This window comes from Enterobacter ludwigii (assembly GCF_001750725.1).
Classification (GTDB): domain Bacteria; phylum Pseudomonadota; class Gammaproteobacteria; order Enterobacterales; family Enterobacteriaceae; genus Enterobacter; species Enterobacter ludwigii.
The window spans coordinates 517,268-632,610 of sequence record NZ_CP017279.1 but is presented as its reverse complement, the minus strand read 5'-3'; the positions used below and the strand labels follow the sequence as shown (position 1 = coordinate 632,610).

Genomic DNA, 115,343 nt, shown 5'->3' with positions numbered 1-115,343 from the left:
AGTGCAGATCTACCACCGGTTTTTTGGCATACATCAGCCAGTAAATCGCTCCAATAATGCCGATGAGCGTCAGCACGGCAAAGGTGCGAATAAAGTTCGAATAAAACCAGTCCTCATCTTCTCCCCGGTCGAGCATCACCTGCAGGCAGCCCAGCCCCAGCGCGATCAGGCCGATCCCCGTCCAGTCGATAGACAGCTTCTCTTTCGATTTGCTTTCCCATGGCGGGTCTTCCAGCAGCTGGTAGATCGCCAGCACCGTTACAATCCCCACCGGAATGTTGATGAAGAAAACCCAGCGCCAGGAGTAGTTATCGGTGATCCAGCCGCCCAGCGTCGGGCCAAGTACCGGCGCAACGATGATGGCGATTGACGACAGGCCAAACGCTTTACCCCGGTCCTCGGGTTTAAAGTAGTCGAGCAGCACCGACTGCTGCGTGGGCTGCAGCCCGCCGCCGAAAAAGCCCTGCATTACGCGAAAAAGAATGATCTGCCACAGCTCGGTGGCGATCCCGCACAGGAACGAACAGACCGTGAACATCACGATGCAGATCAGGAAGAACTGCTTGCGGCCAAAAACCCGACTCAGGAAAGCCGATATCGGCAGCACTATGCCGTTTGCCACCAGGTAGCTGGTCAATACCCAGGTGGATTCGTCGTAGCTGGACGAGAGCGACCCGGCCACATGCGGGAGCGCCACGTTAACGATAGTGGTGTCGAGGATTTCCATAAACACCGCCAGCGTGACCACAATCGCCACCGCCCACGGATTACTGGCAGGTCGCCAGTTGTCGTGGCTGTGATCCGTCATTCCACTGTCACCTTCGGTGCCACCGACAGCCCAAGCGGCAGTGGTTTGTTGGGATCCAGCCCTTTATCAATCACGATCTTCACCGGCACGCGCTGAACGATTTTGACAAAGTTACCGGTAGCGTTTTCCGACGGGAAGGCGGAGAAGCGCGAGCCGCTGCCCTGTTGAATACTGTCGACATGGCCTTCGAGCGCCATATCCGGCCAGGCATCTACGGACACCTCGACCTTATCGCCCGGCTTCATGCGTTCGAGCTGCGACTCTTTAAAGTTCGCCACCACCCACACATTCGGAGAGACCAGTGAAAACAGCGCGGTACCCGCCTGCACCAGGGTGCCGGGCTGGACGTTGCGTTTAGTGACAAAACCGTCAAACGGGGCGCGGACTTCGGTGTAAGAGAGGTTCAGCGTCGCGGTTTCCAGCTGCGCTTTGGCCTGATCGACCTGGCGCTGACGCGCTTCCACATTGGTTTCCTGCTGGCGGATCTGCAGCTGTACCTGCTCTGCCACTTCAAGCTGCGCCTGCGCACTTGCCAGGCCCGCCTGGGCACTGCGCAGCTGGGCATTGGCGGTATCAATACTTTGCTGGGTGGTCGCTCGCGGGTCAACGCCTCGCTGGCGGCGATACTCCGCCTGCGCATTGGCCAGATCGGCCTGCGCTTTAATCACCTGCGCTTTGGCTTCATCACGCTGAGCGGGATACTGGACTTTTGACAGCGCCAGCTGCGCCTGAGCCTGATGCAGCTGGGCGATCGCCAGCCCAAGCTGGGCCTGCGCCTGATCGCGCTGGGCGGTGGTATCACGCGGATCGATAACCACCAGCAGGTCACCCTTTTTCACCCGCTGGTTATCGCGCACGCGCAGCTCGGTGACATAGCCTGCCGTTTTCGGGGCAATCGTCACCACATCACCGTCGGTAAAGGCGTCGTCAGTGGTCTCTTCGTTACGGGTTAAAAACCACCAGACCAGCGCCACGATAACCATCACCACCACGACAATGCCAAGGATGATTAACGGTTTTTTGCCCGGGCGCTTACGCTGTTTAGTGTTGTTTTCCTGCTCGTCAGCAGGCAGGTTTTGATCTTCAGCCATAGGTCAGCAACAGTCCTGTCAGTGAGCGGCATCACACTATGCCGTTCACTAAAGCTAGGACGTTGCTATACGTTTGCCAGGAAAAACTGACAAATTGCGCACTATATGAGAAGGAAAATTCCGAAACCGATCGCCGCGGCCCAAATCAGCATCGGGATCGACCAGACATGGAAACGCCACCAGATACGACGATCGTTAGCCATACGCAGGGCAATCAGGTTAGCAAGCGAACCGGGCAGCAGCCCAAACCCGCCGATATTCACCGCCCACGCCAGCAGCGTGTCAGGGGGAACGTAGTTGAGGAGTAAAATGGTGGAAGGCACGTTGCTGATGAACTGTGACAGACCAATCGCCGTGAGCCACAATCCCGGCTGCGACAGGCCGCTGACGCTGTGCAGAACGTGTTGCAGTACCGGAAGCTGGATAAGCAGATGCACATCAATAAACATCACCATAAAGACCAGCAATAACGTCCAGTCCACGCTGACCAGCACGCGCCGCGCCAGGAATAAAAAACCGGCGGCGACGAGCAGTACGCCCGCCAGTTCATACTTCAGTTCCAGCGCGAACAGGAAAACGATGTACAGCGCCAGACAACTCCACACCAGACGCGGCTGCCACTGCGGGCCCGTGGTACCGCTGTGGTACTGCAGTTTTTTAACCGGGAACGCGAACCAGCAGACCGCCAGCAGCGACACCATCATCACCAGCGCCAGCGGAGCCATCTGCCAGGTAAAAGCGGCAAACGACAGCCCGGAGCGTCCCCACAGGAGAATATTTTGTGGGTTGCCGATAGGGGTCAGAAGCGAACCGGCGTTAACGGCCAGTGCCTCGAAAATGATCAGCCGGCTAACCGGGATCTCGCAGAGCTTACGCAACGTGAGCGTGAGTGGCACGATGATAAACAGCGCCACGTCGTTGGTCAGAAACGTCGACAGCACCGCAGCAGAGAACACCATAAACAGCGCCAGACGGCGTTCAGTGGCAAAGCGGCGCACCATTTTACGTCCCAGGACGTCAAAATAGCCGCTCAACTCTACCCCTTTGGTGAGCATCATCAGGCCACTGAGGGTAATGATGGTGCGCCAGTCAATCACCGCAGGCCAGGTGTGTGGCGCAAACGGCACAAAGATGCTCAGTACTGCGCCAATGATGAATAAGAGATGGAAGAAACGATCGCGTGCCAGGGCCTGCAGTCCGGGGATGTTCATTCAGCGGAGGGACCATATTTAAGGGTAAATTCGCGAAACTTAACCAGCGTCTCTTCGCTGACGTGGTGTTCCATTCCTTCCGCGTCCCGGCGGGCAATTTCCGGGCTTACGCCCAGCACCAGTAAGAAGTTTTCGACGAGCTGGTGGCGCTCGCGACTCTCCTGGGCGAGTTTCTCCCCTTCCGGCGTCAGAAAGACGCCGCGCCAGGGGATCATTTCAATCAGGCCCACGGAGGCCAGACGTTTTAACATTTTTGCCACTGTCGGTTGGGAAACGCCCAGCCGTGCAGCCATATCCACCTGGCGCGCCTCCCCGACCTCGCGAATCAAATCGGAAATCAGTTCAACATAGTCATCAATCAACTCACGACGGTGCGCTTCACGTACCTGGCGAAAACCTTCGACATGTTCTTCAACATTCACCAGTTGCGTCGTTTTTCTGATTGTTGGCTTACCTGCGCGACGGTTCATTGTACTTCCTCAGTGGGGTGACGCTTCCAGCGCCCTGTATCGAGAGCGCACATTGTAAACCATCCCTCTACAAGCACAAAAAATTAACGAAATAGCCATAGCTATACAATATAGCCTGTGCTATATCTGTATGTAATGCAGTCACCCTTCACGGATCGAAGGGATCAAAAATCAGGAGGTCTCATGAACGAATTCAAGAGGTGTATGAACGTGTTTACCCACTCCCCCTTTAAAGTACGCCTGATGCTGTTGAACATGCTGTGCGATATGTTTAACAACAAACCCCCGCATCAGGACGACAAACCTTCCCACTAAGCGGCGTTGCGGTACGCCGCTTCATTTTTCCGTCACAAACCCTCTGTACACTGGCTTTTAGCCGCCCTATTCCCGATCTTTTTTACGGATTTGCAATCCCCTTCGCAAAACATCTGCTTAGCAACTGTTGCTATTATTTAGCGCTCGCACTATCTTCTTGCAGCCCTGCACAATTTGCGGCTCGCTGAAGCGGACCCTCATTCCCTCTCCACGCACTGTCAGGCAGGTTATGACCCTTGACGCCAGGGTGAGCACATGGCGTTTTTATCCATGATAGTGACCTATGAATTTAACCCTGATAGACACCGTTGTTACCCGTAGCCGGGCCTTAAGCCCGTGGACGGGATTTTACTTTTTGCAGTCATTACTGATTAACTTTGCGCTGGGCTATCCCTTTAGCCTGCTCTATGCCGTGGCCTTTACCTGCATATTGCATGTGCTGTGGCGAACGGCTCCGCGCGCGCAAAAAACGTTAGTCGGAATCTGTTCTCTGGTCGCTGCACTCTATTTCCCGTTTGGTCAGGCTTACGGCTCGCCGAACTTTAATACCCTGCTGGCGCTGCACTCGACCAATATGGAAGAGTCAACAGAGATCCTGACGATCTTCCCCTGGTACAGCTATGTGGTCGGCCTCTTTATCTTTGCCCTTGGCGTGATAGCCGTTCGCCGTAAAGCGGAAGAGAAAAAAACGTGGGGAAAAATTGAGCACCTGTGCCTGGCGTTTAGCGTGGTGGCATTCTTTGTCGCACCAGTACAAAACCTGGCCTGGGGTGGGGTGTTCAAGCTGAAGGATACCGGCTATCCGGTGTTCCGTTTTGTGAAAGACGTCGTCGTTAACAATAAAGAGGTGCTCGACGAACAGGCACGTATGGCTGAGCTTTCAAATATGAAAGACACCTGGAACGTGCTGGCCGTGAAGCCCAAATATCACACCTATGTGGTGGTGATTGGTGAAAGTGCACGTCGCGACGCCATGGGAGCCTTTGGCGGACACTGGGACAACACGCCGTTCGCCAGTTCGGTCAAAGGCACCCTGTTTACCGATTATGTTGCGGCCAGCGGCTCAACGCAGAAATCTCTCGGCCTGACGCTGAACCGGGTGGTCGACGACAAACCCCAGTTTCAGGATAACTTTGTTACCCTGGCGAACCGCGCAGGTTTCCAGACCTGGTGGTTCTCCAATCAGGGACAAATTGGCGAATACGATACGGCCATTGCCAGTATTGCCAGACGCGCCGACGAAGTGCAGTTCCTGAAGAACGGTGATTTTGAAGCGGACAAGAACACGAAAGATGAAGCGTTGCTGAAAATGACGGCGCAGGTCTTTGCCTCTCCGCGTACCCAGCCGCAGCTGATTGTTCTGCACCTGATGGGGTCTCACCCGCAGGCCTGCGATCGGACCGGCGGTAAATACGCAGAGTTTGTGCAGTCCAAGGAAACCTCATGCTATCTCTACACCATGACGCAAACCGACGACCTGCTCAGCAAACTGTACGATCAGTTACGCAATACGGGTGACAGTTTCTCGATGGTCTACTTCTCGGATCACGGGCTGGCGTTTAAAGAGCGCGGTAAAGAGGTGCAGTATCTGGCGCACGACGATAAGTTCCAGCAGAACTTCCAGGTACCGTTTATGGTTGTGTCGAGTGATGATAAAACGCATCGCATTATTAAAGCGCGGCGTTCGGCCAATGATTTCCTGACCTTCTTCTCGCAGTGGACGGGGATTTCGGCACAGCAGATAAAAAATGCGTACCCGTTTGTCTCTAACAAGAAGGCTCCCCCAGTTTACATTACCAACTTCAAGTTACAGAAAGTTGACTATAACCATCTGGGAACCGATATCTTCGATATTAAGAGTAAATAATCCGGGCAATCTGCTACCCTCTCCTGCAAGGCGAGGGGTTAACGTAAAAAAAAATCCGCCACATTGGGCGGATTTTTTACTGGCTCACCGAAGTGATTAGAAGCGGTAACCTACGCCCGCGATCCAGGTGCCAACGTCAACGTTGCGGATACGGCTCTGCTCATAAGAGAAGTCCAGAGCGACGTCCTGGATTGGGTTGAACTGCAGACCCGCGCCATAGGAGAAGCCGTAGTCGCTGTTGCTTGCAGTGCGGTTCAGACCCTGGTTTTCGGTCTGCTGGAATTTACCGTAGCCAACACCTACAACACCGTAGATGCTTGCCCAGTCGTTCAGACGGTAAGCTGGACCAGCGGTGATGCCGTAGTACTGGCCTTTGTTGTATGCGCCGTTTTCAGAACGATCTTTCTCGGTGTAGGTGAAAGAACCGATCACGCCCAGTGGGTTGTTATCCTGCTCGTAACGATACTTCAGGTTGAAACCGTTAGCTTTGTTCATCACGCCCTGCATATCGCTCTGAGCGTAACCACCAGTTACAGTAGAAGTAGCAGCTACAGCGGTACCTGCGGAAACAGCCAGTACAGCGGCCAGTGCTGAAAGACATGCAATTTTTTTCATAACCACCTCAAATGTGCTTCAAGTAAGTCCGTAAGTTTTAAATATATCAAAAAAATTTGCGAAACTCTTTGTGATTCGTGATGTCTAACTGAACCTTTCCTGTAACAGAACGTTTCCAGCGTTAGCTATCTCATTCAAATCACATACAATTTTCGCTATAAAACGCTCATACTGCGCGTCTGCGCCGTTACATTCATCCAGATTATTCCTAATCTGACAGGCGATAAATCCACCAGCGCTTAACCATTTTACGGAATTTACACGTTTTTTTTTCAACGGTCTCTCAACCGTTGCAGCTTATTTCCTTTACACTGCAACCTTTACTTCATTTGACATAAGTTGACAGGAGAAAGGATGCCTGGGTTATCCCGCTCGTCGTCGGTCTGGTTGCCGGTTTTCGTCATACTCATCGCCATGTTGTCCATTCAAAGCGGTGCCTCGCTGGCCAAATCTCTCTTTCCGCTGGTCGGTGCGCCTGGGGTCACGGCCCTGCGTATTGCCCTCGGAACCGCGATCCTGGTGGTGATTTTCAAACCCTGGCGTTTACGCTTTAAAAAAGAACAACGCTTACCGCTACTTTTTTACGGGCTGTCCCTGGGAGCGATGAACTACATGTTCTATCTCTCCATCCAGACAATTCCGTTGGGGATTGCCGTTGCACTGGAGTTTACTGGCCCGCTGGCGGTAGCGCTTTTCTCGTCCCGTCGTCCCGTTGACTTTATCTGGGTAATTTTAGCCGTTCTTGGCCTGTGGTTCCTGCTGCCGCTGGGTCAGAGCGTCTCAGAGATCGATCTCACAGGCGCGGCGCTGGCTCTGGGGGCGGGTGCCTGCTGGGCTATCTATATATTGACCGGACAGCGCGCCGGGGAAGAGCATGGCCCGGCGACGGTTGCAATCGGTTCATTAATTGCCGCTATCATCTTTGTGCCGGTGGGTATGGCTCAGGCCACCGAGTCCATCTGGCAATGGTCAGTCATGCCCATCGGGCTGGCGGTCGCCATTCTTTCCACAGCACTCCCCTACTCTTTAGAGATGATAGCCCTGACGCGCCTGCCGACGCGCATTTTCGGCACGCTGATGAGCATGGAGCCCGCGCTCGCCGCCCTGTCAGGGATGGTCTTCCTCGGGGAAACCCTGACCTTCACCCAGACGCTGGCCCTGTGTTCGATTATCGCCGCCTCAATGGGCTCAACGCTAACGATGCGCCCGGAACCTAAAGTTGAGAAAATTGACCTCAATTAGCGCCCTATATTCTGCGTGGCTTTATAGCCATGCAGAATAAAGGCCAGTTTCCCGTTTAAAATATTTTTTTACATACTTTGCACTCTTCGTGAAATATTTCCCCCGCTGTTGATAACGTTTTCCTGAATTAGGATTGATCTGCATCAATTTTAAATAATCCCTTTAATTTCATACCATTGTAAACACAACGTCCTTCTCACTATTAAACTGATAGGCAGAGCCTCCCCGCAGGGAAAAAATCCGGTGCTATACTTAATCCCGCAATTACCTGGGACACAAACATCAAGAGGATATGAGATTATGAGTACCGCTAAACTGGTGAAAACGAAAGCGTCTAATCTGCTTTATACCCGTAACGATGTATCGGATAGCGACAAAAAAGCGACCATTGAGTTGCTGAATCGCCAGGTGATCCAGTTCATCGATCTTTCGCTGATCACCAAACAGGCCCACTGGAATATGCGCGGTGCAAACTTTATTGCCGTTCATGAAATGCTGGATGGCTTCCGCACAGCACTGGTTACCCACCTCGATACCATGGCCGAACGTGCCGTACAGTTAGGCGGTGTGGCACTGGGTACCACGCAGGTGATTAACAGCAAGACGCCACTGAAAAGTTATCCGCTCGATATCCATACCGTTCAGGATCACCTGAAAGAACTGGCAGACCGCTACGCGATAGTGGCTAATGATGTGCGTAAAGCTATCGGTGAAGCGAAAGACGAAGATACAGCCGATATCTTCACCGCCGCTTCCCGCGACCTGGACCAGTTCCTGTGGTTCATTGAGTCCAACATCGAATAATTCATAAGAATTTCCTATACAACCCTCGCCCTCCGGTGAGGGTTTTGCACATCTATGGTGCACGTTTTTGGCCTGAGACGCTGCAAAAGTGAAAAAATTGTAATAATCACCTCACACAACCGTTAACGGAAGATTGTTTTTTCGTCAGAATTTACGCTAAATAACGCTTCGTCTGTTGAGCCAAATGACGCGCACCAAAACGGTGCTCCACTTTGGTGCAATAAAAGTTCATTGCCCCGTTTTCTGTGCAATGCATGACATCATCCCCTTTGTAAAACAACAGCTTGTAAAGTTGGCACGATTTTTTCATTGTGCCACTCGTTCTCGCAGGGGATCGCCCCGTGGATATAAAAGGAAATGCTATGAAGTCTGTATTAAAAGTTTCACTGGCTGCACTTACCCTGGCTTTTGCGGTCTCTTCCCAGGCTGCCGACAAATTGGTTGTGGCGACCGACACGGCGTTCGTTCCGTTTGAATTCAAACAGGGTGATAAGTACGTTGGCTTTGATGTTGATTTGTGGGCTGCTATCGCAAAAGAACTCAAACTGGATTACACCCTGAAGCCAATGGACTTCAGCGGCATCATCCCGGCACTGCAAACGAAAAACGTTGATCTGGCCCTGGCCGGTATCACCATTACTGAAGAACGTAAAAAAGCGATCGACTTCTCTGACGGCTACTACAAAAGCGGCCTGCTGGTGATGGTGAAAGCCGATAATAACGATGTAAAAAGCGTGAAAGACCTCGACGGTAAAGTCGTCGCGGTGAAAGGCGGTACCGGTTCTGTTGATTACGCGAAAGCAAACATCAAAACCAAAGATCTGCGTCAGTTCCCGAACATCGATAACGCCTACATGGAGCTGGGTACCAACCGTGCTGACGCGGTGCTGCACGATACCCCTAACATCCTGTACTTCATCAAAACGGCGGGCAACGGCAAGTTCAAAGCTGTCGGTGATTCTCTGGAAGCCCAGCAGTACGGTATTGCGTTCCCGAAAGGCAGCGACGACCTGCGTACGAAAGTTAACGGCGCGCTGAAAACCCTGAAAGAGAACGGCACCTACAACGAAATCTATAAAAAATGGTTCGGTACCGAGCCTAAATAATAATTCTTAAAAATGACGTTCACTCGGGGGCGACCTTTCGCCCCTGCTATTTTAGAAACACGGTAACAGTAACAGGAAACTATCATGCAGTTTGACTGGAGCGCCATCTGGCCTGCCATTCCTATCTTGCTTGAAGGCGCTAAAATGACCCTGTGGATTTCGGTCCTCGGTCTGGTTGGTGGGTTGATTATCGGTCTTGTCGCCGGTTTCGCCCGCACCTACGGCGGCTGGATTGCAAACCACATCGCACTGGTTTTCATCGAAGTGATCCGCGGCACCCCAATTGTCGTTCAGGTCATGTTCATCTACTTCGCCCTGCCAATGGCTTTCACCGACCTGCGCATTGACCCGTTCAGCGCCGCTGTCGTGACCATTATGATCAACTCAGGTGCCTATATCGCGGAAATTACCCGTGGTGCGGTCCTGTCGATTCATAAAGGTTTCAGTGAAGCGGGTCTGGCGTTAGGCCTTTCTCGTCGCGAAACGATCCGCCACGTCATTCTGCCGTTGGCCCTGCGCCGCATGCTGCCACCGCTGGGGAACCAGTGGATCATCAGTATTAAGGATACGTCGCTGTTCATCGTTATCGGCGTTGCTGAGCTGACCCGTCAGGGCCAGGAGATCATTGCGGGCAACTTCCGTGCGCTGGAAATCTGGAGTGCGGTAGCCGTTGTCTACCTGATCATCACTCTGGTTCTGAGTTTCGTTCTGCGTCGTCTTGAAAGAAGGATGAAAATCCTGTGATTGAATTTAAAAACGTTTCCAAGCACTTTGGCCCAACCCAGGTGCTGCACAATATCGATCTGAACATCAAACAGGGTGAAGTGGTGGTCATTATCGGGCCATCCGGTTCCGGTAAATCGACCCTGCTGCGCTGCATCAACAAGCTGGAAGAGATCACCAGCGGCGATCTGATTGTCGATGGCCTGAAGGTGAATGACCCGAAAGTCGACGACCGTCTGATTCGTCAGGAAGCCGGCATGGTGTTCCAGCAGTTCTACCTGTTCCCGCACCTGACGGCGCTGGAAAACGTAATGTTTGGTCCACTGCGCGTACGTGGCGCCAGCAAAGCGGCGGCGGAAACGCTGGCTAAAGATCTGCTGGCTAAAGTCGGCCTCGCGGAACGTGCTCATCACTACCCATCTGAGTTGTCCGGTGGACAGCAGCAGCGTGTGGCTATCGCCCGCGCACTGGCGGTAAAACCGAAGATGATGCTGTTTGATGAGCCAACCTCGGCGCTTGACCCGGAACTGCGTCACGAAGTGCTGAAAGTCATGCAGGATCTGGCTGAAGAAGGGATGACAATGGTCATCGTGACCCACGAAATCGGCTTTGCTGAGAAAGTGGCTTCCCGCCTGATCTTTATTGATAAGGGCCGTATCGCTGAAGACGGTAACCCACAAGCGCTGATCGCCAATCCACCGAGCCAGCGCCTGCAGGAGTTCCTGCAGCACGTCTCCTGATAGCGCTTCAGCTACGCCATTCTGAGCCGGGCATGCCCGGCTTTTTTACGCCAGATTGTTCCCAAAAATCCTCCCGCGCGCCTCGCCCTCTATACTTATCTTTTTGTTCATTATTTTCACCGGAGGATGCCGTGCCGTGGATCTTGCTGTTGCTTAGCCTGTTTTGTGCGCCATCGTTCGCCGTTTCCATCCCCGGCGTCACCACCGGCACGACCGCCACACAGCAAACGACACCGCCCCCAGAGCCGGATGTTGAACAGAAAAAAGCCGCCTACAGTGCCCTTGCCGATGTGCTTGAAAACGATACTTCCCGGCAGGAGTTAATCGGACAGTTGCGAAAAGTCGCCGCCACGCCGCCACAGGAGCCGGTGCCGACAATTACCCCTCCGCAAGTGGAAGAACAAAAAACGGTGCTGGAAAATGTCACCGACGTGAGCCGTCACTATGGAAGCGAGCTCTCCTCGCGCTTTGCCCAGCTCTATCGCAACCTGATTGGTTCGCCCCATAAACCGTTTAATCCCCATACGTTTACGACAGCCGCCACGCAGTTTTTGATGCTGGCGGGCGCTGTATTTCTGTTTTACTGGCTGGTACGCCTGTGCGCATGGCCGCTCTACCGTAAAATGGGGCAATGGGGGCGCAAGAAGAACCAGCAGAAAAGCAGCTGGTTACACCTGCCGCTGATGATAGCGTCGGCGTTTATCATAGATTTACTGCTGCTGGCGCTGACGCTGTTTATGGGCCAGGTCCTGGCCGACAGGCTTAACGCCGGCAATAAAACCATCGCTTTCCAGCAGGCGCTCTTCCTTAACGCCTTTGCGCTGATCGAGTTCTTTAAGGCGCTGCTGCGTTTGATATTTTGCCCGCACGTACCGGATCTTCGTCCCTTCTCGATTCGGGATGAGAGCGCCAGATACTGGGCGCTGCGCCTCAGCGTGCTCAGTGGATTGATTGGTTACGGTCTGCTGGTTGCCGTGCCGATCATCTCCAACCAGGTCAACGTGCAGTTTGGCGCCCTGGCGAATGTGCTGATTATGATCTGCATTACCGTCTGGGCGTTGTACCTTATCTTCCATAACAAAAAGACCATTACCCAAAGCTTGCTGCATCTGGCCGATCGTTCCCTGTCGTTTTTCAGTCTCTTTATCCGCGCCTTCGCGCTGGTGTGGCACTGGCTGGCGAGCGCCTACTTTATCGTGTTGTGCTTCTTCTCGCTGTTCGACCCGGGCAACAGCCTGAAATTTATGATGGGGGCGACGTTCAAGAGCCTGGCCATCATTGGCATTGCGGCATTTGTCTCTGGCCTGCTGTCGCGCTGGCTATCGAAAACCTTCACCCTCTCGCCACAGGTGCAGCGCAGTTATCCGGAACTGCAAAAAAGGGTCAACGGCTGGATCTCGGTATCACTGAAAGTGGCGCGTATTCTCACCGTCTGCGTGGCGATTATGCTGTTGCTTAACGCATGGGGATTGTTTGACTTCTGGAACTGGCTGCACAACGGCGCGGGCGAAAAGACCGTCGATATTTTAATTCGCATCGCGCTGATCCTCTTCTTCTCTGCGGTTGGCTGGACGTTGCTGGCGAGCCTTATCGAGAACCGTCTGGTGTCCGACATTCACGGCCGCCCCCTGCCCAGCGCCCGTTCCCGCACCCTGCTGACGCTGTTTCGCAATGCGCTGGCGGTTATTATCAGCACCATTACCATCATGATTGTGCTCTCGGAAATCGGCGTGAACATCGCGCCACTGCTGGCAGGTGCCGGCGCGCTGGGGCTGGCTATCTCCTTTGGTTCGCAAACCCTGGTGAAGGATATAATCACCGGCGTCTTTATCCAGTTTGAGAACGGGATGAACACCGGGGATCTGGTCACGATTGGGCCGTTAACCGGCACGGTAGAGCGCATGTCCATTCGTTCCGTCGGCGTGCGCCAGGACACCGGGGCGTACCACATAATTCCTTGGTCATCGATAACCACTTTCGCTAACTTTGTCCGAGGCATTGGCTCGGTAGTGGCCAACTACGACGTTGACCGTCATGAAGATGCAGATAAAGCGAAACAGGCGCTACGGGACGCCGTGGAAGAGATGATGGCGATGGAGGATATTCGTGGGCTGGTGATTGGAGAGCCGTCGTTTGCCGGTATTGTCGGCCTGACGAACACGGCATTTACCCTGCGCGTGTCGTTCACCACGCAGCCACTGAAGCAGTGGACGGTGCGCTTTGCGCTCGACAGTATGGTGAAAAAACACTTTGACCTGGCCGCGGTGCGGATGCCGGTGCAGACCTACCAGGTATTACCCTCACCGGCGTCCCCCACACCGCCACAGGAGCCCACCTTATAGCGTGGGGACCGGGTAACGGCGTCGCCTTACCCGGCCTGCCTGTGGGTTATTTACTGCGATTGTTAGCGTCCATAAATGACCAGGCGATAAAGCGGCTCTGCTTCTGGCCTTGCGCCATCTCTTTTTTCACCACGTTAACGGCGCCCACGTCGGTCAGTGCACGGTACAGGGGGGGCAGGTTATCCCCACGGGATACCAGCGTCGTGAACCATTTAACCTGACGGCCAAATACTTTACTTTCCTCAATCATTCGCAGGATGAATGCCACTTCTCCCCCCTCGCACCACAGTTCCTGTTGCTGCCCCCCAAAGTTCAGCGCGGCATCTTCCGCCTGACCGAGATTGCGGCGTTTGCGCTCGCTGCCCGCACGGGCGGTGGCCGCGGAGTCATGGAACGGTGGGTTACACAGGGTGGCATCGTAGCTTTCGTTCTTGTGGATAATCCCGTTGAAGATCGATGCGGCATCTTTCTGCCGACGCAAGCGGACAGACCGGCTTAACCCAGGGTTGGCGTTGATAATCGCCTGTGCGCTGGAAAACGCCTCATTACCGATTTCACTGCCGGTAAAGCGCCAGTGATATTCATGAACGCCAATCAACGGATAAATCAGGTTCGCCCCGGTACCGATATCAAGCACGGATGCTTGCTCAGGGATGACACCGTTGCGATCGTCAGCGAGAAGATCGGCAAGATGGTGGAGATAATCGGCCCGCCCCGGCACGGGTGGGCAGAGAAAGCCTTCCGGAATATCCCAGTGCGCCACACCGTAATAGTGTGCCAGCAGGGCTTTATTGAGCATTTTAACCGCCTGCGGATCGGCAAAGTTGACCGAAGGTTCACCGGCAGGTGTCTGCACAATGTAGTCCTGCAGCGAAGGACAGCTCTGACACAACGCATTCATGTCATAGCGGTTACGATGGCGATTTCGTGGGTGCAATCCCGGCTTTTGGGAAGTCATGGCTTTCTCCTTTAAACAGCGGCGTAAGATACCCTTTGCAGGCTCAACGGTAAATATTTCTCTGCGACGCTCAAAAACCCGTCATAAATCAAACACCTTTATGTCTATGATCTGTCAGTAAAACGTCAATTTTTATCGTTCAAAAAATAAGCAGATCATCATCAAATTTTTGCGCTAAATCACACTCGCCAGGCTTCTAAACTTAAAGGGAATCACCTGTTGTTTCCTAATGAGGATGTGATTATGAAAAAATACCTGACCCTTGTTGTTCTCGCGGGTGCACTGGCTACCGCGTCATTCTCTGCCATGGCGGTACAGTCATTGACCGACAATACAGATACCAGCCAGCTTAAGCCTGCGGGCACCGTCTCGGTAAGCCGCGCAAGTAACCTTGACGATCTCCAGAATAAACTCGCCGAAAAAGCCCGCCAGGAAGGGGCTAAAGGTTTCGTGGTTAACGCCGCGGGCGGGGATAACCATATGTATGGCACGGCGACCATTTATAAATAACGTCTCTTTCTATAAACAAACTGCATCTGCCTGACAGATGCAGTTCCTCTCTGCCTTGACTGCACGTTTTTTCACCCCATAGTAAAAACAGGGCTTAACAGATCCCAGGAGTAAACCATGGCTTCCGGTTGGGCGAATGATGACGCCGTTAACGAACAAATCAACAGTACAATTGAAGATGCGGTTGCGCGCGCTCGCGGTGAAATTCCGCGCGGTGAAAGTCTCTATGAATGTGAAGAGTGCGGAGAAGTGATCCCGGAAGCGCGGCGCAAAGCCATACCGGGCGTACGGTTATGCATCGCCTGCCAGCAGGAGAAAGATTCGAAAAATAGCGCACACTCAGGATATAATCGCAGAGGATCGAAAGACAGCCAGCTACGTTGACTTTCCTTTACCGAAGTTAACGGCGCAAGCGGTTACCTTTACGCTCACGGTTTTTTGTGAACCGCGTAGCAAAATGTGCCCTTCTCGTCGCTTCTGTAAAGCGCAGCTACAAGAAGTGTAAAGTCGTCCTCTGAATTTATTAATATTCAATAAGTTATTTGTCATTCAATTTTTTTGAGCAACCACGTCAATTCTCTTCGATTTTCTCTCGCATAAAAAAACGTGATACTTGTCACATCGACGGAACATCGTCCCCTTAACAGAATCACCTGCGAGAGATTAATTATGAAAACCATCAAATATGCTGTTGCTGCTGTTGCCCTGTCCGCTCTGTCTTTCGGCGCTTTTGCTGCAGAACCTGTGTCTCCATCTCAGGCGCAGAGCATGAACAAACTCGGTGTGGTAAGTGCTGAAGGCGCGACCACTCTGGACGGTCTGGAAGCGAAACTGGCTGAGAAAGCTGCTGCTGCCGGTGCAAGCGGATACACCATCACCTCCGCGAACACCAATAACAAACTGAGCGGTACTGCGGTTATCTATAAGTAATTGACTGAATGCTCCACCCTCGCCATACCCTCTGGTGAGCTGCTCCAACCCTCATTGACCCTGTTGTTGTTACCCTTGCTTGCCCGTCCGCCACTGGACGGGCTTTTTTTTGGGCTTAAAACGTCTCCCCGACGCGTTCCATCCCTGCCTCTACGGATTCAACTTCACCGGTCGCCAGCAGGCAACAGGCCATCTGCAACTTGATCGCGTGCGGTACCGGAACCTTTCCGGCCAGGCACTGCTCAATCCAGTGGGCGGTGGTATGCGGATCTTTTGCGTCAGGCAGGATCGCGTCGGAACGCTCTTCCCCTCGCTCGAGAATGGCGCGCGTGCCAGCGGAATCAATCAGCATCATCTGTGGGCAGCGCTGCGGGTTAGCATACACCTCGCCTTCCGTGCCGTGCATCAACAAGGCCCTGCCGCCTATGTCTTCAAAGAATTTCCCCACGCGCGTCACGTACTCCGGGTGAGAGACGCTGGAAAGACGCAGAGCCGCGTCTTCGCCAAACGGCGTAGCCAGTTTCGCCAGCGTATGCGCGCTGTTACGCACGCCCATGCGCCAGCGCATATCCAGCTGCTTCTCCAGCGGGGGGCAAAGGGCTCCGACAGGAATATAAACCGGCTGATGGCCATCAAGCTTCGCCTGTGCCTGGCCGGCATGCCGTGTGGGTTCGATACCCAGCATGCCGAAAATCGTTTCGGTCAGCACGCGGGTTGGATCTTCGCTTACACCATGCACCACCACCGGGAAGCCCAGCTTGTGCAATAAAATAGCGAGCAGCGGCGTCAGGTTGGCCTGCTTGCGTGCCCCGTTATAGCTCGGGATCACAATCGGCATCGGTTTTGCCACTGGCGCGTTTAAGCGCAGGGTCTGCGCCTGCATTGCTTCGTAGAAGCCACGCATCTCCGCTTCGCCTTCTCCTTTGATACGCAGCGCTATCAGGATACCGCCCATTTCAAGGTCGGGTACGTCACCGTTGAGCATATGCGTATAGAGCGCACGAGCGGTTTCATGGTCCAGATCGCGGGCATGATTTTTCCCTCGTCCTACCTCTTTGATAATTTTGCGATAATCCACGACATCTCTCCTGACAGCTTCATCTTGTTAACAATATAGCCCTGAAGAACGTCTGGCCGTTAGTGTTTTTGAACCGGATCATCCTTCTGTTTTTATGACGAAAAAAGAAACTCAAGCACTATTTCAATTATTTGTGATTGCCGTTGAAGATTCTTACCCCACCCGTTTCTGATTAAATAACCAACGGAAAATCATTTAAGGTCAACGGTGAAAACGTCTAGGCAACGTTCTCACCAGAAACATACCAGGATTTGTTATGAACAAGGTTGCTATAGGTTTATTTATCGCCGCAACGGCAGGATGTTCTGCATCCGCATTTGCGGCAACAAACGGTGAAGGTCAGATTAACTTCACCGGTGAAATTATTGATTCTGCTTGTCAGGTAGTGAACGGGTTAAGTAATCCATTAAATGTTCAGTTAGGCAAAGTGTCTAAAACGGTATTTACCGGGGCTGGATCTACCAGCACATTAACCAAGTTTGATATTCAATTAAAGAATTGCCCGGAGACCGTGACTTCCGCCGCCATTAACTTCGGTGGCACGCCGGATCCGGATAACAACACTACGCTGGCATTAACGCCGGATGTAGATGCTGCAACAGGTGTCGCTATTCAGCTGGTGGACGCGTCTGAGCAACCGGTGAGTTTGTATACGCCCTCTCAGCAATATCCGTTAGCCTCCGGTACGGCGGTCAATAACCTGGAATTTGGAGCCCGTTATATTCAGACCCAGGCTGCAATCACCGCAGGTCTGGCAAACGCCGTGTCGACCTTCACCGTTATTTATAACTGATATTATCCATCCTGAGATATTAGCTCTGTTCTGGGAGTTAATATCTCTTCTTTTATTGAGATACCTTTATGCGCCACGGTTATTTACTGAGTGCTCTTTTACTGGTAGCCGCCACTTCCCATGCCGGTGTCGTTATTAATGGCACACGCCTGGTCTACCAGGGCGATAAAAAGGAGTCGTCTCTGGGTCTTTCAAACCCAGATGCCACGGATTATCTGGTACAGTCCTGGGTTGATTCTGGCGGTAAAAACCCGGCTAAAGCCCCCTTCCTGATCACCCCACCGCTGTTTCGTCTCGATGCAAAAGAGGATAACGTCCTGCGTGTCGTGCGTACCGGCGGAAATTTGCCCGAGGATCGTGAGTCTCTCTACTGGCTTAATATCAAAGCTATTCCCTCGTCAAAGCACGTCGAAGGGGTAAATACCCTGCAGATTGCCATTAATACACGCATTAAATTGTTGTATCGCCCGTCAGCAATAACTGGCAAACCCGAGGCTGTGGCGGACAAGCTTCAGTGGCATCGTGAAGGTCACGACCTGGTTGTGAATAACCCGACGCCTTTCTATATGAATTTCCAGACGGTGATGCTTAACGGCCATAAAGTGGATAAAGCCACCTGGGCAGTCCCCAAAACGGAAACGCACTTTGCCTTACCCGATAATGCCAGCGGGTCGACCGTCACCTACTCCATTATTACTGATTACGGCAGCATCAGTCAGACCTGGTCGGCATCCGTTCATTAACACCCACTCAGGCTATTAATATCATCATGTACAGCCATAAAAAGCCGTTCATCCATCGCCTTTCTTCAATGCTGGTCATTTTATGTGGCCTGGCACTGGCGATCTTTGCGCAGCAGGTTATGGCTGATGATTATTTCAACCCGGCATTACTGGATATTGATAATCCTCAACAGGGGAAAACCGACCTGTCTGTTTATGAAAAAGGACCGGGACAAGCCCCCGGGAAATATCAGGTCAACATTTTCATCAACAATAATAAAATTGATACCCGTGATGTCACGTTCAAATTAATAAAAGACGCTCAGGGCAATCATTCTCTTCAACCCTGCTTTAGCCTGGATGAGCTAAAAAACCTTGGGATCAAAACCCGGCAGTATCCCGCGCTGATGGCTAAAGGCCAGTGCGCCGATATAAACGCCATTCCCGCGGCATCCGCAACGTTTCAGGTTCGTCATCAGCAACTGTTGCTCAGTATTCCACAAACGGCACTGGGCCAGGTCCCACGCGGGTATATCGACCCGAAAACGTTCGACGAAGGGATCACCGCAGGTCTGCTGAACTACAGCGCCACCGCCAGCCAGAGCCATGCCCGTGTGCAGGGAGAGCAGGATAACAGCAGCCAGTACGTTAACCTGCGCCCGGGCCTCAATGTGGGGGCCTGGCGCATACGCAATTATTCCACGTGGACTCGCAGCACAACGGGCAGCGAGGAAGAGCACAGGTTCTCCTCCGTCTACACCTATGCTCAACGCGATATCGTGGCGATGAAAAGCGATATGACCGTCGGGCAAAGCACCTCCCCGTCGGACGTTTTCGACAGCGTGCCCTATACCGGGGTTGAGCTGAAATCCGATACCGACATGCTCCCGGACAGTGAAAAAGGCTATGCGCCGATTATTCGCGGCACTGCCCACAGCAATGCGCTGGTGATGGTTCGTCAGAACGGTTACGTCATTTATCAGAACACGGTTGCACCCGGTGCGTTTGAAATTAACGATCTCTATCCCACCGGCAGCAGCGGCGATCTGCAGGTCACCGTGAAAGAGACCGACGGCAGCGAAAGTCACTTTGTCGTGCCCTACGCCTCGGTCCCGGTACTGCAGCGTGAAAAGAATCTCCGCTACAGCGTGACCGCCGGGCGTTACCGGTCTTACGACAAGGACGTCGAACAAACCCCGTTTGCCGAGGGCAGCGCCATCTACGGCATGCCATTGGGTTTCACCGCCTACGGTGGTGCGCAGCAGAGTCGCCATTATCAGTCCCGGGCGCTGGGCGTCGGGAAAAACCTGGGCGATTTGGGTGCTTTCTCCCTTGATGTCACCCGCGCCAAAGCGCTGCTGAAAAAACAGCAGACCAGCAAAGGCCGATCCTGGCGCGTTCGCTACAGCAAAGATTTTGTCGCCTCGGGCACTCACTTCTCCCTGGCGGGCTATCGCTACAACAGCAAAGGGTTTTACACCCTGGAAGACACGATGGAGTCTTACACCCGTTCAGATGACGGGTCTGCGCCGCAGCAGCGACGTGCCCGAACGGAAGCCACCGTCGACCAGACGCTGCCCGCGGGCTGGGGCTCTGTCACCCTGAGCCTGGTCAAAGAGACCTACTGGAGCCAGAGCCAGGATATGACCTCCATGAGCGTCAGCTACAACAACAGCTGGCACGGCGTCAGCTACAGCCTGAGCTACAGCATGAACAAAAACACCCAGGACAGCGATGCGAACGGTGAGGATGTGATGAACGACAACCAGTTCTCGTTAAACGTCTCCGTTCCACTGGATCGCTGGATGCATAACACCTGGGCCACCTACAACCTCAACAACACCAAAGACGGCACGACACAGAACATCGGCCTTAACGGTACCGCGCTGAAGGGAGACAACCTGAACTGGAATATTCAGGAGGGGCTGAGCAGCACCGGTAGCGGAAACTCCACCAGCATGAACGCCGATTATAAAGCGACCTATGGCGAAGTGAGCGGCGGGGTAAGCCAGGATAAATACCAGCAAACCGTAAACGTCGGGCTGCAGGGTGGCGCGATCGTGCACGCCAACGGGATAACCCTGAGCCAGCCGCTCGGAGAGACCATTGCGCTGGTGAAAGCACCGGGAACACACGGTACGCATATCGCCAATCAGACGGGCGTTGAGACCGACTTCCGCGGCTATACCGTCGTGCCGTTTGTTACCCCTTATCGCCACAATACCATTGCGCTGGATACCGAAACCCTGCCCGACGAGGCCGACGTGACGCACGCAGCGTACGTTGTTACCCCGACACGCGGGGCCGTGGTGCGCGCCAGCTTTAATACCCGCGTGGGCAGCCGGGTCCTGATGACGCTGACGCACAACGGTAAACCGCTGCCCTTCGGTGCGACGGTAACAACGGAGGATAAGGACAGCGAATTTATTGTCGGCAATGACGGCCAGACCTATCTCTCCGGCCTGCCAAAGCAAGGGCATCTCACCGTCACCTGGGGACAGGATGCGAGCGAGCACTGCGAGGCCGACTACGTCCTTACGGATGAGACAGAGAAAACCAACATCCTTAACGCTGCTGCGCAGTGCCACTGATTCACCGTTCAGGCAAACCATTATGCAAATGATTAAACAGTGCTTTTTCTTCCTGGTTCTGGGAACCGCCGCGTTATTTATGCCACATGCTAACGCGCTCTGTACCTCCTCCGATCTGCCAAAACAGATTAATGTGGCCTCCGTATCCGTCTCAAGCACGTTGCCGGTAGGTGCCACCATTCCGGGCACCGAGCAGACCGTTCACGTGGCGGGCAACTGCTATAACCCTTCTGACTTCGGGCTTCCGATTGTTGCGTGCTATTACGGCGCAGGTCTGGAGATCCCCGGTCTTTCTGGGGTGTATGAATCAGGGCTGGAAGGAATTGGCGTAGCGCTGATGAATGACAAAGGCCAGCGAATTACCGGTGCCGGGGGAATTTACTGTAATTCAAGCGGCACGCCGCTGGGCTATGTCTCCAACGACATTTCTGAGTCCTTTAACTTTAATGTCACGCTGGAACTGGTGAAAACGAGCAATACGGTCAAATCAGGTTCGCTTTCTCAGGCGGAGTCTAAATTTGGCGTCGGGGTTTATCAGCATGAAGGCATCAGCGATCCCAATACGATTTCCTATGCGGGCAATGTGAACCTCGAAACGGTTACCTGCTCTGTCCTGCCCAAAAATCTCACCGTGAACCTGGGCGATTTTCCCGTCAGTGATTTTATCAGTATCGGGTTGCTATCCAGCCCTGCACAAAACTTTGACGTCACGATTAATTGCGACAGCACCGTCCAGCCTGAGCTAAAGGTGACCAGCGCAAACGGCTACGAAACGGCATTCGAAGGGGTGATCAAATTGACTCAGCAGAACGGCATGGCAACCGGCGTGGGCGTGAGAATGCTCTTTGATGACCATCTCGCCACCTTTGACACCTATGTCAGTACCCGAAGCCAGGCCATCGCCAACGAAACCCTGCGAATACCGTTCGAGGTTCGCTACGAACAGGTCAGCAACGTGGTGACACCGGGGCCAGCCAATACCGTGGCGACGATCACTCTGGCTTATAAGTGACCAACATGAAAAAGACACTTGCGATCCTGATTCTCGGCTTGATTGCCCGGGCACAGGCGGACGATATTCAGATCCAGATGACAGGCAATATTTACGCCAACACCTGCATTATTGACAGCGCCAGCCGCAACCTGACGGTGGATTTAGGCCAGGCGGTAACAGGGGATTTTAAAAATGTGGGCGATACCGGCGCGTGGAAAGACTTTACGCTCTCGGTCTCGCATTGCCCTCCCACACTTGCACTGGCGACCGCCTTTTTCTATGGTCAGGCCGACAGTACGCACCCGACAAAATTCGCCAATATCGGCAGTGCGAAAGGGTTGGCTCTGGAACTGGCAGACCGCCAGGACAATATACTCATTGCCCCGCAGGCAGCCTTTAACGTTCCGGTTAACTCAGCGGACCACACGGCAACGTTTCCTCTGGCTGCCCGCTATTATGCCAGCGCATTGCCCGTCACCGCCGGAACGTTTAACAGTGTGGTCCAGGTGACTTTTACTTACCAGTAGGCCCGCGCCCCTTCGTACGGATGCTTTTACGCCGTCCGGCGGCAGGTTTTGCCGGACGTTTTTTAACATCGGGCACGTCTGGCTGTTCAATCGGGAAAACAGGCAGAGCGTTGAGTAACCGCTGGCCGTAATTTTTGGTGAGCAGACGTTTGTCATAAATCACCACCTCTCCCCAGCAGCTGTGGCTACGGATGAGACGCCCCACCTGCTGAATCAGATTAAACGATGCCGCGGGTAAGCTTTGGACCTCGAACGGATAGCGATTGAGGCTTTTGAGCCATTCACCTTCGGTGATGACGACCGGGCTGTCGATGGGCGGGAAGGCGATTTTATGGATATGCACCTGCGTCAGGTAATCCCCCTTCAGATCCAGCCCCTCCGCGAATGACTGCAGCCCGATCAGCACGCTACGTTCCCCGTTATCAATGCGTTTGCGGTGCAGCTCTACCAGCCGGTAGCGGGGCTGATCGCCCTGCACCAGCAACAGCAATCGCAGGTCGGTAACGTGCTCCAGAAAACGCTGCATCGCCCTTCCACTGGCAAACAGGACCAGCATGCCGGGATATTTTTCACTCTCCAGCTGCTCGCGGAAATACGCTGCCATTTCGGCAATGTGCTGTTCTTCGTTGTCGATAAGCGGCTCATACTTCATGCGCGGAATGACCAGCTTGCCCTGTTCACAGTGGTTAAACGGCGAATCCAGCGCCACAAAACGATCGCCAGCTTTCTCTTTCAGTCCGCTCATCTCCTGTAAACGGGAGAAACTGTTCAGGGAACGCAACGTCGCGGAAGTCACTACCACGTGCGGCACGCTGCGCCAGATAAGCTTTTCCAGCTGATCGGCAACACGAATCCCCACGCAGTGGAAAAACAGGTGCGCCTGTCCGTCTTTCACGTCACGGGTTGCCCATTTGGTGACCGGCGCACCGGACGCCTGCGCCATCGAGGCCAGACGCCAGAGCTTGCTCTGGGCTTCGAACATGCCCAACGCACGGTTCATCTGCAGCAGAATGCGGTGCAAACGTACCACGTCGTGGGTACCGGTTTTCTCACTGAGATCGTTTAAGAACATCTCCGCCAGCCCGCGCAGCTTTTCAAGGTGCTTCGCCAGCTGCTGGCAGATCTCCATCACCTCGTCGGGCAGCTCTCCCATCGCAAAGCGATGCTCTGCTTCCTGGGTCTCCGGGAGATAAAGATTGAGGATGTTATTCAGGGAAGCAATAAGGCTGTAGACCGCTTCGCAATGTTCGCTCAGCCGCTCGGGCACCGCCAGCGGCGGCGTGGTTTTCGGGCGGAACTGCTCCATGCAGGTCGCCACCAGCTTGCAGAACAGATCCAGCTGCAGGCGGAACCACGGCGCGGTGATTTCGGCGCTCATCTCCAGCGCATCCCGCGCCACATCGGGCAAATGGTGGCCTTCATCGAGCACCAGCAGCAGGTTTTTGGGCTCCGGCAGGACGGCCTCACTCTCCAGCGCGGCCATGACCAGCGCGTGGTTAGCGACAACCACCTCCGCTTCCTGAATCTCCCGCCGTGCGACAAAGAACGGGCACTCGCGATAGTAGTGGCAGTTGCGGTTAAGGCAACTGGCTTTATCGGTGCTGAGCCTGCGCCACAAATCATCGCTGATGGCATGGCTGGTGTGATCGCGAAGGCCGTCCCACTTGTAGCTGTCGAGCTCGGTTTTTAGCTTCGCGCACTGCTCCTGTTCCGCTTTGTTGTTCGGCGTCAGTTCATCATCCAGGAAGGCCAGCAGATCCTGCTGAGAGGGCTCACTGCTGGCGAGAGCCGCGAGATTGCGCGGACACACATAACGCCCGCGGCCAAAGGCGGCTGTAAATCGCAGTTCAGGGATAATTTTGCGCAGCAACGGCAGGTCTTTGCTGAAGATTTGATCCTGCAGGGCCACATTAGCGGTGCTGACCACCAGCGTTTTTTGCTCTTCCCGCGCGATGGCAATGCCCGGGATTAAATACGAAAGGGTTTTCCCGACACCCGTCGGGGCTTCAATCGCCAGATGTCGTCCGTCGTCCCCGGAGAGCGTTTTTGCCACATCAGCAATCATCTGCCGCTGAGGCGCTCGGGGGATAAAGTCGGGGATCTGCTGTTGTAGCGCCTTATACCAGGCGCCAATTTGCGCTTTGAGCGCCGCGGTTAAAGCCATCGGAGGACCTGAAATACTGTATAAACAGCCACTATTGTGGCACTTTCTTTCCGCTGCCGCAAAAGAAAAGCCCGGCTTTACGACCGGGCTTCCAGATTACTGCGGGTTAGCAGGTTTACGCGGGCGGCGTCGGCGCTGCCCTTCCCCTGCCGGTTTCCCCTCGCCGCTACGCCATGGGCTTTCACCGCCTGGCTTAGCCTCTGTATTACGACGCGGAGGTTTGCCCGCGGCTTTCGGTGCACCGCCTTCAGAACGACGCGGCTGCTGACTGCGCCCCCCGCCCCCCTGACCACGACCACCGCCGCCGCCCTGACGGCCATTCTGAATAGGCTCCGCCTTGATGGACGGGTCCACGTCATAGCCCGGGGTTTCGATACGCGGGATCTCTTTTCTCAGCAGACGTTCGATATCACGCAGCAGTTTGTGTTCATCCACACACACCAGCGAAAGCGCTTCACCGGTTGCCGCCGCACGACCGGTACGACCGATACGGTGAACATAGTCTTCCGGTACGTTTGGCAGCTCGTAGTTGACGACGTGCGGCAGCTCTTCAATATCCAGACCACGGGCAGCAATGTCGGTGGCAACCAGGACGCGAATGTCACCGGATTTAAATTCAGCCAGCGCGCGGGTACGTGCCCCCTGGCTTTTGTTACCGTGGATCGCCGCGCTGCGGATACCGTCTTTATTCAGCTGCTCCGCCAGATGGTTAGCGCCGTGCTTGGTACGGGTAAAGACCAGCACCTGCTGCCAGTTGCCCTGACCAATCATATGGGAGAGCAGTTCCCGCTTACGCTTTTTATCAACGAAGTGAACGTGCTGGGTAATTTGCTCAGAGGCGGTGTTGCGGCGCGCCACTTCCACTTCCAGCGGGTTATGCAGCAGTTTTTCCGCCAGCGCCTTGATCTCATCAGAGAAGGTGGCAGAGAACAGCAGGTTCTGACGACGCGGTGGCAGCTTAGCCAGCACGCGACGAATGTCGTGGATAAAGCCCATATCCAGCATGCGGTCAGCTTCGTCCAGCACCAGGATTTCGATGCTATCAAGCTTCAGGGCATTCTGGTGCTCAAGATCCAACAGACGACCCGGCGTTGCCACCAGCACGTCCACGCCACCGCGCAGCTTCATCATCTGCGGGTTAATGCTTACTCCACCGAAAACCACCAGCGAGCGAATGTTGAGATAGCGGCTGTACTCACGCACGTTCTCACCAATCTGGGCCGCCAGCTCACGCGTTGGGGTGAGGATCAGGGCACGCACCGGACGACGTCCTTTAGCGTGCGGCTGATTTTTTACCAGCAGCTCTAACAGCGGCAGGGTAAAACCCGCGGTCTTACCGGTACCGGTCTGGGCGCTGGCCATCAGGTCGCGGCCCTGCAGAACGGCCGGAATAGCCTGCTGCTGGATTGGGGTTGGCTCGACGTAGCCCTGCTCTGCGATAGCGCGCAAAATTTCAGGGTTCAGGCCAAGGGAATCAAAAGACATAAAAACTCCGAACCGCCCCGACCATCACAGGTGTAGTTTTCAGGGAGATATAACGAATAGGGAAGGACAAAAACCACAATGTCGTGAAGCAGCGGAGTGTAGCAGGTTTTGTGACGTGGCGCATAAAATATCCCGCGGCGCTGCGTTGACGAAAGATTTCCCGCCGTGTGGTCACTGGACAAAATGGGCAACCGGGCATAATGTTAATCAATCGATTGATTAATTTTTAAAACCGCCATGAATACGACCCCTACGACATCGAAAGGTGAACAGGCCAAAAACCAGCTTATTGCCGCCGCGCTGGCGCAGTTTGGCGAATATGGTCTGCATGCCACCACGCGGGACATCGCGGCGCAGGCCGGGCAAAACATTGCGGCCATCACCTACTATTTTGGCTCAAAAGAGGATTTGTACCTCGCCTGTGCCCAGTGGATCGCCGACTTTATCGGTAACCATTTTCGGCCACACGTTGAAGAGGCCAGCGGGCTATTGAGCCAACCGTCGCCGGATCGCGCCGCCATCAGGCAGCTGATTATCAGCGCCTGCGACAATATGATTCGCCTGCTGACCCACGACGAGACGCTGAGCCTGAGTAAGTTCATCTCCCGTGAGCAGCTCTCCCCTACGGCGGCTTACCAGCGAGTGCACGATCAGGTGATTGCCCCGATGCATACGCACCTGACCCGGCTGATCGCGGCCTATACCGGACGAGACGCCGACGATACCGAGACTATTTTGCATACCCACGCCCTGCTGGGTGAAATTCTCGCCTTCCGTCTTGGGCGCGAAACGATCCTGTTACGCACCGGCTGGACACAATTTGATGAGGATAAAGCCGCGCAGATTAGCCAGGTCATCACCTGTCATCTCGATCTGATCCTGCAAGGCTTAACGCAAAGGAGCCTGAAGTCATGAAAAAACCTGTCGCCATCATTCTGGTGGTCGTTGTTCTGCTTGCCGCAGGTATCGGCGGCTGGCTGTGGTATCAAAGTCACCAGGACAGAGGCCTGACGCTGTACGGTAACGTCGATATTCGCACCGTGAATATGAGTTTCCGCGTCGGGGGGCGCCTGGCCTCCCTCACCGTTGATGAAGGCGATACCATCAAAACCGGTCAGAGGCTGGGGATGCTCGACAAGGCCCCGTACGAGAACGCGCTGATGCAGGCGAAAGCAGGCGTTTCCGTGGCGCAGGCGCAATATGACCTGATGCTGGCCGGCTACCGTGACGAAGAGATTGCTCAGGCCGCCGCCGCGGTCAAACAGGCGCAGGCCGCCTATGACTACGCGCAAAACTTCTATGCCCGTCAGCAGGGACTGTGGAAAAGCCGCACCATTTCTGCCAACGACCTGGAAAACGCCCGCTCCTCCCGCGACCAGGCCCAGGCGACGCTGAAATCCGCCCAGGATAAATTAAGCCAGTACCACACCGGTAACCGCCCGCAGGACATCGCGCAGGCAAAAGCCAGCCTGGAACAGGCGCAGGCGCAGCTGGCGCAGGCGGAACTGGATCTGCACGACACCACGCTCATTGCCCCGTCTGACGGCACGCTGATGACCCGCGCCGTGGAGCCGGGCAGCATGTTAAGCGCGGGGAGCACCGTCCTGACGCTTTCTCTGACGCGTCCGGTATGGGTGCGCGCCTACATTGATGAGCCTAATCTCGGCCAGATGCAGCCGGGCCGCGAGCTGCTGCTCTACACCGACGGTCGGCCGGATAAACCGTATCATGGCAAAGTTGGCTTTGTGTCACCGACGGCTGAATTCACGCCTAAAACGGTTGAAACGCCGGATCTGCGTACCGACCTGGTTTATCGCCTGCGCATCATCGTGACCGATGCCGACGACGCGCTGCGTCAGGGCATGCCTGTCACCGTAAAAGTCAGCGACGGGGAACGACATGAATGACGCGGTTATTCAGCTCAACAATCTGGTCAAACGCTTCGCGGGAATGGAAAAACCTGCCGTCGCCCCGCTGAACTGTACCATTCAGAAAGGCTATGTGACCGGGCTGGTTGGCCCGGACGGCGCAGGCAAAACGACGCTGATGCGGATGCTGGCGGGTTTGTTAAAGCCCGATGAAGGAACCGCCAGCGTGCTCGGACTCGACCCGATTAAAGACGATGGCGCGCTCCATGCCATGCTGGGCTATATGCCGCAGAAGTTTGGTCTGTATGAAGACCTGACGGTGATGGAAAACCTCAATCTGTATGCTGACCTGCGCAGCGTCACTGGCGAAACCCGTCAGAAGACCTTTGCCCGTTTGCTGGAATTTACCTCGCTTGGCCCCTTCACCGACCGGCTGGCGGGCAAGCTCTCCGGCGGGATGAAACAGAAGCTGGGGCTGGCCTGTACGCTGGTGGGCGAGCCGAAGGTTCTCTTGCTCGATGAACCTGGCGTGGGCGTCGACCCGATTTCGCGCCGCGAGCTGTGGCAGATGGTGCATGAGTTAGCCGGCGATGGGATGCTGATCCTCTGGAGCACTTCGTACCTTGATGAAGCGGAACAGTGCCGTGACGTTCTGCTGATGAACGAAGGTGAGCTGCTTTATCAGGGCGAGCCGACCACGCTGACGCAGAGCATGGCTGGTCGCAGCTTCCTGTTGCACAGCGCCCAGGCCTCCAACCGTCAGCTGCTGCAGCGGGTGCTAAAGCTACCTCAGGTCAGCGATGGAATGATTCAGGGCCGTTCGGTGCGCGTGATCCTCACGAAAGAGGCGACCGCGGACGATATACGTCGTGCACCGGGTATGCCTGAAATTGAGATGGAGGAGACCGCGCCACGCTTTGAAGATGCGTTTATCGATCTGCTCGGCGGCGCAGGGACATCAGAATCCCCCCTCGCCGCGATCCTGCACACGGTTGAAGGTACGCCGGGTGAAACGGTGATTGAAGCCAAATCCCTCACCAAAAAGTTTGGGGATTTCGCCGCCACCGATAACGTCAATTTCGCGGTGAAACGCGGTGAGATTTTTGGCCTGCTCGGGCCAAACGGCGCCGGGAAATCGACCACTTTTAAGATGATGTGCGGCCTGCTGGTACCGACCTCGGGGAAAGCGCTGGTGCTCGACATGGACCTGAAGGTCAGCTCCGGCAAGGCGCGTCAGCATCTGGGCTATATGGCGCAAAAATTCTCGCTGTATGGCAACCTGACGGTCGAGCAGAACCTGCGCTTTTTCTCCGGCGTGTACGGCCTGCGGGGCCGCGCGCAGAACGAGAAAATCCACCGCATGAGCGAGGCCTTTGGCCTGACGGGCATTGCTTCCCATGCCACCGACGAACTGCCGCTCGGTTTCAAGCAGCGGCTGGCGCTGGCCTGCTCATTAATGCATGAGCCCGATATCCTGTTTCTCGATGAGCCGACCTCCGGCGTTGACCCCCTCACCCGCCGCGAGTTCTGGCTGCATATTAACAGCATGGTGGAGAAAGGGGTCACGGTCATGGTAACCACCCACTTTATGGATGAGGCGGAATACTGCGACCGCATCGGGCTGGTGTATCGCGGCAAGCTGATTGCCCACGGTACGCCGGACGACCTGAAAGAACAGGCTGCCGATGATGAGGTGCCGGACCCGACCATGGAACAGGCGTTTATTACCCTCATCCACGACTGGGATAAGGAGAATGCCCATGCGCAATAACGCCATTTCATGGCGCAGGGTGCGTGCGTTGTGTATCAAAGAGACGCGCCAGATCGTGCGTGACCCCAGCAGCTGGCTGATCGCTGTGGTGATCCCCCTGCTGCTGCTCTTCATCTTTGGCTACGGGATCAACCTCGACTCCAGCAAACTGCGGGTCGGGATTTTGCTGGAGCAACAGAGCGAAGAGGCGCTTGATTTCACCCACACCATGACCGGCTCCCCTTACATCGACGCCACCATCAGCGACAACCGGCAGGCGTTAATCCAGATGATGCAGGCCGGGAAGATACGCGGGCTGGTGGTGATCCCGGTAGATTTTGCCACCAACATGGCGCGCACCGATGCCAGTGCGCCGGTGCAGGTGATCACCGACGGCAGCGAGCCAAACACCGCGAACTTTGTACAAGGCTATGTGGAGGGCATCTGGCAGCTGTGGCAAATGCAGCGCGCCGAAGACCGCGGGGAAACCTTCGAACCGCTGATCGACGTGCAGACGCGCTACTGGTTTAACCCTGCGGCCATTAGCCAGCATTTTATTATCCCGGGTGCGGTGACCATCATCATGACGGTTATTGGCGCCATTTTGACCTCGCTGGTGATTGCCCGCGAGTGGGAACGCGGCACCATGGAGGCGCTGCTGTCTACCGAGGTCACACGGGTTGAACTGCTGCTCTGTAAACTTATTCCCTACTACTTCCTCGGCATGCTGGCGATGCTGCTCTGCATGCTGGTCTCGGTGTTTATCCTCGGCGTGCCGTACCGCGGATCGCTGGTGGTGCTGTTCTTTATCACCAGTCTGTTTTTACTGAGCACCCTCGGGATGGGGCTGCTTATCTCCACCATCACCCGTAATCAGTTCAACGCCGCGCAGGTGGCCCTGAACGCCGCCTTTTTACCGTCGATTATGCTGTCCGGGTTTATTTTCCAGATAGACAGCATGCCCGCCGTAATCCGTGCCGTGACTTACATTATTCCGGCGCGCTACTTCGTGAGTACGCTGCAAAGCCTGTTCCTGGCGGGGAATATTCCGGTGGTGCTGATCATCAACACGCTGTTTTTGCTGGCATCGGCAACGATGTTTATTGGGCTGACGTGGATAAAGACCAAACGGCGTCTGGATTAAGGAGCGAACATGTTTCACCGTTTATGGACATTGATACGCAAAGAGCTGCAGTCGCTGCTGCGCGAGCCGCAGACGCGCGCCATTCTGGTATTACCGGTGTTGCTTCAGGTGTTGCTCTTCCCGTTTGCCGCCACGCTGGAGGTGACTAACGCCACCATTGCTATCTACAACGAAGATAACGGCAAACATTCCGTCGAATTGACGCAGCGTTTCGCCCGGGCGAAGGCTTTTACCCACATCCTGCTGCTGAAAAGCCCACAGGAGATCCAGCCCACCATCGATACGCAAAAAGCGTTATTGCTGGTGCGTTTCCCGGCCGATTTTTCCCGCAACCTGGATACCTTCCAGACGGCACCAATGCAGTTAATCCTCGACGGGCGCAACTCCAACAGCGCCCAGATTGCAGCCAACTATCTTCAGCAGGTGGTGAAGGATTACCAACAGGAGTTGATGGACGGGAAACCGAAACTTAACAACAGCGAGCTGGTGGTGCGCAACTGGTATAACCCGAATCTGGATTACAAATGGTTCGTGGTGCCATCGCTGATCGCCATGATCACCACCATCGGAGTGATGATCGTAACGTCACTCTCCGTCGCCCGTGAGCGCGAACAGGGGACGCTCGATCAGCTGCTGGTTTCCCCGCTCGCAACATGGCAAATTTTCGTCGGCAAAGCGGTTCCGGCGCTGATTGTCGCGACCTTCCAGGCCACCATCGTGCTGGGCGTGGGAATATGGGCCTACCAAATCCCGTTCGCCGGTTCGCTGGCGCTGTTCTACTTCACGATGGTGATTTACGGGCTGTCGCTGGTCGGGTTTGGACTGCTGATTTCCGCGCTCTGCTCTACCCAGCAGCAGGCATTTATTGGCGTGTTCGTCTTTATGATGCCGGCGATTTTGCTTTCGGGCTACGTCTCGCCCGTCGAGAACATGCCGGTATGGTTACAGGATTTGACGTGGATAAACCCGATTCGGCACTTCACGGATATCACCAAGCAGATCTATCTGAAGGATGCGAGTCTGGACATTGTCTGGGGAAGTTTGTGGCCGCTACTGATCATAGCGGCCACGACGGGCTCAGTGGCGTACGTGATGTTTAGACGAAACATCGCGTAGCTTTTTCTCTTTGGTCAGTAACGAGACCACGGCAGGCCCTGCGAGGATTGCCAGACCGGCCAGGGCCAGCAGCAGGTTGTTTTGCAGCACACGCGACAACAACCAAAGCACAATCATCGCCGCACCAAAGTACCAGGTGGTGGTGAGCTCTTCGAGCACATCACCCACCTCACGCCAGCGTGCTTCGTGGTGGCGCTGTAAAAACAGCATCGACAGTACGGTGACGCCATAGAGGACGCATAGCCCTAAGCCGACCCGCACCAGCGTGCCGCTCATCCAGCCCATCACCAGTACGGCCACGACCAGTAAATGCAACATTATCTGCCAGCAACTCAGGCCAGTTGCGACACGAACGCGTTGTTGCCACTTCATGGCTTCTCTCCTGAAGGATTTTTCTCTGCTTAATCAGACTACCGCACTTTACGGAAAATTCCGTAACACCGCATCTTTTTGTGACGCCTACTACACTTTATTTTCATCGGGATAGTCACCCTGGAAGGAACGTATGACCAAAAAAATGCAGCATTTCTCGCTTAAAGTGCTGACGATAAACATTCATAAAGGCTTCACAGCATTTAACCGCCGCTTCATTTTACCGGAGCTGCGCGACGCGGTTCGCACCGTCAGCGCGGACATTGTCTGCCTTCAGGAAGTCATGGGCGCGCACGAAGTGCATCCGCTTCACTTTGAAAACTGGCCGGACACCCCGCACTACGAATTCCTGGCCGACACCATGTGGAGTGATTACGCCTACGGGCGCAACGCGGTGTACCCGGAAGGGCATCACGGTAATGCGGTGCTGTCACGTTTTCCCATCGAACATTACGAAAACCGCGACGTCTCTGTGGGTGAAAGTGAAAAACGCGGGCTGCTTTACTGCCGTATCGCCCCGCCGGATCTGGCGTTCCCGGTGCACGTGGGCTGTGTTCATCTGGGCCTGCGCGAAGCCCATCGCCAGGCTCAGCTAAAAATGCTGGCCGAATGGACCAATGCCCTGCCCGAAGGTGAACCCGTGGTCGTGGCCGGTGATTTCAACGACTGGCGGCAGCGGGCTAACCATCCGTTGAAGGTTGATGCCGGACTTGAGGAGATTTTCACCCGTGCAAACGGCAGGCCTGCACGCACCTTTCCGGTACGGTTCCCGTTTTTGCGACTCGACAGAATCTACGTGAAAAACGCCCATGCCAGCAGCCCGACCGCACTGGCGTTACTTAACTGGCGACATCTTTCCGACCATGCGCCGCTCAGCGCGGAGATCCACTTATGAAATGTTCATGGCAGGAAGGCAACCGGATCACGCTGCTGGTCAACGGGGATGAATATTACCCCGCGGTGTTTGACGCGATTGACCACGCAAAGCAGAAAGTGATCCTTGAAACGTTTATCTGGTTCGAAGACGACGTCGGTAAGCAGTTGCACAGCGTGCTGCTGCGTGCTGCCCTGCGTGGCGTCAAAATCGAAGTGCTGCTGGATGGCTATGGCTCACCGGACCTCAGTGATGCGTTCGTCAATGAGCTCACCTCAGCAGGCGTCGTGTTCCGTTATTACGATCCTGGCCCTCGCCTTTTCGGCATGCGTACCAATCTTTTCCGCCGGATGCACCGCAAAATTGTGGTGGTGGATGAGACGGTAGCGTTTGTTGGCGGCATTAACTACTCCGCTGAACATATGTCCGATTACGGCCCGGAAGCCAAGCAGGATTACGCGATTCGCATTGAAGGACCGGTGGTGCAGGATATCCTGCTCTTTGAGCTGGAAAACCTGCCCGGTAAAGAAGCTGCCCGCCGCTGGTGGCAGCGCCGCCACCATCGTCCGGAAGAGAACCGTCACCCCGGTGAAGCGCAGGCGCTGTTTGTCTGGCGGGATAACGGTGAGCACCGGGACGACATTGAGCGGCATTACCTGAAGATGCTGGCGAATGCGAAGCGCGAAGTGATCATCGCCAACGCCTACTTTTTCCCGGGCTATCGCCTGCTGCATGCCATGCGCAATGCGGCCCGACGCGGCGTTCGCGTGAAGCTCATTGTTCAGGGCGAGCCGGACATGCAGATTGTCAAAATCGGTGCCCGGCTGCTGTACAACTATCTGGTGAAAGGTGGCGTACAAATTTACGAATATCGCCGTCGGCCGCTGCACGGCAAAGTTGCCCTGATGGACGATCACTGGGCCACCGTGGGCTCCAGCAATCTCGACCCGCTGAGTTTATCACTCAATCTTGAAGCTAACCTGATCATCCACGATCGCCATTTCAACCAGACTCTCAGGGATAACCTGCAGGCGTTGATCGTGAACGACTGCGTGCGCGTGGACGAATCCATGGTGCCCAAACGCACCTGGTGGAATCTGGGTATTAGCGTGGTGGTGTTCCACTTCCTGCGTCATTTCCCGGCGATGGTGGGCTGGCTGCCGGCGCACACGCCAAAACTTGCGCTGGTGGATCCGCCTGTCCAGCCCGAAATGGAAACCCAGGACCGCGTTGAAGCGGAAGATGGAGGGAAAACCTGATGTCGAAATCACATCCACGTTGGCGGCTGGCTAAAAAGATCCTCACCTGGCTGTTTTTCATCGCCGTCGCGGTTCTGCTGGTGGTTTACGCCCAGAAAGTTGACTGGGAAGAGGTGTGGAAAGTTATCCGCAACTACAACCGGCTGGTGCTGCTGGGCGCGGTGGGGCTGGTGATTGTAAGCTACCTCATATACGGCTGCTATGACCTGCTGGGCCGCGCCTACTGCGGCCATAAGCTTGCGAAGCGCCAGGTCATGCTGGTGTCGTTTATCTGTTACGCCTTTAACCTGACATTGAGTACCTGGGTGGGCGGGATCGGCATGCGCTATCGCCTTTACTCGCGCCTCGGCCTGCCGGGTGGGACCATTACGCGCATTTTTTCCCTCAGCATCACCACCAACTGGCTGGGTTACATTCTGCTCGGCGGAGTGATTTTCACCATCGGCGTGGTGCAATTGCCTGCGCACTGGTACATCGATGAAACCACGCTGCGGATTTTAGGCTTTGCATTACTGCTCATCATTGCGCTCTATCTTTGGGCCTGCGCCTTTGCCAAACGCCGACACATGACCATCAAGGGGCAAAAACTGGTGCTGCCTTCGTGGAAATTCGCGGTCCTGCAGATGGCCGTGTCCAGCGCCAACTGGATGGCGATGGGGGCGATTATCTGGATGCTCATTGGTGAAGATGTGAATTACTTCTTTGTGCTGGGCGTGCTGCTGGTCAGCAGCATTGCCGGCGTAATCGTGCATATTCCGGCGGGGATTGGGGTGCTGGAGGCGGTATTTATCGCCCTGCTCGCCGGAGAGCATGTTTCACAGGGTACGATTATTGCCGCCCTGCTGGCCTACCGTATGCTCTATTACTTCCTGCCGCTGGCGCTGGCAACGGTGTGTTATCTGGTGCTGGAGAGTCGGGCGAAGAAACTGCGGGCGAAGAATGAGAAAGCGTTAGCGAAGTGAGGTCTGGCGGGGGAACTTACCCGACCTGCGCAACGCAGGTCGGGTAAGGGAAATACCCTTAACGACGGTTGCCTAAAATACGCAGCAACATCAGGAACAGGTTGATGAAGTCCAGATACAGCGTCAGGGCGCCCAGAATCGCGTATTTGCGCAGGTTTGAGCTGTCGCGTACGTCAATCTGTTCGCCAATATTTTTCAGCTTCTGAGTGTCGTAGGCCGTCAAACCGACGAAGATCACAACCCCGATATAGGTCACCGCCCACATCAGCGCTTCACTCTTCAGCCACAGGTTCACCAGCGACGCCAGCACAATCCCAATCAGCCCCATAAACAGCATGCTGCCGAAACCGCTCAGGTCACGCTTCGTGGTGTAGCCGTAGAGGCTCATCGCACCAAACATCCCGCCAGCGACCACAAACGTGCTGGCGATGGAGGAATAGGTATACACGATGAAGATGCTGGAGAGCGTTAGCCCCGTCAGTGCCGAATAGAGCATAAACAGCGTGGTCGCCATTCCGGCGCTCAGCTTCTGCACCAGGCCGGAGAGAACAAAGACCAGCGCCAGTTGCGCGATGATCAGCCCAAAGAAGGTGATTTTGCTTGAGAAGATAAACATCATCAGCTCAGGCGTGTTGGCTGCATACCATGCGATAAAGGCGGTCAGCAGTAAACCGACCGTCATCCAGCCATAAACCTGAGCCATATACGTCTGCAGCCCGGTACGGGTCTGCTGTACTATTGAATCGGAACGCGGAAATCGGTCCATGATTCACTCCTGATTAAGTAGACACACACGTTAAGACTAACACATCCACGCGAACCGACTACCAACGACTGGCGGCTTCTTTGTCGCTGTCACGCGACTCAACCCACCTGTCGCCTTCCGGCGTCGCTTCACGTTTCCAGAATGGCGCTTTAGTTTTGAGGTAATCCATAATGAACTCCCCTGCTGCAAACGCGCTACTACGATGGGCACTGGTCACGCCGACAAAAACGATTTCCTCGCCAGGCCACATTTCACCAATACGGTGGATAACCGTCACTCGCCCGAGCGGCCAGCGGCCACGCGCCTGTTCAACGATCTCCGCGAGGGATTTCTCCGTCATGCCCGGATAGTGCTCCAGCGTCAGCGCCTTTACGCTGTCGCCGAGATTATGGTTACGCACTTTACCGGTGAAGGTGACAACCGCACCGTCTTCGTCACGCTCTGCCAGCCAGTCATATTCTGTACCAACGCTGAAACGATCATGACCTACCAGAATTCGGGTTTCAGCCATCTTAGCCCCCTGTCACCGGCGGGAAGAAGGCCACTTCATCCCCGGCCGTCAGCGGATGGGTCAGCTCCACCAGCGTCTGGTTAACCGCGGCCAGCAGCTTGCCTTCATCCAGCGCCAGCGCCCAGCGGTCGCTTTGCGCGGCAAGATGCGCACGCAGGTCGGCAACGGTGTCAAACGGGGCATCAAGCATCAGGCTGTCGGTGCCCACCAGCTCGCGGACCTGAGCAAAAAAGAGCACCTTAATCATGGCTGTCCACCTTAAAATCACCGGATTTACCACCGCTTTTCGCCAGCAAACGAACCGGGCCAATCACCATATCTTTCTGCACCGCTTTGCACATGTCATAGATAGTCAACGCGGCGACAGAGGCCGCCGTCAGGGCTTCCATCTCAACCCCGGTTTTCCCGGTTAAGCGGCAGAGCGACTCGATGCGCACGCGGTTGTGCTCCGGCTGCGCCTGCAGGTTAACTTCCACCTTGCTCAACATCAGCGGGTGGCAGAGCGGAATTAAGTCCCAGGTGCGTTTCGCAGCCTGGATCCCGGCGATGCGGGCGGTGGCAAAGACGTCGCCTTTGTGATGGCTGCCGTCAATAATCATCGCCAGGGTCTCTGGCAACATGGTCACGAAGGCTTCAGCACGCGCCTCACGCACCGTTTCGGCTTTGGCGGAGACATCCACCATATGTGCTTCGCCAGCGGCGTTAATGTGGGTCAGTTGCGACATAACTTATTTCTTTAAATGGGGATGGAAATTACACGGACGGGTACGGGCATCCAGCTGCGGCGCAATGATATTTTCCCACGCGGTGCGACACGCTTTTGTCGAGCCTGGCATGGCAAAAATCAACGTGCCGTTCGCCACACCGGCCACCGCACGCGACTGCAGCGTGGAGGTGCCAATCTCTTCAAACGAGAGCATGCGGAACACTTCACCAAAGCCTTCCACTTCCCGGTCAAACAGCGGGACGAGCGCCTCGGGAGCCTGGTCGCCTGTGGTAAAGCCGGTGCCACCGGTGATCAGCACCACCTGCACCTCATCGCTGGCAATCCACTGAGAGACCCGGGCACGAATGGCATAACGGTTCTCTTTCACGATCGCCTTATCAACAATACTGTGCCCGGCATCATGTGCCGCATCGCGCAGCCAGTGGCCGGAGGTGTCATCCTCTTCACCGCGGCGGTCGGAAACGGTAAGAATAGCAATGCGTGTCGGGATAAATTCCGCGCTAACCTGACTCATCTTCTGGTTCCTTCTTAAGCCTGATTACCCGCCAATGTAGGACAGGTTCTGAGTAATGCCGGTGTTGCCCTGATGCAGGAAGTGGGTCTGTTTTTTGTGCGTCAGAGCTTCAGAAATCCGCGCTTCAAGCGCGGCCTGTTGGGCGTCTTCCGCCAGCAGATCGCGAAGGTCGACACCGCCATCCCCGAACAGGCACAGATGCAGCTTACCAACGGAGGAGACGCGAAGACGGTTACAGCTGGCACAGAAGTCTTTCTCATACGGCATGATAAGCCCGATTTCCCCTTCGTAATCCGGGTGACAAAAGACCTGCGCCGGGCCGTCGCTGCGCTGACGGATCTGGTGGATCCAGCCGCGTTTCAGCAGCTCAGCACGCAACACCATCCCGGAGATGTGATGCCGACGGAACAGCTCACTGCCCTCGCCGGTTTCCATCAGCTCGATAAAACGCAACTGGATGGGGCGGGATTTGATCCACGCCAGGAAGGTATCAAGCTGGTGATGGTTGACGTCACGCATCAGCACCGTATTGACTTTGACCTTCTGGAACCCGGCACTGAACGCCGCGTCAATTCCATCCATCACCTGACGGAATTTATCCTGGCCGGTAATGGCATGAAACTGGCGGGCATCAAGGCTGTCCACGCTGACGTTGATGGCGGTTAAGCCCGCGTCGCGCCAGGCCGCAACGTCGCGAGCCATACGGTACCCGTTGGTGGTGACCGCAATCTGACGGATACGATCGTTCTCACGCACCGCAGCAATGATATCGGGGAAATCACGACGCAGAGAGGGTTCCCCTCCGGTCAGGCGGACCTTTTCCGTGCCGAGCTCAGAGAATGCGCGCGTGACGCGGCGCACTTCGTCCACGGAGAGAAAGCCGTTATTGGTGACGCTGCCCGGTTTGTAGCCATCGGGCAGGCAGTAGGTGCAACGGAAGTTGCACACATCGGTAATCGACAGACGTAAGTAAAAAAACTTACGCGCGAATGCATCAGTAAGTTGTGAAGCCATGTACACCTTTCCAGAGACGGGAGGCACAGTCATTTCTTTCTGTACCCTGGTGGCATATTCGCCACGGCCAGGACGCCATATCTTTCGACACAGGCGCCAGGGCTCGAGTGTATGTTTTCAAATTTGAAAACGTGGTTATGGCGATAGTAGCGCGGAAATCTCCCCTTCGCCATTATCACTTAACGCTATATAACAATATACATAACGACATAATCGTGTATTTTCGCTACAGAATACCTAAAAACAGCATATTCACATTGATATACGTCATTTTGCGCCGGGTGAGGCATCGTCTTTTAGGGGTAGTTAGGGTAGTGTTACGCAGATCGAACGTGATAAGGAATGTGTATGCGCAATCGCACTTTTGCGGATCTTGACCGTGTTGTCGCTCTTGGCGGAGGCCATGGTCTGGGGCGAGTGATGTCTTCTCTGTCTTCACTTGGCTCAAGGCTGACAGGGATAGTGACAACCACGGATAATGGCGGCTCCACCGGGCGTATTCGACGCGCGGAAGGGGGTATCGCCTGGGGCGATATGCGTAATTGTCTGAATCAGTTAATTACCGAGCCGAGCGTCGCTTCGGCGATGTTTGAGTACCGTTTTGGCGGTAACGGCGAACTTTCCGGGCATAACCTTGGAAATTTGATGCTTAAAGCGCTGGATCACCTGTCAGTGCGCCCGCTGGAAGCCATCAATTTGATCCGAAACCTGCTCAAGGTTGACGCGTTCCTGATCCCAATGTCCGAACAACCGGTCGATTTAATGGCGATCGATGCGGAAGGGCACGAGGTTTATGGCGAAGTGAACATCGACCAGCTTACCGTGCCGCCAAAAGAGCTGATGACCTACCCAAGCGTGCCCGCCACGCGTGAAGCCATTGAGGCCATCGGCGAAGCGGATTTGATTTTGATTGGGCCGGGCAGTTTTTACACCAGTCTGATGCCCATTTTACTGGTCAAAGAGCTGGCACAGGCCCTGCGCAGAACGCCCGCCCCCATGGTTTACATCGGCAATTTAGGCCGTGAGTTGAGCCCGGCGGCGGCGAGCCTGTCGCTGGCGGACAAACTGAATCTGATGGAGCAGTACGTCGGGAAGAAAATCATCGATGGCGTGGTGGTCGGCCCGAAAGTTGATGTATCAGGGATTGGCGATCGCGTGGTGGTTCAGGAGCCGCTGGAAGCGAGCGATATCAAATATCGCCACGACCGTCACCTGCTGCGTGAAGCGCTGGAGAAGGCGATTCAGGACCTGGGATAGAAATTATGCCTTCACCCGACCACTCTCCCACGGGAGAGAGCAACCACTAAAAAAATGACAGCCTGCGGCTGTCATTTTGCTTTTACTTAGGAGGCGGCGATAAACAGATCGCGCAACTGATGCAGCTGGTCGCGGATTTGCGCGGCCTCTTCGAATTCGAGGTTCTGCGCATGCTGCATCATCTGCCCTTCCAGTTCGTGGATTTTCTGCTGCAGCGCTTTTGGCGTCAGCTCGACGGTATCCGGCTCAACCACTGAACGCGCTTTTCCGCGCCCTTTCGCTTTGGTCTTCGCAATGTTCTGACCCAGCGCCAGAATATCCACCACTTTCTTGTTCAGGCCCTGCGGCGTAATGCCGTGCTCTTCGTTGTAACGCTGCTGTTTCTCACGACGACGCTCCGTTTCGCCAATTGCTTTCGCCATTGACGGGGTAATTTTGTCACCGTAAAGGATCGCTTTACCGTTAACGTTACGCGCGGCACGGCCAATGGTCTGGATCAGGGAGCGTTCAGAACGCAGGAAGCCCTCTTTGTCGGCATCCAGAATCGCCACCAGCGAGACTTCTGGCATATCCAGGCCTTCTCGCAGCAGGTTGATACCCACCAGCACGTCAAACTCGCCCAGACGCAGGTCGCGGATGATCTCCATACGCTCGACGGTATCGATATCCGAGTGCAGATAACGCACCCGCTCACCGTGCTCCTCAAGATACTCGGTGAGATCTTCCGCCATGCGCTTGGTCAACGTCGTTACCAGCACGCGCTCGTTGATGGCCGCGCGGATACGGATTTCTGACAGCAGATCGTCAACCTGAGTGGCGACCGGACGCACCTCGATAATCGGATCCAGCAGCCCGGTCGGACGCACCACCTGGTCAACCACCTCATCGCCCGATTTTTCGAGCTCGTAGTTGCCCGGCGTAGCCGAGACGTAGATGGTTTGCGGTGCCAGCGCCTCAAATTCTTCAAACTTCATGGGACGGTTATCCAGCGCCGATGGCAGACGGAAACCATACTCCACCAGCGTCTCTTTACGCGCCCGGTCACCGCGATACATCCCGCCAATTTGCGGGATAGTCACGTGAGATTCGTCGATCACCAGCAGACCGTCTGCCGGCAGGTAATCAAACAGCGTCGGCGGTGGCTCGCCCGGACCACGCCCGGAGAGGAAACGTGAGTAGTTTTCGATACCGGAGCAGTAGCCCAGCTCGTTCATCATCTCCAGGTCAAACTGGGTGCGCTGGCTCAGGCGTTGCTCTTCCAGCAGCTTATTATTCGCCAGAAGCACCTTACGGCGGTCTGCCAGCTCAACTTTGATCTCTTCCATCGCCTGCACGATACGCTCGCGTGGCGTCACGTAGTGCGTTTTCGGGTAGATGGTATAGCGCTGAACGACCGACTCGACGTGGCCGGTCAGCGGGTCAAACAGCGACAGGCGTTCAACCTCTTCGTCAAACAGCTCAACGCGCAGGGCGATATCGTCCGACTCTGCCGGGAAGATATCAATCACCTCGCCGCGCACGCGGAAGGTACCGCGCTGGAACGCCTGATCGTTACGGGTGTACTGCAGCTCTGTCAGACGGCGTAAAATAGCGCGCTGATCGATGATCATCCCCTGGGTCAGGTGCAGCATCATCTTCAGATAGAGATCCGGATCGCCCAGACCGTAGATAGCCGACACTGACGCCACCACCACCACATCGCGACGCTCAAGGAGCGCCTTCGTCGCCGACAGACGCATCTGCTCAATGTGTTCGTTCACCGAGGCATCTTTCTCAATGAAGGTGTCAGAGCTCGGGACATACGCTTCAGGCTGGTAGTAATCGTAGTAGGAGACAAAATATTCCACGGCGTTATCCGGGAAGAACTCTTTCATCTCGCCGTAAAGCTGAGCGGCCAGGGTTTTGTTTGGGGCCAGCACCATCGTGGGGCGCTGCAGATCGGCGATAACGTTAGCAATGGTAAACGTTTTGCCCGAACCGGTTACCCCCAGCAGCGTCTGGTGCGCCAGCCCATCTTCCAGCCCCTCTTCGAGACGTCGGATCGCCTCAGGCTGATCGCCGGAAGGACGGAATGCAGAATTCAATTTGAACGGTTTACTCATGGGCGACAACCTGATGACGTTATAAGCGGCAGGTGAGTAATTTTACTCGTTGCTGCCAGGAATGCCAGTAAAAAACACTGGATGAAAAACCAGTAGCATGTCAGGATATTTAGAGTACCGGCAGGGTGATTAGCGCGATAGTGGTCAAAATTTGGACCGTGACAACATAAAACACCAGTCAGGACGGGTTATCCCCAGAACTTTTTCTTTTTTAACATTTGTCAAGCCAGGTAATGATAGTTTTATGGCAACAGGTGACACTTTCATTACGGCAATTGCTTTTATCTAACCAATTAAATATTAAGCGATATTTTCTAAAGCCGCGTTTCGCGCCAATTTGGTCGTAACCCGCGTCTTCTCTCGCTTATCGCGTGTTTTCTAACTCTAATGCACATGGTTATCCACAGGAATAGTGGATAACTGCTTCCAGCCCGTGCAGACCGCCGCTCAGCAAATTCCCGACTTTTCCCACGAAACGGCAGCAAAAATTTTTTATAGCTATTTTTTGCTGATAAACAGTTGTGTCATTCATAACCAACCGATGCGATCTTGCTCACATTTCCACCATTTTAACCCTGCACCACAACTCATCACGTCCGGCACCGCGGATGTGCAAAGGGGGTAATCACACACCGCTTATCCAGGACAAATTCCTAAAAAAGCCTCTTTTTTAATCAATTTAGGGTTTCTGGCAGGAGTTTTGCACATCCCACAATGAGCCTCATCCACACAGATTTTTAAGGAGAGAAAGATGTTGAGTCTGCGTGCAGTTAACCAGTTTTACGGAAGCCAACATACGCTATGGAACGTGGATTTAGATTTTCCCAAAGGCATGTGTACAGGCGTTGTTGGCCTGCCGGGGATGGGCAAAACGACCCTGATGAATTGCATCGCCGGGAAAGTGCCTGTCGACAGCGGCACCATCATCTGGCACGAAGCCGGTGCACCGCCGCGAGATTTGCTTAGCCAGACGCCAGAACCTTTCGCTGGCCCGGGAATAGGCTATGTCCCGCAGGACAGGCGGATTTTCTCCCAGTTAACCATTGATGAAAATCTGCATATCGCCATGCGCGCGACAGGGAAACCAGACCCTGAAGCGAAAAGTGACGTTTACGACCTCTTTCCGGAACTCTATGCGCTGCGACAAACCCGGGCCAACACGCTTTCGCCAGACGACCAGTATCAGCTGGCGCTGGCCAATGCGCTGGTCATCCGTCCGCGGATGCTGATTCTGGATGAACCGATGCATGGCGCGGGCCACAGCTTCGCCCAGAAGCTGAGCCAGCTGCTGGTGCGGTTAAACCGGGAACTGGGAATGACGGTGTTGTTAGCTGAGCAGCAGCTGTCGTTTATCCGCCGGGTCGCGGAGCGCTTTTGCATGCTGTATCGCGGGCGTAACGTGGCCCAGGGCCACGTTAACGAGCTGGACGACGAGCTTATCGCACACTGGATGTCGCTGGAGGCAAGACGCTGAGATCGAGGTAATGCCCGGTTTCAGCGCACCCGGCAGTGTCAGCCAGCCACGGGATCTCCCCAAGAAACGGCGCAGGAATCACCCGCTTCAGCGTTGCCAGATACTCCTGATGTCGCCTGCCCGGCGCAACCACGTCGTTGGCTATCCAGCCGGCCAGGCGCAGCCCGGCCTGCTGAACGGCCTGGGCAGTCAGCATCGCATGGTTGATACAGCCGAGTTTGACCCCTACCACCAGAATTACCGACAGCTGCTCGATTTGCACCCAGTCAGCAAAGGTCTGGTCCGCCGAAAGTGGCGTAAACCAGCCACCGGCGCCCTCCACCAGTACCCAGTCAGCCTGGCGTTCAAGGGCGCGTAACCCGGCAGAAAGCACGGCAAAATCAATCGGGCGACCTTCATCGGCGCTGATAATATGCGGTGAGGTGGGCTCGGCAAAGGTGTACGGATTCACCGCTGAATAGGCAAGTTCAAGCGTGCTGTTGCGCTGGAGCGCCAGCGCGTCGGTATTGCGTAACCCGTGCGCCGTCATCTCGCTGCCGGAGGCGACAGGTTTATATCCGGCGGTGGTTTTTCCCTGCATGCGCGCCGCCTGCAGCAGCGCTGAGCTGGCAACCGTCTTGCCCACTTCGGTATCTGTTCCGGTGACAAAATAACGTTCAGTCACGTTCAATAATCCCATGAAAAAGTTGATATGAGAGCGGGAACTGCCCCCGCTGCTGCGGCCACGCCAGCTCCAGACGCTGCAACTGGCCGCGGGTAAGAGGTTTCTTTTCACGCCCCGCATGCAGATGGGTCGCGCCAATGCCCTTCAGGGAGCGCATGGCGCTGAAGGCATCGTCGAAATTCAGCGTAATGGTCTGCTCAGCACAGCGATAGCGCCATCCCGCCAGCGCGTGGATGACCTGCTCGTGCGGCAAAAAACGGTTAGCGTGAGGTTGTTCATCCACCGCTTTCCACGCCTGATTGAGCTCCGGTAAAGAGCTTTCCAGCAGCGTGGTGAAGGCCACGCATCCACCCGGGCGCGCCACGCGATAAAGCTCGTTTAATGCCTGCGGGAGACTACTGCACCACTGTACCGCCAGATGGCTCCAGACCAGATCAAACCGCGCATCCGGCAGCGGAATGGACTCAATATCGGCAACCAGATAGTGGTGCGCGGCCTGCTGCTGACGGGCCTCCTCGAGCATATCGGGCGACAGGTCGATAGCCGTCACCTCGCTGCCGGCCGCACGCCAGTGTCGGCTATTGGCACCCGGCCCACACCCGGCGTCCAGCACCTGAGGGAACCGGGTCTCGTTGAGTAAAGCAAGCAGCCCCTGCGCACTCTGACGCTGGAGTTCATCGTGCTGCGAATAGCTGCGCGCGGCCCGGCCAAATGCCGCCGCGATCGCCTGTTTATTCACGGGTGTCATGCAGCGCCTCCAGAAGTGCCTCGATATCCTCTGCTTCGTGCGCCGCCGTGAGCGTCAGACGCAGCCGGGCAGTGCCTGGCGGTACGGTTGGTGGACGAATAGCCGTCACCCATATCCCCCGCTCGCGAAGCGTCTGCGCCAGCGTGAGAGCCAGACCGTTTTCCCCCACCATCACCGGCTGGATTGCGCTCTGCGAATCGGTGCTCTGGAACGGGAGATGGCGTAACCCCTGGCGAAAACGCCGAATATGTTCCGCCAGACGCGCCCGTCGTTCCGCGCCTTCAGCGCTGCGGATCACCGCCAGTGATGCAGACAGCGCCACGGCCTGTGCGGGCGGCATACTGGTGCTGTAAATGAGATGACGGGCGAACTGCAGCAGATAGTCGGCGACAGACTCGCTGCACAACATGGCCGCCCCGCTCACGCCAAAACCTTTCCCGAAAGTCACCACCAGCAGTTCCGGCTTCACGTTTTGCTGATGGATGCTACCGCGCCCTTCCTCACCCATCACGCCAATACCATGCGCATCATCAACCAGCAGCCAGGCGTTTTGTCGCTGCGCCGTCTCATGCAGCGGACGCAGCGGTGCACTGTCGCCGTCCATGCTGAACACCCCTTCTGTGACCACCAGCTGCTGTCCGGTGCAGGGCTTATCGAGCAGGCCAGCAAGCTGAGCCGCATCGTTATGGGCAAAGCGGCGGAGCTGCGCAGGGCTTAAACTTGCCGCTTCCAGCAGCGAGGCGTGACTTAAGCGGTCGGCAACAATGCGGTCGTCCTTGCCCATTAGCGCGGTGATGACCGCCTGGTTGGCGGCAAAACCTGAAATGAACAGCAACGCACGCGGATACCCCAGCCAGTCGGCAAGGGCCTCCTCCAGCGCCTGATGCGCCGTGGTGTAGCCGCTGACATGCCCCGAGCCGCCGCTGCCGACGCCAAACCGCTCCGCCCCCTGCTGCCAGGCGCGGACGATTGCCGGGTGCTGGCTCAGCCCGAGATAATCATTGCTGGAAAAATTGCAAAACTGCCGGCCCTCGCGGGTGAGAAAACGGCCTGCGCCGTTTTCTACTACGTTGCGAACGCGAAAGGCATCTGCCGCCCGCCGTTCTTCGAGCGCAGAATGGATACGTGCCTGCCAGGTCATACGGTTGCCGCGTTGTAGAACTGGTCAGTATCGGCGTTGAAAATCTGCTGCTCCAGCTGCTGCTGTTGCTCGTTATCCCCCGTCAGGACGTCGGTCTGATGCGGGTTCAGCCCCAGCTTGCGGAACAACTGGACGTCTTTGTCCTCTTCCGGGTTCGGGGTGGTCAGCAGTTTGCAGCCGTAGAAGATGGAGTTGGCCCCGGCCATAAAGCACATCGCCTGCGTCTGTTCGCTCATCTGTTCACGACCCGCCGAGAGGCGCACGTAGGAGGTTGGCATCATGATTCGCGCCACCGCAATGGTGCGGATAAAATCAAATGCATCCACGTCTTCGTTATCCGCCAGTGGCGTACCTTTAACTTTCACCAGCATGTTGATCGGCACGCTTTCCGGCGGCGTGGGCAGGTTCGCCAGCTGCAGCAGAAGACCCGCACGGTCTTTCACCGTTTCGCCCAGCCCCACAATCCCGCCTGAACAGACTTTGATGCCGGCGTCACGCACTTTATCCAGCGTATCGAGACGCTCCTGATAGGTCCGCGTGGTGATGATATTGCCGTAAAATTCAGGGGAGGTGTCGAGGTTGTGGTTGTAGTAATCCAGCCCTGCTGCGGAAAGGCGTTGCGCCTGCTCTTCGTTCAGCGTGCCAAGGGTCATGCAGGCTTCCAGCCCCATCTCTTTCACCCCTTTCACCATCTGCTCCAGATACGGCATGTCGCGATCGTGCGGGTTTTTCCATGCCGCGCCCATACAGAATCGGGTTGAGCCTGCATTTTTCGCCTTACGGGCGGAGTCGAGCACCTGCTCCACTTCCATCAGACGTTCAGATTCAAGCCCGGTTTTATAGCGCGCACTCTGCGGGCAGTATTTGCAATCTTCTGGGCATGCGCCGGTCTTGATCGACAGCAGCGTACTGACCTGCACATGGCGTGGATCGAAGTGCTGACGATGCACCTGTTGGGCTTCAAACATCAGCTCAAGGAAAGGTTTATTGAATAATTCAGTAACTTGCGACATCGTCCAGCGTGCGTGGTGAGCCATGGGGCTTCTCCAAAGGGTTTTGTTAATTTTCAGATCGGTTTATACTCGTAAACCTAAAACTTTTCAAAATGGTTTACAAGTCGATTATGACCCAGGACGATCTCGCCTTCGACAAGCAGCATATCTGGCACCCTTACACTTCCACTACCCGCCCCCTACCCGTTTACCCGGTCGCCTCGGCTCACGGGTGCGAACTGACCCTGAGCAGCGGTGAGTCGCTTGTGGACGGCATGTCATCCTGGTGGGCGGCTATTCACGGGTATAACCACCCGCGTCTGAATGCGGCGATGAAAGCGCAGATTGACCAGATGTCACACGTGATGTTTGGCGGTATCACCCATCAGCCTGCGGTTGACCTGTGCCGGCGTCTGGTCGCGATGACCCCGGCCCCGCTGGAGTGCGTTTTCCTTGCAGATTCCGGTTCTGTTGCCGTGGAAGTGGCGATGAAAATGGCGCTGCAGTACTGGCACGCCAGAGGTGAGGCCCGCCAGCGGTTCCTCACCTTCCGCAACGGCTATCACGGCGACACGTTCGGCGCGATGTCGGTGTGCGATCCGGATAACTCCATGCACAGCCTGTGGAAGGGCTATCTGCCAGAGAACCTCTTTGCCCCGGCACCGCAAAGCCGTTTTGACGGGGAGTGGGATGAAATGGACATGGTCGGTTTTGCGCGGCTGATGGCTGCCCACCGCCATGAGATTGCCGCCGTTATTCTTGAGCCGGTTGTGCAGGGTGCAGGCGGGATGCGGATGTACCACCCGGCATGGCTGACGCGCATTCGTAAGATGTGCGATCGCGAGGGCATTCTGCTGATTGCCGATGAGATCGCCACCGGCTTTGGCCGCACCGGCAAGCTGTTCGCCTGCGAGCATGCGGGGATCGCACCGGATATTCTGTGTCTGGGTAAAGCGCTGACCGGCGGCACCATGACGCTGTCCGCCACGCTGACAACGCGCCACGTTGCCGACACCATCAGCGACGGTGACGCAGGCTGCTTTATGCACGGCCCGACGTTTATGGGCAACCCGCTGGCCTGCGCGGTGGCGAGCGAAAGCCTGGCCATTCTCGAGAGCGGCGAGTGGCAAACGCAGGTCGCAACGATTGAAGCGCAGCTTCGCCAGGAGCTGAGCGCAGCGTCAGCGGCTGAATTCGTGGCGGATGTGCGCGTGCTGGGTGCCATCGGCGTGATTGAGACCACCCATCCGGTTAACATGGCGGCGCTGCAGCGTTTCTTCGTGGAACGGGGGGTGTGGGTGCGTCCTTTCGGCAAACTTATCTATCTGATGCCGCCTTATGTTATCTCGCCGGCTCAGCTACGTCAGTTAACGGCTGCGGTAGTTGACGCTGTTAACATTCCCGCACATTTTGCGATTTAACCCTGAGCGTTAACGTCGGTACTCTGTTTATGCATTACACTTTTTGCATAATCGGGTACCGAGGTAAATCGTATGAAAATCATCAGTAAAGATCTGCGCGACGGGGAAAAACTGCCTGAACGCCACGTTTTTAACGGCATGGGTTATCAGGGGGATAATATCTCTCCGCATCTGGCGTGGGACGATGTTCCGGCGGGAACCAAAAGCTTTGTTGTCACCTGCTATGACCCGGATGCTCCTACAGGCTCAGGGTGGTGGCACTGGATAGTGGCGAACCTGCCTGCGGATACGCGCGTTCTGCCGCAAGGTTCCGGCTCTGACCTGGTGGCGCTGCCTGAAGGCGCTATCCAGACCCGAACCGATTTTGGCAAAGCGGGTTACGGTGGCGCCGCGCCGCCAAAAGGGGAAACGCACCGCTATATCTTCACGGTTCACGCGCTGGATGTGGACAAGATTGAGGTGGATGAGGGCGCGAGTGGCGCAATGGTCGGCTTTAACGTCCATTTTCATTCGCTGGGCAGCGCATCGATCACGGCAATGTATTCGTAAAAAAACCGGTGGCCTGAACGTGTCCGGGCCACCGGGCAAATCTTAGAGCACCGAAGGCAGTAAGCCCGCCAGGCTTCCCTTCTCCAGCAGCGCGATCGCTTTATCAATATCCGGCGCAAAGAAACGGTCATCATCGTAATGCGCGACCTGTTGACGCAGCAGATGACGCGCCTGTTCCAGCAGCGGGCTGGACTTCAGACCTTCACGCAGATCAACGCCCTGACATGCGGCCAGCCATTCCACCGCCAGCACGCCACGGGTGTTGGCGGCCATCTCCCACAGACGACGTCCAGCGGCCGGGGCCATAGAAACATGATCTTCCTGGTTCGCTGACGTTGGCAGACTGTCCACGCTGTGCGGATGCGACAGGGCCTTGTTCTCGCTCGCCAGCGCCGCGGCCGTCACCTGGGCAATCATAAAACCGGAGTTAACCCCGCCGTTGCGGACCAGGAACGGTGGCAGCTGGGACATATGTTTATCCATCATCAGCGCGATGCGACGTTCGGATAAGGCCCCCACCTCCGCAATCGCCAGCGCGATATTATCCGCCACCATCGCCACAGGCTCGGCGTGGAAATTCCCCCCGGAGACCACTTCGTTTTCCTGAGCGAACACCAGCGGGTTATCAGACACCGCATTCGCCTCCACCAGCAGCACTTCTGCCGCGTGGCGCAGCTGCGTCAGACAGGCTCCCATCACCTGGGGCTGACAGCGAAGCGAATACGGATCCTGTACCTTGTCACAGTTATGGTGAGAGTCTGCAATATCGCTGGTCTCGGTCAGCAGGTGACGGTACATCGCCGCGGCGTCAATCTGCCCGCGCTGGCCGCGTACCTCGTGGATACGGGCGTCAAACGGACGACGTGAGCCAAGCACCGCCTCGGTGGTCAGCGCACCGCACACGACCGCGGAGGCGAAAAGATCTTCGGCTTCAAACAGACCACGCAACGCAAACGCCGTCGAGGCCTGGGTCCCGTTAAGCAGCGCCAGCCCTTCTTTCGCCGCCAGCGTTATCGGGGTTAACCCTGCTTTTTTCAGCGCCTCTTTCGCCGGGAGCCACTCCCCCTTCCAGCGAGCCTGACCTTCACCGAGCAGCAGCAGCGACATATGGGCCAGCGGCGCAAGATCGCCGGATGCACCGACGGAACCTTTTGCCGGGATCCACGGATAGACTTCCGCATTCACCAGCGCCATCAGCGCCTCGATCACGCTGAGGCGAATTCCGGAGAACCCACGTGCCAGACTGTTGATTTTGAGCACCATCATCAGGCGGACAATGTCATCATCCAGCGGTTGACCAACACCCGCCGCATGCGAAAGCACCAGCGAGCGCTGTAAATTTTCCAGATCGTGCGTGGCGATACGCGTCTGCGCCAGCAGACCAAATCCGGTGTTGATGCCGTAGGCGGTACGTCCTTCGGCAATAATGGCTTCAACGCAGGCAACGCTGTCGTTAATCGCGGCGTGGGCGCTTTCATCAAGTGAGAGCGTAACCGGTTGACGCCAGATGTTACGCAGCTGTTTGAGCGTCAGTGAGCCGGGAGTGAGGGTTAAGGCGTTCATTAATGCTTTCCTTGTGTGGCAGGGATCATCGGCAGGTTCAGGCCCTGCTCTTTGGCACATTCAATCGCAATCTCGTAACCGGCATCCGCGTGGCGCATTACGCCGGTTGCCGGGTCGTTATGCAGCACGCGAGCGATACGCGCTGCCGCTTCATCCGTACCATCACACACGATGACCATTCCCGAGTGCTGGGAGAAGCCCATTCCTACGCCACCACCGTGATGCAGCGACACCCAGGTCGCCCCGCTGGCGGTATTCAGTAAGGCATTCAGCAGTGGCCAGTCGGAGACGGCATCGGAGCCGTCGCGCATGGCTTCGGTTTCACGGTTCGGGCTGGCAACAGAGCCCGAGTCGAGATGGTCGCGTCCGATAACAATCGGCGCGGAGACTTCACCGCTGCGCACCATTTCGTTAAAGGCCAGACCCAGTTTTTGTCGCCACTCCAGCCCGACCCAGCAGATCCGCGCCGGCAAGCCCTGGAAGTTAATGCGCTCGCGAGCCATATCCAGCCAGTGGTGCAGATGTTCGTCGTCGGCGACGATCTCCTTCACTTTGGCGTCGGTTTTGTAGATATCTTCCGGGTCGCCGGACAGGGCCACCCAGCGGAACGGACCAATACCGCGACAGAACAGCGGACGAATATAGGCAGGCACAAACCCCGGGAAGTCGAAGGCGTTACTCACGCCCATCTCTTTCGCCATCTGGCGAATATTGTTGCCGTAATCAAATGTCGGAATGCCCATCTGGCTAAAGGCCAGCATGGCGTTCACGTGCTCCGCCATGGAACGTTTAGCGGCGAGCACCGTGCCTTCCGGGTCACTTTCGGCTTTTTGCTGGTACGCTTCCCACGTCCAGCCCGATGGCAGATAGCCGTGAAGGGGGTCGTGTGCGCTGGTCTGGTCGGTGACGAGATCCGGGCGAACGCCACGGGCCACCAGTTCAGGGAGAATGTCAGCCGCGTTGCCGCAGAGCGCAATCGACATCGCTTTGCCTTCTGATGTGTATTTTTTGATGCGTGCCAGCGCGTCATCCAGGTTTTCAGCCTGTTCATCGACGTAACGGGTACGCAGTCGGAAATCAATGCGGCTCTGCTGACATTCGATGTTCAGGGAGCAGGCACCGGCAAGGGTCGCGGCCAGCGGCTGCGCCCCCCCATTCCCCCCAGACCGGCGGTCAGTACCCAGCGACCTTTCAGCGAACCGTTATAGTGCTGACGACCGGCTTCCACGAAGGTTTCGTAGGTGCCCTGCACAATCCCCTGACTGCCGATGTAGATCCAGCTTCCCGCCGTCATCTGGCCATACATCGCCAGCCCTTTGGCGTCCAGCTCGTTAAAGTGTTCCCAGGTCGCCCAGTGCGGGACAAGGTTAGAGTTGGCGATCAGCACGCGCGGTGCATTCTTGTGGGTTTTGAACACGCCGACCGGTTTGCCGGATTGCACCAGCAGGGTTTCGTCATGTTCCAGATGAGTCAGGGATTCAACAATCGCGTCATAGCACTCCCAGTTGCGCGCGGCGCGGCCTATGCCGCCATACACCACCAGCTCGTGGGGGTTCTCCGCGACCTCAGGATCGAGGTTATTCATCAACATGCGCAGCGGGGCTTCGGTGAGCCAGCTTTTGGCGGTAAGTGTGGTGCCGCGCGCGGCGCGGACATCCTGCTGGCGGTATTTACCTGACGACATTGTGTGCTCCTCATACGGGACAGATGATGTATTCAGATATACTTGTATAGACAAGCACACACAAGGTCGGATTTAACAAAAAAGATACAATTTTGTTATATTGCGTTAGCTATCACGCTTTTAAAACGTATGACCCTTACGACATGAAATGGCCCTGCAGCCGGTATCGATTTCCCGGGAACAGCAGTCTGGCATGCGACACAATATGCAACGAAGACCAGGTACGGCGACGAATGAGCAGGCAAGGATCGTGCTCTTTGATCCGCAACAGTTCGCACTCCTGCGGCGTAGCGCGAACTGCTTCCACAATATGTTCCCCTTCCGTCAGCGGCGCGATGAGCGAAAGATAGGCATGCGGTGTGGTCTGGGTGTAATCCTGATCCAGGTACTCGGGCACCCGATCGGCGTTCACGCAGCGATCTTCAATCTGCACCGGGATGTCGTTTTCATAATGCACCATCACGGAATGAAAGATGCGGCTTCCCTCTTTGACATTCAGCTCCACGGCCTGCTCAGCGCTGGCCTGTGTCTCTTCGAGCACCAGCACTTCACAGTGGTGCTGATGGTTACGCGAGGCTATCTCATCGGCAATACTTCTGATCTCAAACAGCGCTGATTGCCCTTTCGGCTCCGCAACGAAGGTTCCGACCCCCTGCAGACGCACCAGAAGGCCCTCATCGGTCAGCTCGCGCAGCGCCCGGTTGATGGTCATTCGGCTAAAACCAAACTGTGCGACCAGTTCGGCCTCGGACGGAATGCGATCGTGCGGCCGCCAGACGCCGGTTGCGATTTTTTCGCTGATGGCCTGCTTCACCTTTTCATAGAAAGGCGCGGGAGGGCTGGACTGCGACAGCGGTGAGCGTGAAAACATCCTGACTCCTTAAACGTTGTTATGCCCACCAGTGAGCAATTTGCCAGGCCAGACGAGCGGCAAGCTTTGCCCCCTGTCCGTCCCGATCGTACTGCGGGTTAAATTCTACCAGATCGGCAGCCTGCAGTTTTCCACTGCGGCAGATATGTTCAATCACCGGCAGAAGATCCAGCGCGGGTACCCCTAACGCCGCGGGCGCTGAGACGGCTGGCATTTCGCCAGCAGGCAAAACATCGAGGTCAATGGTGAGGTAAACGCGGTCGGCCTGGGCCAGAATCTTGTCCAGAGCCGATAACGCATCTCGCCTGAAATGAAGGTCTTCCACCAGCGTGACGTTTAGTCGCTCAGCTTCATCCCACAGCGCCTGCGTGTTCGCCGCCCGGCTGACGCCCAGGCAGGCATACTGAAAATCGCGCGCCTGTTCCGCACAGTAGTGTGCCAGCTGACGAAACGGCGTGCCGGAGGTCGCGTGGTCCGCCTTGCGCAGGTCAAGGTGTGCATCCAGGTTTATCACCACCACGCGCGCGTTCGGGAAAGCATCCAGAACCCCGCGGCCATGCGCCCAGGCGGTCTCGTGTCCCCCGCCAAAAACCAGCGTACGCATGCCGGACTGCTGGCAGGCCTGCACGGCATCGCTTAACGCCCGCTGAGCCGCTTCCAGATTATCGCCCTCGACATACACCGACCCCATATCTACCAGCCGGTCATGTCCATGATGACTTGCCATGTTCGCCAGCGCTTTGCGAAGCACCTCCGGGGCCTGTACGGCGCCGGGCCTGCCCTGATTGCGTTTTACCCCTTCATCACATTCAAACCCTATCAAAGCGATGCCGGACGACTGAGGGGTAAATACCGGCATCTGTCGCAGGGTCTGAAAAATACGTTTTGCATTGCTGGCCTCGGCGCTGTCGTCACGCCCCTGCCAGACGGTCTCGGCAACCGGCCGCCAGAGTCTCATACGCTCTCCCCACGGAAAATACGTTGATACAACGGATTACGTCCCGGCTCATAGACCATTTCGACCGGGTGATGTGCATCCCAGACGACAAAGTCAGCCACGAATCCAGCCTGCAGCTGCCCGTGCGTGGCCCCGCGTCCCAGCGCCTGGGCAGCATGTCGCGTCACGCCAGCCCAGGCCTCTTCAGGCGTCAGGCCAAACTGCACGCAGGCCATATTCATCGCGAGATGAATACTCGCGAACGGGCTGGTGCCGGGGTTATAGTCGGTGGCGACAGCCATGGGAACGCCCTCTTTTCTGAGCTGTTCAACCGGCGGACGCTGGCGCTCCTGAAGAAAATAGAACGCCCCCGGCAGTAATACCGCAACCGTGCCGTTGTGCGCCATCGCCTGAACACCGTCATCGTCGAGATATTCAATATGATCGGCGGAAAGCCCCTTAAAGCGGCTGACCAGCGCCGCGCCGCCAAGATTTGAAAGCTGTTCCACGTGTCCTTTGACCGGAATCCCCAGGGCAGTGGCAGCGCGGAAAAGCCGCTCGGTTTGCGCTGGCGTGAAGCCGACATTTTCGCAAAACACATCCACGGCTTCGAATAAGCCTTTTTGCCACAGCGTGGGCATCATCTGCTCGCACACCCTGGTGAGATACGCGTCCGCGTCGTGGCGGTATTCCGCCGGAACCGCATGCGCAGCCAGAAGCGTTGGGCTGATCTCTACCGGATTGTTCTGGCCCAGCTGGCGGGCGACCTGCAGCATCTTCTCTTCCGCTTCGGCGTTGAGACCATATCCCGACTTGATTTCAACCGTGGTCACCCCTTCATCGATCAGCCGCTGCAGACGCTTTTGCGCCAGCCTGAGCAGGGTCTCGGGCGAACTGCTCCGCGTCGCCGTCACGGTCGCGTTAATCCCGCCGCCCTGCGCGCTGATGGTTTGATAAGAGACGCCGTTCAGACGCTGCTCCCACTCTGCCGCACGATCGCCACCGAACACCAGGTGGGTATGGCAGTCAATCAGCCCGGGGGTGACCAGACGACCGTGCAGATCGACACAGTGACGGTGGCCGGAAGGGATGTCGGATTCGGGAATAACGGCCAGAATCGTCTGGCCGCGCACCACCAGGGCGTGCTGCGCTTTCAGGCCATAAGGCGTGCGGTCGTCCGGGATCATTGTCGCCAGTCGCGCATTGCGCCATATTACATCGTCGGGATGAAGCTGCTGCATGGGCATTCCACTTGTCATGGGTTGTATAGACATTTATTTTCATCTGCCCCCTGCTGTCAACCGCTCTGGCGGAAAATGTTATTTATTTGTGATGACTTTCCCGCCTCCCGCGGGTAAAAAATGCATCTTTTACCCTTTTTATCTTCCCGTTTCGCTCAACTTAGTATAAAAAAGCAGGCTATTTCGTCTATCCCGTTAAGACTTGCATACCCAGGAGCTTTACCTTGAACATTTCCAGGATTTCCCGTCTGGCGTTAGCGCTCGCCTTTGGCGTGACATTATCCGCATGCAGTTCTACCCCACCGGACCAGCAGCCTTCTGAGCAGGTTGCACCGGGTACCGCCTCTCGCCCGATTTTGTCCGCTGATGAAGCGAAGAACTTTGACCGTGCACACTACTTCTCGGCGATGGACCCTAACGCTGCGCCGTGGACACCGTCTTCTATTAACCTGCCGAAACAACCTGACTTCGTTGTCGGTCCGGCAGGTACGCAGGGCGTGACCCACACAACGATTCAGGCTGCGGTTGACGCGGCTATCACCAAACACAGCGCCTCTCGCCAGTACATCGCGATCCTGCCTGGGGAATATGAAGGCACCGTTTACGTTCCGGCAGCACCGGGCAGCATCACCCTCTACGGGACAGGCGAGAAAGCGGTCGACGTGAAAATTGGTCTGGCGATTGATTCTGAAATCGACAGCAACACCTGGCGTCGCCTGGTCAACCCGGCGGGTAAATACATGCCAGGCAAACCGGCGTGGTACATGTTTGACAACTGCCAGAGCAAGCGTGCTGCCACCATCGGCGTGATGTGTTCGGCGGTCGTCTGGTCTCAGAATAATGGCCTGCAGCTGCAGAACCTGACCATTCAGAATACCCTGGGCGATAGCGTTGATGCGGGTAACCACCAGGCCGTTGCACTGCGTAGCGATGGCGATAAAGTGCAGATCAACAACGTGAATATTCTCGGCCGTCAGAACACCTTCTTCGTGACGAACAGCGGTGTTCAGAACACGCTGCAGAATAACCGTCTGACCCGTACGCTGGTCATTAAAAGCTACGTTGAAGGTGACGTGGATCTGGTCTCCGGTCGCGGCGCGGTGGTGTTTGAGAACACCGATTTCCGCGTGGTGAATTCACGCACTCAGCAGGAAGGTTATGTGTTTGCCCCTGCCACGCAATCTAACCTGTTCTACGGCTTCCTGGCGGTTAACAGCCGCTTTAACGCGTCCGGTGACGGCGTCGCGCAGCTGGGCCGCTCGCTGGATGTGGACTCTGCCACCAACGGTCAGGTTGTTATTCGTGACAGCGTGATCAACGAAGGTTTCAACATGGCTAAGCCATGGGCCGATGCCGCTATCTCCAAACGTCCTTTCTCCGGCAATACCGGTAGCGTGGATGATAAAGGTAACGTGCAGCGCAACCTGAATGACGCTAACTTCAACCGCATGTGGGAATACAACAACCGCGGTCTGGGTAGCAAAGTGGTTGCTGAGCCTAAGCAATAAAAGAATGCGTTGATGTCTTTTGCTGTACTCGCCCGGTGCCCACCGGGCATAAAAAAACCTCGCATTTGCGAGGTTTTTTGTTTTAAGCCTTTTAGTGTGCGTTTACCACCACCCACATTGGCCCCTGGCCGACGGCGTAACGCCCTTTCTCTTCCAGCAGCCCCTGCGCACCTTTGATTTCGTATAGCGCGATGTGGTGGGATTTTTGCCCCGCCGCAATCAGGTATTTACCGCTGTGATCGATATTAAACCCGCGTGGCTGGGTTTCGGTAGGCTGGAAACCTTCAATCGCCAGCACGCTACCGTCTTCAGAAACGCTGAATACCGTAATCAGGCTGGAGGTACGGTCGCAGGCATACAGATGACGCCCATCCGGTGTGATGTGAATATCAGCCGCCCAGCGGGTGTCAGAGAAGTCAGACGGCATCATATCCAGCGTCTGCACGCACTCAATCTTGCCGTTAGGATCTTTCAGTTCCCATACGTCCACAGAACTGTTCAGCTCGTTCACCACATAGGCGTACTGTTGGTTCGGGTGGAACACCAGATGGCGCGGGCCCGCGCCCTCAACGGTGGTCACTTCTGCAGGATTCTGCGCCACCAGGTGACCGTCATCGCTCAGGGTAAACAGGCAGATACGATCCTGTTTCAGCGCAGGGACCCACAGCGTACGGTTATCCGGAGAAATATTCGCCGAGTGGCAACCTTCCAGCCCGTCAACCACATCCACGGTTTCAACCGGTAGGCCCGCTTCCAGGCGCGTTACGCTGACACAGCCGGCATTGTAAGAGCCGCTGAAGATGAAGTTGCCTTTGCGATCGGTGGAGATATGCGTTGGGCTGCCCGGTAAAGGTGCTTCCGCAGTGTAAGTCAGCGCGCCGTCGTCCGGCGAGATACGGTAGGCCAGCACGCGAAACTCCGGGCGCACACCCACGTACAAGAAACGTTTATCCGGGCTGATAACCATCGGCTGCACCTGACCTGGCACATCAACAACCTGAACCAGCGTGAGGGTACCCTCGGTATTTAAACGCCAGACGTGGATCTGCTGGCTTTCAGGACTGGCGGTATAAACGGTTTGTTTCATGAATATTCACTCCTCACTGCGCATGAAAGTAGTTAACTTTTGACGGTGAATGCTGAATTGTCATCGGGAATTTTGAAGCCTTTGCCTCTCGGTGTACCATCCCTTCAGAACGTAAATTCAATATTAACCCGGAAAAACAAATGACCTCGCGTGTAATTGCTCTGGATTTAGACGGTACCTTACTTACTCCGCAGAAAACCCTTCTCCCCTCTTCCCTTGAAGCACTCAAACGCGCGCAGGAAGTGGGATATCAACTCCTTATCGTAACGGGTCGACATCACGTTGCCATTCATCCTTTTTATCAGGCACTGGCGTTAGATACACCTGCAATTTGTTGTAATGGCACTTATTTGTATGATTATCAGGCAAAAAAGGTTTTAGAATCCGATCCGCTGCCCGTGCCTCAGGCGCTGCAATTGATTGATCTGCTTGATGAGCATGCCATTCACGGCCTGATGTACGTGGATAACGCAATGGTGTATGAACGTCCGACAGGCCACGTGATCCGCACCAGCAACTGGGCACTGTCTCTGCCTGAAGCGCAGCGTCCGGTCTTTACCCAGGTTTCCTCCCTGCGCCAGGCGGCTCAGGATGTCGATGCTATCTGGAAATTTGCGCTGACGGATGAAGATACCACCAAACTGAATGCCTTCGCGACGCACGTTGAACAAACGCTGGGTCTGGAGTGCGAGTGGTCCTGGCACGACCAGGTCGATATCGCCCGCAAAGGCAACAGCAAAGGCAAACGTCTGACACAGTTCGTGGAGTCTCAGGGCGGGTCAATGCAGGATGTGATTGCCTTTGGCGATAACTACAACGACATCAGCATGCTGGAGGCCGCCGGTACAGGCGTGGCAATGGGCAACGCCGACGATGCGGTAAAAGCGCGTGCTAACGTCGTGATTGGTGATAACACCACCGACAGCATCGCGCAGTATATTTATACCCACCTGCTGTAATCAGGTGGTGATGGAGACGCTCTTGATTTGCGCGTAAAGCCACAGGCCAGGCTTGATCCCTAACTCATCTCTGGCCCACGGACTGATGCGCGCCCAGAGCGTCTTGCTGCCCACCTCGAGCTTCACCTCAACCTGACCGTTATCATCAAAACACTCCGCCACTTTCGCGCGCAGGATATTGCGAATACTGGTCTGCAGCGGCGCTTGCAGCACCAGAGAGACATCTGAAGCCTGAATACGTATACGCAACGCAGACTGCAGCGGTTTGTCGATTTTGTTGACCCACAAATGCTGGTCGCCCAGCGCCAGTGCGGTCATCGCATAGTGCGGGTGGTGTTCCAGCACGCTCACCTTAAGGATGCTGCTCTGCTGCTCCTTCGGTAACCACGGGTGCATCACGCTGCTGCCCCACACCTCTTCCAGATGACCGAATGCCTTAACGCTGCCCTCTTCCAGTACCAGCACTTTATCGGCCAGATGCAGGATCTCATCCAGCGAGTGGCTGACGTAGAGCATCGGGATATTGATTTCACGCGCAAGGCGCTGAAGATAGGGCAGCAGTTCACGTTTTCGCGGAATATCCAGCGAGGCCAGCGGTTCGTCGAGCAACAGCAGTTCTGGCGCGGTGAGCAACGCGCGGCCTATCGCCACGCGCTGTTTTTCACCACCAGAAAGCGATGAAGGGAGCCGGTCCAGCAGTGACTCAATGCCCAGCAGCGCCACCAGCTTATCAAATTGCGCGGCCATGCTTTTGGCCATGCCGTAGCGAAGATTACCGCGCACGCTGTAATGCGGAAATAATCGCGCATCCTGAAAAACATAACCAATTCGCCGCTTATCCGGTGCCAGGTAAATTTTGTTCTCAACGTCGTTTAAGACACGATCGTTGAGCACAATCCGTCCGGACTGCGGCCGCGTCAGTCCGCTGATGGCATTGATCAATGAGGTTTTCCCTGCACCTGATACGCCAAAGATGGCGGTAATGCCGCTCGCAGGCAGCGTCTCGTTAAGGGTCAGGGTATGATTTCCCAGCGTCTGGGTGAACTGAAGTTCGAGCATGACTATTTCCCCATCCGCTCGCGACTGAGTCGCGCCAGCCATTCCGAAACCAGCAGCGAGACCAGCGCCAGCACAATTGAGATGATGCACAGCCGCGCCGCGGCACCTTCTCCACCCGGCGTCTGGATCAGGGTGTACATTGCTGACGGGATCGTCCGCGTCTCACCGGGGATATTCGACACAAAGGTAATCGTGGCACCAAACTCACCCAGCGAGCGGGCGAACGCCAGTACCGTGCCGACAATAATGCCCGGCAGCGTAAGCGGGAGCGTGATGGTGAAAAAGACGCGCCAGCGCCCGGCACCCAGCGTGCGGGCAGCCTGTTCCAGTTTGATATCAACCCCTTCCAGCGCCAGGCGAATGGCCCTCACCATCAGCGGGAATGACATCACCGCCGCCGCCAGTACCGCCCCTCGCCAGCTAAACGCAAACGTCAGCCCAAACCAGTCATATAACCATTCGCCAATAAAACCGCGCCGCCCCATCGACACCAGCAGCAGGTAACCAACCACCACCGGTGGCAACACGAGGGGAAGATGAAGAACGCTATCCAGCAGGGCTTTGCCGGGAAACCTACAGCGAACCAGTAACCAGGCAAAGAAGATCCCAAAGGGCAAACTCAGCGCAACCGCCAGGGAAGAGACTTTCAGGCTCAGCAGGACAGCCTGCCATTCAGGATCGGTCAATATCATTAGTGAGTCGTAAATCCGTAACGTTTAAAGATTGCGGACGCTTCGGGTCCCTTCAGGTATTCGCTGAAGGCCGTCACGGTCGCATTTTTATGTCCATCAACAATTGCAACAGGATATTCCACTTTCTTGTGGGAGTCTTCCGGGAACGTACCAACCACTTTCACCCCTTTACTGGCGACGGCGTCCGACCCGTAGACTATCCCCAGCGGCGCTTCATTACGTTCAACCAGCGCCAGAGCACCGCGCACATCTTCAGCCGGAGCCAGTGTGGGCGATAACGTCTCCCAGGCACCCAGTTTTTGCAATGCTTCTTTGGCGTAGATCCCCGCCGGTACATGCTCCGGATCGCCAACGGCCAGGCGTCCTCCGATCAGCAACCGGGTCCAGGGGGTCTCGTTGTTGATAGTGATTTCGCCTTGCTTACTGGCTTTCGGCGCCACCACGACGAGGCTATTCCCCAGCAATGTTTCGCGGGTTGTCGCATCAATCGATTTCTTTTCAGCCGCGTAATCCATCCACTTCTGGTCTGCAGAGATGAACAGATCGGCCGGCGCTCCCGCTTCAATCTGACGTGCCAGCGTCGATGAAGAAGCAAAAGAGGAGACCACCTCGACGTTCTTCTCTTTTTTATACGCTGTCGCAATATCCTGCATCGCGTTAGTCAACGACGCCGCCGCAAAGACGGTAATTTTACCCTCGTTAGCCAGCGCGTGTCCGCTCAGCGAAAGTGTCAGCGTTGCCCCTGCGAAAAGGCGTACCCATGTACGTGCCATTTGTAGCTCCTGTGAGTATCGTTATATACACACTAATATAACGGTAACTCCGGGGAGATCCCAGCGTTAAATCTTACCGCTCAAGGGGTACAGCAAGCTGATGCTTTAAATAATATCGGCGAGAAAGGGAAATACTTGAGAGCAAAACGCCCGGGCAAGCCGGGCGTTTCGGGGGGAAATTAATGCTGCTTTTTAGCCTGGTCTCTGTGACCAATGTTCGAAAATACGTTGAACACTTCACCCAGGCCGTAGATGGCACCGAGGATAACGGCCATCACTACTGGTACCATGATCACGGCGAATACCAGACTTTTCAACAATTCCAACATGGTTTTCTCCAGATATTGTGAATGGCTTATTCTACCCTGAAAAGTGAGAAAAACATCCCCTTTTGTGCGGTGCCCTTTGCGACCTTCGCCATTTGGGTCACAATGCACTTTTTGCCAGGACAGTGTTATGCAGGCCGAAATTCTCCTCACTCTACGACTACAGCAGAAGCTTTTCGCCGATCCGCGACGTATCGCCCTGCTTAAACAAATAGAACAAACCGGTTCAATAAGCCAGGGGGCTAAGAACGCTGGCATTAGCTATAAAAGCGCCTGGGATGCCATCAACGACATGAACACCCTGAGCGAGCAAACGCTGGTTGACCGGGCCACGGGCGGCAAAGGCGGTGGAGGTGCGATCCTGACACGTTACGGCCAGCGCCTGGTTCAGCTGTATGATCTGCTGGCGCAGATCCAGCAAAAAGCGTTTGATGTGTTAAGTGACGACGATAATCTCCCGCTGGACAGCCTGCTGGCTGCCATTTCCCGCTTTTCGCTGCAAACCAGCGCCCGTAACCAGTGGTTTGGTACGGTGATGGCGGGCGATAACGCCCAGGTGCAGCGTCATATTGAGATCCTGCTTGCCGATGGAACAACCCGTCTGAAAGCCGCGATTACCGCACAAAGCGCAGACCGGCTGGCGCTGAATGAAGGTAAAGAGGTGCTGGTGTTACTGAAAGCGCCATGGGTGAATATCACTGCCGATGCCGAAAAAGCAAAAGCCGCTGATAACCAGCTACGCGGTGCCATCCGCCACGTTGAACGCGGTGAAGAGCAGTGTGAAGTACTGATGACCCTGCCGGACGGGCAAGAACTCTGCGCAACCCTTCCCCTCAGCGATGCCGCAGAATTAGAAGAAGGTGCTGTGGTGACCGCATATTTCAACGCCGACCGGGTGATTATCGCCACATTGTGCTGAGCACATTGACAAGCGTGTCGACAGTGAGTATCCCTGACATCTGTTGCTGCAAAAAATGGGATAAGTCATGTCATCATTGCATATTTCGCAAGGCACGTTTCGTCTTAGCGACACCCGAACGCTGACGATTTCTGATTTAACAATACGCGCCGGTGAAAGCTGGGCGTTTGTCGGTACAAACGGAAGCGGGAAATCAGCGCTGGCCCGTGCGCTGAGCGGAGAGCTCGCGCACCTTAAAGGTGAATACCAGTGTAACTTTACGCGCCTGACGCGCCTGTCATTTGAACAGCTGCAAAAGCTGGTGAGCGATGAATGGCAGCGCAATAACACCGATTTACTCAGCCCGGGCGAAGAGGATACGGGCCGCACGACGGCAGACATTATTCAGGATGAGGTCAACAATCCTGCCCGTTGTGCGTATCTGGCAGAACAGTTTGGCATCACTTCCCTGCTGAACCGGCGCTTTAAATACCTCTCGACCGGTGAAACCCGGAAAACGCTGCTGTGTCAGGCGCTGATGAGCGAGCCGGAACTGTTGATTCTGGATGAACCGTTCGACGGTCTCGACGTGCAGTCCCGCGCACAGCTGGCCACCCTGCTCGGCTCGCTTAACCAGCAGGGCTATACGCTGGTACTGGTGCTTAACCGTTTTGATGAAATTCCTGAGTTTATTCAGAACGCTGGCGTGCTCGCTGACTGCAACCTGACTGAAACCGGCGAAAAATCGGCGTTACTTAAGCAGGCGTTAATTGCCCAGCTGGCGCACAGTGAAAACCTGGACGGCATCACGCTGCCGGAACCGGACGCACCTTCTGCCCGCCACGCGTTAGATCCCCACCAGCCGCGCATCGTACTGCGTGATGGCGTGGTAGCGTATGACGATCGACCGATCCTTAATCATCTCAGCTGGACGGTCAACCCGGGTGAACACTGGCAAATTGTTGGCCCCAACGGCGCGGGAAAATCAACGCTGCTGAGCCTGATCACCGGCGATCACCCTCAGGGCTACAGTAACGATCTCACCCTGTTTGGCCGCCGCCGCGGAAGCGGTGAAACGATCTGGGATATCAAAAAGCATATCGGCTATGTCAGCAGCAGCCTGCATCTGGATTACCGGGTCAGCACCACGGTGCGCAATGTGATCCTGTCCGGGTATTTTGATTCCATCGGCATTTATCAGGCGGTCTCGGACAAACAGCATAAGCTGGCCCAGCAGTGGCTGGATATTCTGGGGATGGATAACCGGGTCGCTGACGCGCCGTTTCATAGCCTTTCATGGGGACAGCAGCGTCTGGCGCTGATCGTTCGCGCGCTGGTGAAACACCCGACCCTTCTGATCCTCGACGAACCGCTACAGGGGCTGGACCCATTAAACCGCCAGCTGATCCGGCGTTTTGTGGATGTCCTGATTAGCGAAGGCGAAACGCAGCTGCTGTTCGTTTCCCATCATGCCGAAGATGCCCCGTCCTGCATTACGCATCGCCTCGAGTTTGTGCCCGACGGTGAACGCTATCAGTACCTGCTGAGCAAAATCGATTAACCCCGGAGGGCTCTGCCCCTCCGTTTTTTCGGATAACCTGCACAAAGACTTCCCTATCCCTTTGATCTACAATGTCGCATTGCCGCCAAAAAACGGTTTTCAAAAGCAGTGTAAACGATTCCACTATTTTATCCCATGTCACACTTTTCGCGTCTCTGTTATGCTATGGTTATTACATACCATAAGCCCAATGGAGCGAAATATGCGAGTTCTGGTAACAGGTGGTAGCGGTTACATTGGTAGTCATACCTGCGTGCAGCTGCTGCAAAATGGTCATGATGTCATCATCCTCGACAACCTGTGCAATAGTAAGCGCAGCGTGCTGCCTGTGATTGAACGTCTTGGCGGTAAACAACCGACCTTCGTGGAAGGCGACATCCGCAATGAAGCGTTGATGACCGAGATCCTTCACGACCATGCCATTGAGACGGTGATCCATTTCGCCGGCCTGAAAGCGGTGGGTGAATCCGTCGCGAAACCGCTGGAGTATTACGACAACAACGTCAACGGTACCCTGCGTTTGATCTCCGCCATGCGCGCAGCGAACGTCAAAAACTTTATCTTCAGCTCTTCCGCAACCGTCTACGGCGATCAGCCAAAAATCCCTTACGTTGAAAGCTTCCCGACCGGTACGCCGCAAAGCCCGTATGGCAAAAGCAAACTGATGGTGGAGCAGATCCTCACCGATCTGCAAAAAGCACAGCCTGAATGGAGCATCGCCTTGCTGCGCTACTTCAACCCGGTTGGCGCCCATCCGTCAGGCGATATGGGTGAAGATCCACAGGGCATCCCCAATAACCTGATGCCGTACATCGCCCAGGTGGCCGTTGGCCGCCGTGAGTCTCTGGCTATTTTCGGTAATGATTATCCAACCGAAGACGGTACCGGTGTGCGTGATTATATCCACGTCATGGATCTGGCCGACGGCCACGTGGCGGCAATGCAGCAGCTGGCCGATAAGCCAGGCGTGCATATTTACAACCTCGGCGCCGGGATCGGCAGCAGCGTGCTGGACGTCGTGAATGCCTTCAGTAAGGCCTGCGGTAAGCCTGTGAATTATCACTTCGCACCGCGCCGTGAAGGCGACCTCCCGGCTTACTGGGCCGATGCCTCCAAAGCCGATAAAGAGCTTAACTGGCGTGTCACCCGCACGCTTGATGAAATGGCACAGGATACCTGGCACTGGCAGTCTCGCCATCCACAAGGTTATCCGGACTAAGGATCCGTCATGACTTCGTTCAATCCCGTCGATCATCCGCATCGTCGTTTTAACCCGCTAAGCGGGCAATGGATTTTGGTTTCTCCGCATCGCGCCAAGCGCCCCTGGCAGGGGGCGCAAGAGACGCCTGCAAAACAGACGCTTCCCCAGCACGACCCGGACTGCTTCCTGTGTCCGGGCAACACGCGTGTGACGGGCGATAAAAACCCGGACTACAAAGGCACCTTCGTTTTCACCAACGATTTTGCCGCCCTGATGACCGACACGCCCGACGCGCCGGATAGCCAGGACCCGCTGATGCGCTGTGAAAGCGCACGCGGCACCAGCCGTGTTATCTGTTTCTCACCCGACCACAGCAAAACGCTGCCGGAGCTGAGTGTTGACGCGCTGAAAGAGGTCGTCAGCACCTGGCAGACGCAAACTGCTGAACTGGGCCAGACCTACCCGTGGGTACAAGTGTTCGAAAACAAGGGCGCGGCAATGGGCTGCTCTAACCCGCACCCGCACGGTCAGATCTGGGCCAACAGTTTCCTGCCAAACGAAGCCGAGCGTGAAGACCGTCTGCAAAAAGCCTATTTCGCGGAAAACGGATCGCCGATGCTGGTGGATTACACCCGTCGTGAACTGGCCGATGGCAGCCGAACGGTGGTGGAAACCGAACATTGGCTGGCCGTCGTACCTTACTGGGCAGCATGGCCATTTGAGACGCTGCTTCTGCCAAAAGCACAGGTTATGCGCATCACCGATCTGAGCGACGCACAGCGCGATGACCTCGCCCTGGCACTGAAGAAACTGACCAGCCGTTATGACAACCTGTTCCAGTGCTCCTTCCCCTACTCAATGGGCTGGCATGGCGCTCCGTTTAACGGTGAAGAGAATCAACACTGGCAGTTGCATGCCCATTTCTATCCGCCGCTGCTGCGCTCTGCGACGGTACGTAAATTCATGGTGGGCTATGAAATGCTGGCAGAAACCCAGCGTGACCTGACGGCAGAACAGGCTGCAGAACGCCTGCGTGCTGTGAGTGACGTCCATTATCGCGAATCAGGAGTCTAAAAAATGAGTCTGAAAGATAAAACACAATCCCTGTTTGCTGAGAAATTTGGCTACCCTGCCACCCATGTCATTCAGGCGCCTGGCCGCGTGAACCTGATTGGTGAACATACCGACTATAACGATGGTTTCGTTCTGCCGTGCGCCATTGATTACCAGACGGTCATTAGCTGCGCTAAGCGCGATGATCGCAAAGTCCGCGTTATTGCAGCGGATTACAACAATGAGACGGATGAGTTTTCCCTCGATGCACCCATCGTTACCCACGACAGCCAGCAATGGTCTAACTACGTGCGCGGCGTGGTAAAACACCTGCAGAAACGTAATAAAAACGTGGGCGGCGCTGATCTGGTCATCAGCGGAAACGTGCCTCAGGGCGCCGGGTTAAGCTCGTCCGCGTCGCTGGAAGTCGCCGTGGGTACCGTCTTCCAGCAGCTTTATCATCTGCCGCTGGACGGGGCACAAATCGCCCTGAATGGTCAGGAAGCGGAAAACCAGTTTGTGGGCTGTAACTGCGGCATCATGGACCAGCTGATCTCTGCGCTGGGTAAAAAAGAGCATGCCTTGCTTATCGACTGCCGCTCTCTGGGCACCAAAGCCGTTCCCTTGCCAAAAGGCGCAGCTGTGGTAATTATTAACAGCAACTTTAAACGCACGCTGGTGGGCAGTGAGTACAACACCCGCCGCGAGCAGTGTGAGACCGGCGCACGCTTCTTCCAGCAACCTGCGCTGCGTGACGTTTCGCTCAACGAGTTCAATAAAGTGGCGCACGAACTGGATCCGGTAGTGGCGAAACGCGTTCGTCATGTGCTGACGGAAAATGCCCGTACCGTTGAAGCGGCGTCCGCGCTGGCGAAAGGCGACCTGAAACGTATGGGTGAACTGATGGCAGAATCTCACGCCTCCATGCGCGACGATTTTGAAATCACCGTTCCGCAAATCGATACCCTGGTGGACATCGTCAAAGCCGCGATTGGCGATAAAGGCGGCGTGCGCATGACCGGCGGCGGCTTCGGTGGCTGCATTGTTGCCCTGATGCCGGAAGAGCTCGTCCCTGCCGTCCAGCAGGCGGTGGAAAAACAGTACGAAGCGAAAACAGGTATTAAAGAAACTTTCTACGTGTGTAAAGCATCACAAGGAGCAGGACAGTGCTAAACGAAACGCCAACCCTTGCCCCGGATGGCCTGCCGTATCGCCTGTTAACCCTGCGCAACAGCGCAGGAATGGTGGTTACGTTAATGGACTGGGGTGCCACTTTGCTATCCGCTCGCGTACCAATGCCTGATGGCAGCGTACGTGAAACCCTGCTTGGCTGCGCGTCGCCTGAGCAGTATGTCAATCAGTCCGCCTATCTTGGCGCGTCTGTCGGCCGTTATGCTAACCGCATCGCGAAAAGCGCTTTCGAACTTGATGGCGAGCGTTACTCGCTGCTTTCCAGTCAGGGCGAAAACCAGTTGCACGGTGGACCTGAAGGGTTCGATAAGCGCCGCTGGAAAATCGTTCAGCAAAACGACCGCGAAGTGCTGTTCTCACTGGACTCGCGTGACGGTGACCAGGGATTCCCCGGTAACCTCACCGCGTTCGCGCATTTCACGCTGACTGACGATAACCGTATCGCCATTGAATATCGCGCGAAAGTTGATAAGCCGTGCCCGGTCAATCTGACCAACCACGCTTATTTCAACCTGGACGGCAACCAGTGCGACGTGCGTAATCACACGCTCCAGATCCTGGCCGATGCCTATCTGCCGGTGGATGAAATGGGGATCCCGTATCAGGGACTCAAGGCCGTCAGCGATACCAGCTTTGATTTCCGCAGCGGAAAAACCATCGCGCAGGATTTCCTGAGCGATGACGATCAGCGCAAGGTGAAAGGCTATGACCACGCGTTCCTGCTGCAGGCGAAAGGTGATGTGACTCAGCCTGCCGCGCAGGTCTGGTCTGCAGATGAGAAACTGCAGATGACGGTCTACACCACGGCCCCTGCCCTGCAATTCTATTCAGGCAACTACCTTGGCGGTACCACGGCACGCGAACATGAAGAGTACAGCGACTGGCAAGGTCTGGCGCTGGAAAGCGAGTTCCTGCCGGACAGCCCGAACCATCCAGAATGGCCACAGCCGGACTGTGTGCTGCGCCCGGGTGAAGAGTACGTTAGCGTGACAGAATATCATTTCATCCCGCATTCATAATTCCCAGCCCTCCTTGCGGAGGGCTTTTTCTCTCCGTGTTGCTGAAAATAGCGCCGATCGCAGACAAAATCATAACCCTGGATTCACAAGCATCTTACACTCAGAGACTATTTTCGCTATGGTTAGGGTTAAGCGTTGCTGCTGGCACTGTCACGGCAATATAATGAGAATTGTTATCATTCAATAAAGCTTATGAGGAGTACGATATGGCTGTAACTAAGCTGGTCCTGGTGCGTCATGGCGAAAGCCAGTGGAACAACGAAAACCGCTTTACCGGTTGGTACGACGTTGATCTGTCAGAAAAAGGCGTAAGCGAAGCAAAAGCAGCAGGTAAACTGCTGAAGGCTGAAGGCTTCAGCTTTGATTTTGCTTACACCTCTGTGCTGAAACGTGCCATCCATACACTGTGGAACGTTCTGGACGAACTGGATCAGGCCTGGCTGCCGGTTGAGAAATCCTGGAAACTGAACGAGCGTCACTACGGTGCGCTGCAGGGTCTGAACAAAGCGGAAACCGCTGAAAAATACGGTGATGAGCAGGTTAAACAGTGGCGTCGCGGCTTCGCGGTAACCCCACCAGAGCTGACCAAAGATGACGAGCGCTACCCGGGCCACGACCCGCGTTACGCGAAACTGACGGATGCTGAGCTGCCAACGACCGAGAGCCTGGCGCTGACCATCGACCGCGTTGTGCCTTACTGGAACGAAACCATTCTGCCACGCCTGAAAAGCGGCGAGCGCGTGATCATCGCAGCTCACGGTAACTCCCTGCGTGCGCTGGTGAAATACCTGGACAACATGGGTGAAGACGAGATCCTCGAACTGAACATCCCAACTGGCGTTCCGCTGGTGTATGAGTTCGACGAAAACTTCAAACCAATCAAACATTACTATCTGGGCAACGCTGATGAGATCGCTGCAAAAGCCGCGGCTGTAGCGAACCAGGGTAAAGCGAAATAATTTTCGCTGGACATAAAAAAAGCGTGGAGCAATCCACGCTTTTTTATTTGGCTCCTGAAACTCAGCCGCGACGCGCTTTTACCGCATTCGCCAGCTGACGCAGAAGGACATCCGTATCGTCCCAGCCGATGCAGGCGTCCGTGACGCTCTTACCGTACACCAGCGGCTCGCTGCCTTCCAGATTCTGGTTACCTTCCACCAGATGGCTTTCGATCATCACGCCAATGATCGCGTTCTCACCGCCGGCAATCTGCTGACAAACATCGGCGCCGACTTCCATCTGCTTTTTAAACTGCTTGCTGGAGTTGGCATGGCTGAAGTCGATCATCACCTGTTGTGGCAGACCCGCTTTTTCCAGCCCGACCTTCACGTCTGCGACATGTTTTGCGCTGTAGTTCGGCTCTTTACCGCCACGCAGAATAATATGACAGTCACCGTTACCGCTGGTATTCACAATGGCGGAGTGACCCCATTTGGTGACGGACAGGAAGCAGTGCGGTGCCCCGGCGGCATTGATGGCGTCAATTGCCACCTTAATGGTGCCATCGGTACCGTTTTTAAAACCAACCGGACACGAGAGACCTGACGCCAGTTCGCGGTGAACCTGAGATTCTGTAGTACGCGCACCGATTGCGCCCCAGCTCATCAGATCCGCCAGATATTGCGGCGTAATCATGTCGAGGAACTCACCGGCAGCCGGCAAACCGCTGTCGTTGATCTCCAGCAGCAGTTTGCGCGCAATACGCAGACCATCGTTGATCTGGAAACTGTTATCCATATGCGGGTCGTTAATGAGCCCTTTCCAGCCAACGGTCGTACGCGGCTTTTCAAAGTAAACACGCATGACAATTTCCAGCTCGCCTTGCAGTTCTTCGCGAAGCTGGAGCAACCTTGCTGCGTACTCTTTGGCCGCAGCAGGATCGTGAATTGAACAAGGGCCAATCACCACCAGAAGACGATCGTCATTACCTTTCAGGATCTTATGGATCGCTTTACGAGCATGAGACACCGTGTTTGCGGCATTTTCAGTGGCGGGGAATTTCTCAAGGAGTGCTACAGGAGGTAATAACTCATTGATCTCTTTAATACGTAAATCGTCGTTCTGATAATTCATTTTCTTTCCAGCTCTGCCATATCTTTAGTAATGAAAGCAATCCTTTCAATCTAACTTGCCGACCAGAAAGTGTAAACACGGTTTTACACTTCACGCAGATAATTCCTGGAATTCACCTAAAAATCGCCTCAAAATAGCGAAAAACGAGATCTAACCTAAGCTTTTTAACTGTAACAACCACTTTTGTTTGATTAAACGCGATTCCATACTGACGTAAGTCCGTATGACGGAATCTTTCGCCTCTGAAAAAGATGCACTGTTGGAAAATGTTATCCAGCGTAACGACAAGAACAGGAGCACCAAGATGAAAATGACGAAACTGGCAACCCTCTTCCTCACAGCCTCCCTCACCCTGGCAAGCGGCAGCGTCCTTGCTGCTGAGACGGGCTCAACAGATAACAACGGTGACGCGAATGCCGCGGCGGCGGCGGGACAGGTCGCCCCTGATGCAAAACAGAATATCGCCCCGAATAATGTCGATAACAGCCAGATCAATACCGGGAACACCAATACCGGAGGCACGATGTTGCATCCGGACAGTAGCGGCTCTGGCACCATGAATCATGACACGATGAGTACCGATGAGATGCATAAGAACACCATGTGCAAAGACGGTAAGTGTCCGAATTCGAATGACAAAGTGGGCGACGATGCCAATACCAAAACGGATGGCACAACCCAATAATCCGTGACGGATGTAAACGTAAAAGGAGAGCTCTGGCTCTCCTTTCTTTTGGAGTAAGCCATTAAAAACGCTACACTAAAAACAATAACAAAAAGGAAAGCTGATATGGCGCACACGCATTCACACACCCCATCTCCTGGCGATGACAACGCTAAACGCCTTATGCTGGCCTTCGGCGTCACGGCAACGTTTATGGTTATCGAGGTCGTTGGTGGCCTGGTTTCCGGCTCTCTGGCGCTTCTGGCGGATGCCGGACATATGCTTACCGATGCCGCCGCCCTGCTCTTTGCCCTGTTGGCCGTGCAGTTTGCCCGTCGTCCGCCTAACGCGCGTCATACTTTTGGCTGGCTGCGACTGACCACTCTGGCGGCGTTTGTTAACGCTATTGCTCTGGTGGTTATCACCCTTCTTATCGTCTGGGAAGCCATACAGCGCTTTCGTCACCCACAGCCGGTCGCCGGAGCGACAATGATGGTTATCGCCGTAGCAGGTCTGCTGGCGAATCTTCTGGCGTTCTGGATTTTGCATCGCGGCAGCGGAGAAAAGAACCTCAACGTGCGCGCTGCGGCTCTGCATGTCATGGGCGATTTACTGGGTTCCGTCGGTGCTATTGTGGCCGCGCTGGTGATCCTTTATACCGGCTGGACGCCCGTCGACCCGATTCTTTCCGTGCTGGTATCGTGTCTGGTATTGCGCAGTGCCTGGCGGCTGCTGAAGGAGAGCGTGAATGAACTGCTTGAAGGGGCGCCGGCATCCGTGGACATTGCCGAGCTTAAACGCAACCTGCGTCGTTCCGTGCCCGAGGTGCGCAATGTGCATCATGTTCACGTCTGGCTGGTGGGTGAGAAACCCGTCATGACATTGCACGTCCAGGTGATCCCTACCCATGACCATGATGGCCTGCTTGAGCGCATCCAGCACTTTCTCGACCATCACTATGAGATTGGCCACGCCACCATCCAGATGGAGTACCAGCCCTGTAACGGCCCGGACTGCCACCTGAACGAGGCGCAGTCCGGCCATTCACATCATCACCATCATTAGTTCGAAAGCGCGCGAGAGCCTCGCTCACGCGCGCTGTTAATCCACATCCGGCTCCCGTTCAGGGCAATGAAGGTCAGCAGCAGATACTCCAGCGACATCGCGTAGACGCCCTGAAGTGCAAAAATAACCACGCTAATGACGTTAATGACGACCCAGAGCAGCCAGTTCTCAACGTATTTACGGGTCATCAGGATCATCGCAGCAATCGACAGCACCATCATGCAGGAGTCCCAGAACGGGAAAGCATCCGGCTGGAGTGATGGCATAGCGACATTCAGCCCGAGGCCAGACATGACCGACACCGCGACACGGGTCAGGAATGCAAACACCGGGTTGATATAGACGGTCATTAAACCAATGGCGACAACGCAGGCGACAAACCAGGCGATAGCTTTCGGTAAGGGCAGCCAGCGGATTTGCAGCTCTGCCTCCTGCTGGCTGTTCTGCCGCGACCACGCGTACCAACCGTAAATGTTCGCCGCAAAGAAGAACAACTGCAAAAGCAGGCTGGCGTACAGCTGGATCTGGAAGAAGATAATCGCAAAGAGCGTAACGTTAATTAACCCGAACGCGTAGTTGCTGATCTTCTCCAGGCTTGCCAGCCAGATACACAATAACCCAGCCAGCGTACCCACGGCCTCAATCCATGACAGGTCATAGCCACCTGCACCAATCGGTATATGAACCAGAATGTTCTGTGTGCTAAAAAAATCCATCTTTTCCCCAGGGCGTATTGAATTAAGTACGTAGTGTAGCCGCAAAATCCAGCATGCGGTTAAGCGGAATTAACGCACCTTCACGCAGAGCAGCATCCACATGGATTTCATGCGCTGCTCCGCCTTTCTCCAGCCCCTCAGCAATAGCTTTCAGGCCGTTCATCGCCATCCACGGGCAGTGCGCGCAGCTACGACACGTCGCCCCCTCGCCCGCCGTTGGTGCTTCAAGCAGCTCTTTCTCAGGCACGGCCTGCTGCATCTTATAGAAGATACCGCGGTCGGTTGCCACGATGAGCTGCTTGTGCGGCAGCGTCCTGGCAGCATTGATAAGCTGGCTTGTGGATCCCACGGCATCCGCCATGTCGACAATGGACTGCGGTGATTCCGGGTGAACAAGGATCGCTGCGTGCGGGTAAAGCGCCTTCATGCGCGAGAGCGCCTGCGTCTTAAATTCATCATGAACAATACAGGCACCCTGCCAGCAAAGCACGTCAGCGCCGGTCTGCTTCTGCACGTAATTGCCGAGATGGCGGTCAGGCGCCCAGATGATTTTCTCGCCCAGGCTGTCCAGATGCTCAATCAGTTCAACGGCGATGCTTGACGTCACGACCCAGTCTGCCCGCGCTTTCACTGCGGCAGAGGTATTGGCATAGACCACCACGGTACGGTCCGGATGGGCGTCGCAGAAGGCCGAGAACGCATCAATCGGACAGCCGAGGTCGAGTGAACACTCCGCATGTAGCGTTGGCATCAGAATGGTTTTTTCAGGGCTGAGAATCTTTGCGGTTTCCCCCATAAAGCGAACGCCTGCGACCAGTAACGTGGAAGCAGGATGTCTGGCACCAAAGCGTGCCATCTCCAGAGAGTCAGAGATGCAGCCCCCGGTCTCTTCCGCCAGTTGCTGGATTTCCGGGTCGGTGTAGTAATGTGCAACCATCACTGCATCTCGCTCTTTGAGAAGTCGTTTGATCTTCTCACGGTAAAACTGCTTCTCATCCTGACTCAGCGGGACAGGCTTTGGCGGGAAGGGATAGATTGCGGCTTCTGGATCAAACATCACGCTCATTATGGCTTCTCGTTTTACTGGCTTAACATTATTGCCTTTCTTTTGCATAACATAGCAAAACGGACGGCAAATGTGTTTTGTATACTAAACAAGATAGCGAATTTGCGAGAAAAAGTCACCGGAAATAGGTGCGCGTAGCACGCATCGGATGGCGACTTCGCCGGAGCCGACCTGCAAGGTCAAAATATGCGGAATACAGATAGCAAAAAAGCGCCTTTAGGGCGCTTTTTTACATTGGTGGGTCGTGCAGGATTCGAACCTGCGACCAATTGATTAAAAGTCAACTGCTCTACCAACTGAGCTAACGACCCCTTGCGGGATGTACTGCAAATCTATTCAGGCTGGTGGGTCGTGCAGGATTCGAACCTGCGACCAATTGATTAAAAGTCAACTGCTCTACCAACTGAGCTAACGACCCGCTTGGGTGTTGCCTGAATTTTTACTCATACCAATAACCTGGTGGGTCGTGCAGGATGACTCGGCTTCGCCTCGCCCTACGGGCTGTTGCTGTTGCAACGTTATCCTTCACGTTTAACATCTGAGTAAGACATTAAAATTGGTGGGTCGTGCAGGATTCGAACCTGCGACCAATTGATTAAAAGTCAACTGCTCTACCAACTGAGCTAACGACCCGGAGTGGTGGGTGATGACGGGCTCGAACCGCCGACCCCCTCCGTGTAAAGGAGATGCTCTACCAACTGAGCTAATCACCCACTCTGTACTACCGGAACTGCTTTAAGTGGTGGGTCGTGCAGGATTCGAACCTGCGACCAATTGATTAAAAGTCAACTGCTCTACCAACTGAGCTAACGACCCACTTTTACGCTGTTTTCACGTTGTTTGATATCCCGTGGCAACGGCGGCATATATTACTGATTTAAGAATTCAGCGCAACAAAAATTTCGATGAAGATCACTTAACTGCTTACGAATCATGCTGCACGACCAGAAATAACGCGATTTCTGGTCATGCGATAATCATCCCATCGAATTCAGACGTTTTTGCGCCTGCTTCGCACCTTCGGTGCCAGGGAATTTAGCAACCACCTGCTGATAAACCGCTTTCGCTTTCGCAGTGTCACCTTTGTCCTGCATGATGACGCCGACTTTAAACATCGCATCAGGCGCTTTTGGCGATTTCGGGTAATTTTTCACCACTGAGGCAAAATAAAACGCCGCATCGTCCTTTTTACCCTTGTTGTAATTCAGCTGACCCAGCCAATAATTTGCATTGGGCAGATAAGTGGAATCAGGGTATTTCTTCACAAAGTTCTGAAACGCAGCGATAGCGTCATCCTGACGAGATTGATCCTGTACCAGGGCAATGGCCGCGTTGTAGTCCGTATTCGCGTCACCGCTCTGAACAGGCGCTCCCGTCGAGGCCGAAGCATCTGCCGCAGGAGCAGGGGTTGACGTCGCCGCACCGCTCTGATCGCCTGCTGCTGGCTGCGCAGCTGCGCCACCGCTGCTGAGGCTATCCATCTGCAGCAAGATTTGCTTCTGACGTTCCACAACCTGGTTAAGCTGATACTGGCTTTCCTGAATCTGACCACGGAGAGAGTCAATATCGTTTTGGTTGTCGGAAAGTTGTTGCTGGAGTTGGGTTAAAAGCTGACTGTGAGCGTTAGAAATACGCTCGAGTTGAGTGACCCGGTCTTCTACCGAGCCTGAGCCGACACTACTGATTGGTGCCTGAGCAAAAGCGGCCCAGGGGGCCGCTATTCCAACCAGTAACGACAGACTCAACAGATGATGTCTGAAGTTACTGCTCATGCAATTCTCTTAGTAAACCAGTACGGCACGACGGTTTTTGGAGTAAGCCGCTTCGTCGTGACCCAGTACTGCAGGTTTTTCTTTACCGTAAGAAACGATGGAGATCTGGTCAGCAGAAACGCCTTTACCCTGCAGGTACATTTTAACGGCGTTAGCACGACGCTCACCCAGGGAGATGTTGTACTCTGGCGTACCACGTTCGTCCGCGTGACCTTCTACGGTGACTTTGTAAGACGGGTTGCTACGCAGGAAGTTAGCGTGAGCATCCAGCATCGCAGCGAAGTCAGAACGGATGTCGTATTTATCCAGATCGAAGTAAACGATGTTGTTCTGCTGCAGCTGCTGCATCTGAAGACGCGCTTGCTCTTCAGAAGACATGTTGCCATTGCCATTCGCGTCCATACCGGTACCGGCACCCATCATGCCTTCGCCGCTCTGGTCATTGCTTGCATTCTTGTTAGAAGAACACGCTGCGATTGCCATTACAGGCAGAGCGATCATCAGCCCCTTCAGCACTTTGTTCAGTTGCATTTCTATGATTCCTTTAGTAATCAATTAATTATTATTTACAGATACGGCGACCAGGCAGGTGATTTTACCTGTCCATCAGTTGCCGGAATACGCGCTTTGAAACGCCCATCTGTAGAAACCAGATTCAGCACAGATCCCATCCCCTGAGAAGAGCTGTAGATTACCATAGTGCCGTTAGGTGCCAGACTTGGCGTTTCATCCAGGAACGTTGACGACAGAACTTGAACGCCACCCGCTACCAGATCTTGTTTGGCAATGTGCTGCTGCCCACCGTTGGAGCTGACCATTACCATAAATTTACCGTCGCTGCTCACATCTGCGTTTTGGTTCTGCGAACCTTCCCAGGTAATACGCTGTGGAGCACCGCCGTTGACGTTCACTTTATAGATTTGTGGACGACCTGCCTGGTCAGACGTAAATGCCAGGTTCTGGCTGTCCGGGAACCAGGACGGTTCGGTGTTGTTGCTGCGACCATCGGTCACCTGGCGAATTTGACCTGAGCCAATGTCCATCACGTACAGGTTCAGGCTACCGGTTTTAGAGAGCGCAAACGCCAGTTTGGTACCGTCCGGAGAGAACGAAGGCGCACCGTTGTGACGAGGGAACGACGCAACCTGGCGAACAGCACCGTTAGCCAGCGTCTGAATAACCAGCGCTGAACGACCGCTTTCGAAGGTAACATAAGCCAGTTTAGAACCGTCCGGAGACCAGGCTGGAGACATCAGCGGCTGAGAAGAACGTTTCACCAGGAACTGATTGTAACCATCGTAGTCAGATACGCGCAGCTCATACGGGAACTGACCGCCATTGGTCTGTACCACATAAGCAATACGGGTACGGAACGCACCTTTAATGCCGGTCAGTTTTTCAAATACCGCATCGCTGGCAGCGTGTGCCGCGTAGCGCAGGTACTGTTTAGTGACCTTGTAAGAGTTCTGTGCCAGAACGGTACCCGGTGCACCGCCGGTATCAACCAGCTGCCAGGCAACGTTGTAAGAGCCGTCCGGGTTAGGTGTAACCTGACCAACAACGACAGCATCGATACCGAGCGCAGACCATGCGGCAGGCTGTACTTCCTGCGCGCTGCCCGGCTGCTGAGGCAGACGAGAACGATCTAATGGGTTGAATTTACCGCTGTTACGCAGGTCAGCCGCAACGATGCCACCGGCATCTTCAGGCGCAGCGCCAGGACCGGCCCACTGGAACGGAACAACCCCGATTGGGCGTGCCGAATCCACCCCCTGGGTGATCTCGATACGTACTTCTGCGTGCAGTACTGCTGCCCACAGCATTAAAAAACCAAATGCTACACGTAATGCCTGCTTCATCATATCTCCCTTATCCGGGTAACCTTACCCACGATAATTTAGCAGAATGTTAACAAACCCAAATAGACAAAACTACTAAACCCTGTGACTAACCCTGGTCTATTTTTCCCCGTTTGCACGGGGAAAATGTAACTTAAGGTTTGAAGTCCAGCGGTGCATTTTTAAAGACTTCGTAGACTGCCTGTGACGGCGGCTTAGGCATCTTAGCCTGACGCGCTGCGGCAAGTGCTGCAGTACATAAAGCGGGATCGCCACCTTCGGACTTAATATCAAGGAGCATGCCATCCGGCGCCAGTTTTATACGCAGCGTGCACGTTTTACCGGTGTAGGAAGACGCATCATAGAATCGGCTTTCGATAGCGGATTTAATCTGCGCGGCATAACCGTTGATTTCTGCACCAGAAGCACCGTTACTCTTAGTGTTACCACTTCCTGTTGGTGCTGCATTGTTTCCTTTCGCACCACCGCCCGCTTTCGGCGCATTCTTACCAGAACTCAGGTCGCCCAGGAGATCGTCAACGCCAGCGGCGTCCGCGGCTTTCTCAGCGGCGGCCGCTTTTTTGGCGGCGGCTTTCTCTGCAGCAGCTTTCTTATCGGCAGCGGCTTTTTCTGCTGCAGCTTTTTTGTCAGCAGCCGCTTTCTCGGCGGCGGCTTTCTTCTCTGCTGCGGCTTTTTCAGCAGCGGCCGCTTTTTCGGCTGCAGCCTTCTCAGCAGCAGCCGCTTTTTTCGCAGCATCGGCAGCAGCTTTCTTCTCTGCTTCCTGAGCAGCTTTCTTCGCGGCTTCCGCTTCAGCTTTTTTCTGAGCATCAGCAGCAGCTTTTTTTGCCGCTTCCGCTTCAGCTTTCTTCTGAGCATCAGCAGCGGCTTTCTTCGCCGCTTCGGCTTCAGCTTTCTTCTGAGCATCGGCTGCGGCTTTCTTCGCCGCTTCCGCCGCTAATTTTGCCTGAGCATCAGCTTGTGCTTTCGCGTCCGCCGCGGCTTTGGCTGCCGCCTCTTCCGCCTGCTTCTGCTGTTCCTGAGCTTTCTTCGCGGCCTCTTCAGCTTGCTTCTGCTGTTCCGCCTGCTCTTTCGCCGCTTCCTGCGCCTGCAAACGTTCTTTCTCAAGCTGCTTCAGTCGCTCCTGCTCAGCGGCCTGCTTTTCACGCAGTTCTTCCGCTTGCTGTTGCGCCTGTTTTTCACGCTGCTCTTCAGCCCGTTTTGCACTCGCCTTCTGCTGTTGCTCGCGGTTATAGTTCTGCACTACCGCACCGGGATCCACCATGACGGCGTCAATGGAAGAGCCTCCACCGCCGCCCGATGATGCATCAATGTGCTCGTCGAACGAACTCCAGATCAGCACTGCAAAAAGAATAACGTGCAGCACTGCGGAGACGATTATCGCTCGCTTAAGCTTGTCGTTCTGTTCGGTTGCCTTTGACACTATCGGTTCCCAAAAACTACGCAGATGATCAAATAGGCTGAGTCATTAAGCCAACTGACTTAACGCCCGCGCTATGTAGCAAGTTCAGCGCTTTAATAATTTCATCGTATGGTACGTCTTTCGCGCCACCGATTAAGAAGACCGTTTTCGGATTTGACTCCAGGCGTCGCTGCGCTTCAGCAATAACCTGCTCAGGTGGCAGTTGATCCATACGATCTTTTTCTACCACTACGCTGTATTGCCCTACACCGGAAACCTCAATGATGACCGGAGGATCGTCATTGGTGCTTACCGCCTGTGATTCTGTCGCATCCGGCAGATCAACCTCCACGCTCTGGGTAATGATGGGTGCTGTCGCCATGAAGATCAGCAGCAGTACCAACAGAACGTCCAGCAGTGGAACGATATTGATTTCGGACTTGAGCTCGCGACGATTTCGTCCACGCGATCTGGCCATGGTTTACCCCTTGTTACTCTCGGTACTGGTAAACGCCTGACGGTGCAGAATCGCGGTGAACTCTTCCATAAAGTTGTCGTAGTTCAGTTCCAGTTTATTCACGCGCTGGTTCAGACGGTTGTAAGCCATAACCGCCGGGATCGCCGCAAACAGACCGATAGCGGTCGCAATCAGTGCTTCTGCAATACCCGGGGCAACCATCTGCAACGTCGCCTGCTTCACCGCCCCCAGGGCGATAAAGGCGTGCATAATCCCCCAGACCGTACCAAACAGACCGATATACGGGCTGATGGAACCAACGGTCCCCAGGAAAGGAATATGCGTTTCAAGGTTTTCCAGCTCGCGATTCATGGAGATACGCATCGCACGCGAGGCACCTTCCACGACCGCTTCGGGCGCGTGGCTGTTTGCGCGATGCAAACGAGCAAACTCTTTGAATCCGCTATAGAAAATCTGTTCGGAGCCTACGAGGTTATCACGGCGTCCCTGGCTTTCCTGATACAGACGAGAAAGCTCAATACCCGACCAGAACTTATCTTCAAACGCTTCTGCTTCACGGCCAGCCGCATTGAGGATACGCGTTCTCTGGATGATGATGGCCCAGGATGCGATTGAAAAACCAATCAAAATCAACATGATAAGTTTAACCAGAAGGCTTGCCTTCAGGAACAAATCAAGGATATTCATGTCAGTCACTGCTTAAACTCCGCGACAATAGACTTAGGAAGCGCACGAGGCTTCATTATGGTTGGATCAACACAGACGATCAGGACTTCAGCTGAGTTCAGTACCGTATTTTCTGCATTGACTATCCGCTGCGTGAAAACCATTGAGGTTCCGCGCATTGATGTAATTTCAGTTTGGACTTCGAGCATATCGTCGAGTCTGGCAGGCGCAAAATACTCAAGCGTCATCTTGCGAACCACGAAGGCAACTCGCTCAGCCAACAGCTCCTGTTGACTAAAGTGATGATGGCGCAGCATCTCTGTGCGTGCCCGTTCATAAAAAGCAACGTAGCTGGCGTGGTAAACCACACCCCCGGCATCGGTATCTTCGTAATAGACACGAACCGGCCATCGAAACAGCGTTGTATTCACTTTACATCCCGGTAATGCAACAAAAGTTAGAGCTTTTAAACTTCGCTACTATACGCGCGGGAAAGATGGTTTGGAATGGGAGAAAGTAAACGGAGAGTAAATTTTTATGGGCCAGGGTAAGCCCATATCATTAACGGACATTTCTTATTCAGAAGAAGAAGAAAATCAAGCCAGCGAGAAGCACCAGATCGGCGATAAGTGGGCAGAAAATCCCCTGCCAGTGCAGCGCTTTCGGACGAAAGCCTACGCCGTGGATCACACCTGCGCACACCGCCCACATAATGAGGAAGCCGTGCCAGATCTCAAGCTCGCTGGTCTTCGCTGCAAAGCGCGAAGGGTCCCAGAAGATACAACCTGCCAGCAGTAATGCCATCACTAAAGAAAGCGCCCTTAACGGGCGCTTATCCATTACCGCGTAAAGCGTCGCGATAATGTTCATTAGTGTTTGTCTTCACCTGCTTTAGACGCTTCGACGTGCTCAAGCGCCAGGGCAGTAATGACACCAAATGCACAGGCAAGAAGCGTCCCTAAAATCCATGCGAAATACCACATATTCAGCTCCTTACTTAGTACAGAGAATGAGTGTTGCTTTCAATATCTTCTTTCGTGATACGACCGAACATTTTCCAGTAACACCATGCGGTGTACAGCAGGATAATCGGTACGAACACGCAAGCAACATACGTCATCAGGTTAAGCGTCAGCTGGCTGGACGTTGCATCCCACATGGTCAGGCTTGCATTCATCATCGTGCTGGACGGCATGACGAATGGGAACATCGCGATACCTGCAGTCAGAATAATGCACGCCAGCGTCAGTGAGGAAAATACAAATGCCAGGGCACCTTTTTCCAGACGTGACGTCAGTATCGTCAGCAGCGGCAGCAACACACCCAGAGCCGGAATAGCCCACAGAACAGGCATATTGTTGAAGTTCACCAGCCACGCGCCAGCCTGTCGTGCCACTTCTTTCGTCAGCGGGTTAGACGGTGCCGTGTGGTTAATTGCAGACGTAATGACATAACCGTCGATACCGTACATCACCCATACGCCGGCCAGTGCGAAGCACACCAGGGTAATAAGCGCAGCAACCTGCGCCGTTGCACGAGAGCGAAGATGCAATTCACCTACGGTACGCATCTGCAGATAGGTCGCACCCTGAGTAATGATCATTGCCACACTCACCACGCCTGCCAGCAGACCAAACGGATTCAGCAGCTGGAAGAAGTTACCGGTGTAGTAAAGACGCATGTATTCATCGATGTGGAACGGTACACCCTGCAGCAGGTTACCGAACGCCACGCCAATCACCAGCGGTGGAACGAAGCTACCAATGAAGATGCCCCAGTCCCACATGTTGCGCCAGCGAGTGTCTTCAATCTTGGAACGGTAGTCGAAACCAACCGGACGGAAGAATAAAGAAGCCAGCACCAGAATCATCGCCACATAGAAACCGGAGAACGCAGCCGCGTAGACCATCGGCCAGGCAGCGAACAGCGCGCCGCCTGCGGTGATCAGCCACACCTGGTTACCGTCCCAGTGCGGGGCGATGGAGTTAATCATGATTCGACGCTCGGTGTCATTACGACCGAGGAAACGGGTGAGCATCCCCACCCCCATGTCGAAACCGTCAGTGACTGCGAAACCGATCAGCAGAATACCGACCAGCAGCCACCAGATAAAACGCAATACTTCATAATCGATCATTTGATGACTCCTGTCTTAGCGTGCCGGCTGAGTAGTCGCACCGGACTGCTCGTAGTGATAGCGACCGGTTTTCAGGCTGCTTGGGCCAAGGCGCGCGAACTTGAACATCAGGAACAGTTCAGCCACCAGGAACAGGGTGTACAGACCACAAATCAGCAGCATGGAGAAGATCAGATCGCCTGCAGTCAGAGAGGAGTTCGCTACCGCCGTTGGCAGCACCTCACCGATCGCCCATGGCTGACGGCCATATTCCGCTACAAACCAGCCGGATTCGATAGCAATCCACGGAAGTGGAATACCATACAGCGCGGTACGCAGCAGCCATTTTTTCTCACCGATGCGGTTACGAATCACGGACCAGAAGGACGCCGCAATGATCAGCAGCATGATGATGCCGCAGCCCACCATGATACGGAATGCGAAGTACAGTGGCGCAACGCGTGGAATGGAGTCTTTGGTCGCCATCTGGATTTGCGCTTCCGTCGCGTCGGAGACGTTCGGGGTATAGCGTTTCAGCAGCAGACCGTAACCCAGATCTTTCTTCACATCGTTGAACTGGTCACGCACGGCCTGGTCGGTAGAACCCGCACGCAGCTGCTCCAGCAGCGCGTAGGCTTTCATACCGTTACGAATACGGCCTTCATGCTGCACCATCAGCTCTTTCAGACCCGTCACCTGCTTGTCGACGGAGCGGGTGGCAATGATGCCGAGCGCGTAAGGAATTTGAATGGCGAAGCGGTTTTCCTGTGCATCCTGGTCGGGAACACCGAACAGAGTAAAGGCAGCAGGCGCGGGTTGGGTTTCCCATTCGGCTTCGATTGCGGCCAGTTTGGTTTTCTGCACGTCACCCATTTCGTAACCGGATTCATCACCCAGCACGATAACAGAGAGGATTGCAGCCATACCGAAGCTTGCAGCGATAGCAAAGGAGCGCTTAGCAAACGCGAAGTCACGACCACGCAGCATGTAGTAAGAGCTGATGCCCAGTACAAACATCGCGCCGCACACATAGCCAGACGCCACGGTGTGAACGAATTTAACCTGTGCGACCGGGTTCAGCACCAGCTCGGCAAAGCTGACCATCTCCATACGCATGGTTTCGAAGTTGAAATCAGACGCGATAGGGTTCTGCATCCAGCCGTTCGCGACCAGGATCCACAGTGCGGACAGGTTCGAACCGAGTGCCACCAGCCAGGTCACCGCCATATGCTGGACTTTGCCCAGACGGTCCCAACCGAAGAAGAACAGACCTACAAAGGTGGATTCGAGGAAGAAGGCCATCAGACCTTCAATGGCCAGCGGCGCACCGAAGATATCCCCAACGTAGTGAGAATAGTAAGACCAGTTAGTCCCGAACTGGAACTCCATGGTCAAACCGGTAGCCACGCCCAGTGCAAAGTTGATACCAAACAACTTGCCCCAGAACTTGGTCATATCTTTATAAATCTGTTTGCCGGAGAGGACGTAGACCGTTTCCATGATGGCCAGCAGGAACGCCATACCGAGCGTTAGTGGCACAAACAGGAAGTGGTACATCGCGGTCAAGGCAAACTGTAAGCGCGACAGTTCGACTATATCTAACATCATGACTCCTTGCTCATCGCATGAAGACTCCGAGAGTGAACCCCGTTAGAAAAGGATTCACACACATGCCCCAATACAAATTATTCGCATCCATGTCGTCGCGCTTAGCCTGAGAAAGGATAAAAGCAATGACGATAGGTTACAAATACGTTAATAAAAAACTCAAATTGATCCCGCAAATATAATACGCTGCAAAACCCTTACAATAAACAGGTTTTTATTGAATCACATTTACGTTTTTCGACGGCGATCAATTTATAGCAAAATTACCACTTTTCAGCCATTTTGATCGGGGACAATTTACCGCCTTTCGACACCTTTTTCCAAGGATTAAACTTTGATTTAAATCAAAAAGCACCGTTTCTGTTAACCATGTTTAAATGTGGTGAGAATGGTAAAAACCTTGTTAATGCTATGTGTACGACGAGATATTTGGAGTTATCAAAAGCAAGAAAGAATATAAACAGACGTGATTTATTTTAACGCTGAAGAACAACGCATCTTTACATTCGCGTTAACGTATAAAGGTAGTCGTCAGCGCGTTTTTTTTCCATTGTGCGACGATAGCCGCAGATAATTACATTTATTTTACCTGCGACACGCTTAAAATTAACACCACAATGTGACTATTCAATAAAAAAGGCTGCCCTGCGCGCAGCCTTTTGTTCACTTCAGACGCTACCTTTCCGTTTTCAGGCTAAAAGTCCGCGATTGCCCAGGCCTGAACAGGCCCGTAATGCCCTTTTCTTCTCCCCTGCCTGCCAGTACCTGTTCATTTAAATTCGTCTCGCAACAGCCTTTAAGCGCCTGATTCCACGATAAAGAGGCATCACAGGACACAGATTCCGACGGATTGAACAGACGAAGGATAAGCGCGTCCCGATCCTCCGCCTTTTTTATCGCGCTCATAACACAGCCTGTCGGCGAAAGGGTCAGCAGGCTGTATCTGTCCGGCGTGCTGAACGGCGCACGGTTAAGCTTCATGGCATCCCAGGGGATTTTGTTATAACACTGGACGGGGGTAAGCCACGCTTTCGCCTGCTGAGCAACGCCGGCGTTCTCGGGAGAGCCGCTAAAACTCAGAAGGCTAAAACGGCAATCGAGCCGGCCCCGAAGCTGCGAGTCCGGAACGGCCATTTTTATGCCGGACGGTCGGCCCGGGCGCAACAGTAAATCTTCCTTTCCCAACACGCCCACACCGCGTAAAAGGGTCAGAGCAAACGCTTTTTCCGCCTCCCCCACCACTTCAAATTCGCGTAACCCTTCTGTGAACAGGGCGATCCCGTTTCGTTCCTGCTGCAGCACGGCGTAGTTAAGTAAATTCCAGACGGGAACCGGTGCCTCTTTCCAGCCCTCTTCTTGCCAGTTAGCCATCGCGTCATCGCGAACCGGGCGCGTTATGGAGCCAAACTGCGTATCTGACAGTACCTGCTCCGTCATAAACGGCGTCGGGATAAGCACGCGGACCCGGTGATCGTCAGCCTGATTATCCAGACGCGCCACAACATCTACACGCCTGCTGTTATGGCTGAGAGTGACCTCAAATTCCACCGCAAGAGCGCCATTGCGCAGGCGGGCCGACCGCTCGGCCAGGTTTGCCGGAACGGCGATGCGATGCTGGATCACCGCCCTGCTCTGCCAGGCTTCCTGTATCACCTCAACATGATGCTGCCCGTGCGCTGAAGTGAGCCGCCACTCTTCCCGGGAAGGCGAGTAGTCGTACTCATCGCCATCATCCGACCCCTCTTCAATTTCCAGTACGCGGTCATAAATAAGTCCGGATTCTTTATCACGCAGGCGCAGCGTGCCATCGTCATTTATATCAATTTGCCAGAAGGCGTTTTCCAGCAGAGCATCCGTTTTTGCCCTCGCGGGCAGCCTCTTTTCAGAAGCCTGGGGCTCGATGTAAAGCGTGCGGTATCCCATCGCGGGCAGGATCTGACAGATTTGGATATCAAATTCCATAAACGGATCGTAATTACCATAGTGCACGATTTGCCGGTCAATCAGCCCCGGGTCTATTTCCCGGGCGCTGCGAATAAAACAGGGGATCTCATTGCCTTTATCATCCCGCAACCGGAACTGGCTCGCGCGCAGACGAAGGGTGGTGTTAATCACCTCTTCACGGGGCCAGGGCATCAGATTGAACATCACCAGCTTGTCGGCCTCGCTTTGCGGCATATTGTCGACAATCTTGCGCATCGAGAAACGCGTGAGGTTATCGGCCATGTCTTCAGCGAGCGCAAACCGGGCCATAATCTCACGATGCACTTTGTCGCTGCAGCAGCAGCCAATACTGTCGTGAGCATGATTCTTGAGGATCTCTTTCCACATTTTCTCCAGCAAACCGTGGTGATACTCGAAGCCCAGCATCCAGGCGAGCGCCGCCAGCGGTTCGAGGATATTCACGATTTTGTTTTCAATGCGGGCGTGGGCAATTTTGATGTCCATCCGTGTGGAGCCGATTGTCCGGTGTACACGCATGTATTTGCCGTCGATAAACTCCCCTTTCAGCGTCGCCAGTTCGTCACGGTGCGCTTCAGTATGTTCAAAGACCTCCTCGAACCGGCTCATCACAAATTTCCGCTGCGGGTACATCTTTCGAAGGGTATCCATCACCGCGAAAATGTTCTGCTGGAGGGGCATCTGGTCGTGACCGTTAGGCAGCAGAATCTCTTTCGTCACGGAAGCGTTCTCCAGCAATGTAAGCCAGGTATCGAGCCGTTTACGCAGCCCCGCTTCATCCTCCGGTAAGTACTTACCAATCGCGTAGCCCAGCGGTAGTACCTGCGCCGTAACTTCGCTGCCGTCTGCGCTCTGCCATAAAAATTCTGTTTTATCGGTGCCGTGACGCTCAGAACATCCGCGCCAGAACAGCGTGCGGGTGATACCAAAGCCGTTATAGATATGCGGAAGTTGCCCGGACATGCCAAACGAATCCGGCAGATACCCTATTTTCATCGGCTCACCGAATTCCATGCATTCGCGCATCCCGTACATCAGGTTGCGAACGATCGATTCGCCACTGACAATCGTGGTGTCGGTCTGGGTATACCACGGCCCGATAATCAGCTTTCCGCGCTCAACCAGCGCTTTTACCCGGGGCCGGTTGTCCGGTACGACGGCGAAGTAATCCTCCAGTACTGCGGTCTGTCCATCAAGAACGTAGTATTTATACTCTTCGTCCTGCTCCAGACGGGTCAGGATCTCCTCCATGTTATTGACCAAAAGGATCCGCGATGCTTCGGTGGTGAAATACCACTCACGGTCCCAGTGCATATGTGGCGTGATATGAACGCGAGATACAGCTTTCATCTTCGTTTCCTGTAAATGAATTTATGGCGTGACGTCTTCCGTCAGGTATTTGCCTTTTTTTACGCCCTGACGTCGCCAGAACAGTAAGATGAGCGTAGAGAGCATCGTTCCCCCCAGCGCAGCGCCAAACCAGCCTGCCGCCGCGATCGCGCCACCCATCCCCGCGTCATGCAGTAAAAAGAGAGAGAAGATGCCCGCCCCCGGCGTAGACAACCCGATGCCCATTGCACCGATAATCGCCCCTGTTGCCATCGAGCCAACAACAAACGAGCCAATCACCCGCAGCGGATCTTCAATGGCCATCGGAATTGCCCCTTCGGTGATGCCCGCAAGGCCCAGCAGCCACGTCGACTTGCCGGTTTCGATTTCAAACGGTTTAAAGAGATGCGGTGCCAGCATGGTTGAAGCCGTGACGGTAAAAGCCGAGACCATTTTGACGGAAGCAAAAATGGCATACGGCCCGTAAACGCCGTTGGCCATCGCCCCCAGACAGAACGCATAGGCCGCTTTGTTGACCGGTCCCCCTAAATCGAACGAGCACATAAAACCGAGCAGAGTGCCCAGTAGCAGCGCATTGGCACCGGAGAGCCCGTTAAGCCATGCCGTGAGGGAGGAGTTGATCCACGCAACCGGCTCGCCGATCACGAACAGCATCAGGCTGCCCGCGCCCAGCACGCCAATCACCGGGTAGAGGTAATAGGTTAAAAAGCCGTTATAACGCTGACTCAGACGGATATGGTTTTTCACCCAGCGCATCAGATAGCCGGCAATCAAGCCACCTGCAATCGCCCCTAAAAAACCTGAACCGATCATATTGGCGGCAAGACCGGCCGCAAAACCCGGCGCCAGAGCAGGTTTATCTGCCAGCGAGTAGGCGGTATACGCGGCCAGCACCGGCACCATTAACGTGCCTAACATCCCCCCGCCGAGTTTGCGATACATCCACAGCCATGAGTTCTCCTGCTCAAACAGATGCTGTAATCCCAACATCTGTGCCAGCAATACCGCGACGGCCAGCACCGTGCCTCCCGCCACAATCAGCGGCACGGCAAAGGAAATACCGCTGAGCAGGGCCTGCTTAAGCTCCGTCTTAAGGCTCTTGCTCACATCATTGCCGGTGTGCACCTGGCGATCCGTTTCCGCGGGGGGTAAGGCCAACGCACGCTTAATAAGCGCTTCGGCATGGCGAAGCGGTTCCGCGACCGGCACGGACAGCGTCGGGATGCCCTGAAAACGCTCGCTCTCTTTGAGAGCCACTTCTGCGGCAATGATACAGGCCTGCGCAGTGCGTAACTGCTGCGCGGTCAACCGCCCTTCGATACCGTTCGCCCCCTGCTTTTCCACCACCACGTTTACGCCAAGCTTACGCCCCGCTTTTTCCAGATACTCAGCTGCCATATAGGTATGCGCAATGCCGGCGGGGCATGCAGTTACACAAACGATGGTTGGCGCATCCACGAACGCGACAACGTCATCTTCCTGTGGCACATCGTCCAGCGCGGCGAGTAGCGCTGCTGCCGTGGTAGCCGCCATGACGCGCGCCCGAAGAGTTTCATCCGCCAGACGAGAAGTGAGTTCCGTCAGCACCTGGATATGGGTTGAGCCAGCTTCAGCCGGCGGAATGGCAAGCAGGAAAATCAGCTCGACATTTTCCGGGCCATCCACGCCTTCCCAGCTCAGCGGTTCACGTAAGGTGGCTACGGCAAAAGCCGCCTCTTTCACCACCGCTGATTTACCATGCGGGACTGCCAGCCCTTCGCCGAGCGCGGTAGGGCCTAGCGATTCCCGATGAAAGACTTCGGTTAAAAACGCATTGCCGTCGGTAATTTTGCCGAGCGTCACCAGCCGCATCGTGAGCTGGCGTATTGCTTCATCACGACTGGTGTACTGCGCCTGCACGCAGACAGCGTCGGGATGGGTCAGGGTCGTCAGGTTCATCAGGATCCTCACACTCAAGGGTAATTGTTCAGGATCGATTGTGACAGACGAACTGATACCTTTATGTGATCATTTTCACTAACACCGATAATTTGTATTTAATTTGTATTATTTACAAATTCTGTGCTGGAGGCATAATTCCGTGAAAAGGTATTAGAAGGCAGACGACATGGGCAATAAACCGATGTACCGGCAGATAGCGGATGCGCTTCGCGAGAAAATTACCGCCGGTGAGTTAAAACCCGGTGATGCGTTACCGACGGAATCCAGCCTGCAGGAGACATTTAGCGTCAGTCGCGTCACGGTGAGGCAGGCACTGAAGCTCCTCACTGAAGAGCAGATTATCGAGAGCATTCAGGGCAGCGGCTCCTATGTGAGAGAGGAGCGCGTCAATTACGACATTTATCAGCTTACCGGCTTTTATGAAAAACTGGCGGACCGAAACGTCGATACCCACAGCGACGTAAAAACATTCGAAGTGATCAAAGCGGATGTGAAACTGGCTGAGACGCTAAACATTCGGCCGGATGACAAAGTGTGGCATGTCAAACGGGTGCGCTTTATTAAGCAAAAACCGGTGAATCTGGAAGAGACGTGGATGCCGCTGGCGATGTTCGCCGACCTCACCTGGGAGGTGATGGAAAATTCCAAATATCACTACATCGAACAGATAAAGAAGATGGTTATCGATCGCAGTGAACAGGAACTGGTTCCGATCATGCCCTCACAGGAGGCGATCGACGCGCTGGCGCTGGATCCGGCAAAACCGATACTGGAAAAGGTGTCACGCGGCTTTCTGAAGGATGGGCGGGTGTTTGAATACAGCCGTAACGTGTTTAACAGCGACGATTACAAATTCACGCTGGTCGCGAAACGCAGGCATTAAAAAAGGCCGCTTTACAGCGGCCAACCATGTCGAAACGGACACTTATTACTTCAACGCTCCCTTTTACAGGGAGCAGAGAGGATTTACTTAATGATGGATTTCAGTGCTTCGCCGATATCCGCCAGGCTGCGAACGGTTTTCACGCCTGCGGCTTCCAGCGCGGCGAATTTCTCATCAGCCGTACCTTTACCGCCTGCGATAATCGCGCCTGCGTGACCCATACGCTTACCTTTCGGCGCTGTCACACCTGCGATATAACCGACGACCGGCTTGGTCACATGTTCTTTGATATACGCAGCCGCTTCTTCTTCTGCGCTACCGCCGATCTCACCGATCATCACGATCGCTTCGGTCTGCGGATCTTCCTGGAACATTTTCAGGATATCAATGAAGTTAGAACCTGGGATGGGGTCACCACCGATGCCCACACAGGTGGACTGGCCGAAACCGTAGTCGGTAGTCTGCTTAACCGCTTCATAGGTCAGCGTACCGGAACGGGAGACGATACCCACTTTACCCGGTTTGTGAATGTGACCCGGCATGATGCCGATTTTGCATTCGCCTGGGGTGATAACGCCCGGGCAGTTCGGGCCGATCATGCGCACGCCAGCTTCATCCAGCTTCACTTTCACGGTCAGCATATCCAGCGTCGGGATACCTTCGGTGATGGTGATGATGAGCTTGATGCCCGCGTCAATCGCTTCCAGAATCGAGTCTTTGCAGAACGGAGCCGGAACGTAGATAACGGTCGCGGTCGCGCCCGTCGCTTCAACTGCTTCGCGCACGGTGTTGAATACCGGCAGGCCCAGGTGCGTGGTGCCGCCTTTACCTGGCGTTACGCCACCAACCATCTGCGTGCCGTAGGCAATCGCCTGTTCGGAGTGGAAAGTCCCCTGGCTACCGGTGAAGCCCTGGCAGATAACCTTGGTATCTTTATTAATTAAAACTGACATTATTTCCCCTCCACTGCGGCAACAACCTGCTGAGCTGCATCCGTCAGACTTTTCGCTGCAATAATATTCAGGCCGCTGTCAGCCAGTTTTTTCGCGCCGAGTTCAGCGTTGTTACCTTCCAGACGCACCACAACCGGGACGTTAACACCCACTTCTTCTACCGCACCGATGATACCGTCTGCGATCAGGTCGCAACGCACGATACCGCCGAAGATGTTAACCAGCACGGCTTTGACGTTGTCGTCAGAGAGGATGATTTTGAACGCTTCGGTTACACGCTCTTTGGTTGCGCCACCGCCCACGTCTAGGAAGTTTGCAGGCTCACCGCCGTGCAGCTTAACGATGTCCATGGTGCCCATCGCCAGGCCTGCGCCGTTAACCATGCAGCCGATGTTGCCATCCAGCGCCACGTAGTTCAGTTCCCACTGTGCAGCCTGCGCTTCACGCGGGTCTTCCTGAGACTGGTCGCGCATTTCACGCAGATCCGGCTGACGGAACAGTGCGTTGCCGTCAGCGCCCAGTTTGCCGTCGAGGCAGATCAGGTCGCCCTGAGTGGTGATAACCAGCGGGTTGATCTCGATCAGCGCCAGGTCGCGCTCCAGGAAGATGGTGGCCAGACCCATGAAGATCTTGGTGAACTGCTGAACCAGCTTGCCTTCCAGACCCAGTTTGAACGCCAGCTCACGGCCCTGGTAAGGCATTGGGCCTGCCAGCGGATCGATCGCCACTTTGTGGATCAGGTGTGGCGTCTCTTCTGCCACTTTCTCGATTTCCACGCCGCCTTCGGTAGACGCCATGAACACCACACGACGGGAGCTACGGTCAACAACCGCGCCCAGGTACAGTTCTTTCGCGATGTCAGTTGCAGCTTCAACCAGGATCTGGTTGACAGGCTGACCGTTCGCATCTGTCTGGTACGTTACCAGACGCTTGCCGAGCCAATGTTCAGCAAACGCACGAATCTCTTCTTTACTCTTAACAACCTTCACACCGCCCGCTTTACCACGGCCACCAGCGTGAACCTGACACTTAACTACCCAAGGGCCGGAACCGATTTTAGATGCGGCTTCTTCTGCTTCACGCGGGGTAGTACAGGCATAACCCACCGGAGCCGGTAAGCCATACCGGGCAAACAGCTGTTTGGCCTGATATTCATGTAAGTTCATGTGTTCTATCCATCCTTCAGGTAATCGTTAGGTAGTGCTTTTGTAGGCCCGGCAGACAACGCGCCGCCGGGCAAGACTGCTAAAACTAGACGTCCAGCAGCAGACGCGTTGGATCTTCCAGCAGCTCTTTAATGGCCACCAGGAAGCCCACGGACTCGCGGCCGTCGATCAGACGGTGATCGTAAGAGAGTGCCAGATACATCATTGGCAGGATCTCAACTTTGCCGTCTACCGCCATTGGACGATCTTTAATGGCATGCATACCCAGGATCGCGCTCTGCGGCGGGTTGATGATCGGGGTAGACATCAGTGAACCGAAAACGCCGCCGTTGGTAATGGTGAAGTTACCGCCGGTCAGATCGTCTACGGTCAGCTTGCCGTCGCGACCTTTTACAGCCAGCTCTTTAATCTTTTTCTCGATGTCAGCCATACCCAGAGTATCGACATCACGCAGAACAGGGGTAACCAGACCACGTGGCGTAGAGACTGCCATGCTGACGTCGAAGTAGTTGTGGTAAACCACGTCATCGCCATCGATAGAGGCGTTAACTTCCGGGTAGCGTTTCAGCGCTTCAACAACCGCTTTCACGTAGAAGGACATAAAGCCCAGACGGATACCGTGACGTTTTTCAAACGCGTCACCGTACTGCTTACGCAGGTCCATGATTGGCTTCATATTCACTTCGTTGAAGGTGGTCAGCATCGCGGTGGAGTTTTTCGCTTCCAGCAGACGCTCAGCCACACGCTTACGCAGGCGAGTCATCGGCACGCGTTTTTCGCTACGGGCACCCAGCGCAGGCTGTGCTGCCGGTGCCGCTGCCGCTGCTGGCGCTTTAGCTTCTGCCTGGGCAGGGGCTTTCGCCAGATGCTTCTCGATATCTTCACGGGTCAGACGACCACCGACACCGGTGCCTTTAATGGCAGCCGCATCCAGGTTGTGCTCGGCCAGCAGGCGACGGATCGCCGGGCTGAGCGCGTCGTTAGTCTGCTCTTCCAGAGAGGCCTGCTGACGCTGGGCTGGGGTAGACGCTTTTTCGTCAGACTTCGCGCTGGACTCTTTGCCCGCGCTGTTGCCTTCACGCAGGCGACCCAGGATCTGACGGGAGGTTACGGTTGTCCCTTCGTCTTCCAGGACTGCATCCAGAATGCCATCCGCTGAAGCCGGTACTTCCAGTACCACTTTGTCAGTTTCGATTTCTACCAGCACTTCATCGCGCTTAACGCTATCGCCCGGTTTTTTGTGCCAGGTGGCGACGGTCGCATCTGCTACGGACTCAGGCAGGTCGGGAACAAGAATATCTACGCTACTCATTATGTATCCTTTAATTAATCGACGTTCAGCGCGTCATTGACCAGATCTTGTTGCTGCTTCTGGTGAACGGACATATACCCTACCGCCGGAGAGGCGGAGGCCGGGCGACCTGCATAACGCAGGGCAGACCCAAATGGAATGACTTCACGGAAATGATGCTGACTGCAGTACCAGGCGCCCTGGTTGAGCGGCTCTTCCTGGCACCAGACAAAATCATGCACGTGAGCATACGGTTTCAACGCTTCCTGCACCGCCTGGTGCGGGAATGGATAAAGCTGTTCGATACGCACGATGGCGACATCTTTCTGGTCGTTCTTACGGCGCTGTTCCAGCAGGTCGTAATAAACCTTACCAGAACACATCACAACACGCTTAACGGCCTGCGGATCCAGTTCGTCAACCTCACCGATGGCAGGCAGGAAGGTGCCGTTCGCCAGTTCGTCCAGGCTGGACACCGCCAGCGGGTGGCGCAGCAGGGATTTTGGCGACATGACCACCAGCGGACGGCGCATACCGCGCAGCGCCTGACGACGCAGCATGTGGTAGACCTGAGCCGGAGTGGACGGCACGCACACCTGCATGTTCTGCTCAGCGCAGAGCTGCAGATAACGTTCCAGACGGGCGGAGGAGTGCTCCGGACCCTGACCTTCGTAACCGTGTGGCAGCAGCATCACCAGGCCACACATACGGCCCCATTTCTGCTCGCCGGACGAGATGAACTGGTCGATAACGACCTGGGCGCCGTTGGCGAAGTCACCGAACTGCGCTTCCCAGATAGTCAGGGTGCGCGGTTCCGCGGTGGCGTAGCCGTATTCGAATGCCAGTACCGCTTCTTCAGACAGGACGGAGTCCCATACCTTGAACTGACCCTGACCGTTATGGACATGCTGCAGCGGAGTATAGGTTGAACCGTTAGTCTGGTTGTGAACTACCGCGTGACGGTGGAAGAAGGTGCCACGGCCCGCATCTTCACCGGACAGACGAACAGGAATGCCTTCATCAACCAGCGTTGCGTAAGCCAGTGTTTCCGCCCCGCCCCAGTCGAACAGCTTCTCGCCCGCTGCCATTGATTGACGGTCAGCATAAATTTTCGCTACGCGAGACTGCATCTCGATAGCGTCTGGTACGGTGCTGATACGTTTAGCCAGCTCCTGCAGGCGCTTCATCTCTACCTTGTTCGGGTAGCTCTCATCCCACTCGTGGTTGAGGTACGGCGACCAGGTAAAGGAGTGCATGTTCATCGGGCGCAGCTCTTTCACTACGCATTCACCCGCATCCAGCGCGTCGCGGTAGAGGTTGACCATTTCGGTCGCATCTTCCAGCGTCGTCACGTTGTCGCCTTCCAGCTTGTCAGCATAGATTTTGCGTGGCGTCGGGTGTTTTTTGATTTTCTGATACATCAGCGGTTGCGTTGCACTTGGCTCGTCAGCTTCGTTGTGGCCATGACGGCGGTAGCAGAACAGGTCGATGAACACATCGCGTTTGAAGGTGTTACGGTAGTCCAGCGCCAGACGGGTAACGAACGCCACGGCTTCCGGGTCATCCGCGTTAACGTGGAAGATCGGCGCCTGAACCATCTTACCGATGTCGGTGCAGTACGGGGTAGAACGCGCATCCAGTGGGTTAGAGGTCGTGAAGCCCACCTGGTTGTTGATAACAATGCGAACGGTACCGCCCACTTCGTAACCACGTGCTTTGGACATGTTCAGCGTTTCCTGAACCACGCCCTGCCCTGTGACCGCCGCGTCACCGTGAATGGTGATTGGCAGAACTTTGTTGCTGCTCGGCTCGTCCAGACGATCCAGACGCGCACGCACAGAACCGATAACCACCGGGCTCACGATTTCCAGGTGTGACGGGTTAAACGCCAGCGCCAGGTGAACCAGACCGCCTTCGGTTTCGATATCAGACGAGAAGCCCATGTGGTACTTCACGTCACCGGTGCCGAGGTGTTCTTTATGTTTGCCCGCGAATTCGTCGAACAGGTCCTGCGGTTTTTTACCCAGCACGTTGACCAGTACGTTCAGACGACCGCGGTGCGCCATACCCAGCACCACTTCACGGGTACCGCTTTTGCCCGCGTGGCGAATCAGCTCTTTCAGCATAGGTACCAGCGCGTCGCCGCCTTCCAGCGAGAAGCGTTTCGCACCCGGGAATTTCGCGCCCAGATAGCGTTCAAGGCCTTCTGCTGCGGTCAGTTCGCTGAGGAAGCGTTTTTTCTCTTCAGCAGAGAAATTCGCGTGGCCCGCCACAGATTCGATGCGCTGCTGGATCCAGCGTTTCTCTTCTGTAGAGGTGATGTGCATATATTCCGCGCCGATGGAGCCGCAGTAGGTTTGCTTGAGCGCGTCAATCAGCTCGCCCAACTTCATCGTGTCTTTGCCGATGGCAAAGGAACCTACGTTAAAGCTTTCCTGGAAATCGGCCTCGGTCAGATCGTGATACGCCGGATCGAGATCCGCCACACGATCTTGTTTCCACAGTCCCAGCGGATCGAGATTCGCATGCTGGTGACCACGGAAGCGATAAGCGTTGATAAGCTGCAGGACTTTAACCTGCTTCGCATTGGTGTCAGGGTCGGAAATCGCAGAAGAGTAACGTGAGGCATCCTTCGCCAGACGACGGAAATAATCACGTGTTTTGGAATGGAATTGATCCGGTTTGACTCCAGTGCCAGGTAACTGCTGGAACATGGAACGCCAGTTTGCGTCCACTGAGTCAGGATCGGTTAAGAAGTCTTCATAGAGCTGTTCTATCCAGCTCTGGTTTGAACCAGAGAGGTAAGAAGAGTCCAGCCAGGCTTTCATTGCGCCGTTCTGCATCGTGATCCCTTAAGCATTTTTATGCTTACTTTCGCCGTAGAAACTACCACGTACAACACGTACGTGCCGGGGTTCACCTGCGAGCTCTTATGTTGTCTTGGGCTCGCGAAGGAACCTTTAAAAACTGTCTGCACCTCGGGGCAGTTTTTAGAGGTTTCCTACATTTTATCCCCTCTCCTGTCAGGAGAGGGTCAGGGCGAGGGGAACAACGCTCCCCTCCTGTTACTTATGCACTGCGCTGCAGCAGCATCGACTTAATATGGCCGATGGCGCGCGTCGGGTTCAGCCCCTTAGGACATACACTGACGCAGTTCATGATGCTATGGCAGCGGAATACGCTGAAAGCATCACTCAGTCCTTCCAGACGACTGTCGGTTTCGGTGTCGCGGCTATCGATCAGGAAGCGATAGGCAGCCAGCAGACCGGCCGGGCCGATAAACTTGTCCGGGTTCCACCAGAACGACGGGCAAGAGGTCGAGCAACATGCACAGAGAATACACTCGTACAAACCATCGAGTTTTTCACGCTGCTCAGGAGACTGTAAGTGCTCACGAGCCGGTGGATTTTGCCCATTATTCAATAAGTAAGGCTTAATCTTCTCATATTGTGCATAGAATTGCCCCATGTCTACCACCAAATCACGAACGACTGGCAGACCTGGCAAAGGACGGATAACAATTTTCTGGCCCGCGCGCTGCAACGCTGAAATTGGCGTGATGCAGGCCAGACCATTTTTACCGTTCATGTTCACACCATCAGAGCCACAAACGCCTTCACGGCATGAGCGACGGAACGACAGTGTCGGATCTTTTTCTTTCAGCTGGATTAAGGCATCCAGCAGCATCATGTCACGGCCTTCTTCCGCTTCCAGGGTGTAATCCTGCATACGCGGAGCATCATCTACATCCGGGTTATAACGATAAACTGAGAATTCGAGTTTCATTATCCTGTCTCCGCATTAGTAAGTACGAATCTTCGGCGGGAACGCCGGACGCAGTTTCGGTTCCATATTGACGCTACGACGCGTCATGGATTCCGACTCTGGCAGATACAGGGAATGGCACAGCCAGTTTTCATCGTCACGATCCGGGAAGTCGAAGCGGCTATGCGCGCCACGGCTCTCGGTACGGAAGTTTGCCGACATCGCGGTAGCGAACGCCGTTTCCATCAGGTTATCCAGCTCCAGACACTCAACGCGCTGGGTATTGAACTCGCTGGACGTGTCGTCCAGACGGGCATTTTTCAGACGCTCGCGGATCGCTTTCAGCTGCTCAAGACCTTTGGCCATCGCATCCCCTTCACGGAATACCGAGAAGTTGTGCTGCATACATTCCTGCAGCGCTTTGCGGATTTCCACCGGATCTTCACCATTACGGTTGCCGTTCCAGCGGTTCAGACGCTCAAGCGACGCATCAATTTCATCGTCGGTGGCATCACGCAGCGCACCCTGCTCGGCAATAGACTCTTGCAGATGCAGACCTACCGCACGACCAAATACCACCAGGTCAAGCAGGGAGTTCCCGCCCAGACGGTTTGCACCGTGTACGGATACGCAGGCAATTTCACCGACGGCAAACAGGCCCGGGATAACAACGTCTTCACCCTGCTCGTTCACGGTCAGCGCCTGGCCGGTCACTTTGGTCGGAATACCGCCCATCATGTAGTGACAGGTTGGGATTACCGGGATGGGCTCTTTCACTGGATCGACGTGCGCGAAGGTACGAGACAGCTCCAGAATGCCTGGCAGACGTGATTCCAGAACCTCTTTACCCAGATGGTCGAGTTTCAGCTTCGCGTGTGGACCCCATGGGCCGTCACAGCCGCGGCCTTCACGGATTTCGATCATGATGGAACGCGCCACCACGTCACGACCCGCCAGGTCTTTCGCATTCGGGGCATAACGCTCCATGAAGCGCTCGCCGTGTTTGTTCAGCAGGTAACCCCCTTCACCACGGCAGCCTTCTGTTACCAGCACGCCGGCACCGGCGATGCCGGTTGGGTGGAACTGCCACATTTCCATATCCTGCACCGGTACGCCGGCGCGGATAGCCATACCTACGCCGTCACCGGTGTTGATGTGGGCGTTGGTGGTAGATTGATAAATACGGCCTGCACCGCCGGTCGCCAGCACGGTAGCACGCGCTTTGAAGTAGACCACTTCACCGGTTTCAATACACAGCGCGGTACAACCTACAACGGCGCCATCGGCGTTTTTCACCAGATCCAGCGCATACCACTCGGAGAAAATAGTCGTGTGGTTTTTCAGGTTCTGTTGATACAGCGTGTGCAGCAGTGCGTGACCGGTACGGTCAGCCGCAGCTGCAGTACGTGCCGCCTGCTCGCCGCCGAAGTTTTTCGACTGGCCGCCAAACGGACGCTGATAAATGGTGCCATTTTCCAGACGGGAGAACGGCAGCCCCATGTGGTCCAGCTCCAGAATCGCTTCCGGGCCAGTCTTACACATATATTCGATAGCATCCTGGTCGCCGATGTAGTCGGAACCTTTGACCGTGTCATACATGTGCCATTCCCAGTTATCTTCATGGGAATTGCCCAGCGCAACGGTAATACCGCCCTGCGCGGAGACAGTGTGGGAACGGGTCGGGAAGACTTTAGAGAGCAGCGCACAGGTCTGGCCGCTCTGGGAAATTTGCAGTGCTGCACGCATACCTGCGCCACCAGCACCAATCACAACAGCATCAAATTCTCTGACTGGCAGTTTCATTACACACCCCACACCACAACGAATCCATAAATAACGTAAACCACCAGTGCAACGACAATGACCAGCTGCAGAGGAAGGCGAATCGCCAGTGGTTTAACGTAATCGGTCAACACCTGCCACATACCAATCCAGGCATGAATAAGGATGGAGAACAGAGCCAGCAGGGTGAACACTTTGGTGAAGGCAGATCCGAAGAACCCACTCCAGATTTCCCACGTCAGCGTGCCGCTGGTCGCGAAGAAACCAATCATATAGATGATATAAAGGGTGAGAACGATGGCGGTAGCACGGACCAGAATGAAGTCATGTACGCCGTTGCGTCCTAATGCGGAGGCGTTGCTTACCATACGAGAACTCCTGCGAGAAGTGAAAGCACGACAGTCAATACAAATGAAATATTAGCGGAGCGTTTACCGGCTTCGAAAGTCTCTTCCAGGTAGCCAAAGTCCATCAGCATATGACGAATGCCCACGACAACGTGGTACGCCAGCGCAGTCAGAATGCCCCACATGATAAATTTCACGAAGAAGCTGTTCATGATGGCAGAGGCCTGGAGGAATCCTTCAGGAGAAGAGAGGCTGGTACCCAGTAACCACAGCAGAATGCCGACCGCCACAAACGTAATCACACCAGAAACGCGGTGCAGAATGGACGCTATTGCTGTTACAGGGAACCGGATCGTTTTGAGATCCAGATTGACAGGTCTTTGTTTTTTCACATTTCTTATCATGAATAACGCCCACATGCTGTTCTTATTGTTTCCTTCCTCCGGACTGCGATGCGGGTCAGACAGCGTTCCTTTTCTATAACTGCGCGTCATGCAAAACATTGCTTCCAAATGCTAAAACGACACGTTACAACGCTGGGTGGCTCGGGATTGCAGGGTGTTCCGGAGACCTGGCGGCAGTATAGGCCGTTCACAAAATCATTACAATTAACCTACATACAGTTTGTCGGGTTTTCTCTGGAACAGTGATCAGGGTCACGATAACAACATCTTTTTAATTTTTAATCATCTGATTTGACAAATGTTAAACAATATTGTTACAAACGTCATCAGAAAAGGCATATAATGCGCAAAAGTTATGAGGTCTCACTTTCACCTGACAAATAGTTATGTAACAGTGTGATGGTATTGACCGAAGTTATCAGGACAGTTATTAGTGATATACAGGTTTGAATAATTCGGACTGCGAAGACACTGATTTGCTGTTGTTTCACTGATTTTTCATGTTTTTACCTGCAAGGCGCCATAGCTCTGTACCCTGGTTTCTCCTCGTGAGCTGAGCGGTAAGCCAAATAACAAACTGGTAACGGTGAGAAATCAGCAGAATGCAAATCCGGTAATTGGCAGTCTTAAGCAATAAGGCGCTAAGGAGACCGTAAATGGCTGATACAAAGGCAACGCTCACCCTAAATGGTGACACTGCTGTTGAACTGGATGTGCTAAAAGGCACGCTCGGTCAGGATGTTATTGATATCCGTACGCTGGGTTCTAAAGGTGTATTCACCTTCGACCCTGGATTTACCTCTACCGCATCTTGCGAATCCAAAATCACCTTCATTGATGGTGACGAAGGTATCCTGCTCCATCGCGGCTTCCCCATCGATCAGTTAGCCACCGAATCCAACTATCTGGAAGTGTGCTACATCCTGCTGAACGGCGAAAAACCGACGCAGGCACAATACGATGAATTCAAAACCACCGTCACCCGTCACACCATGATTCATGAGCAGATTACCCGTCTGTTCCATGCTTTCCGTCGTGATTCTCACCCAATGGCGGTGATGTGCGGTATTACCGGCGCGCTGGCAGCGTTCTACCACGACTCGCTGGACGTGAATAATCCACGTCACCGCGATATCGCGGCGTTCCGCCTGCTGTCCAAAATGCCGACAATGGCAGCGATGTGTTACAAATACTCCATCGGCCAGCCGTTTGTTTATCCACGTAACGACCTCTCCTACGCCGGTAACTTCCTGCGCATGATGTTCTCCACACCGTGTGAAGAGTACGAAGTGAACCCGGTACTGGAACGTGCGATGGACCGTATTCTGATCCTGCACGCCGACCACGAACAGAACGCCTCCACCTCCACCGTCCGTACCGCAGGCTCTTCAGGCGCGAACCCGTTCGCCTGTATCGCTGCGGGTATCGCCTCCCTGTGGGGACCGGCGCACGGCGGCGCGAACGAAGCGGCACTGAAGATGCTGGAAGAGATCAGTTCCGTTGAGCACATTCCTGAATTCGTGCGTCGCGCGAAAGACAAGAATGACTCCTTCCGTCTGATGGGCTTCGGTCACCGTGTGTACAAAAACTACGACCCACGCGCTACCGTTATGCGTGAAACATGCCACGAAGTGCTGAAAGAGCTGGGTACAAAAGACGACCTGCTGGAAGTGGCGATGGAGCTTGAGCACATCGCGCTGAACGACCCGTACTTCATCGAGAAGAAACTCTACCCGAACGTCGATTTCTACTCTGGCATTATTCTGAAAGCGATGGGCATTCCGTCTTCCATGTTCACCGTGATCTTCGCCATGGCACGTACCGTTGGCTGGATTGCGCACTGGAACGAAATGCACAGCGAAGGCATGAAAATCGCCCGTCCTCGTCAGCTGTATACTGGCTACGAGCAGCGTGATTTTAAGTCTGACATCAAACGCTGATGTTAACGGGGTGTGGGCCTGATGTCCTCACCCCATCCCTCTCTTACTCCGAGAGAGTGAAGACATTAAAAACGGTGACCCCCTGGGTTACCGTTTTCATTTTACTTCTGGCAGTGCGGACACCAGTAAAACGGTCTCGACGACAGCGTGGTTTTCGCAATTATCCCGCCGCACCGCTCACACGCCTTCCCTTCACGATGAAACACCTTAAAGCGGAACAATGCCCCATGGTGCTTGTTGTGATCCACTACGCCACGCGTGTTGTACGACAGGCGCGGGATATCCAGCAGTGCGTGGGATAACGCCTCCAGCTGTTCATCACTGAGTTGCGATGCCTTATGCTGCGCCGCCAGGCCCACTTCCCAGAGGATTTCCACCCGCAGGTAATTTCCTAATCCAGCCAGAAACGCCTGATCGAGCAACAATCCGGAAAACTGTCGGTTACGAAACCGAGGTGACACCAGACGGGCTTTCACCTCGCCCGGGGTCAGGCTCATATCCAGCACATCCGGCCCGACGCGCTGCAGGAACGGATGAGTGAGCAGCTGCTCTGGCGTTAACATTTCGATATCGGATGCGCTGTAGAGCAGAACCGCGTTGTCTGCCGTCTGGAGCCTGACGCGCAGCACGCGGGTTGTTTGCGGCTGCTCGTTTGCCTTCACCACGCGCCAAACGCCGTACAGCTGATTATGGCTATATAACGTCAGGTTATGGGAGAAATGCGTGAGCAGCGCTTTGCCGCGCGTTTCAATGTGCGTCACCGTCTGCCCCACCAGCTGGGCTTCAAACGGTTTCAGTTGAGGAAAAGCAAACCAGACATCCGTCAGCGGTTTGCCCTTTATCGCCGCCTCGAGGCTATCCGCTGCACGGCGGGTCTCCGGGCCTTCAGGCATTTTTCTGTCCTTATCGTTATGTCATGCACTCACGAGAATACCCTGCTCCGCAAAGGCCGTCCGTAAGCGGCGTGCAAACTGCAGCGCATGCTCACCATCGCCGTGTAAACACACCGTATCCGCCTGGACTCTGGCCGTTGAACCATCAATTGCCTTTACCGAGCCCTCACATACCATCGCCAGCGTTTGCGCCAGCGCCTGTGATTCATCGGTAATAAGCGCACCGGGCAGTGAACGGGGAACCAGGCTGCCGTCCGGCTGATACCCTCTGTCAGCAAAAACTTCCTGACGGGTGGTTAACCCCAGCCGCTGTCCCGCGCGAATAAGCTCGCTCCCCGCCAGCCCCACCAGGATGAGCTGCGGGTTGCAGTCCCGCACCGCGCGGGCAATGGCATCCGCGAGGGCCGGATCTTTGGCCGCCTGATTGTAGAGCATGCCGTGGGGTTTCACATGGCGCAGCACGCCCTGCTGGGAACGCACAATCGCCTCCAGCGCGCCCGTTTGATAAAGCGTCTGGGCATACACCGTCTCAGGAGGGAGATCCATTGCCGTGCGGCCAAAATTATCCCTGTCAGGAAAACTGGGATGTGCCCCTATCGCCACGCCGTGCTTAATCGCATTACGCACGCTGTCCAGCATGGTTTGCGCGTCACCCGCGTGAAACCCGCAGGCAATATTGACCGAAGAGACCAGCGTCATCAGTTCAGCATCGGCACTTCCGCCCTCACCCAGATCGGCGTTTAAATCAATCTTTGCCATCGAGCCTCCATGCCAGTTGTTCCAGATAACGCTGCTGATCCTGGCGTGCCTTCAGCGCCTCCTCCAGCGAACATTGCACAAAATGAATCGGCTGTCCGAGAGGAATTTGCGCCAGATGGTAGCGATCCGCTTCAATGATGCAGGCAATACGCGGGTATCCCCCCGTGGTTTGCGCATCGTTCATCAGCACGATCGGCTGACCGTTACCCGGCACCTGAATGACACCAGGTAATAAACCGTGTGAGAGCAATTCCCGATCTGTCGTACGGGTCAATGGCTGCCCCTGCAGGCGGTATCCCATACGGTTACTTTGCGGGCTGATCTTCCACGGCGAACGCCAGAACGTCTCCTGAGCGACTTCATCGAACTCCTGATATTCCGGCCCCGGTAAGGCACGGATTTGGTTGGTCCATAACAGCTGTTTTACCCCCTGGGCCGTCGAGAAGTGGCGCGTTGAGGGGTTAACCGCCAGACGATCGCCGTCACGCAGCAGGCGCCCTTCATGACCGCCAATGCCGGCTTTCTGATCGGTACTGGATGAACCCAGCACCTCTGGCACATCAATCCCTCCTGCGACCGCAAGATAGCTTCGCACGCCGTGCACAGGACGTTTGAGGGTCAGACGCTGCCCGGCTTTCGCTCGCAGCCGCCAGCCTGTCCAGACCGCTTTGCCATCCAGCTCGGCGTCACAGGCGGCCCCGGTTAAGGCAAACCAGGTCTCCTCGCCGAATTCAATCACACACTGGCCAAGCGTAATTTCGAGTGCCGCCGTGCTGCCAGGGTTGCCCACCAGCACGTTAGCAATCTCCAGCGCAGGCCTGTCCAGCGCACCACAGTAGCTCACGCCCGACTGGCGCATGCCAAAGCGGCCGGCATCCTGTATGGACGTGTAAAGCCCGGCGCGAATCAGCGTTAACATACCCCCTCCTTCTGCGGGATAAAGCGCAGGGTATCGCCGGGACGAAGGAGTATGGGAACCTCCTGCCCTGGTTCAAATAACGGCCTGGACGTATGCCCGATAAGCTGCCAGCCCCCCGGTGACGTCAGAGGATAAATACCGGTCTGTTCACCCCCGATAGCCACCGTGCCCGCCGGCACGCTCAGGCGGGGTTCGGCGCGACGCGGCGTATGCAACTGCGGTGAGAGCCCCCCCAGATAGGGGAAGCCCGGCTGGAAACCTAAGAACCAGACCACGTAATCAACGCAGGCGTGCAATTCAACCACCTGCTTTTCCGTTAATCCGCAGTGTTCCGCCACCACGCCAAGATCGGGTCCATGCTCGCCGCCATACACCACCGGGATCTCAATTGTCCGGGAATCCGGCTCCAGCGCCTCGCTCTCTTCCCACCAGCGCTGCAAACGTTCAATAGCATCCAGCGCCAGCGTATGCGGATTACGCAGCACCACGGTGATGTTATTCATACCCGGAATCGCTTCAACCACTTCCGGCACATCGGCCAGGCGCTGCGTTAGCCGCCAGATACGCTTTTGCGTGGCAAGGGTCACTGGCGGTTCCAGCTCCAGAACCACTGCCGTTTCGCCCAGAAGATAACAACGCGCTCGCTGCACTCAGATACCTCTCATCAGGCCGGGTTAGGGATATCAATAAACGTGACATCCAGATCGGTATTTTCGGTCAGCCATTCACTGAGGGCGCGAATTCCGCCACGCTCGGTGGCATGGTGACCTGCCGCGTAAAAATGCAGACCTTGTTCACGCGCCGAATGGACGGTCTGCTCGGACACTTCTCCAGTGATGAAGGCGTCGACACCAAAGCGTGCCGCGCTGTCAATAAAGCCCTGACCACCACCAGTACACCAGGCAACCCGCTTCACCGTATCCGGACCGGTGTCACCGCACCAGAGCGGACGGCGTCCCAGACGCGCTTCAATCCATGAGGCCAGCTCCAGGCCGGGCACCGGCATGGCCAGCTCTCCCCAGGGCACCAGCGGCTCAATTTCACCCATGACGGTAATCCCCAACAGCTGCGCGAGCTGTACGTTATTGCCCAGCTCCGGGTGCGCATCCAGCGGCAGATGGTAACCGTACAGGTTGATATCATTTGCCAGCAGCGTTTTCAGGCGGTTTCGCTTCATACCGCGAATGATCGGTGCTTCGTTTTTCCAGAAATAACCGTGATGGACAATAACGGCATCCGCTTCCTGACGGACAGCTTCGTCCAGCAGCGCCTGGCTTGCCGTCACGCCAGTGATAATTTTCTGCACCGTTTCGCGTCCTTCAACCTGGAGGCCGTTCGGGCCGTAATCGCTGAAGGAGGCGCTGTTCAGTTTTTCGTTAATCAGGCTTTCCAGTTCGCTGTTTTTCATCATCACTCTCTTAAGCTTTGCGGGCGGCCTCGTACGCCGCCAGCGTGGCGACACGCGCCTGTTTATGGTCAACAATCGGACGGGGATAATCGAGCTTCACCCCCTGTTTATCCGCCCATGCCCACGGGTCGTGGATCGCTTTTGCAGGGACATTGCTCAGCGCGGGCAACCAGCGGCGGATAAACTCGCCGTCTGCATCAAATTTTTGTCCCTGCGTGGCAGGATTAAAAATACGGAAATAGGGCGCGGCGTCGGTTCCGGTGGACGCCGCCCACTGCCAGCCGCCGTTATTCGCCGCCAGATCGCCATCGATCAGCTGAGAAATAAAATACCGCTCCCCGACACGCCAGTCGATAAGCAGATCCTTCACCAGGAAGCTGGCGGTAATCATTCGCAGCCGATTGTGCATCCATCCGGTTTCATTGAGCTGGCGCATCGCGGCATCAACAATCGGGAAGCCCGTTTCGCCTTTCTGCCAGGCCTGTAAGTGGCTCTCGTTGTGTTGCCAGTTTACGTTATCAGTCCAGGGTATAAACGGACGATGCTTACATAAATCAGGGTGATACGTCATCAAATGGCGATAAAATTCGCGCCAGATAAGTTCGTTAAGCCAGACGGAGCCGGGCCCCCCGTCCAGTGCCTGCGGTTGTTCCGCCAGAAGACGATGCAGACACTGGCGCGGAGAGAGCACGCCCAGCGCCAGACAGGCCGATAAACGACTGGTGCCCTCTGTCGCGGGAAAATCCCTGCGCGCGTCGTAATCGCCTGCCCCCGCTTTACAAAACTGGCGCAGCTTCGCAATAGCGTTTTTTTCGGTAGCCGGGAACAGAGTCTCATCAAACGCCTGTTGCGGATAGTCAAACTCCCGCTCGGGTATCTCCGTTATGGCCTCTCCCCTCACGGTGGGTGCAGCCACACATTCCGGCAGCGCCTCCTTCAGTCTTTTAATGAAGGCATTTTTAAACGGCGTAAAGACTTTATACATCTCGTGGTTGCCGGTCATGACACTGCCCGGCGGCAGCATGACGCTGTCATCAAAACCCTGACACTCTACATCCTGCAGGATTTTCTCCAGCTGACGATCCCGCTGACGTTCATTGAATTCGTACTGATAGTTGTAAAAAAGGTGCGTGACATCGTACTGCTCACAGATTGCCTGCACGGCCTGGCATTGTGCGGAGAAGTCACTGACCTCTTTATAAATGAGCGGGATCCCTTTTTCGGCAAGCGAACACTGCAAACCATTCAGATGTGAGCTGAGGTAAGCCGCCTGGCGTGGTGCCATAGCATGCTGCTGCCACTGCCCGGGGGTGGCGATAAACACCGCCAGCACGCGGGCTTCCGGGGAGCGGCAGGCAGCCGCAAGGGCGAGATTGTCATGTACGCGCAGGTCCGCGCGAAACCAAACCAGATGGGTGGGCATAAAACTCCTGGCAATTATCCATTATGTCCGTAAGGCCATGCCACTAAAGAGAAAATGCGGCTGGCTTTTATCTACTTTGCCATGAAGTGTAGACGCGATGAAATAAAAAAGGCCGCCCGGGGCGGCCTTAACGCTACGTGTCCTGCGCCATCATGGTAAAAGCAATAAACACTGTCGGTTCATCACGTCTTACCACGAGTACGCTGGCGATAATGAACGCAATGCAAAAAGAGCGTTTCATCATGCGGCCCCTGCTGCTAACCGCTCCACCGTTCACCACCGGTGATAAGTCGGTGGACACACGCTCTGACGAGAGCCCAAAAACGGCCCAACGGACCGCGGACCCTGAGGAATAAAAAAAACCGCCACATTGCTGTAGGCGGTTTTTTTTATTGCTGTGTGTCGTCTTCGTATCAGTAAAAATCGCAGGTCGCTTTCTCGGCCTGATCCATCCACACCGGCTTCTCGCTGGTTTTGGCCCAGACGCGGTGCAAATAGCTATAAAAACGTGCGCGGTCTTTCCAGAAGAGCATCACCGGCAGGGCCAGCACGCCAGCCACTACGGCGAAAGTGCGACGCATGAAAACGATATGAGCCGGATACGCTTTATAAAGTTCCATAATTTCTCCCCTATAGTTGGCCGGAAACATGCTCCGGAAAATTTGAAATTTGTGATCTGGCTAAAATAATACCGCTTTGTTTGTAATTTTACTACTCATCAGACCAGTTATTTTCATCCATTTAGTGAATATTTACATTTCCGCCGTAAGTAAGTTACAAAAAAGTTAACGATTTACTTACCAATAGTTAAATTGTGCCTTTTCCATTTTTATACTTTTTTTACACCCACCCTGCCGATTTTTGCGAAATCTTTGCGCCATAAATCCTACCGTTAACACAAATACAAATGTCACTCGGAGGTGGATTGTGAGTGCAGGTCTGATTACCGGCATCGTGCTGGTGTTCCTGTTATTGGGTTATCTGGTATACGCCCTGATTAATGCGGAGGCCTTCTGATGGCTGCTCAGGCGTTTTTACTTATAGCCAGCTTTTTACTGGTCTTAATGGTGCTTGCCAGACCGCTGGGAACGGGGCTCGCGCGGCTGATCAACAACGTGTCCTTACCGGGTACGGGAAGTATCGAAAAAGGGATCTGGCGCGTACTGGGAATACGCGATCAGGAGATGAACTGGCGTCAGTATCTGGTCGCTATTCTGCTGCTGAATATCGTTGGGCTGGTCGCGCTCTTTGTCATGCTGATGTTGCAGGGTAGCCTGCCGCTGAACCCGCAACAGTTACCGGGCTTGTCCTGGCATCTTGCGCTGAATACGGCCGTCAGCTTTGTCACCAATACCAACTGGCAATCCTACGCCGGCGAAACCACGCTGAGCTACTTCAGCCAGATGGTGGGATTAACCGTACAAAATTTCCTCTCAGCAGCCAGCGGCATCGCGGTTGTCTTCGCGCTGACGCGTGCGTTTGCACGTCAGAATATGGGTACGCTGGGCAATGCCTGGGTCGATCTCACGCGCATTACTCTGTGGGTCTTACTTCCGATTGCTCTGCTCATCGCGCTGTTCTTTATTCAGCAAGGTACGCTGCAAAACCTGCTGCCTTACGCCCCTTATACCTCGCTTGAAGGGGCAAAACAGCTTCTGCCGATGGGGCCTGTGGCCTCACAGGAAGCCATTAAGATGCTCGGTACGAATGGTGGCGGTTTCTTCAATGCCAACTCATCGCATCCGTTTGAAAACCCAACGGCACTGACCAACGCAGTGCAAATGCTGGCGATCTTCCTGATCCCCGCAGCGCTGTGCTTTGCTTTTGGCGATGTGGTGAACGATCGTCGTCAGGGTCGCACCCTGCTCTGGACCATGTCGCTAATCTTTGTCGTCTGTGTTGCGCTGGTGATGTGGGCCGAATGGCAAGGTAACCCGCATTTCCTGACGCTGGGCGCTGACGGCACCATGAATATGGAAGGGAAAGAGAGCCGCTTTGGCATTCTCGCCAGCAGCCTTTATGCCGTGGTCACGACGGCGGCATCCTGCGGGGCGGTCAATGCTATGCACGACTCCTTCACGGCACTGGGCGGCATGATCCCGATGTGGCTGATGCAGATCGGTGAAGTGGTATTCGGCGGCGTAGGCTCGGGTCTTTACGGCATGCTGCTGTTTGTTCTGCTGGCGGTGTTCATTGCGGGTCTGATGATTGGTCGCACCCCGGAATATCTGGGCAAAAAAATCGATGTCCGTGAGATGAAGTTAACCGCGCTGGCGATTCTGGTCACCCCCGCCCTCGTGCTGGCTGGTACCGCACTGGCACTGATGACGGAGGCCGGACGCAGCGGCATCTTCAACCCTGGCATCCACGGCTTTAGCGAAGTGCTTTATGCCGTCTCTTCTGCTTCTAACAATAACGGTAGTGCCTTCGCAGGCTTAAGCGCTAACTCACCGTTCTGGAACTGTCTGCTGGCGTTCTGCATGTTCGTGGGCCGTTTCGGGGTCATTGTGCCGGTGCTGGCGATTGCCGGGTCGCTGGTGAGCAAAAAAATTCAACCGACCACCAGCGGGACGTTGCCGACCCACGGCGCGCTGTTTATCGGACTGCTGGCCGGTACCGTGCTGCTGGTCGGCGCCCTGACCTTTATCCCCGCCCTCGCGTTAGGCCCGGTCGCGGAATACCTCTCTTTACGCTGATTTTGCGGAGAATTTGTCATGAGTCGTAAACAAATGGCCCTGTTTGAACCGTCGTTAGTTCGACAGGCCCTCATGGATGCGGTGAAAAAGTTGAGCCCGCGCGTGCAGTGGCACAACCCGGTGATGTTTATCGTCTGGATAGGGAGTTTACTCACCACCGCGCTGGCGATTGCCATGGGAACGGGTCATCTGCAGGGGAATGCGACGTTCACCGGCGCTATCAGCCTGTGGCTGTGGTTCACCGTACTGTTTGCCAACTTTGCGGAAGCGCTGGCGGAAGGCCGCAGCAAAGCGCAGGCCAATAGCCTCAAAGGGGTGAAAAAGACCGCTTTTGCGCGCAAATTACGCGAACCGAAATACGGTGCCCAGATGGACCATGTCCCGGCAGATGAACTGCGTAAAGGTGACGTGGTGCTGGTCGAAGCCGGGGACATTATTCCCTGCGACGGTGAAGTCATTGAAGGCGGCGCGTCGGTAGATGAAAGTGCCATCACCGGGGAATCCGCTCCCGTCATACGTGAATCCGGGGGTGATTTCGCCTCCGTAACGGGCGGGACACGCATTCTCTCCGACTGGCTGGTGATCCAGTGTAGCGTCAACCCGGGTGAAACCTTCCTTGACCGTATGATTGCCATGGTGGAAGGCGCGCAGCGTCGTAAAACACCAAACGAAATTGCCCTGACCATCCTGCTGGTGGCGCTGACGATTGTCTTTCTGCTGGCAACCGCCACGTTGTGGCCATTCTCCGCTTACGGCGGTACCGCGGTCACCACCACCGTCCTGGTGGCGCTGCTGGTCTGCCTGATCCCGACCACCATCGGGGGGCTGCTGTCGGCCATCGGCGTGGCCGGTATGAGCCGTATGCTGGGCGCGAACGTCATCGCGACCAGCGGACGTGCGGTAGAGGCCGCAGGGGATGTAGACGTTCTGCTGCTGGATAAAACCGGGACAATTACCCTCGGTAACCGCCAGGCGTCAGAGTTCTTACCTGCCCCCGGCGTGGATGAAAAAACGCTGGCGGATGCGGCGCAACTCTCTTCCCTCGCCGATGAAACGCCGGAAGGCCGCAGTATCGTGATCCTCGCCAAGCAGCGCTTTAACCTGCGCCAGCGCGACGTTCAGAGTCTCCATGCGACTTTCGTTCCCTTCACGGCACAAACCCGAATGAGCGGCATCAACATTCAGGACCGCATGATCCGTAAAGGCTCCGTCGACGCAATTCGTCGCCACATTGAAGCCAACAATGGTCATTTCCCACCAGAAGTGGACAACCTGGTCGAGAGCGTGGCACGTCAGGGCGCGACGCCGCTGGTGGTGGCTGAAGGGGCACATGTGCTGGGAGTGATTTCGCTGAAGGATATCGTAAAAGGCGGGATCAAAGAGCGCTTTGCCCAGTTGCGGAAAATGGGGATCAAAACGGTGATGATCACCGGGGACAACCGTCTGACCGCCGCCGCGATTGCTGCCGAAGCGGGCGTGGATGATTTTCTCTCGGAGGCAACGCCTGAAGCCAAGCTGGCATTAATTCGTCAGTATCAGGCGGAAGGTCGCCTGGTGGCGATGACGGGTGATGGCACCAACGATGCCCCTGCCCTAGCGCAGGCCGACGTGGCGGTGGCCATGAACTCCGGTACCCAGGCGGCGAAAGAGGCGGGCAACATGGTCGACCTCGACTCGAACCCGACCAAGCTGATTGAAGTTGTGCACATCGGTAAGCAGATGCTGATGACGCGCGGTTCACTGACAACGTTCAGTATCGCCAACGACGTCGCAAAATACTTTGCCATCATTCCCGCGGCGTTTGCGGCCACCTATCCGCAGCTTAATGCGCTGAACGTGATGCATCTGCACTCGCCAGCATCAGCCATTCTCAGTGCGGTTATTTTTAACGCCCTGATTATTGTCTTCCTGATCCCGCTGGCGCTCAAAGGGGTGAGCTATAAACCGCTGACCGCGGCCGCCATGCTGCGCCGCAACCTGTGGATTTACGGGCTGGGTGGGCTGATTGTCCCCTTCATCGGTATCAAGGTTATCGACCTGCTGTTGACGCTGTTTGGGCTGGTTTAAAAGGTGAATCAAATGACGATGTTACGTCCCGCTATACTTCTGTTTATTCTGTTGTCGCTTATTACCGGCGGGCTTTACCCGCTGGTGACCACCGCGCTGGGCCAGTGGTGGTTTAAGGATCAGGCCAACGGCTCGCTGATCGTGCAAAACGGTGAAAACCGCGGTTCGCGTCTGATTGGACAGAATTTTACCGACGCCCGTTACTTCCAGGGACGCCCTTCCGCCACTGCCGAAAGCCCGTATAATCCGATGGCATCCGGTGGCAGTAACCTGGCCGGCAGCAACCCGGAGCTGGATAAAGCCATTGCCGAACGTGTAGCTGCCCTGCGCGCCGCAAATCCACAGGCCAGCCGGGAGGTGCCTGTGGAACTGGTGACGGCCTCTGCGAGCGGGCTGGACTACAGCCTGACGCCGAAAGCGGTGGCATGGCAGATCCCCCGCGTCGCAGCGGCCCGTCAGCTGACGGTGGAACAGGTGAGCAAGCTGGTCGCAGAGTATACGCAAAAACCGCTGGTCAGCTTCATCGCCATGCCCGTGGTGAATATTGTTGAGCTGAATCTGGCGCTGGACGCGCTAAGGAAAAACTAAATGACCGACGAGCCCATGCGCCCGGATCCGGACAGGCTGCTCGAACAGACGGCTGAAGCCCATCGCGGCAAACTGAAAATCTTCTTCGGCGCCTGTGCTGGCGTCGGGAAAACCTTCGCCATGCTGACAGAAGCCCAGCGGCTTCGGGCGCAGGGGCTCGATATTCTTATCGGCGTGGTGGAAACCCACGGCCGGAAAGAGACGGCAGCACTGTTGAAGGGGCTGGCGACACAGCCGCCTCGCCGTATCAGCCATCGTGGGCGTCTGGTCACGGAGTTCGATCTCGACGCCGCCCTCGCCCGCAGGCCCGCGCTTATCCTGATGGACGAACTGGCACACAGTAATGCTTCAGGCTCGCGCCACCCCAAACGCTGGCAGGACGTTGAAGAGCTGCTTGAAGCAGGCATTGATGTTTTCACCACGGTAAATGTTCAGCATCTCGAAAGCCTGAACGACGTGGTCAGCGGCGTGACCGGGATTCAGGTTCGCGAAACCGTACCCGATCCCTTTTTCGACTCTGCGGACGAAGTGGTGCTGGTCGATCTGCCTCCAGACGATCTGCGCCAGCGACTGCATGAAGGAAAAGTCTATATTGCAGGTCAGGCCGAACGCGCCATCGAACATTTCTTTCGCAAAGGCAACCTGATAGCCCTGCGCGAGCTGGCCCTGCGTCGCACGGCGGATCGCGTGGACGATCAGATGCGCGCCTGGCGTGACCTGCAAGGGCAGGAGCGCGTCTGGCATACGCGGGATGCCATTCTGCTGTGTGTGGGTCACGGCAGCGGCAATGAAAAGCTCGTCCGCACCGCAGCGCGTCTGGCGGCCAAGTTTGGTAGCGTCTGGCATGCGGTCTATGTCGAGACGCCGCAGCTTCACGCGCTGCCTGAAAACCAGCGCCGCGCGATCTTAAGTTCGCTGCGTCTGGCACAGGAGCTGGGCGCAGAAACCGCCACCCTCTCCGATCCCCAGGAAGATAAAGCCATTCTGCGCTACGCGCGTGAGCACAACCTCGGGAAAATTGTCATTGGCCGTCGTCAGCATCGTCGCTGGTTTAGCCGCGAATCCTTTGCTGACAAACTGGCCCGGCGTGCTCCCGACCTCGATCTGGTAATTGTCGCACTGGATGACAAACCCACCCCTTTACCCAACCGCGCACCGGACAGCCGCACTTTTAATGATAAATGGCGAATTCAGATCCGCGGCTGTCTTGTCGCCGTCGTGCTCTGCGCGCTGATCACCGTGATTGCCAGCCACTGGCTGATTGCCTTCGATGCGGCCAATCTGGTGATGATCTACCTGCTCGGCGTGGTCGTGGTGGCGCTCTTTTACGGGCGCTGGCCCTCAGTACTGGCGACGTTCATCAACGTCATCAGCTTCGATCTGTTCTTTATCGCGCCCCGCGGAACGCTCGCCGTTTCGGATGTGCAGTACATTCTCACCTTTGCCGTGATGCTTACCGTTGGGCTGGTGATCGGTAATCTGACGGCGGGTGTGCGCTATCAGGCCCGTATCGCGCGCTACCGCGAACAGCGCACACGGCATCTTTATGAGATGTCTAAATCGCTGGCGGTTGGCCGTACGCCGCTGGATATTGTGCAGACCAGCGAGCAGTTTATCCGCTCGACCTTTCACGCCAGCAACCTGATTTTACTCCCGGACGAACACGGGAAACTGCGCCCGCTGACCTCGGCCTCAGGCATGACGCCCTGGGATGAAGCCATTGCGCGCTGGAGCTTTGATAAAGGACTCCCTGCGGGTGCAGGGACGGACACCCTGCCCGGCGTACCGTATCAAATTCTGCCGCTGCGCAGTGCCGATAAAAATCAGGGGCTGGTGATCGTTGAACCTTCGAATCTGCGCCAGCTGATGATCCCCGAACAGCAGCGATTGCTGGAGACATTTACCCTGCTGGTGGCAAGCGCACTGGAACGGCTGGCGCTTACCGCCAGCGAAGAACAGGCCCGTCTGGCAAGCGAGCGCGAGAGCATTCGTAACTCATTGCTGGCCGCCCTCTCCCACGACCTTCGCACCCCACTCACCGTGCTGTTTGGCCAGTCAGAAATTTTGACGCTGGATTTGGCAGCGGAAGGCTCGAAACATGCGTTGCAGGCCAGCGAGATCCGCCAGCATGTGCTGAACACCACACGCCTGGTAAATAATCTGCTTGATATGGCGCGTATTCAGTCGGGCGGATTTAACCTCAAAAAAGAGTGGCTCACGCTCGAAGAGGTGGTGGGTAGCGCTTTGAAAATGCTGGAGCCGGGCCTCGGTGGGCGCCATATTGCGCTGAACATGCCCGAACCGCTGACGTTAATTCACGTTGATGGCCCGCTGTTTGAACGCGTGCTGATCAATCTGCTGGAAAATGCCGGCAAATACGCAGGAGCAAA

The 115,343-nt window shown here is 55.2% G+C and carries 107 protein-coding genes, 5 tRNA genes, 1 pseudogene and 1 riboswitch (2 of these 114 running past the window's edge); of the genes and pseudogenes, 46 read left to right on the top strand and 67 right to left on the bottom strand.

What is annotated here, in order from left to right; translation table 11 throughout:
- From BH714_RS02970 to mntR, 4 genes are all read right to left on the bottom strand, one after another.
- Positions 1 to 808: the 5' portion of a DHA2 family efflux MFS transporter permease subunit gene (locus BH714_RS02970; protein WP_040016988.1), read on the bottom strand. The gene continues 764 nt to the left of window position 1, outside the view; 808 of the gene's 1,572 nt are visible here — the first part of the coding sequence; the start codon lies at positions 806 to 808; its stop codon lies off the left edge, out of view.
- Positions 805 to 1,899 carry an HlyD family secretion protein gene (locus BH714_RS02965; protein ID WP_020884906.1) on the bottom strand — a complete coding sequence of 365 codons (1,095 nt, stop codon included), beginning with the start codon at positions 1,897 to 1,899 and terminating at the stop codon, positions 805 to 807. Before BH714_RS02965 ends, BH714_RS02970 begins: the two co-directional genes overlap by 4 nt.
- Before the next feature lie 101 nt (positions 1,900 to 2,000).
- Complete coding sequence (locus BH714_RS02960) at positions 2,001 to 3,110, bottom strand: anion transporter (RefSeq protein WP_040016987.1); 1,110 nt, start codon at positions 3,108 to 3,110, stop codon at positions 2,001 to 2,003.
- Positions 3,107 to 3,580 (bottom strand): manganese-binding transcriptional regulator MntR, encoded by a 474-nt coding sequence (gene mntR / locus BH714_RS02955; protein WP_014169260.1) that lies wholly within the window; start codon positions 3,578 to 3,580, stop codon positions 3,107 to 3,109. Before mntR ends, BH714_RS02960 begins: the two co-directional genes overlap by 4 nt.
- A gap of 183 nt (positions 3,581 to 3,763) precedes the next feature.
- Between mntR and mntS the strand changes: the two genes are divergently transcribed.
- Complete coding sequence (gene mntS, locus BH714_RS02950) at positions 3,764 to 3,895, top strand: manganase accumulation protein MntS (RefSeq protein WP_020884908.1); 132 nt, start codon at positions 3,764 to 3,766, stop codon at positions 3,893 to 3,895.
- 283 nt (positions 3,896 to 4,178) lie between these two features.
- Positions 4,179 to 5,762: a phosphoethanolamine transferase gene (locus BH714_RS02945; protein WP_025204621.1), complete on the top strand. Its 1,584-nt coding sequence runs from the start codon at positions 4,179 to 4,181 to the stop codon at positions 5,760 to 5,762.
- A gap of 96 nt (positions 5,763 to 5,858) precedes the next feature.
- Here BH714_RS02945 and ompX read toward each other — a convergent pair whose 3' ends face one another.
- Positions 5,859 to 6,377 (bottom strand): outer membrane protein OmpX, encoded by a 519-nt coding sequence (ompX, locus tag BH714_RS02940; RefSeq protein WP_020884910.1) that lies wholly within the window; start codon positions 6,375 to 6,377, stop codon positions 5,859 to 5,861.
- A 354-nt stretch (positions 6,378 to 6,731) separates the two neighbouring features.
- On the opposite strand from ompX, the gene rhtA reads away from it, so the two are divergent.
- The 6 genes from rhtA (at position 6,732) to ybiO (ending at position 13,334) form a co-directional block, all read left to right on the top strand.
- On the top strand, positions 6,732 to 7,619 hold the full coding sequence (rhtA, locus tag BH714_RS02935; RefSeq protein ID WP_040016985.1) for a threonine/homoserine exporter RhtA: 888 nt from the start codon (positions 6,732 to 6,734) through the stop codon (positions 7,617 to 7,619).
- 300 nt (positions 7,620 to 7,919) lie between these two features.
- A complete protein-coding gene (gene dps / locus BH714_RS02930) occupies positions 7,920 to 8,423 on the top strand; it encodes a DNA starvation/stationary phase protection protein Dps (protein ID WP_010428924.1) in 504 nt (167 codons plus the stop codon).
- A 362-nt stretch (positions 8,424 to 8,785) separates the two neighbouring features.
- Positions 8,786 to 9,529: a glutamine ABC transporter substrate-binding protein GlnH gene (glnH, locus tag BH714_RS02925; RefSeq protein WP_014883108.1), complete on the top strand. Its 744-nt coding sequence runs from the start codon at positions 8,786 to 8,788 to the stop codon at positions 9,527 to 9,529.
- A gap of 84 nt (positions 9,530 to 9,613) precedes the next feature.
- On the top strand, positions 9,614 to 10,273 hold the full coding sequence (gene glnP / locus BH714_RS02920; RefSeq protein ID WP_014169254.1) for a glutamine ABC transporter permease GlnP: 660 nt from the start codon (positions 9,614 to 9,616) through the stop codon (positions 10,271 to 10,273).
- Complete coding sequence (gene glnQ / locus BH714_RS02915) at positions 10,270 to 10,992, top strand: glutamine ABC transporter ATP-binding protein GlnQ (protein WP_014169252.1); 723 nt, start codon at positions 10,270 to 10,272, stop codon at positions 10,990 to 10,992. The genes glnP and glnQ overlap by 4 nt, the downstream gene beginning before the upstream one ends.
- A 131-nt stretch (positions 10,993 to 11,123) precedes the next feature.
- Complete coding sequence (ybiO, locus tag BH714_RS02910) at positions 11,124 to 13,334, top strand: mechanosensitive channel protein (protein WP_040016983.1); 2,211 nt, start codon at positions 11,124 to 11,126, stop codon at positions 13,332 to 13,334.
- Positions 13,335 to 13,380: 46 nt separating this feature from the next.
- Here ybiO and rlmF read toward each other — a convergent pair whose 3' ends face one another.
- Positions 13,381 to 14,292, bottom strand: a complete 912-nt coding sequence (gene rlmF / locus BH714_RS02905) for a 23S rRNA (adenine(1618)-N(6))-methyltransferase RlmF (RefSeq protein WP_040016982.1) — start codon at positions 14,290 to 14,292, stop codon at positions 13,381 to 13,383.
- A 243-nt stretch (positions 14,293 to 14,535) separates the two neighbouring features.
- Between rlmF and mcbA the strand changes: the two genes are divergently transcribed.
- From mcbA to ybiJ, 3 genes are all read left to right on the top strand, one after another.
- The gene (gene mcbA, locus BH714_RS02900; protein WP_032677729.1) at positions 14,536 to 14,802 is read left to right on the top strand and encodes a DUF1471 family periplasmic protein McbA; all 267 of its coding nucleotides are present in this window, start codon (positions 14,536 to 14,538) and stop codon (positions 14,800 to 14,802) included.
- A gap of 117 nt (positions 14,803 to 14,919) precedes the next feature.
- Positions 14,920 to 15,186: a DksA/TraR family C4-type zinc finger protein gene (locus BH714_RS02895; protein WP_014169247.1), complete on the top strand. Its 267-nt coding sequence runs from the start codon at positions 14,920 to 14,922 to the stop codon at positions 15,184 to 15,186.
- A gap of 285 nt (positions 15,187 to 15,471) precedes the next feature.
- A complete protein-coding gene (gene ybiJ, locus BH714_RS02890; protein ID WP_020884917.1) occupies positions 15,472 to 15,732 on the top strand; it encodes a DUF1471 family protein YbiJ in 261 nt (86 codons plus the stop codon).
- Between the two features lie 115 nt (positions 15,733 to 15,847).
- Here the strand turns inward: ybiJ and ybiB are convergent, their stop codons facing one another.
- Positions 15,848 to 16,810: a DNA-binding protein YbiB gene (gene ybiB, locus BH714_RS02885; protein WP_040016981.1), complete on the bottom strand. Its 963-nt coding sequence runs from the start codon at positions 16,808 to 16,810 to the stop codon at positions 15,848 to 15,850.
- Between the two features lie 256 nt (positions 16,811 to 17,066).
- Here ybiB and BH714_RS02880 point away from each other — a divergent pair, with 256 nt between their 5' ends.
- The 5 genes from BH714_RS02880 to BH714_RS02860 all read left to right on the top strand — a co-directional run bounded on the left by BH714_RS02880 (position 17,067) and on the right by BH714_RS02860 (position 22,437).
- On the top strand, positions 17,067 to 17,603 hold the full coding sequence (locus BH714_RS02880) for a fimbrial protein (RefSeq protein ID WP_014169244.1): 537 nt from the start codon (positions 17,067 to 17,069) through the stop codon (positions 17,601 to 17,603).
- A gap of 68 nt (positions 17,604 to 17,671) precedes the next feature.
- Positions 17,672 to 18,346 carry a fimbrial biogenesis chaperone gene (locus BH714_RS02875; RefSeq protein WP_032677726.1) on the top strand — a complete coding sequence of 225 codons (675 nt, stop codon included), beginning with the start codon at positions 17,672 to 17,674 and terminating at the stop codon, positions 18,344 to 18,346.
- A 26-nt stretch (positions 18,347 to 18,372) separates the two neighbouring features.
- On the top strand, positions 18,373 to 20,916 hold the full coding sequence (locus BH714_RS02870; protein WP_040016980.1) for a fimbria/pilus outer membrane usher protein: 2,544 nt from the start codon (positions 18,373 to 18,375) through the stop codon (positions 20,914 to 20,916).
- Positions 20,917 to 20,938: 22 nt separating this feature from the next.
- Complete coding sequence (locus tag BH714_RS02865) at positions 20,939 to 21,928, top strand: fimbrial protein (RefSeq protein WP_020884921.1); 990 nt, start codon at positions 20,939 to 20,941, stop codon at positions 21,926 to 21,928.
- Between the two features lie 5 nt (positions 21,929 to 21,933).
- A complete protein-coding gene (locus BH714_RS02860; protein WP_020884922.1) occupies positions 21,934 to 22,437 on the top strand; it encodes a fimbrial protein in 504 nt (167 codons plus the stop codon).
- Here BH714_RS02860 and dinG read toward each other — a convergent pair.
- The gene (gene dinG, locus BH714_RS02855) at positions 22,424 to 24,601 is read right to left on the bottom strand and encodes an ATP-dependent DNA helicase DinG (protein ID WP_040016979.1); all 2,178 of its coding nucleotides are present in this window, start codon (positions 24,599 to 24,601) and stop codon (positions 22,424 to 22,426) included. The two genes, BH714_RS02860 and dinG, sit on opposite strands and share 14 nt — an antisense overlap.
- 96 nt (positions 24,602 to 24,697) lie before the next feature.
- Positions 24,698 to 26,086 (bottom strand): ATP-dependent RNA helicase RhlE, encoded by a 1,389-nt coding sequence (gene rhlE / locus BH714_RS02850; RefSeq protein WP_020884924.1) that lies wholly within the window; start codon positions 26,084 to 26,086, stop codon positions 24,698 to 24,700.
- A 237-nt stretch (positions 26,087 to 26,323) separates the two neighbouring features.
- Between rhlE and cecR the strand changes: the two genes are divergently transcribed.
- From cecR to BH714_RS02825, 5 genes are read left to right on the top strand one after another with little or no spacing between them, the layout of a single operon-like run.
- A complete protein-coding gene (gene cecR, locus BH714_RS02845; RefSeq protein ID WP_014169235.1) occupies positions 26,324 to 27,001 on the top strand; it encodes a transcriptional regulator CecR in 678 nt (225 codons plus the stop codon).
- Positions 26,998 to 27,993, top strand: coding sequence for a secretion protein HlyD (hlyD, locus tag BH714_RS02840; protein WP_040016978.1), 996 nt, complete (start codon positions 26,998 to 27,000; stop codon positions 27,991 to 27,993). The genes cecR and hlyD overlap by 4 nt, the downstream gene beginning before the upstream one ends.
- Entirely contained in the window at positions 27,986 to 29,725 is a 1,740-nt protein-coding gene (locus BH714_RS02835) for an ATP-binding cassette domain-containing protein (RefSeq protein ID WP_040016977.1), read from the top strand. Before hlyD ends, BH714_RS02835 begins: the two co-directional genes overlap by 8 nt.
- Positions 29,715 to 30,848 (top strand): ABC transporter permease, encoded by a 1,134-nt coding sequence (locus tag BH714_RS02830; RefSeq protein WP_040016976.1) that lies wholly within the window; start codon positions 29,715 to 29,717, stop codon positions 30,846 to 30,848. Before BH714_RS02835 ends, BH714_RS02830 begins: the two co-directional genes overlap by 11 nt.
- Positions 30,849 to 30,857: 9 nt before the next feature.
- Entirely contained in the window at positions 30,858 to 31,964 is a 1,107-nt protein-coding gene (locus BH714_RS02825; protein WP_040016975.1) for an ABC transporter permease, read from the top strand.
- On the opposite strand, the gene BH714_RS02820 is transcribed toward BH714_RS02825, so the two are convergent.
- Positions 31,926 to 32,336, bottom strand: coding sequence for a YbhQ family protein (locus BH714_RS02820; RefSeq protein WP_014169230.1), 411 nt, complete (start codon positions 32,334 to 32,336; stop codon positions 31,926 to 31,928). The genes BH714_RS02825 and BH714_RS02820 overlap by 39 nt on opposite strands.
- 133 nt (positions 32,337 to 32,469) lie before the next feature.
- Between BH714_RS02820 and BH714_RS02815 the strand changes: the two genes are divergently transcribed.
- The 3 genes from BH714_RS02815 to BH714_RS02805 are packed head-to-tail and all read left to right on the top strand — an operon-like array spanning position 32,470 to position 35,431.
- Positions 32,470 to 33,231 (top strand): endonuclease/exonuclease/phosphatase family protein, encoded by a 762-nt coding sequence (locus BH714_RS02815; protein WP_014169229.1) that lies wholly within the window; start codon positions 32,470 to 32,472, stop codon positions 33,229 to 33,231.
- Positions 33,228 to 34,469 (top strand): cardiolipin synthase ClsB, encoded by a 1,242-nt coding sequence (gene clsB / locus BH714_RS02810; protein ID WP_040016974.1) that lies wholly within the window; start codon positions 33,228 to 33,230, stop codon positions 34,467 to 34,469. Before BH714_RS02815 ends, clsB begins: the two co-directional genes overlap by 4 nt.
- Positions 34,469 to 35,431 carry a lysylphosphatidylglycerol synthase domain-containing protein gene (locus BH714_RS02805; protein ID WP_020884928.1) on the top strand — a complete coding sequence of 321 codons (963 nt, stop codon included), beginning with the start codon at positions 34,469 to 34,471 and terminating at the stop codon, positions 35,429 to 35,431. The genes clsB and BH714_RS02805 overlap by 1 nt, the downstream gene beginning before the upstream one ends.
- Before the next feature lie 58 nt (positions 35,432 to 35,489).
- Here the strand turns inward: BH714_RS02805 and BH714_RS02800 are convergent, their stop codons facing one another.
- From BH714_RS02800 to moaA, 6 genes are all read right to left on the bottom strand, one after another.
- The gene (locus BH714_RS02800; RefSeq protein WP_014169226.1) at positions 35,490 to 36,197 is read right to left on the bottom strand and encodes a Bax inhibitor-1/YccA family protein; all 708 of its coding nucleotides are present in this window, start codon (positions 36,195 to 36,197) and stop codon (positions 35,490 to 35,492) included.
- A 58-nt stretch (positions 36,198 to 36,255) separates the two neighbouring features.
- On the bottom strand, positions 36,256 to 36,708 hold the full coding sequence (gene moaE, locus BH714_RS02795) for a molybdopterin synthase catalytic subunit MoaE (RefSeq protein WP_014169225.1): 453 nt from the start codon (positions 36,706 to 36,708) through the stop codon (positions 36,256 to 36,258).
- A gap of 1 nt (position 36,709) precedes the next feature.
- Entirely contained in the window at positions 36,710 to 36,955 is a 246-nt protein-coding gene (moaD, locus tag BH714_RS02790) for a molybdopterin synthase sulfur carrier subunit (protein ID WP_040016973.1), read from the bottom strand.
- The gene (gene moaC, locus BH714_RS02785) at positions 36,948 to 37,433 is read right to left on the bottom strand and encodes a cyclic pyranopterin monophosphate synthase MoaC (protein WP_008501142.1); all 486 of its coding nucleotides are present in this window, start codon (positions 37,431 to 37,433) and stop codon (positions 36,948 to 36,950) included. Before moaC ends, moaD begins: the two co-directional genes overlap by 8 nt.
- 3 nt (positions 37,434 to 37,436) lie before the next feature.
- A complete protein-coding gene (gene moaB / locus BH714_RS02780; RefSeq protein WP_020884931.1) occupies positions 37,437 to 37,949 on the bottom strand; it encodes a molybdenum cofactor biosynthesis protein B in 513 nt (170 codons plus the stop codon).
- Positions 37,950 to 37,973: 24 nt separating this feature from the next.
- On the bottom strand, positions 37,974 to 38,963 hold the full coding sequence (gene moaA, locus BH714_RS02775) for a GTP 3',8-cyclase MoaA (protein ID WP_052445440.1): 990 nt from the start codon (positions 38,961 to 38,963) through the stop codon (positions 37,974 to 37,976).
- Positions 38,951 to 39,085: riboswitch (molybdenum cofactor riboswitch) on the bottom strand. Its footprint overlaps the gene before it by 13 nt.
- 226 nt (positions 39,086 to 39,311) lie before the next feature.
- On the opposite strand from moaA, the gene yvcK reads away from it, so the two are divergent.
- On the top strand, positions 39,312 to 40,220 hold the full coding sequence (yvcK, locus tag BH714_RS02770; RefSeq protein WP_020884933.1) for a uridine diphosphate-N-acetylglucosamine-binding protein YvcK: 909 nt from the start codon (positions 39,312 to 39,314) through the stop codon (positions 40,218 to 40,220).
- Positions 40,221 to 40,306: 86 nt separating this feature from the next.
- On the opposite strand, the gene uvrB is transcribed toward yvcK, so the two are convergent.
- Positions 40,307 to 42,322, bottom strand: coding sequence for an excinuclease ABC subunit UvrB (gene uvrB / locus BH714_RS02765; protein ID WP_020884934.1), 2,016 nt, complete (start codon positions 42,320 to 42,322; stop codon positions 40,307 to 40,309).
- Positions 42,323 to 43,073: 751 nt separating this feature from the next.
- Here uvrB and BH714_RS02760 point away from each other — a divergent pair.
- Positions 43,074 to 43,796: an ABC transporter ATP-binding protein gene (locus BH714_RS02760; RefSeq protein WP_014169219.1), complete on the top strand. Its 723-nt coding sequence runs from the start codon at positions 43,074 to 43,076 to the stop codon at positions 43,794 to 43,796.
- Here the strand turns inward: BH714_RS02760 and bioD are convergent.
- From bioD to bioB, 4 genes are read right to left on the bottom strand one after another with little or no spacing between them, the layout of a single operon-like run.
- Positions 43,759 to 44,460, bottom strand: a complete 702-nt coding sequence (gene bioD / locus BH714_RS02755; protein ID WP_040016971.1) for a dethiobiotin synthase — start codon at positions 44,458 to 44,460, stop codon at positions 43,759 to 43,761. The two genes, BH714_RS02760 and bioD, sit on opposite strands and share 38 nt — an antisense overlap.
- The gene (bioC, locus tag BH714_RS02750; RefSeq protein ID WP_032677719.1) at positions 44,453 to 45,208 is read right to left on the bottom strand and encodes a malonyl-ACP O-methyltransferase BioC; all 756 of its coding nucleotides are present in this window, start codon (positions 45,206 to 45,208) and stop codon (positions 44,453 to 44,455) included. Before bioC ends, bioD begins: the two co-directional genes overlap by 8 nt.
- Positions 45,192 to 46,349, bottom strand: coding sequence for an 8-amino-7-oxononanoate synthase (gene bioF / locus BH714_RS02745; protein WP_040016969.1), 1,158 nt, complete (start codon positions 46,347 to 46,349; stop codon positions 45,192 to 45,194). Before bioF ends, bioC begins: the two co-directional genes overlap by 17 nt.
- Positions 46,346 to 47,386 carry a biotin synthase BioB gene (bioB, locus tag BH714_RS02740; RefSeq protein ID WP_014169215.1) on the bottom strand — a complete coding sequence of 347 codons (1,041 nt, stop codon included), beginning with the start codon at positions 47,384 to 47,386 and terminating at the stop codon, positions 46,346 to 46,348. Before bioB ends, bioF begins: the two co-directional genes overlap by 4 nt.
- 86 nt (positions 47,387 to 47,472) lie before the next feature.
- Here bioB and bioA point away from each other — a divergent pair, with 86 nt between their 5' ends.
- Both bioA and BH714_RS02730 read left to right on the top strand, forming a co-directional pair.
- Positions 47,473 to 48,762: an adenosylmethionine--8-amino-7-oxononanoate transaminase gene (gene bioA, locus BH714_RS02735; protein ID WP_040016968.1), complete on the top strand. Its 1,290-nt coding sequence runs from the start codon at positions 47,473 to 47,475 to the stop codon at positions 48,760 to 48,762.
- A 72-nt stretch (positions 48,763 to 48,834) separates the two neighbouring features.
- The gene (locus tag BH714_RS02730) at positions 48,835 to 49,311 is read left to right on the top strand and encodes a kinase inhibitor (RefSeq protein ID WP_014169213.1); all 477 of its coding nucleotides are present in this window, start codon (positions 48,835 to 48,837) and stop codon (positions 49,309 to 49,311) included.
- 42 nt (positions 49,312 to 49,353) lie between these two features.
- On the opposite strand, the gene hutH is transcribed toward BH714_RS02730, so the two are convergent.
- The 5 genes and pseudogenes from hutH to hutI all read right to left on the bottom strand — a co-directional run bounded on the left by hutH (position 49,354) and on the right by hutI (position 55,607).
- Complete coding sequence (gene hutH / locus BH714_RS02725; RefSeq protein WP_040016967.1) at positions 49,354 to 50,874, bottom strand: histidine ammonia-lyase; 1,521 nt, start codon at positions 50,872 to 50,874, stop codon at positions 49,354 to 49,356.
- A pseudogene (gene hutU / locus BH714_RS02720) lies at positions 50,874 to 52,558 on the bottom strand (urocanate hydratase). The gene hutH and the pseudogene hutU overlap by 1 nt, the downstream one beginning before the upstream one ends.
- 136 nt (positions 52,559 to 52,694) lie before the next feature.
- Positions 52,695 to 53,429 (bottom strand): histidine utilization repressor, encoded by a 735-nt coding sequence (locus tag BH714_RS02715; protein WP_040016965.1) that lies wholly within the window; start codon positions 53,427 to 53,429, stop codon positions 52,695 to 52,697.
- Between the two features lie 19 nt (positions 53,430 to 53,448).
- Entirely contained in the window at positions 53,449 to 54,387 is a 939-nt protein-coding gene (gene hutG / locus BH714_RS02710) for a formimidoylglutamase (RefSeq protein WP_040016963.1), read from the bottom strand.
- A complete protein-coding gene (gene hutI / locus BH714_RS02705) occupies positions 54,384 to 55,607 on the bottom strand; it encodes an imidazolonepropionase (protein ID WP_040016961.1) in 1,224 nt (407 codons plus the stop codon). The genes hutG and hutI overlap by 4 nt, the downstream gene beginning before the upstream one ends.
- Positions 55,608 to 55,831: 224 nt before the next feature.
- Here hutI and BH714_RS02700 point away from each other — a divergent pair, with 224 nt between their 5' ends.
- The gene (locus BH714_RS02700; RefSeq protein WP_040016959.1) at positions 55,832 to 57,115 is read left to right on the top strand and encodes a putative acyl-CoA thioester hydrolase; all 1,284 of its coding nucleotides are present in this window, start codon (positions 55,832 to 55,834) and stop codon (positions 57,113 to 57,115) included.
- A 91-nt stretch (positions 57,116 to 57,206) separates the two neighbouring features.
- Here BH714_RS02700 and pgl read toward each other — a convergent pair whose 3' ends face one another.
- Entirely contained in the window at positions 57,207 to 58,202 is a 996-nt protein-coding gene (gene pgl / locus BH714_RS02695; protein WP_032677711.1) for a 6-phosphogluconolactonase, read from the bottom strand.
- A gap of 140 nt (positions 58,203 to 58,342) precedes the next feature.
- Between pgl and BH714_RS02690 the strand changes: the two genes are divergently transcribed.
- Complete coding sequence (locus BH714_RS02690; protein ID WP_025204641.1) at positions 58,343 to 59,161, top strand: pyridoxal phosphatase; 819 nt, start codon at positions 58,343 to 58,345, stop codon at positions 59,159 to 59,161.
- Here the strand turns inward: BH714_RS02690 and modC are convergent, their stop codons facing one another.
- The 4 genes from modC to BH714_RS02670 form a co-directional block, all read right to left on the bottom strand.
- On the bottom strand, positions 59,162 to 60,220 hold the full coding sequence (modC, locus tag BH714_RS02685) for a molybdenum ABC transporter ATP-binding protein ModC (RefSeq protein WP_040016958.1): 1,059 nt from the start codon (positions 60,218 to 60,220) through the stop codon (positions 59,162 to 59,164). It lies immediately after the preceding gene.
- A 2-nt stretch (positions 60,221 to 60,222) separates the two neighbouring features.
- Positions 60,223 to 60,912 (bottom strand): molybdate ABC transporter permease subunit, encoded by a 690-nt coding sequence (gene modB, locus BH714_RS02680; protein WP_040016957.1) that lies wholly within the window; start codon positions 60,910 to 60,912, stop codon positions 60,223 to 60,225.
- A complete protein-coding gene (modA, locus tag BH714_RS02675) occupies positions 60,912 to 61,685 on the bottom strand; it encodes a molybdate ABC transporter substrate-binding protein (RefSeq protein WP_040016956.1) in 774 nt (257 codons plus the stop codon). Before modA ends, modB begins: the two co-directional genes overlap by 1 nt.
- A gap of 179 nt (positions 61,686 to 61,864) precedes the next feature.
- Positions 61,865 to 62,014 (bottom strand): AcrZ family multidrug efflux pump-associated protein, encoded by a 150-nt coding sequence (locus tag BH714_RS02670; protein WP_020884948.1) that lies wholly within the window; start codon positions 62,012 to 62,014, stop codon positions 61,865 to 61,867.
- A 127-nt stretch (positions 62,015 to 62,141) separates the two neighbouring features.
- Here BH714_RS02670 and modE point away from each other — a divergent pair, with 127 nt between their 5' ends.
- From modE to gpmA, 7 genes are all read left to right on the top strand, one after another.
- Complete coding sequence (gene modE / locus BH714_RS02665) at positions 62,142 to 62,930, top strand: molybdenum-dependent transcriptional regulator (protein WP_025204643.1); 789 nt, start codon at positions 62,142 to 62,144, stop codon at positions 62,928 to 62,930.
- 67 nt (positions 62,931 to 62,997) lie between these two features.
- Entirely contained in the window at positions 62,998 to 64,470 is a 1,473-nt protein-coding gene (gene modF, locus BH714_RS02660; protein WP_032677710.1) for a molybdate ABC transporter ATP-binding protein ModF, read from the top strand.
- Positions 64,471 to 64,672: 202 nt separating this feature from the next.
- Positions 64,673 to 65,689, top strand: a complete 1,017-nt coding sequence (gene galE / locus BH714_RS02655; protein ID WP_020884951.1) for a UDP-glucose 4-epimerase GalE — start codon at positions 64,673 to 64,675, stop codon at positions 65,687 to 65,689.
- A 9-nt stretch (positions 65,690 to 65,698) separates the two neighbouring features.
- A complete protein-coding gene (gene galT / locus BH714_RS02650; protein WP_020884952.1) occupies positions 65,699 to 66,745 on the top strand; it encodes a galactose-1-phosphate uridylyltransferase in 1,047 nt (348 codons plus the stop codon).
- Between the two features lie 3 nt (positions 66,746 to 66,748).
- Complete coding sequence (gene galK, locus BH714_RS02645; RefSeq protein ID WP_040016955.1) at positions 66,749 to 67,897, top strand: galactokinase; 1,149 nt, start codon at positions 66,749 to 66,751, stop codon at positions 67,895 to 67,897.
- Positions 67,891 to 68,934 (top strand): galactose-1-epimerase, encoded by a 1,044-nt coding sequence (gene galM, locus BH714_RS02640; RefSeq protein ID WP_014169196.1) that lies wholly within the window; start codon positions 67,891 to 67,893, stop codon positions 68,932 to 68,934. The genes galK and galM overlap by 7 nt, the downstream gene beginning before the upstream one ends.
- 206 nt (positions 68,935 to 69,140) lie before the next feature.
- A complete protein-coding gene (gpmA, locus tag BH714_RS02635; RefSeq protein WP_020884954.1) occupies positions 69,141 to 69,893 on the top strand; it encodes a 2,3-diphosphoglycerate-dependent phosphoglycerate mutase in 753 nt (250 codons plus the stop codon).
- 61 nt (positions 69,894 to 69,954) lie between these two features.
- Here the strand turns inward: gpmA and aroG are convergent, their stop codons facing one another.
- Positions 69,955 to 71,007, bottom strand: coding sequence for a 3-deoxy-7-phosphoheptulonate synthase AroG (gene aroG, locus BH714_RS02630; RefSeq protein WP_040016953.1), 1,053 nt, complete (start codon positions 71,005 to 71,007; stop codon positions 69,955 to 69,957).
- A gap of 304 nt (positions 71,008 to 71,311) precedes the next feature.
- On the opposite strand from aroG, the gene BH714_RS02625 reads away from it, so the two are divergent.
- Both BH714_RS02625 and zitB read left to right on the top strand, forming a co-directional pair.
- The gene (locus tag BH714_RS02625; protein ID WP_025204646.1) at positions 71,312 to 71,692 is read left to right on the top strand and encodes a YbgS-like family protein; all 381 of its coding nucleotides are present in this window, start codon (positions 71,312 to 71,314) and stop codon (positions 71,690 to 71,692) included.
- A 105-nt stretch (positions 71,693 to 71,797) separates the two neighbouring features.
- Positions 71,798 to 72,736: a CDF family zinc transporter ZitB gene (zitB, locus tag BH714_RS02620; RefSeq protein ID WP_040016952.1), complete on the top strand. Its 939-nt coding sequence runs from the start codon at positions 71,798 to 71,800 to the stop codon at positions 72,734 to 72,736.
- Here zitB and pnuC read toward each other — a convergent pair.
- From pnuC to mngA, 20 genes are all read right to left on the bottom strand, one after another.
- The gene (gene pnuC / locus BH714_RS02615) at positions 72,733 to 73,452 is read right to left on the bottom strand and encodes a nicotinamide riboside transporter PnuC (RefSeq protein ID WP_020884957.1); all 720 of its coding nucleotides are present in this window, start codon (positions 73,450 to 73,452) and stop codon (positions 72,733 to 72,735) included. The genes zitB and pnuC overlap by 4 nt on opposite strands.
- A gap of 22 nt (positions 73,453 to 73,474) precedes the next feature.
- Complete coding sequence (gene nadA, locus BH714_RS02610) at positions 73,475 to 74,518, bottom strand: quinolinate synthase NadA (RefSeq protein ID WP_040016951.1); 1,044 nt, start codon at positions 74,516 to 74,518, stop codon at positions 73,475 to 73,477.
- Between the two features lie 235 nt (positions 74,519 to 74,753).
- Positions 74,754 to 74,829: transfer RNA gene (locus tag BH714_RS02605), tRNA-Lys, on the bottom strand.
- 31 nt (positions 74,830 to 74,860) lie between these two features.
- Positions 74,861 to 74,936, bottom strand: a tRNA-Lys gene (locus tag BH714_RS02600).
- A gap of 139 nt (positions 74,937 to 75,075) precedes the next feature.
- A tRNA-Lys gene (locus BH714_RS02590) sits at positions 75,076 to 75,151 on the bottom strand.
- A gap of 4 nt (positions 75,152 to 75,155) precedes the next feature.
- A tRNA-Val gene (locus tag BH714_RS02585) sits at positions 75,156 to 75,231 on the bottom strand.
- Positions 75,232 to 75,258: 27 nt separating this feature from the next.
- Positions 75,259 to 75,334, bottom strand: a tRNA-Lys gene (locus BH714_RS02580).
- Positions 75,335 to 75,495: 161 nt separating this feature from the next.
- Positions 75,496 to 76,290: a cell division protein CpoB gene (gene cpoB / locus BH714_RS02575; RefSeq protein WP_040016950.1), complete on the bottom strand. Its 795-nt coding sequence runs from the start codon at positions 76,288 to 76,290 to the stop codon at positions 75,496 to 75,498.
- A gap of 9 nt (positions 76,291 to 76,299) precedes the next feature.
- A complete protein-coding gene (gene pal / locus BH714_RS02570; RefSeq protein WP_003858578.1) occupies positions 76,300 to 76,821 on the bottom strand; it encodes a peptidoglycan-associated lipoprotein Pal in 522 nt (173 codons plus the stop codon).
- 35 nt (positions 76,822 to 76,856) lie between these two features.
- Complete coding sequence (gene tolB / locus BH714_RS02565) at positions 76,857 to 78,149, bottom strand: Tol-Pal system beta propeller repeat protein TolB (RefSeq protein ID WP_025204648.1); 1,293 nt, start codon at positions 78,147 to 78,149, stop codon at positions 76,857 to 76,859.
- 133 nt (positions 78,150 to 78,282) lie between these two features.
- The gene (gene tolA / locus BH714_RS02560) at positions 78,283 to 79,569 is read right to left on the bottom strand and encodes a cell envelope integrity protein TolA (protein WP_025204649.1); all 1,287 of its coding nucleotides are present in this window, start codon (positions 79,567 to 79,569) and stop codon (positions 78,283 to 78,285) included.
- Between the two features lie 28 nt (positions 79,570 to 79,597).
- Positions 79,598 to 80,026: a colicin uptake protein TolR gene (gene tolR, locus BH714_RS02555; RefSeq protein WP_014169185.1), complete on the bottom strand. Its 429-nt coding sequence runs from the start codon at positions 80,024 to 80,026 to the stop codon at positions 79,598 to 79,600.
- A gap of 3 nt (positions 80,027 to 80,029) precedes the next feature.
- Entirely contained in the window at positions 80,030 to 80,722 is a 693-nt protein-coding gene (gene tolQ, locus BH714_RS02550; protein WP_014169184.1) for a Tol-Pal system protein TolQ, read from the bottom strand.
- On the bottom strand, positions 80,719 to 81,123 hold the full coding sequence (gene ybgC / locus BH714_RS02545; RefSeq protein WP_014169183.1) for a tol-pal system-associated acyl-CoA thioesterase: 405 nt from the start codon (positions 81,121 to 81,123) through the stop codon (positions 80,719 to 80,721). Before ybgC ends, tolQ begins: the two co-directional genes overlap by 4 nt.
- Positions 81,124 to 81,271: 148 nt before the next feature.
- Positions 81,272 to 81,562 carry a cyd operon protein YbgE gene (ybgE, locus tag BH714_RS02540; protein WP_020884961.1) on the bottom strand — a complete coding sequence of 97 codons (291 nt, stop codon included), beginning with the start codon at positions 81,560 to 81,562 and terminating at the stop codon, positions 81,272 to 81,274.
- A complete protein-coding gene (gene cydX / locus BH714_RS02535; RefSeq protein WP_014169181.1) occupies positions 81,562 to 81,675 on the bottom strand; it encodes a cytochrome bd-I oxidase subunit CydX in 114 nt (37 codons plus the stop codon). The genes ybgE and cydX overlap by 1 nt, the downstream gene beginning before the upstream one ends.
- Positions 81,676 to 81,689: 14 nt before the next feature.
- Positions 81,690 to 82,829, bottom strand: coding sequence for a cytochrome d ubiquinol oxidase subunit II (gene cydB, locus BH714_RS02530; RefSeq protein ID WP_014169180.1), 1,140 nt, complete (start codon positions 82,827 to 82,829; stop codon positions 81,690 to 81,692).
- A gap of 15 nt (positions 82,830 to 82,844) precedes the next feature.
- Positions 82,845 to 84,413, bottom strand: a complete 1,569-nt coding sequence (gene cydA, locus BH714_RS02525; protein WP_020884962.1) for a cytochrome ubiquinol oxidase subunit I — start codon at positions 84,411 to 84,413, stop codon at positions 82,845 to 82,847.
- A gap of 678 nt (positions 84,414 to 85,091) precedes the next feature.
- On the bottom strand, positions 85,092 to 87,728 hold the full coding sequence (gene mngB, locus BH714_RS02520; protein ID WP_040016949.1) for a mannosylglycerate hydrolase: 2,637 nt from the start codon (positions 87,726 to 87,728) through the stop codon (positions 85,092 to 85,094).
- A 21-nt stretch (positions 87,729 to 87,749) separates the two neighbouring features.
- Positions 87,750 to 89,666, bottom strand: coding sequence for a PTS 2-O-a-mannosyl-D-glycerate transporter subunit IIABC (mngA, locus tag BH714_RS02515; RefSeq protein ID WP_040016948.1), 1,917 nt, complete (start codon positions 89,664 to 89,666; stop codon positions 87,750 to 87,752).
- Positions 89,667 to 89,835: 169 nt separating this feature from the next.
- Between mngA and BH714_RS02510 the strand changes: the two genes are divergently transcribed.
- On the top strand, positions 89,836 to 90,552 hold the full coding sequence (locus BH714_RS02510; protein WP_032681408.1) for a GntR family transcriptional regulator: 717 nt from the start codon (positions 89,836 to 89,838) through the stop codon (positions 90,550 to 90,552).
- Between the two features lie 83 nt (positions 90,553 to 90,635).
- On the opposite strand, the gene sucD is transcribed toward BH714_RS02510, so the two are convergent.
- From sucD to sdhC, 8 genes are all read right to left on the bottom strand, one after another.
- The gene (gene sucD / locus BH714_RS02505) at positions 90,636 to 91,505 is read right to left on the bottom strand and encodes a succinate--CoA ligase subunit alpha (RefSeq protein WP_014169173.1); all 870 of its coding nucleotides are present in this window, start codon (positions 91,503 to 91,505) and stop codon (positions 90,636 to 90,638) included.
- The gene (gene sucC / locus BH714_RS02500; protein ID WP_006809579.1) at positions 91,505 to 92,671 is read right to left on the bottom strand and encodes an ADP-forming succinate--CoA ligase subunit beta; all 1,167 of its coding nucleotides are present in this window, start codon (positions 92,669 to 92,671) and stop codon (positions 91,505 to 91,507) included. Before sucC ends, sucD begins: the two co-directional genes overlap by 1 nt.
- An 85-nt stretch (positions 92,672 to 92,756) precedes the next feature.
- Entirely contained in the window at positions 92,757 to 93,983 is a 1,227-nt protein-coding gene (gene odhB / locus BH714_RS02495) for a 2-oxoglutarate dehydrogenase complex dihydrolipoyllysine-residue succinyltransferase (RefSeq protein ID WP_025204653.1), read from the bottom strand.
- A gap of 14 nt (positions 93,984 to 93,997) precedes the next feature.
- Positions 93,998 to 96,805, bottom strand: a complete 2,808-nt coding sequence (gene sucA, locus BH714_RS02490; RefSeq protein ID WP_014169171.1) for a 2-oxoglutarate dehydrogenase E1 component — start codon at positions 96,803 to 96,805, stop codon at positions 93,998 to 94,000.
- Positions 96,806 to 97,031: 226 nt separating this feature from the next.
- Complete coding sequence (gene sdhB, locus BH714_RS02485) at positions 97,032 to 97,748, bottom strand: succinate dehydrogenase iron-sulfur subunit SdhB (RefSeq protein ID WP_014169170.1); 717 nt, start codon at positions 97,746 to 97,748, stop codon at positions 97,032 to 97,034.
- Between the two features lie 15 nt (positions 97,749 to 97,763).
- Positions 97,764 to 99,530, bottom strand: coding sequence for a succinate dehydrogenase flavoprotein subunit (gene sdhA / locus BH714_RS02480; RefSeq protein WP_014883036.1), 1,767 nt, complete (start codon positions 99,528 to 99,530; stop codon positions 97,764 to 97,766).
- Complete coding sequence (sdhD, locus tag BH714_RS02475) at positions 99,530 to 99,877, bottom strand: succinate dehydrogenase membrane anchor subunit (protein ID WP_010428702.1); 348 nt, start codon at positions 99,875 to 99,877, stop codon at positions 99,530 to 99,532. The genes sdhA and sdhD overlap by 1 nt, the downstream gene beginning before the upstream one ends.
- A complete protein-coding gene (sdhC, locus tag BH714_RS02470; RefSeq protein WP_025204654.1) occupies positions 99,871 to 100,275 on the bottom strand; it encodes a succinate dehydrogenase cytochrome b556 subunit in 405 nt (134 codons plus the stop codon). Before sdhC ends, sdhD begins: the two co-directional genes overlap by 7 nt.
- Positions 100,276 to 100,916: 641 nt before the next feature.
- Here sdhC and BH714_RS02465 point away from each other — a divergent pair.
- Positions 100,917 to 102,200, top strand: a complete 1,284-nt coding sequence (locus BH714_RS02465) for a citrate synthase (RefSeq protein ID WP_014169167.1) — start codon at positions 100,917 to 100,919, stop codon at positions 102,198 to 102,200.
- A gap of 101 nt (positions 102,201 to 102,301) precedes the next feature.
- Here the strand turns inward: BH714_RS02465 and nei are convergent, their stop codons facing one another.
- The 7 genes from nei to BH714_RS02430 all read right to left on the bottom strand — a co-directional run bounded on the left by nei (position 102,302) and on the right by BH714_RS02430 (position 108,222).
- The gene (gene nei, locus BH714_RS02460; protein ID WP_040016947.1) at positions 102,302 to 103,093 is read right to left on the bottom strand and encodes an endonuclease VIII; all 792 of its coding nucleotides are present in this window, start codon (positions 103,091 to 103,093) and stop codon (positions 102,302 to 102,304) included.
- 21 nt (positions 103,094 to 103,114) lie between these two features.
- Positions 103,115 to 103,852 (bottom strand): 5-oxoprolinase subunit PxpA, encoded by a 738-nt coding sequence (pxpA, locus tag BH714_RS02455; RefSeq protein WP_014169165.1) that lies wholly within the window; start codon positions 103,850 to 103,852, stop codon positions 103,115 to 103,117.
- Positions 103,839 to 104,771, bottom strand: coding sequence for a 5-oxoprolinase subunit PxpC (gene pxpC, locus BH714_RS02450; RefSeq protein ID WP_040016946.1), 933 nt, complete (start codon positions 104,769 to 104,771; stop codon positions 103,839 to 103,841). Before pxpC ends, pxpA begins: the two co-directional genes overlap by 14 nt.
- A complete protein-coding gene (pxpB, locus tag BH714_RS02445) occupies positions 104,765 to 105,421 on the bottom strand; it encodes a 5-oxoprolinase subunit PxpB (protein WP_014169163.1) in 657 nt (218 codons plus the stop codon). Before pxpB ends, pxpC begins: the two co-directional genes overlap by 7 nt.
- 14 nt (positions 105,422 to 105,435) lie before the next feature.
- Positions 105,436 to 106,179 (bottom strand): type 2 GTP cyclohydrolase I, encoded by a 744-nt coding sequence (locus BH714_RS02440; RefSeq protein WP_020884971.1) that lies wholly within the window; start codon positions 106,177 to 106,179, stop codon positions 105,436 to 105,438.
- A gap of 10 nt (positions 106,180 to 106,189) precedes the next feature.
- A complete protein-coding gene (phrB, locus tag BH714_RS02435; protein WP_040016945.1) occupies positions 106,190 to 107,602 on the bottom strand; it encodes a deoxyribodipyrimidine photo-lyase in 1,413 nt (470 codons plus the stop codon).
- A 413-nt stretch (positions 107,603 to 108,015) separates the two neighbouring features.
- Entirely contained in the window at positions 108,016 to 108,222 is a 207-nt protein-coding gene (locus BH714_RS02430) for a YbfA family protein (RefSeq protein ID WP_040016944.1), read from the bottom strand.
- A 307-nt stretch (positions 108,223 to 108,529) separates the two neighbouring features.
- Here BH714_RS02430 and kdpF point away from each other — a divergent pair, with 307 nt between their 5' ends.
- The 5 genes in view from kdpF to kdpD are tightly spaced (at most 18 nt apart) and all read left to right on the top strand, a layout consistent with a single transcriptional unit that may run on beyond the window.
- Positions 108,530 to 108,619, top strand: coding sequence for a K(+)-transporting ATPase subunit F (kdpF, locus tag BH714_RS02425; RefSeq protein ID WP_015386886.1), 90 nt, complete (start codon positions 108,530 to 108,532; stop codon positions 108,617 to 108,619).
- The gene (kdpA, locus tag BH714_RS02420; RefSeq protein ID WP_040016943.1) at positions 108,619 to 110,298 is read left to right on the top strand and encodes a potassium-transporting ATPase subunit KdpA; all 1,680 of its coding nucleotides are present in this window, start codon (positions 108,619 to 108,621) and stop codon (positions 110,296 to 110,298) included. Before kdpF ends, kdpA begins: the two co-directional genes overlap by 1 nt.
- Before the next feature lie 18 nt (positions 110,299 to 110,316).
- Positions 110,317 to 112,365 carry a potassium-transporting ATPase subunit KdpB gene (gene kdpB / locus BH714_RS02415; RefSeq protein WP_040016942.1) on the top strand — a complete coding sequence of 683 codons (2,049 nt, stop codon included), beginning with the start codon at positions 110,317 to 110,319 and terminating at the stop codon, positions 112,363 to 112,365.
- Between the two features lie 12 nt (positions 112,366 to 112,377).
- The gene (gene kdpC, locus BH714_RS02410) at positions 112,378 to 112,953 is read left to right on the top strand and encodes a potassium-transporting ATPase subunit KdpC (protein WP_040016941.1); all 576 of its coding nucleotides are present in this window, start codon (positions 112,378 to 112,380) and stop codon (positions 112,951 to 112,953) included.
- Positions 112,954 to 115,343 carry the 5' portion of a two-component system sensor histidine kinase KdpD gene (gene kdpD / locus BH714_RS02405; protein ID WP_014169155.1) on the top strand. The gene runs 298 nt beyond the window's last position, so 2,390 of the gene's 2,688 nt are visible here — the first part of the coding sequence; its start codon is at positions 112,954 to 112,956; the stop codon falls past the right edge of the window.

Coding starts and splice junctions, on each gene's coding strand:
- BH714_RS02965 (WP_020884906.1), bottom strand. CDS start 1,899: ATGGCTGAAGATCAAAACCTGCCTGCTGACGAGCAGGAAAACAACACT.
- BH714_RS02960 (WP_040016987.1), bottom strand. CDS start 3,110: ATGAACATCCCCGGACTGCAGGCCCTGGCACGCGATCGTTTCTTCCAT.
- mntR (WP_014169260.1), bottom strand. CDS start 3,580: ATGAACCGTCGCGCAGGTAAGCCAACAATCAGAAAAACGACGCAACTG.
- mntS (WP_020884908.1), top strand. CDS start 3,764: ATGAACGAATTCAAGAGGTGTATGAACGTGTTTACCCACTCCCCCTTT.
- BH714_RS02945 (WP_025204621.1), top strand. CDS start 4,179: ATGAATTTAACCCTGATAGACACCGTTGTTACCCGTAGCCGGGCCTTA.
- ompX (WP_020884910.1), bottom strand. CDS start 6,377: ATGAAAAAAATTGCATGTCTTTCAGCACTGGCCGCTGTACTGGCTGTT.
- rhtA (WP_040016985.1), top strand. CDS start 6,732: ATGCCTGGGTTATCCCGCTCGTCGTCGGTCTGGTTGCCGGTTTTCGTC.
- dps (WP_010428924.1), top strand. CDS start 7,920: ATGAGTACCGCTAAACTGGTGAAAACGAAAGCGTCTAATCTGCTTTAT.
- glnH (WP_014883108.1), top strand. CDS start 8,786: ATGAAGTCTGTATTAAAAGTTTCACTGGCTGCACTTACCCTGGCTTTT.
- glnP (WP_014169254.1), top strand. CDS start 9,614: ATGCAGTTTGACTGGAGCGCCATCTGGCCTGCCATTCCTATCTTGCTT.
- rlmF (WP_040016982.1), bottom strand. CDS start 14,292: ATGACTTCCCAAAAGCCGGGATTGCACCCACGAAATCGCCATCGTAAC.
- mcbA (WP_032677729.1), top strand. CDS start 14,536: ATGAAAAAATACCTGACCCTTGTTGTTCTCGCGGGTGCACTGGCTACC.
- BH714_RS02895 (WP_014169247.1), top strand. CDS start 14,920: ATGGCTTCCGGTTGGGCGAATGATGACGCCGTTAACGAACAAATCAAC.
- ybiJ (WP_020884917.1), top strand. CDS start 15,472: ATGAAAACCATCAAATATGCTGTTGCTGCTGTTGCCCTGTCCGCTCTG.
- BH714_RS02880 (WP_014169244.1), top strand. CDS start 17,067: ATGAACAAGGTTGCTATAGGTTTATTTATCGCCGCAACGGCAGGATGT.
- BH714_RS02875 (WP_032677726.1), top strand. CDS start 17,672: ATGCGCCACGGTTATTTACTGAGTGCTCTTTTACTGGTAGCCGCCACT.
- BH714_RS02870 (WP_040016980.1), top strand. CDS start 18,373: ATGTACAGCCATAAAAAGCCGTTCATCCATCGCCTTTCTTCAATGCTG.
- BH714_RS02865 (WP_020884921.1), top strand. CDS start 20,939: ATGCAAATGATTAAACAGTGCTTTTTCTTCCTGGTTCTGGGAACCGCC.
- BH714_RS02860 (WP_020884922.1), top strand. CDS start 21,934: ATGAAAAAGACACTTGCGATCCTGATTCTCGGCTTGATTGCCCGGGCA.
- dinG (WP_040016979.1), bottom strand. CDS start 24,601: ATGGCTTTAACCGCGGCGCTCAAAGCGCAAATTGGCGCCTGGTATAAG.
- rhlE (WP_020884924.1), bottom strand. CDS start 26,086: ATGTCTTTTGATTCCCTTGGCCTGAACCCTGAAATTTTGCGCGCTATC.
- cecR (WP_014169235.1), top strand. CDS start 26,324: ATGAATACGACCCCTACGACATCGAAAGGTGAACAGGCCAAAAACCAG.
- hlyD (WP_040016978.1), top strand. CDS start 26,998: ATGAAAAAACCTGTCGCCATCATTCTGGTGGTCGTTGTTCTGCTTGCC.
- BH714_RS02835 (WP_040016977.1), top strand. CDS start 27,986: ATGAATGACGCGGTTATTCAGCTCAACAATCTGGTCAAACGCTTCGCG.
- BH714_RS02830 (WP_040016976.1), top strand. CDS start 29,715: ATGCGCAATAACGCCATTTCATGGCGCAGGGTGCGTGCGTTGTGTATC.
- BH714_RS02825 (WP_040016975.1), top strand. CDS start 30,858: ATGTTTCACCGTTTATGGACATTGATACGCAAAGAGCTGCAGTCGCTG.
- BH714_RS02820 (WP_014169230.1), bottom strand. CDS start 32,336: ATGAAGTGGCAACAACGCGTTCGTGTCGCAACTGGCCTGAGTTGCTGG.
- BH714_RS02815 (WP_014169229.1), top strand. CDS start 32,470: ATGACCAAAAAAATGCAGCATTTCTCGCTTAAAGTGCTGACGATAAAC.
- clsB (WP_040016974.1), top strand. CDS start 33,228: ATGAAATGTTCATGGCAGGAAGGCAACCGGATCACGCTGCTGGTCAAC.
- BH714_RS02805 (WP_020884928.1), top strand. CDS start 34,469: ATGTCGAAATCACATCCACGTTGGCGGCTGGCTAAAAAGATCCTCACC.
- BH714_RS02800 (WP_014169226.1), bottom strand. CDS start 36,197: ATGGACCGATTTCCGCGTTCCGATTCAATAGTACAGCAGACCCGTACC.
- moaE (WP_014169225.1), bottom strand. CDS start 36,708: ATGGCTGAAACCCGAATTCTGGTAGGTCATGATCGTTTCAGCGTTGGT.
- moaD (WP_040016973.1), bottom strand. CDS start 36,955: ATGATTAAGGTGCTCTTTTTTGCTCAGGTCCGCGAGCTGGTGGGCACC.
- moaC (WP_008501142.1), bottom strand. CDS start 37,433: ATGTCGCAACTGACCCACATTAACGCCGCTGGCGAAGCACATATGGTG.
- moaB (WP_020884931.1), bottom strand. CDS start 37,949: ATGAGTCAGGTTAGCGCGGAATTTATCCCGACACGCATTGCTATTCTT.
- moaA (WP_052445440.1), bottom strand. CDS start 38,963: ATGGCTTCACAACTTACTGATGCATTCGCGCGTAAGTTTTTTTACTTA.
- yvcK (WP_020884933.1), top strand. CDS start 39,312: ATGCGCAATCGCACTTTTGCGGATCTTGACCGTGTTGTCGCTCTTGGC.
- uvrB (WP_020884934.1), bottom strand. CDS start 42,322: ATGAGTAAACCGTTCAAATTGAATTCTGCATTCCGTCCTTCCGGCGAT.
- BH714_RS02760 (WP_014169219.1), top strand. CDS start 43,074: ATGTTGAGTCTGCGTGCAGTTAACCAGTTTTACGGAAGCCAACATACG.
- bioC (WP_032677719.1), bottom strand. CDS start 45,208: ATGACACCCGTGAATAAACAGGCGATCGCGGCGGCATTTGGCCGGGCC.
- bioF (WP_040016969.1), bottom strand. CDS start 46,349: ATGACCTGGCAGGCACGTATCCATTCTGCGCTCGAAGAACGGCGGGCG.
- bioB (WP_014169215.1), bottom strand. CDS start 47,386: ATGGCTCACCACGCACGCTGGACGATGTCGCAAGTTACTGAATTATTC.
- bioA (WP_040016968.1), top strand. CDS start 47,473: ATGACCCAGGACGATCTCGCCTTCGACAAGCAGCATATCTGGCACCCT.
- BH714_RS02730 (WP_014169213.1), top strand. CDS start 48,835: ATGAAAATCATCAGTAAAGATCTGCGCGACGGGGAAAAACTGCCTGAA.
- hutH (WP_040016967.1), bottom strand. CDS start 50,874: ATGAACGCCTTAACCCTCACTCCCGGCTCACTGACGCTCAAACAGCTG.
- BH714_RS02715 (WP_040016965.1), bottom strand. CDS start 53,429: ATGTTTTCACGCTCACCGCTGTCGCAGTCCAGCCCTCCCGCGCCTTTC.
- hutG (WP_040016963.1), bottom strand. CDS start 54,387: ATGAGACTCTGGCGGCCGGTTGCCGAGACCGTCTGGCAGGGGCGTGAC.
- hutI (WP_040016961.1), bottom strand. CDS start 55,607: ATGCAGCAGCTTCATCCCGACGATGTAATATGGCGCAATGCGCGACTG.
- pgl (WP_032677711.1), bottom strand. CDS start 58,202: ATGAAACAAACCGTTTATACCGCCAGTCCTGAAAGCCAGCAGATCCAC.
- BH714_RS02690 (WP_025204641.1), top strand. CDS start 58,343: ATGACCTCGCGTGTAATTGCTCTGGATTTAGACGGTACCTTACTTACT.
- modC (WP_040016958.1), bottom strand. CDS start 60,220: ATGCTCGAACTTCAGTTCACCCAGACGCTGGGAAATCATACCCTGACC.
- modB (WP_040016957.1), bottom strand. CDS start 60,912: ATGATATTGACCGATCCTGAATGGCAGGCTGTCCTGCTGAGCCTGAAA.
- modA (WP_040016956.1), bottom strand. CDS start 61,685: ATGGCACGTACATGGGTACGCCTTTTCGCAGGGGCAACGCTGACACTT.
- BH714_RS02670 (WP_020884948.1), bottom strand. CDS start 62,014: ATGTTGGAATTGTTGAAAAGTCTGGTATTCGCCGTGATCATGGTACCA.
- modE (WP_025204643.1), top strand. CDS start 62,142: ATGCAGGCCGAAATTCTCCTCACTCTACGACTACAGCAGAAGCTTTTC.
- modF (WP_032677710.1), top strand. CDS start 62,998: ATGTCATCATTGCATATTTCGCAAGGCACGTTTCGTCTTAGCGACACC.
- galE (WP_020884951.1), top strand. CDS start 64,673: ATGCGAGTTCTGGTAACAGGTGGTAGCGGTTACATTGGTAGTCATACC.
- galT (WP_020884952.1), top strand. CDS start 65,699: ATGACTTCGTTCAATCCCGTCGATCATCCGCATCGTCGTTTTAACCCG.
- galK (WP_040016955.1), top strand. CDS start 66,749: ATGAGTCTGAAAGATAAAACACAATCCCTGTTTGCTGAGAAATTTGGC.
- gpmA (WP_020884954.1), top strand. CDS start 69,141: ATGGCTGTAACTAAGCTGGTCCTGGTGCGTCATGGCGAAAGCCAGTGG.
- aroG (WP_040016953.1), bottom strand. CDS start 71,007: ATGAATTATCAGAACGACGATTTACGTATTAAAGAGATCAATGAGTTA.
- BH714_RS02625 (WP_025204646.1), top strand. CDS start 71,312: ATGAAAATGACGAAACTGGCAACCCTCTTCCTCACAGCCTCCCTCACC.
- zitB (WP_040016952.1), top strand. CDS start 71,798: ATGGCGCACACGCATTCACACACCCCATCTCCTGGCGATGACAACGCT.
- pnuC (WP_020884957.1), bottom strand. CDS start 73,452: ATGGATTTTTTTAGCACACAGAACATTCTGGTTCATATACCGATTGGT.
- nadA (WP_040016951.1), bottom strand. CDS start 74,518: ATGAGCGTGATGTTTGATCCAGAAGCCGCAATCTATCCCTTCCCGCCA.
- cpoB (WP_040016950.1), bottom strand. CDS start 76,290: ATGAGCAGTAACTTCAGACATCATCTGTTGAGTCTGTCGTTACTGGTT.
- pal (WP_003858578.1), bottom strand. CDS start 76,821: ATGCAACTGAACAAAGTGCTGAAGGGGCTGATGATCGCTCTGCCTGTA.
- tolB (WP_025204648.1), bottom strand. CDS start 78,149: ATGAAGCAGGCATTACGTGTAGCATTTGGTTTTTTAATGCTGTGGGCA.
- tolR (WP_014169185.1), bottom strand. CDS start 80,026: ATGGCCAGATCGCGTGGACGAAATCGTCGCGAGCTCAAGTCCGAAATC.
- ybgE (WP_020884961.1), bottom strand. CDS start 81,562: ATGAACATTATCGCGACGCTTTACGCGGTAATGGATAAGCGCCCGTTA.
- cydX (WP_014169181.1), bottom strand. CDS start 81,675: ATGTGGTATTTCGCATGGATTTTAGGGACGCTTCTTGCCTGTGCATTT.
- cydB (WP_014169180.1), bottom strand. CDS start 82,829: ATGATCGATTATGAAGTATTGCGTTTTATCTGGTGGCTGCTGGTCGGT.
- cydA (WP_020884962.1), bottom strand. CDS start 84,413: ATGTTAGATATAGTCGAACTGTCGCGCTTACAGTTTGCCTTGACCGCG.
- mngB (WP_040016949.1), bottom strand. CDS start 87,728: ATGAAAGCTGTATCTCGCGTTCATATCACGCCACATATGCACTGGGAC.
- mngA (WP_040016948.1), bottom strand. CDS start 89,666: ATGAACCTGACGACCCTGACCCATCCCGACGCTGTCTGCGTGCAGGCG.
- BH714_RS02510 (WP_032681408.1), top strand. CDS start 89,836: ATGGGCAATAAACCGATGTACCGGCAGATAGCGGATGCGCTTCGCGAG.
- sucD (WP_014169173.1), bottom strand. CDS start 91,505: ATGTCAGTTTTAATTAATAAAGATACCAAGGTTATCTGCCAGGGCTTC.
- sucC (WP_006809579.1), bottom strand. CDS start 92,671: ATGAACTTACATGAATATCAGGCCAAACAGCTGTTTGCCCGGTATGGC.
- odhB (WP_025204653.1), bottom strand. CDS start 93,983: ATGAGTAGCGTAGATATTCTTGTTCCCGACCTGCCTGAGTCCGTAGCA.
- sucA (WP_014169171.1), bottom strand. CDS start 96,805: ATGCAGAACGGCGCAATGAAAGCCTGGCTGGACTCTTCTTACCTCTCT.
- sdhB (WP_014169170.1), bottom strand. CDS start 97,748: ATGAAACTCGAATTCTCAGTTTATCGTTATAACCCGGATGTAGATGAT.
- sdhA (WP_014883036.1), bottom strand. CDS start 99,530: ATGAAACTGCCAGTCAGAGAATTTGATGCTGTTGTGATTGGTGCTGGT.
- sdhD (WP_010428702.1), bottom strand. CDS start 99,877: ATGGTAAGCAACGCCTCCGCATTAGGACGCAACGGCGTACATGACTTC.
- sdhC (WP_025204654.1), bottom strand. CDS start 100,275: ATGTGGGCGTTATTCATGATAAGAAATGTGAAAAAACAAAGACCTGTC.
- BH714_RS02465 (WP_014169167.1), top strand. CDS start 100,917: ATGGCTGATACAAAGGCAACGCTCACCCTAAATGGTGACACTGCTGTT.
- nei (WP_040016947.1), bottom strand. CDS start 103,093: ATGCCTGAAGGCCCGGAGACCCGCCGTGCAGCGGATAGCCTCGAGGCG.
- pxpA (WP_014169165.1), bottom strand. CDS start 103,852: ATGGCAAAGATTGATTTAAACGCCGATCTGGGTGAGGGCGGAAGTGCC.
- pxpC (WP_040016946.1), bottom strand. CDS start 104,771: ATGTTAACGCTGATTCGCGCCGGGCTTTACACGTCCATACAGGATGCC.
- BH714_RS02440 (WP_020884971.1), bottom strand. CDS start 106,179: ATGAAAAACAGCGAACTGGAAAGCCTGATTAACGAAAAACTGAACAGC.
- phrB (WP_040016945.1), bottom strand. CDS start 107,602: ATGCCCACCCATCTGGTTTGGTTTCGCGCGGACCTGCGCGTACATGAC.
- BH714_RS02430 (WP_040016944.1), bottom strand. CDS start 108,222: ATGGAACTTTATAAAGCGTATCCGGCTCATATCGTTTTCATGCGTCGC.
- kdpA (WP_040016943.1), top strand. CDS start 108,619: ATGGCTGCTCAGGCGTTTTTACTTATAGCCAGCTTTTTACTGGTCTTA.
- kdpB (WP_040016942.1), top strand. CDS start 110,317: ATGAGTCGTAAACAAATGGCCCTGTTTGAACCGTCGTTAGTTCGACAG.
- kdpC (WP_040016941.1), top strand. CDS start 112,378: ATGACGATGTTACGTCCCGCTATACTTCTGTTTATTCTGTTGTCGCTT.